The sequence below is a fragment of the Pedococcus sp. P2_E5 genome (assembly GCF_056403895.1).
This window is the reverse complement of record NZ_JBFUEP010000001.1, coordinates 1-113,965: the sequence shown is the minus strand read 5'-3', so window position 1 is coordinate 113,965 and position 113,965 is coordinate 1. Positions and strand designations below refer to the sequence as shown.

100 protein-coding genes, 2 tRNA genes and 1 riboswitch (1 of these 103 cut by a window edge) are annotated in these 113,965 nt (G+C 69.8%); of the genes, 42 read left to right on the top strand and 60 right to left on the bottom strand.

Translation table 11 applies throughout. The features are described from left to right. Positions 1–648, top strand: partial view of a response regulator transcription factor gene (locus AC1DVZ_RS00510; RefSeq protein WP_477616223.1) — the 3' portion only. It extends 42 nt beyond the left edge of the window; the window shows 648 of its 690 coding nt (coding positions 43–690); its start codon lies off the left edge, out of view; it ends in the stop codon at positions 646–648. Further along, positions 645–3,140: a DUF4153 domain-containing protein gene (locus AC1DVZ_RS00505; protein WP_477616222.1), complete on the top strand. Its 2,496-nt coding sequence runs from the start codon at positions 645–647 to the stop codon at positions 3,138–3,140. Before AC1DVZ_RS00510 ends, AC1DVZ_RS00505 begins: the two co-directional genes overlap by 4 nt. A gap of 42 nt (positions 3,141–3,182) precedes the next feature. On the opposite strand, the gene rsmA is transcribed toward AC1DVZ_RS00505, so the two are convergent. From rsmA to metG, 4 genes are all read right to left on the bottom strand, one after another. After that, on the bottom strand, positions 3,183–4,049 hold the full coding sequence (rsmA, locus tag AC1DVZ_RS00500; protein WP_477616221.1) for a 16S rRNA (adenine(1518)-N(6)/adenine(1519)-N(6))-dimethyltransferase RsmA: 867 nt from the start codon (positions 4,047–4,049) through the stop codon (positions 3,183–3,185). Positions 4,050–4,235: 186 nt separating this feature from the next. Continuing rightward, the gene (locus AC1DVZ_RS00495) at positions 4,236–5,321 is read right to left on the bottom strand and encodes a ubiquitin-like domain-containing protein (RefSeq protein WP_477616220.1); all 1,086 of its coding nucleotides are present in this window, start codon (positions 5,319–5,321) and stop codon (positions 4,236–4,238) included. Positions 5,322–5,669: 348 nt separating this feature from the next. Then, positions 5,670–6,536, bottom strand: a complete 867-nt coding sequence (locus tag AC1DVZ_RS00490) for a TatD family hydrolase (protein WP_477616219.1) — start codon at positions 6,534–6,536, stop codon at positions 5,670–5,672. Further along, positions 6,520–8,403 (bottom strand): methionine--tRNA ligase, encoded by a 1,884-nt coding sequence (gene metG, locus AC1DVZ_RS00485; protein ID WP_477616218.1) that lies wholly within the window; start codon positions 8,401–8,403, stop codon positions 6,520–6,522. The genes AC1DVZ_RS00490 and metG overlap by 17 nt, the downstream gene beginning before the upstream one ends. Before the next feature lie 254 nt (positions 8,404–8,657). On the opposite strand from metG, the gene AC1DVZ_RS00480 reads away from it, so the two are divergent. The 5 genes from AC1DVZ_RS00480 to AC1DVZ_RS00460 all read left to right on the top strand — a co-directional run bounded on the left by AC1DVZ_RS00480 (position 8,658) and on the right by AC1DVZ_RS00460 (position 14,217). Next, positions 8,658–9,791 carry an acyltransferase family protein gene (locus AC1DVZ_RS00480; RefSeq protein ID WP_477616217.1) on the top strand — a complete coding sequence of 378 codons (1,134 nt, stop codon included), beginning with the start codon at positions 8,658–8,660 and terminating at the stop codon, positions 9,789–9,791. Next, positions 9,788–11,476 (top strand): apiosidase-like domain-containing protein, encoded by a 1,689-nt coding sequence (locus tag AC1DVZ_RS00475; RefSeq protein ID WP_477616216.1) that lies wholly within the window; start codon positions 9,788–9,790, stop codon positions 11,474–11,476. The genes AC1DVZ_RS00480 and AC1DVZ_RS00475 overlap by 4 nt, the downstream gene beginning before the upstream one ends. A gap of 169 nt (positions 11,477–11,645) precedes the next feature. Continuing rightward, positions 11,646–12,221 (top strand): dTDP-4-dehydrorhamnose 3,5-epimerase family protein, encoded by a 576-nt coding sequence (locus tag AC1DVZ_RS00470; RefSeq protein ID WP_477616215.1) that lies wholly within the window; start codon positions 11,646–11,648, stop codon positions 12,219–12,221. Next, a complete protein-coding gene (locus AC1DVZ_RS00465; RefSeq protein ID WP_477616214.1) occupies positions 12,218–13,573 on the top strand; it encodes an NAD(P)H-dependent oxidoreductase in 1,356 nt (451 codons plus the stop codon). The genes AC1DVZ_RS00470 and AC1DVZ_RS00465 overlap by 4 nt, the downstream gene beginning before the upstream one ends. A gap of 80 nt (positions 13,574–13,653) precedes the next feature. Continuing rightward, positions 13,654–14,217: a hypothetical protein gene (locus AC1DVZ_RS00460; RefSeq protein ID WP_477616213.1), complete on the top strand. Its 564-nt coding sequence runs from the start codon at positions 13,654–13,656 to the stop codon at positions 14,215–14,217. An 88-nt stretch (positions 14,218–14,305) separates the two neighbouring features. On the opposite strand, the gene AC1DVZ_RS00455 is transcribed toward AC1DVZ_RS00460, so the two are convergent. The 3 genes from AC1DVZ_RS00455 to AC1DVZ_RS00445 form a co-directional block, all read right to left on the bottom strand. Further along, positions 14,306–15,160 (bottom strand): glycerophosphodiester phosphodiesterase, encoded by an 855-nt coding sequence (locus AC1DVZ_RS00455; RefSeq protein ID WP_477616212.1) that lies wholly within the window; start codon positions 15,158–15,160, stop codon positions 14,306–14,308. Positions 15,161–15,361: 201 nt separating this feature from the next. Beyond that, positions 15,362–16,039 (bottom strand): response regulator transcription factor, encoded by a 678-nt coding sequence (locus tag AC1DVZ_RS00450; RefSeq protein ID WP_477616211.1) that lies wholly within the window; start codon positions 16,037–16,039, stop codon positions 15,362–15,364. Continuing rightward, positions 16,036–18,150 carry a sensor histidine kinase gene (locus tag AC1DVZ_RS00445; protein ID WP_477616210.1) on the bottom strand — a complete coding sequence of 705 codons (2,115 nt, stop codon included), beginning with the start codon at positions 18,148–18,150 and terminating at the stop codon, positions 16,036–16,038. Before AC1DVZ_RS00445 ends, AC1DVZ_RS00450 begins: the two co-directional genes overlap by 4 nt. Before the next feature lie 209 nt (positions 18,151–18,359). Between AC1DVZ_RS00445 and AC1DVZ_RS00440 the strand changes: the two genes are divergently transcribed. The 3 genes from AC1DVZ_RS00440 (at position 18,360) to AC1DVZ_RS00430 (ending at position 20,620) form a co-directional block, all read left to right on the top strand. Continuing rightward, positions 18,360–19,031, top strand: a complete 672-nt coding sequence (locus AC1DVZ_RS00440; RefSeq protein ID WP_477616209.1) for a hypothetical protein — start codon at positions 18,360–18,362, stop codon at positions 19,029–19,031. 172 nt (positions 19,032–19,203) lie between these two features. Then, positions 19,204–19,803: a DUF4126 domain-containing protein gene (locus AC1DVZ_RS00435; RefSeq protein WP_477616208.1), complete on the top strand. Its 600-nt coding sequence runs from the start codon at positions 19,204–19,206 to the stop codon at positions 19,801–19,803. Between the two features lie 46 nt (positions 19,804–19,849). Further along, positions 19,850–20,620, top strand: a complete 771-nt coding sequence (locus tag AC1DVZ_RS00430; RefSeq protein ID WP_477616207.1) for a CPBP family intramembrane glutamic endopeptidase — start codon at positions 19,850–19,852, stop codon at positions 20,618–20,620. Here the strand turns inward: AC1DVZ_RS00430 and rsmI are convergent. Beyond that, positions 20,613–21,476, bottom strand: coding sequence for a 16S rRNA (cytidine(1402)-2'-O)-methyltransferase (gene rsmI / locus AC1DVZ_RS00425; RefSeq protein ID WP_477616206.1), 864 nt, complete (start codon positions 21,474–21,476; stop codon positions 20,613–20,615). The genes AC1DVZ_RS00430 and rsmI overlap by 8 nt on opposite strands. Positions 21,477–21,526: 50 nt before the next feature. On the opposite strand from rsmI, the gene AC1DVZ_RS00420 reads away from it, so the two are divergent. Next, complete coding sequence (locus AC1DVZ_RS00420) at positions 21,527–23,083, top strand: dolichyl-phosphate-mannose--protein mannosyltransferase (RefSeq protein WP_477616205.1); 1,557 nt, start codon at positions 21,527–21,529, stop codon at positions 23,081–23,083. 68 nt (positions 23,084–23,151) lie between these two features. On the opposite strand, the gene folE is transcribed toward AC1DVZ_RS00420, so the two are convergent. After that, positions 23,152–23,820, bottom strand: coding sequence for a GTP cyclohydrolase I FolE (folE, locus tag AC1DVZ_RS00415; protein ID WP_477616204.1), 669 nt, complete (start codon positions 23,818–23,820; stop codon positions 23,152–23,154). A gap of 432 nt (positions 23,821–24,252) precedes the next feature. Here folE and AC1DVZ_RS00410 point away from each other — a divergent pair, with 432 nt between their 5' ends. Next, positions 24,253–25,635 carry a hypothetical protein gene (locus tag AC1DVZ_RS00410; RefSeq protein WP_477616203.1) on the top strand — a complete coding sequence of 461 codons (1,383 nt, stop codon included), beginning with the start codon at positions 24,253–24,255 and terminating at the stop codon, positions 25,633–25,635. Positions 25,636–25,697: 62 nt separating this feature from the next. Here the strand turns inward: AC1DVZ_RS00410 and AC1DVZ_RS00405 are convergent. From AC1DVZ_RS00405 to AC1DVZ_RS00395, 3 genes are all read right to left on the bottom strand, one after another. After that, positions 25,698–25,770, bottom strand: a tRNA-Ala gene (locus AC1DVZ_RS00405). A gap of 144 nt (positions 25,771–25,914) precedes the next feature. After that, entirely contained in the window at positions 25,915–26,727 is an 813-nt protein-coding gene (locus tag AC1DVZ_RS00400; RefSeq protein ID WP_477616202.1) for an anti-sigma factor family protein, read from the bottom strand. Continuing rightward, positions 26,724–27,236, bottom strand: a complete 513-nt coding sequence (locus AC1DVZ_RS00395; RefSeq protein ID WP_477616201.1) for a sigma-70 family RNA polymerase sigma factor — start codon at positions 27,234–27,236, stop codon at positions 26,724–26,726. Before AC1DVZ_RS00395 ends, AC1DVZ_RS00400 begins: the two co-directional genes overlap by 4 nt. 145 nt (positions 27,237–27,381) lie before the next feature. Between AC1DVZ_RS00395 and AC1DVZ_RS00390 the strand changes: the two genes are divergently transcribed. Next, the gene (locus AC1DVZ_RS00390; protein ID WP_477616200.1) at positions 27,382–27,819 is read left to right on the top strand and encodes a DUF2231 domain-containing protein; all 438 of its coding nucleotides are present in this window, start codon (positions 27,382–27,384) and stop codon (positions 27,817–27,819) included. 14 nt (positions 27,820–27,833) lie between these two features. Here the strand turns inward: AC1DVZ_RS00390 and AC1DVZ_RS00385 are convergent, their stop codons facing one another. From AC1DVZ_RS00385 to AC1DVZ_RS00360, 6 genes are all read right to left on the bottom strand, one after another. Beyond that, positions 27,834–28,757, bottom strand: coding sequence for a hypothetical protein (locus AC1DVZ_RS00385; RefSeq protein ID WP_477616199.1), 924 nt, complete (start codon positions 28,755–28,757; stop codon positions 27,834–27,836). Positions 28,758–28,767: 10 nt separating this feature from the next. Beyond that, a complete protein-coding gene (locus AC1DVZ_RS00380; protein WP_477616198.1) occupies positions 28,768–29,430 on the bottom strand; it encodes a GNAT family N-acetyltransferase in 663 nt (220 codons plus the stop codon). Further along, entirely contained in the window at positions 29,430–29,939 is a 510-nt protein-coding gene (locus tag AC1DVZ_RS00375; RefSeq protein WP_477616197.1) for a MogA/MoaB family molybdenum cofactor biosynthesis protein, read from the bottom strand. Before AC1DVZ_RS00375 ends, AC1DVZ_RS00380 begins: the two co-directional genes overlap by 1 nt. A 2-nt stretch (positions 29,940–29,941) precedes the next feature. Further along, entirely contained in the window at positions 29,942–30,373 is a 432-nt protein-coding gene (gene moaC, locus AC1DVZ_RS00370; protein ID WP_477616276.1) for a cyclic pyranopterin monophosphate synthase MoaC, read from the bottom strand. Positions 30,374–30,477: 104 nt separating this feature from the next. After that, entirely contained in the window at positions 30,478–31,698 is a 1,221-nt protein-coding gene (glp, locus tag AC1DVZ_RS00365; protein WP_477616196.1) for a molybdotransferase-like divisome protein Glp, read from the bottom strand. Beyond that, positions 31,695–33,107, bottom strand: a complete 1,413-nt coding sequence (locus AC1DVZ_RS00360; protein ID WP_477616195.1) for a UTP--glucose-1-phosphate uridylyltransferase — start codon at positions 33,105–33,107, stop codon at positions 31,695–31,697. Before AC1DVZ_RS00360 ends, glp begins: the two co-directional genes overlap by 4 nt. Positions 33,108–33,142: 35 nt before the next feature. On the opposite strand from AC1DVZ_RS00360, the gene AC1DVZ_RS00355 reads away from it, so the two are divergent. Continuing rightward, positions 33,143–33,697 (top strand): 5-formyltetrahydrofolate cyclo-ligase, encoded by a 555-nt coding sequence (locus tag AC1DVZ_RS00355; protein ID WP_477616194.1) that lies wholly within the window; start codon positions 33,143–33,145, stop codon positions 33,695–33,697. 13 nt (positions 33,698–33,710) lie between these two features. On the opposite strand, the gene AC1DVZ_RS00350 is transcribed toward AC1DVZ_RS00355, so the two are convergent. Further along, entirely contained in the window at positions 33,711–36,440 is a 2,730-nt protein-coding gene (locus AC1DVZ_RS00350) for a penicillin acylase family protein (protein WP_477616193.1), read from the bottom strand. A 47-nt stretch (positions 36,441–36,487) separates the two neighbouring features. Between AC1DVZ_RS00350 and AC1DVZ_RS00345 the strand changes: the two genes are divergently transcribed. The 5 genes from AC1DVZ_RS00345 to mscL all read left to right on the top strand — a co-directional run bounded on the left by AC1DVZ_RS00345 (position 36,488) and on the right by mscL (position 40,824). Next, on the top strand, positions 36,488–38,149 hold the full coding sequence (locus tag AC1DVZ_RS00345) for a potassium/proton antiporter (RefSeq protein ID WP_477616192.1): 1,662 nt from the start codon (positions 36,488–36,490) through the stop codon (positions 38,147–38,149). Between the two features lie 33 nt (positions 38,150–38,182). Then, positions 38,183–38,623, top strand: a complete 441-nt coding sequence (locus tag AC1DVZ_RS00340) for an FmdB family zinc ribbon protein (RefSeq protein WP_477616191.1) — start codon at positions 38,183–38,185, stop codon at positions 38,621–38,623. A gap of 142 nt (positions 38,624–38,765) precedes the next feature. Then, positions 38,766–39,602 carry an S-methyl-5'-thioadenosine phosphorylase gene (locus AC1DVZ_RS00335; protein ID WP_477616190.1) on the top strand — a complete coding sequence of 279 codons (837 nt, stop codon included), beginning with the start codon at positions 38,766–38,768 and terminating at the stop codon, positions 39,600–39,602. A 126-nt stretch (positions 39,603–39,728) separates the two neighbouring features. After that, the gene (locus tag AC1DVZ_RS00330) at positions 39,729–40,361 is read left to right on the top strand and encodes an SAF domain-containing protein (RefSeq protein WP_477616189.1); all 633 of its coding nucleotides are present in this window, start codon (positions 39,729–39,731) and stop codon (positions 40,359–40,361) included. A 103-nt stretch (positions 40,362–40,464) separates the two neighbouring features. After that, entirely contained in the window at positions 40,465–40,824 is a 360-nt protein-coding gene (gene mscL, locus AC1DVZ_RS00325; protein WP_477616188.1) for a large conductance mechanosensitive channel protein MscL, read from the top strand. A gap of 81 nt (positions 40,825–40,905) precedes the next feature. Here mscL and AC1DVZ_RS00320 read toward each other — a convergent pair whose 3' ends face one another. The 11 genes from AC1DVZ_RS00320 to AC1DVZ_RS00270 form a co-directional block, all read right to left on the bottom strand. After that, entirely contained in the window at positions 40,906–45,333 is a 4,428-nt protein-coding gene (locus tag AC1DVZ_RS00320) for an AAA domain-containing protein (RefSeq protein WP_477616187.1), read from the bottom strand. An 82-nt stretch (positions 45,334–45,415) separates the two neighbouring features. Further along, positions 45,416–46,726, bottom strand: coding sequence for an MFS transporter (locus AC1DVZ_RS00315; RefSeq protein WP_477616186.1), 1,311 nt, complete (start codon positions 46,724–46,726; stop codon positions 45,416–45,418). A gap of 189 nt (positions 46,727–46,915) precedes the next feature. After that, positions 46,916–48,001, bottom strand: coding sequence for a hypothetical protein (locus tag AC1DVZ_RS00310; protein WP_477616185.1), 1,086 nt, complete (start codon positions 47,999–48,001; stop codon positions 46,916–46,918). Then, positions 47,998–48,462, bottom strand: coding sequence for a hypothetical protein (locus AC1DVZ_RS00305; RefSeq protein WP_477616184.1), 465 nt, complete (start codon positions 48,460–48,462; stop codon positions 47,998–48,000). Before AC1DVZ_RS00305 ends, AC1DVZ_RS00310 begins: the two co-directional genes overlap by 4 nt. After that, a complete protein-coding gene (locus AC1DVZ_RS00300) occupies positions 48,459–48,992 on the bottom strand; it encodes a hypothetical protein (RefSeq protein WP_477616183.1) in 534 nt (177 codons plus the stop codon). Before AC1DVZ_RS00300 ends, AC1DVZ_RS00305 begins: the two co-directional genes overlap by 4 nt. A 175-nt stretch (positions 48,993–49,167) precedes the next feature. Next, on the bottom strand, positions 49,168–49,647 hold the full coding sequence (locus AC1DVZ_RS00295) for a TasA family protein (RefSeq protein WP_477616182.1): 480 nt from the start codon (positions 49,645–49,647) through the stop codon (positions 49,168–49,170). Between the two features lie 421 nt (positions 49,648–50,068). Next, positions 50,069–50,827 carry a matrixin family metalloprotease gene (locus AC1DVZ_RS00290; RefSeq protein ID WP_477616181.1) on the bottom strand — a complete coding sequence of 253 codons (759 nt, stop codon included), beginning with the start codon at positions 50,825–50,827 and terminating at the stop codon, positions 50,069–50,071. 180 nt (positions 50,828–51,007) lie between these two features. Then, on the bottom strand, positions 51,008–54,169 hold the full coding sequence (locus AC1DVZ_RS00285; RefSeq protein ID WP_477616180.1) for an ATP-binding protein: 3,162 nt from the start codon (positions 54,167–54,169) through the stop codon (positions 51,008–51,010). A 35-nt stretch (positions 54,170–54,204) separates the two neighbouring features. After that, entirely contained in the window at positions 54,205–55,428 is a 1,224-nt protein-coding gene (locus AC1DVZ_RS00280; RefSeq protein ID WP_477616179.1) for an NAD(P)/FAD-dependent oxidoreductase, read from the bottom strand. Next, the gene (locus AC1DVZ_RS00275; protein ID WP_477616178.1) at positions 55,425–56,717 is read right to left on the bottom strand and encodes an NAD(P)-binding domain-containing protein; all 1,293 of its coding nucleotides are present in this window, start codon (positions 56,715–56,717) and stop codon (positions 55,425–55,427) included. Before AC1DVZ_RS00275 ends, AC1DVZ_RS00280 begins: the two co-directional genes overlap by 4 nt. A gap of 70 nt (positions 56,718–56,787) precedes the next feature. Beyond that, the gene (locus AC1DVZ_RS00270) at positions 56,788–57,366 is read right to left on the bottom strand and encodes an OsmC family protein (protein WP_477616177.1); all 579 of its coding nucleotides are present in this window, start codon (positions 57,364–57,366) and stop codon (positions 56,788–56,790) included. Between the two features lie 184 nt (positions 57,367–57,550). On the opposite strand from AC1DVZ_RS00270, the gene AC1DVZ_RS00265 reads away from it, so the two are divergent. Continuing rightward, complete coding sequence (locus tag AC1DVZ_RS00265) at positions 57,551–57,784, top strand: hypothetical protein (protein ID WP_477616176.1); 234 nt, start codon at positions 57,551–57,553, stop codon at positions 57,782–57,784. Positions 57,785–57,885: 101 nt separating this feature from the next. Here the strand turns inward: AC1DVZ_RS00265 and AC1DVZ_RS00260 are convergent, their stop codons facing one another. Then, positions 57,886–58,530, bottom strand: a complete 645-nt coding sequence (locus AC1DVZ_RS00260; RefSeq protein ID WP_477616175.1) for a hypothetical protein — start codon at positions 58,528–58,530, stop codon at positions 57,886–57,888. Between the two features lie 252 nt (positions 58,531–58,782). Then, the gene (locus tag AC1DVZ_RS00255; RefSeq protein ID WP_477616174.1) at positions 58,783–59,787 is read right to left on the bottom strand and encodes a serine hydrolase domain-containing protein; all 1,005 of its coding nucleotides are present in this window, start codon (positions 59,785–59,787) and stop codon (positions 58,783–58,785) included. A 172-nt stretch (positions 59,788–59,959) separates the two neighbouring features. On the opposite strand from AC1DVZ_RS00255, the gene AC1DVZ_RS00250 reads away from it, so the two are divergent. Then, positions 59,960–60,035, top strand: a tRNA-Arg gene (locus AC1DVZ_RS00250). A 28-nt stretch (positions 60,036–60,063) separates the two neighbouring features. On the opposite strand, the gene AC1DVZ_RS00245 is transcribed toward AC1DVZ_RS00250, so the two are convergent. Genes AC1DVZ_RS00245 through AC1DVZ_RS00220 form a run of 6 tightly spaced genes read right to left on the bottom strand, consistent with a single transcriptional unit; the run spans position 60,064 to position 65,272 of the window. After that, positions 60,064–61,200 (bottom strand): tyrosine-type recombinase/integrase, encoded by a 1,137-nt coding sequence (locus AC1DVZ_RS00245; RefSeq protein ID WP_477616173.1) that lies wholly within the window; start codon positions 61,198–61,200, stop codon positions 60,064–60,066. Further along, positions 61,197–61,400 carry a helix-turn-helix transcriptional regulator gene (locus AC1DVZ_RS00240; RefSeq protein WP_477616172.1) on the bottom strand — a complete coding sequence of 68 codons (204 nt, stop codon included), beginning with the start codon at positions 61,398–61,400 and terminating at the stop codon, positions 61,197–61,199. Before AC1DVZ_RS00240 ends, AC1DVZ_RS00245 begins: the two co-directional genes overlap by 4 nt. Before the next feature lie 35 nt (positions 61,401–61,435). Further along, positions 61,436–62,971: a replication initiator gene (locus tag AC1DVZ_RS00235; RefSeq protein WP_477616171.1), complete on the bottom strand. Its 1,536-nt coding sequence runs from the start codon at positions 62,969–62,971 to the stop codon at positions 61,436–61,438. Positions 62,972–62,974: 3 nt separating this feature from the next. Further along, positions 62,975–64,543, bottom strand: a complete 1,569-nt coding sequence (locus tag AC1DVZ_RS00230; RefSeq protein ID WP_477616170.1) for an FtsK/SpoIIIE domain-containing protein — start codon at positions 64,541–64,543, stop codon at positions 62,975–62,977. Between the two features lie 16 nt (positions 64,544–64,559). Beyond that, positions 64,560–64,811, bottom strand: coding sequence for a hypothetical protein (locus AC1DVZ_RS00225; RefSeq protein WP_477616169.1), 252 nt, complete (start codon positions 64,809–64,811; stop codon positions 64,560–64,562). Further along, a complete protein-coding gene (locus AC1DVZ_RS00220; protein WP_477616168.1) occupies positions 64,808–65,272 on the bottom strand; it encodes a plasmid replication, integration and excision activator in 465 nt (154 codons plus the stop codon). Before AC1DVZ_RS00220 ends, AC1DVZ_RS00225 begins: the two co-directional genes overlap by 4 nt. A gap of 122 nt (positions 65,273–65,394) precedes the next feature. Here AC1DVZ_RS00220 and AC1DVZ_RS00215 point away from each other — a divergent pair, with 122 nt between their 5' ends. The 6 genes from AC1DVZ_RS00215 to AC1DVZ_RS00190 all read left to right on the top strand — a co-directional run bounded on the left by AC1DVZ_RS00215 (position 65,395) and on the right by AC1DVZ_RS00190 (position 74,823). Next, complete coding sequence (locus AC1DVZ_RS00215) at positions 65,395–66,195, top strand: GntR family transcriptional regulator (RefSeq protein WP_477616167.1); 801 nt, start codon at positions 65,395–65,397, stop codon at positions 66,193–66,195. A 19-nt stretch (positions 66,196–66,214) separates the two neighbouring features. Next, positions 66,215–66,856 carry a YdcF family protein gene (locus tag AC1DVZ_RS00210; protein ID WP_477616275.1) on the top strand — a complete coding sequence of 214 codons (642 nt, stop codon included), beginning with the start codon at positions 66,215–66,217 and terminating at the stop codon, positions 66,854–66,856. 375 nt (positions 66,857–67,231) lie between these two features. Then, positions 67,232–69,640: a type I restriction-modification system subunit M gene (locus AC1DVZ_RS00205; protein WP_477616166.1), complete on the top strand. Its 2,409-nt coding sequence runs from the start codon at positions 67,232–67,234 to the stop codon at positions 69,638–69,640. Next, the gene (locus tag AC1DVZ_RS00200) at positions 69,633–70,823 is read left to right on the top strand and encodes a restriction endonuclease subunit S (RefSeq protein ID WP_477616165.1); all 1,191 of its coding nucleotides are present in this window, start codon (positions 69,633–69,635) and stop codon (positions 70,821–70,823) included. Before AC1DVZ_RS00205 ends, AC1DVZ_RS00200 begins: the two co-directional genes overlap by 8 nt. Continuing rightward, on the top strand, positions 70,820–74,113 hold the full coding sequence (locus AC1DVZ_RS00195; RefSeq protein WP_477616164.1) for a type I restriction endonuclease subunit R: 3,294 nt from the start codon (positions 70,820–70,822) through the stop codon (positions 74,111–74,113). Before AC1DVZ_RS00200 ends, AC1DVZ_RS00195 begins: the two co-directional genes overlap by 4 nt. Positions 74,114–74,136: 23 nt before the next feature. Next, entirely contained in the window at positions 74,137–74,823 is a 687-nt protein-coding gene (locus AC1DVZ_RS00190; protein ID WP_477616163.1) for a M48 family metallopeptidase, read from the top strand. A gap of 210 nt (positions 74,824–75,033) precedes the next feature. On the opposite strand, the gene AC1DVZ_RS00185 is transcribed toward AC1DVZ_RS00190, so the two are convergent. The 3 genes from AC1DVZ_RS00185 to AC1DVZ_RS00175 all read right to left on the bottom strand — a co-directional run bounded on the left by AC1DVZ_RS00185 (position 75,034) and on the right by AC1DVZ_RS00175 (position 77,688). Beyond that, positions 75,034–75,624 carry a hypothetical protein gene (locus tag AC1DVZ_RS00185; RefSeq protein ID WP_477616162.1) on the bottom strand — a complete coding sequence of 197 codons (591 nt, stop codon included), beginning with the start codon at positions 75,622–75,624 and terminating at the stop codon, positions 75,034–75,036. 25 nt (positions 75,625–75,649) lie between these two features. Continuing rightward, on the bottom strand, positions 75,650–76,618 hold the full coding sequence (locus AC1DVZ_RS00180; protein ID WP_477616161.1) for a hypothetical protein: 969 nt from the start codon (positions 76,616–76,618) through the stop codon (positions 75,650–75,652). 518 nt (positions 76,619–77,136) lie between these two features. Continuing rightward, positions 77,137–77,688, bottom strand: coding sequence for an HNH endonuclease (locus tag AC1DVZ_RS00175; protein ID WP_477616160.1), 552 nt, complete (start codon positions 77,686–77,688; stop codon positions 77,137–77,139). A gap of 330 nt (positions 77,689–78,018) precedes the next feature. On the opposite strand from AC1DVZ_RS00175, the gene AC1DVZ_RS00170 reads away from it, so the two are divergent. Next, positions 78,019–78,612 carry a hypothetical protein gene (locus tag AC1DVZ_RS00170; protein WP_477616159.1) on the top strand — a complete coding sequence of 198 codons (594 nt, stop codon included), beginning with the start codon at positions 78,019–78,021 and terminating at the stop codon, positions 78,610–78,612. Between the two features lie 249 nt (positions 78,613–78,861). Here AC1DVZ_RS00170 and AC1DVZ_RS00165 read toward each other — a convergent pair whose 3' ends face one another. Then, positions 78,862–79,092, bottom strand: a complete 231-nt coding sequence (locus tag AC1DVZ_RS00165; protein ID WP_477616158.1) for a hypothetical protein — start codon at positions 79,090–79,092, stop codon at positions 78,862–78,864. A 635-nt stretch (positions 79,093–79,727) separates the two neighbouring features. On the opposite strand from AC1DVZ_RS00165, the gene AC1DVZ_RS00160 reads away from it, so the two are divergent. Continuing rightward, on the top strand, positions 79,728–80,057 hold the full coding sequence (locus tag AC1DVZ_RS00160) for a hypothetical protein (protein ID WP_477616157.1): 330 nt from the start codon (positions 79,728–79,730) through the stop codon (positions 80,055–80,057). 406 nt (positions 80,058–80,463) lie between these two features. Further along, positions 80,464–80,643, top strand: coding sequence for a DUF1660 family phage protein (locus AC1DVZ_RS00155; RefSeq protein ID WP_477616156.1), 180 nt, complete (start codon positions 80,464–80,466; stop codon positions 80,641–80,643). A gap of 173 nt (positions 80,644–80,816) precedes the next feature. Here AC1DVZ_RS00155 and AC1DVZ_RS00150 read toward each other — a convergent pair whose 3' ends face one another. The 11 genes from AC1DVZ_RS00150 to AC1DVZ_RS00100 form a co-directional block, all read right to left on the bottom strand. Beyond that, the gene (locus tag AC1DVZ_RS00150) at positions 80,817–83,483 is read right to left on the bottom strand and encodes a GAF domain-containing protein (RefSeq protein WP_477616155.1); all 2,667 of its coding nucleotides are present in this window, start codon (positions 83,481–83,483) and stop codon (positions 80,817–80,819) included. Positions 83,484–83,656: 173 nt separating this feature from the next. After that, on the bottom strand, positions 83,657–84,445 hold the full coding sequence (locus tag AC1DVZ_RS00145) for an FHA domain-containing protein (RefSeq protein WP_477616154.1): 789 nt from the start codon (positions 84,443–84,445) through the stop codon (positions 83,657–83,659). After that, positions 84,442–85,719, bottom strand: a complete 1,278-nt coding sequence (locus AC1DVZ_RS00140; protein ID WP_477616153.1) for a vWA domain-containing protein — start codon at positions 85,717–85,719, stop codon at positions 84,442–84,444. Before AC1DVZ_RS00140 ends, AC1DVZ_RS00145 begins: the two co-directional genes overlap by 4 nt. Beyond that, a complete protein-coding gene (locus tag AC1DVZ_RS00135) occupies positions 85,700–86,878 on the bottom strand; it encodes a PP2C family protein-serine/threonine phosphatase (protein WP_477616152.1) in 1,179 nt (392 codons plus the stop codon). Before AC1DVZ_RS00135 ends, AC1DVZ_RS00140 begins: the two co-directional genes overlap by 20 nt. After that, complete coding sequence (locus tag AC1DVZ_RS00130) at positions 86,875–89,103, bottom strand: serine/threonine-protein kinase (RefSeq protein WP_477616151.1); 2,229 nt, start codon at positions 89,101–89,103, stop codon at positions 86,875–86,877. Before AC1DVZ_RS00130 ends, AC1DVZ_RS00135 begins: the two co-directional genes overlap by 4 nt. Then, positions 89,100–90,341, bottom strand: coding sequence for a hypothetical protein (locus tag AC1DVZ_RS00125; protein ID WP_477616150.1), 1,242 nt, complete (start codon positions 90,339–90,341; stop codon positions 89,100–89,102). Before AC1DVZ_RS00125 ends, AC1DVZ_RS00130 begins: the two co-directional genes overlap by 4 nt. After that, the gene (locus AC1DVZ_RS00120) at positions 90,338–91,363 is read right to left on the bottom strand and encodes a glutamate ABC transporter substrate-binding protein (protein ID WP_477616149.1); all 1,026 of its coding nucleotides are present in this window, start codon (positions 91,361–91,363) and stop codon (positions 90,338–90,340) included. The genes AC1DVZ_RS00125 and AC1DVZ_RS00120 overlap by 4 nt, the downstream gene beginning before the upstream one ends. Beyond that, positions 91,360–92,796 carry a hypothetical protein gene (locus tag AC1DVZ_RS00115; RefSeq protein ID WP_477616148.1) on the bottom strand — a complete coding sequence of 479 codons (1,437 nt, stop codon included), beginning with the start codon at positions 92,794–92,796 and terminating at the stop codon, positions 91,360–91,362. Before AC1DVZ_RS00115 ends, AC1DVZ_RS00120 begins: the two co-directional genes overlap by 4 nt. Beyond that, a complete protein-coding gene (locus tag AC1DVZ_RS00110) occupies positions 92,793–94,259 on the bottom strand; it encodes an AAA family ATPase (RefSeq protein ID WP_477616147.1) in 1,467 nt (488 codons plus the stop codon). Before AC1DVZ_RS00110 ends, AC1DVZ_RS00115 begins: the two co-directional genes overlap by 4 nt. Next, positions 94,256–94,930, bottom strand: coding sequence for a hypothetical protein (locus tag AC1DVZ_RS00105; RefSeq protein ID WP_477616146.1), 675 nt, complete (start codon positions 94,928–94,930; stop codon positions 94,256–94,258). Before AC1DVZ_RS00105 ends, AC1DVZ_RS00110 begins: the two co-directional genes overlap by 4 nt. Positions 94,931–94,956: 26 nt before the next feature. Further along, a complete protein-coding gene (locus AC1DVZ_RS00100) occupies positions 94,957–96,195 on the bottom strand; it encodes a toxic anion resistance protein (protein ID WP_477616145.1) in 1,239 nt (412 codons plus the stop codon). A 220-nt stretch (positions 96,196–96,415) separates the two neighbouring features. Here AC1DVZ_RS00100 and AC1DVZ_RS00095 point away from each other — a divergent pair, with 220 nt between their 5' ends. Beyond that, positions 96,416–97,330, top strand: coding sequence for an SGNH/GDSL hydrolase family protein (locus AC1DVZ_RS00095; RefSeq protein ID WP_477616144.1), 915 nt, complete (start codon positions 96,416–96,418; stop codon positions 97,328–97,330). A gap of 74 nt (positions 97,331–97,404) precedes the next feature. Here the strand turns inward: AC1DVZ_RS00095 and AC1DVZ_RS00090 are convergent, their stop codons facing one another. Beyond that, positions 97,405–97,794 (bottom strand): hypothetical protein, encoded by a 390-nt coding sequence (locus AC1DVZ_RS00090; RefSeq protein ID WP_477616143.1) that lies wholly within the window; start codon positions 97,792–97,794, stop codon positions 97,405–97,407. Between the two features lie 151 nt (positions 97,795–97,945). Between AC1DVZ_RS00090 and AC1DVZ_RS00085 the strand changes: the two genes are divergently transcribed. Both AC1DVZ_RS00085 and AC1DVZ_RS00080 read left to right on the top strand, forming a co-directional pair. Next, complete coding sequence (locus tag AC1DVZ_RS00085) at positions 97,946–98,233, top strand: DUF1905 domain-containing protein (protein WP_477616142.1); 288 nt, start codon at positions 97,946–97,948, stop codon at positions 98,231–98,233. Positions 98,234–98,417: 184 nt separating this feature from the next. Beyond that, positions 98,418–99,707: a D-alanyl-D-alanine carboxypeptidase/D-alanyl-D-alanine-endopeptidase gene (locus tag AC1DVZ_RS00080; RefSeq protein ID WP_477616141.1), complete on the top strand. Its 1,290-nt coding sequence runs from the start codon at positions 98,418–98,420 to the stop codon at positions 99,705–99,707. Between the two features lie 46 nt (positions 99,708–99,753). On the opposite strand, the gene AC1DVZ_RS00075 is transcribed toward AC1DVZ_RS00080, so the two are convergent. Then, positions 99,754–99,963 (bottom strand): hypothetical protein, encoded by a 210-nt coding sequence (locus AC1DVZ_RS00075; protein WP_477616140.1) that lies wholly within the window; start codon positions 99,961–99,963, stop codon positions 99,754–99,756. Between the two features lie 122 nt (positions 99,964–100,085). Between AC1DVZ_RS00075 and AC1DVZ_RS00070 the strand changes: the two genes are divergently transcribed. The 5 genes from AC1DVZ_RS00070 (at position 100,086) to AC1DVZ_RS00050 (ending at position 105,279) form a co-directional block, all read left to right on the top strand. Continuing rightward, positions 100,086–100,505 carry a MarR family winged helix-turn-helix transcriptional regulator gene (locus tag AC1DVZ_RS00070; RefSeq protein WP_477616139.1) on the top strand — a complete coding sequence of 140 codons (420 nt, stop codon included), beginning with the start codon at positions 100,086–100,088 and terminating at the stop codon, positions 100,503–100,505. Between the two features lie 140 nt (positions 100,506–100,645). Then, entirely contained in the window at positions 100,646–101,986 is a 1,341-nt protein-coding gene (locus AC1DVZ_RS00065) for an HNH endonuclease signature motif containing protein (protein ID WP_477616138.1), read from the top strand. A gap of 46 nt (positions 101,987–102,032) precedes the next feature. Then, positions 102,033–103,745, top strand: a complete 1,713-nt coding sequence (locus tag AC1DVZ_RS00060; protein ID WP_477616137.1) for a glycoside hydrolase family 13 protein — start codon at positions 102,033–102,035, stop codon at positions 103,743–103,745. 67 nt (positions 103,746–103,812) lie between these two features. Further along, the gene (locus AC1DVZ_RS00055) at positions 103,813–104,742 is read left to right on the top strand and encodes a nuclease-related domain-containing protein (protein WP_477616136.1); all 930 of its coding nucleotides are present in this window, start codon (positions 103,813–103,815) and stop codon (positions 104,740–104,742) included. An 84-nt stretch (positions 104,743–104,826) separates the two neighbouring features. Next, positions 104,827–105,279 (top strand): PLD nuclease N-terminal domain-containing protein, encoded by a 453-nt coding sequence (locus AC1DVZ_RS00050; RefSeq protein ID WP_477616135.1) that lies wholly within the window; start codon positions 104,827–104,829, stop codon positions 105,277–105,279. Between the two features lie 10 nt (positions 105,280–105,289). Here the strand turns inward: AC1DVZ_RS00050 and AC1DVZ_RS00045 are convergent, their stop codons facing one another. Next, positions 105,290–106,132 (bottom strand): DUF1028 domain-containing protein, encoded by an 843-nt coding sequence (locus tag AC1DVZ_RS00045; RefSeq protein WP_477616134.1) that lies wholly within the window; start codon positions 106,130–106,132, stop codon positions 105,290–105,292. An 80-nt stretch (positions 106,133–106,212) separates the two neighbouring features. Between AC1DVZ_RS00045 and AC1DVZ_RS00040 the strand changes: the two genes are divergently transcribed. Both AC1DVZ_RS00040 and AC1DVZ_RS00035 read left to right on the top strand, forming a co-directional pair. Then, positions 106,213–107,325 carry a calcium:cation antiporter gene (locus AC1DVZ_RS00040; RefSeq protein ID WP_477616133.1) on the top strand — a complete coding sequence of 371 codons (1,113 nt, stop codon included), beginning with the start codon at positions 106,213–106,215 and terminating at the stop codon, positions 107,323–107,325. An 83-nt stretch (positions 107,326–107,408) separates the two neighbouring features. After that, on the top strand, positions 107,409–107,948 hold the full coding sequence (locus AC1DVZ_RS00035; protein WP_477616132.1) for an O-acetyl-ADP-ribose deacetylase: 540 nt from the start codon (positions 107,409–107,411) through the stop codon (positions 107,946–107,948). A gap of 18 nt (positions 107,949–107,966) precedes the next feature. Here the strand turns inward: AC1DVZ_RS00035 and AC1DVZ_RS00030 are convergent, their stop codons facing one another. The 4 genes from AC1DVZ_RS00030 to AC1DVZ_RS00015 all read right to left on the bottom strand — a co-directional run bounded on the left by AC1DVZ_RS00030 (position 107,967) and on the right by AC1DVZ_RS00015 (position 112,228). Next, complete coding sequence (locus AC1DVZ_RS00030; protein ID WP_477616131.1) at positions 107,967–108,677, bottom strand: DsbA family oxidoreductase; 711 nt, start codon at positions 108,675–108,677, stop codon at positions 107,967–107,969. 158 nt (positions 108,678–108,835) lie between these two features. After that, a complete protein-coding gene (locus tag AC1DVZ_RS00025; protein WP_477616130.1) occupies positions 108,836–109,513 on the bottom strand; it encodes a C40 family peptidase in 678 nt (225 codons plus the stop codon). Between the two features lie 62 nt (positions 109,514–109,575). Continuing rightward, positions 109,576–109,778: riboswitch (cyclic di-AMP (ydaO/yuaA leader) on the bottom strand. A gap of 291 nt (positions 109,779–110,069) precedes the next feature. Further along, on the bottom strand, positions 110,070–110,768 hold the full coding sequence (locus AC1DVZ_RS00020) for an iron-dependent transcriptional repressor DtxR (RefSeq protein WP_477615786.1): 699 nt from the start codon (positions 110,766–110,768) through the stop codon (positions 110,070–110,072). A 107-nt stretch (positions 110,769–110,875) separates the two neighbouring features. Beyond that, positions 110,876–112,228: an MFS transporter gene (locus AC1DVZ_RS00015; RefSeq protein ID WP_477616129.1), complete on the bottom strand. Its 1,353-nt coding sequence runs from the start codon at positions 112,226–112,228 to the stop codon at positions 110,876–110,878. Positions 112,229–112,304: 76 nt separating this feature from the next. Here AC1DVZ_RS00015 and AC1DVZ_RS00010 point away from each other — a divergent pair, with 76 nt between their 5' ends. Together AC1DVZ_RS00010 and AC1DVZ_RS00005 are read left to right on the top strand one after the other, a co-directional pair. Continuing rightward, positions 112,305–113,039 carry a hypothetical protein gene (locus AC1DVZ_RS00010; protein WP_477616128.1) on the top strand — a complete coding sequence of 245 codons (735 nt, stop codon included), beginning with the start codon at positions 112,305–112,307 and terminating at the stop codon, positions 113,037–113,039. Then, positions 113,036–113,776, top strand: coding sequence for an SDR family NAD(P)-dependent oxidoreductase (locus tag AC1DVZ_RS00005; protein ID WP_477616127.1), 741 nt, complete (start codon positions 113,036–113,038; stop codon positions 113,774–113,776). Before AC1DVZ_RS00010 ends, AC1DVZ_RS00005 begins: the two co-directional genes overlap by 4 nt. Positions 113,777–113,965: the final 189 nt, after the last annotated feature.

The window sequence follows — 113,965 nt, the reverse complement described above, 5'->3', positions numbered from 1 at the left end:
ACCATCGCCGACGCGATCGCTGCGCGCCTGACTGCCGAGGGTTTCGCCGTCGAGCAGGTGCACGACGGCCTCGTCGCGCTGGACCGCGCCGCGGCCTGGGACCCGGACGTCGTGGTGCTCGACGTGATGCTCCCCGGCCTCGACGGCCACGAGGTATGCCGGCGGCTCCAGGCCGCCCGACCGGTGCCTGTGCTGATGCTCACCGCCCGTGACGACGAGACCGACCTGCTGGTGGGCCTGGGGATCGGGGCCGACGACTACATGACCAAGCCGTTCTCGATGCGTGAGCTGGTGGCGCGGATCCGCGCACTGCTGCGGCGCGTGGAGCGGGCCGCTGCGACGAGGGAGTCCCCGGCACCCACGGTGAACGTCAACGGGTTGCGCATCGACGGCGCCCAGCGGCGGGTGTGGTCCCGGGAGGACGAGGTGCACCTCACGCCCACGGAGTTCGACCTGCTGGCCTGCCTGGCCGCCCGACCCGGCACGGTCCTCACCCGTGAGTCCCTGCTCGCCGAGGTGTGGGGGTGGGCGGACGCCTCGGGCACGCGCACGGTCGACAGCCATGTGAAGTCGCTGCGCCGCAAGCTCGGGGCTGACCTCCTGCGCACCGTCCACGGAGTCGGCTATGCGCTGGAGGTGGGCGCGTGAGGTACGACCTGCGCCCGCTCGACACGGTCCGCTCCATCAAGGTGAAGCTGGGCCTGCTCGTGGCGGCCACCATCACGGTGGCGTCGGTGCTCGCCGTCGTGGGCACCCGCGCAGGACTCTCGCCGTGGGCCACGGTGCCGTTTGCGGTCCTGGCGGCGCTCGGGATCACGCAGCTCCTGGCACGGGGGATGACCTCGCCGCTGCGTGAGATGACGCATGCGGCCCAGCAGATGGCGCAGGGGGACTACTCCCAGCGCGTGCGCGCCACCTCCGGCGACGAGGTGGGCGACCTGGCCCGCGCCTTCAACCGGATGTCGGCCACGCTCGAGATGGTCGACCGGCACCGGCGAGACCTCGTCGCCAACGTCTCGCACGAGCTGCGCACACCGATCTCGGCGCTGCAGGCCGTGCTGGAGAACCTCGTCGACGGCGTGTCCCAGCCCGGCCCCGAGGAGCTGCGTCGCGCACTCGCCCAGACCGAACGCCTCGGTCGCCTCGTGAGCGACCTGCTCGACCTGTCGCGGGTGGAGGAGGGCGTGACGCCGCTGAGGTTCAAGGACGTGCGGCTCGCCGACCTGCTCGAGGAGGCGGTCGCCCAGGCACGGGTCGACGGACTGCGCTACGCGGTGGTGGTCCGGCCCGAGACCCTCACGGTCCCCGCGGACCCCGACCGGGTGCACCAGCTGCTCGCCAACCTGCTCGACAACGCGTCCCGCCACAGTCCGGCGGGGGGCCTGGTCCGGGTGAGTGCCGAGCTGGCCGACGGGCACGTCCTGGTCGCCGTCGCCGACGACGGGCCCGGGATCGCGGCGTCCGACCGGCGCGCGGTGTTCGAGCGGTTCACGACCAGTGCCGCACAGAACAGCGGCACCGGCCTCGGCCTCGCCATCTCCCGCTGGGTCGCCCAGCTGCACGGCGGAACCATCGCCGTCGCCGACAGCGACCACGGCTGCCGCATCGAGGTGACCCTGCCCGCGGACGCGACCCGTCCGATCACGACGAAGGAGCCCATCATGAGCACACTCACCCCACCGGCCCCTGCGCCGAACCCTCCGTCGGCCCCGGCGCACGAGGGTCTCGGGTCCTACTGGCCGGACGCGCCGCGGCGGGGACCCGGCATCGTGGCCAGCGCCGTGGCTGCTGGGGTGCTGGCTGCCATCGTGGTGCCCGACCGCAACCTCGGTGTGGGCACCACGCTCGTCTTCGGCACTGTCGCCGCCACGGCCCTCGGCGCCCGCGCCCTGCACCCCAGGTCTCGTCGGTGGGGCAGGCTCGACAACCTCGACGCGGCCCTCGTGGCCCTGCTGCTGGCGACCCTGTTCGTCAGGGACGCCGCGTGGATCACCATCCTGTGCCTCCTGGCGGGGCTGGCGCTGGTGGCCGTGAACTCCACCCGCGCGTCGTCGGTCCTGGCCCTGCTCGCCACGGCAGCTGCCGTGCCTCTTGCCTCCATCCGCGGCCTGCCGTGGCTGGGCCGCACGCTGAAGCCCCGCACCAGCGTGCAGGCCTGGATCCCCGCAGCCCGTGCCACGATCGTCTCGCTGGTCCTGCTGCTCGTCTTCGGCGCCCTGTTCGCCTCGGCCGACGCGCTGTTCGCGTCCTGGGTCGACGCCATCACGCCCGACATCACCTGGAACGACCTGCCCGCCCGGATCGTCCTGGCGGTGTTCATCGCGGCCGGCACCCTCGCCGCGGCATACGTGAGCCTTGCTCCCCCAGCCGTCGACCGGCTGCGACTGCCCCTGCGACCCAGCCGCAGGCAGTTCGAGTGGCTCGCGCCGGTGATGGCCGTCAACGCCGTCTTCGCGCTGTTCCTGGTCGCGCAGGCGACCGCCATGTTCGGCGGCCACGACTACCTCCAGCGGACCACGGGACTGACCTACGCCGACTACGTCCACGAGGGTTTCGGCCAGCTCACCGTGGCCACGATCCTCACCCTCACGGTCGTCGGCTGGGCTGCGCGCAACGCCACCCCCGGGCGCGCCCGCGACCTGGCCCTCGGCGCCCTGTGCCTCCTGACGATCGTCGTGGTGGTGTCGGCGCTCTACCGGATGCACCTCTACGAAGAGGCCTACGGCTTCACCCGGCTCCGCCTGCTGGTCTCGGTCTTCGAGGGCTGGCTCGGCGTCGTGGTCGTGCTCGTGATGGCCTCCGGTCTCGTCAGGGCGCGTGGCTGGCTGGTCCCGCTGGCGGTGCGGGTCGGAGCCGTGGGGCTGCTCGGGCTCGCGGTGCTCAACCCGGATCTCTACATCGCCGAGCACAACCTCTCCCGCACCGACGCAAAGGCGCCGATCGACTACGTCTACCTCGCCGAGCTCTCCGCGGATGCCGCGCCTGCCCTGGTCGACCTGCGGACGGCAGCCGTCACCTGCGACCCGGGGACCAGCCTGAAGAAGGACGACTGGCTGTCGTGGAACATCTCGCGGTCCAGTGCTCGCGCGCTGCTGGCCAACCACCCCAGCCCCGGGATCGCCGGCTGCCTCGTGCGCTGAGGTCGGGTCGCCGGGCGTGGTCGCAACCTCTGCTAGCAGAGGTTAGGGAATCGGGAGGGCGGAGCGGGCGGCCGCGATCGCCGCGAACTCGTCGATCCCGAGCTGCTCGCCCCTGGTCCGGTGGTCGATGCCGGCCGCCCGTAGGCACTCCTCGGCCAGCGGTGCCGAGCCGGCCCACCCCGCCAGCGCGGCCCGCAGGGTCTTGCGGCGCTGGGCGAACGCCGCGTCGATGCAGGTGAAGGTGTCGCGCCTGCTGGCGGTGGTGGACGGGGCGGGTCGGCGCTCGAGCGCCACGAGACCTGAGTCGACGTTCGGCACAGGCCAGAAGACGCTGCGCGGCACGGTCCCCGCGAGCCGCACCGCGGCATACCAGGAGGCCTTGACGCTCGGGACGCCGTAGGCCTTCGACCCGGGGCGGGCGGCGAGCCGCTCGGCCACCTCGAGCTGCACCATGACGAGCACCCGCTCGAGGGTGGGGAAGGCTTCGAGGAAGTTCAGGACCACGGGCACCGAGACGTTGTACGGCAGGTTGGCGACGAGGGCCGTGGGTTGGGGGTCGGGCAGCTCACGCACCTGCATCGCGTCCGCCTGGACGAGCGTCAGCCGGTCCGCGTATGCCGGTGCGAGCCGGCTCACGGTGCCCGGCAGCGCCTGGGCGAGGTTCGGGTCCACCTCGACGGCGGTGACGTGTCCGACCTCGGGGAGCAGCGCGAGAGTGAGCGAACCGAGGCCCGGGCCGACCTCGACCACGGAGTCGGCGGCGGTCACCCCGGCCAGTCGCACGATCCGCTTGACCGTGTTGGCGTCGATGACGAAGTTCTGGCCCCACTGCTTGGTCGGGCGCAGCCCCAGCTCGGCCGCGATCTCCCGGATCTGGGCGGCTCCGAGGAACCCGCTCTGCTCGACCATGGCGCCGACTCTAGGCGACCGCCGCCTGCCTCAGCCTTCGCGGGTCCGGGGACACAGCCGGGTCCGGGGACACAGCCGGGTCCGGGGACACAGCCGGGGTCCAGGAACAACGTTGCGCTCCACCCGACAACCGAAGTCGGGTGGAGCGCAACGTTCCCGGTGGACCCGAGAAGGGTGGTGCTGAGGTCAGGCTGCGTGGGCGCAACCCCACGGCGACAGGCCGCGGTCGGCGTAGACGCGGTTGGCGACGGTGATCTGCTCGGCCCGCGACGCGAGGTCGGCGCGCGACGCGAAGTCGCCACCACCGGCTCCGAGCCAGGTGCGGATGTCGAACTGCAGGCCGCCGTAGTAGCCGTTGCCCGTGTTGATCGACCAGTTGCCGCCGGACTCGCACTGGGCGATGCGGTCCCACATGGCTGCGTTGGACAGGTTGATGCCCGCACCGGACGTGTTGCCCGCGCTGGGAGCAGGCGTGCTCGCCCGTGCCTTGGTGCCCACGGCGACCAGGGCCGCGACGGGGGCCTGCGTGACCTGCGTGGCGATGGCCTTCTTGCTCTCCACCTTGCCGTCGACCTTGACGATCTTGTAGGTGACGATCTTGGCGCCGGCGGACCCGGCCTTGAGGGTCTTGGTCTGACCGACGTAGAGGCTGGAGTCCTTCTGCCTGGTGACGGGGGCCGCGACGGCCTCGGTCGCCTTGACCTGCGTCGCCGAGACCCGCAGGACGGCGATCTTCAGACCAGCGGTGACGGCCGTGGTGGGGGCCGGGTTCACGCGGTCGTCGGCGTCCTTGGTGATCTTCAGCTCGGAGAGCACGTCGGCGACGGTGGCGCCGGTGCTGGTGACCGTGCGGTTCTTGCCGTCCGCGCGGACGACGACGTCCTTGGGCGTGGTGACGGAGAGAACCAGGCCCTGACGGCCGAGCGACATCGAGCGGGAGGCCGACAGCTTGGCCGAGTCGGCACGGATGCCGAGCTCCTGCAGCGCGGCAGCCACGGTGGTCGCAGTGGTCCAGTAGTCCTGCGTGCGACCGTCGATGGTGACGGTCAGCTTGCGGCCGTACCGGACGACGATCTTCTGGCCGTCGGCGAGCTGGGTGCCGGGCGCCGGAACGACAACGTCGTGCTCACGGATCGCGATGTCCTGCTTCTCGAGGACGTCACCGACGGTGCTGCCGAAGGCGTGAACGGTCGAGGCCTTGCCATCCACCGAGAGGGTGACGGCCTTGTCGAAGTGCGAGACGCCGACGGCGCCAGCGATGAGGCTGGTCACGACCGCGGCTTGGGCGATGCGACGAACGGGACGGGTGATCACAGTGCTCCAGAGTTCGAGCTCCCCGGGCAGCGGATGGGCGGCGCGACCTTGCTCCGACAGGGCGGGGGCTCAGGCTTCGATGCTCAGTGGCAAAGAAAACAGGGCCTCTCGGGTCCGCCGTCGTGGCGGATCGAGCGACCCCTGCTCGCGTCGTCCAGGGTCCGACCCCGGCCAACAGTCATCAACCATGACCGGCTTTCCGGCAAAGGTCAAATTTTGATAACGGTCCGTTCAGCACTTGGCCAAGTGACACCCGTGGCATTCACCACCGTGCATTCGCACCCCCGCGGCCCGACCCGGCGGGGCTCACCAGGGACCGTAGACCGCCTCGGACGTGTCGCTGACGGCCTGGCACAGGGTGGGTACGGCGACGCCGAGGACCCCCGCCATGGCCCGGATCGTGTGGGGCACGAGGTACGGGGCGTTGGTCGCCCCACGCCACGGCGCCGGCGTCAGGTAGGGGGCGTCGGTCTCGACCAGGACCCTGTCGAGCGGGGTCACCGAGAGCGCGTCGCGCAGGCCCTTGGCGTTCTTGAAGGTCACCGTCCCCGCGAACGACAGGTAGTAGCCACGCTCCGCACACGTCCTGGCCATCGCCATGTCGCCGGAGAAGCAGTGCATCACCGTCTTGGGTGGCGCACCCTCCTCCTCCAGGATTCTCAGGACGTCGTCGTGGGCGTCCCGGTCGTGGATCTGCAGGGCCTTGCCGGTGCGTTTGGCCAGGTCGATGTGCCAGCGGAACGAATCCTGTTGCACCCCAACGCCTTCAGGGCCCGTGCGGTAGTAGTCGAGTCCCGTCTCGCCGATCACGCGCACCCTCGGGTGCGCGGCCAGCTCCTCGATCTCCGCGTATGCCGCGTCGAGACTCCCAGCCCCGGCCAGCCTGGGCACCTCGTTGGGGTGGAGGGCCACACCACCGAGCATCGCCGGGTGGCGGTCGACCATCTCGACCGTGAACCGGGCACCGGGGAGGTCGCACCCGATCTGGACCAGCCGATCGACACCGACGGCCGCCGCCGCGGCGATGACCGCCCCGACGTCGGCCGCCTCCTCGCCGTCCCGCGCGATGTCGAGGTGCGTGTGGTTGTCGACGACCGGGATCGGGAGCGGGTCCGGGGCGTCCGGCACCCTGCTGTGGCCGGCGCGCTGACCCGGGTCAGGCGTCGCTGTCACCGGTGCCCTCGGAGCCGTCAGCCGGGTCCTGGGGGTCGTCCGACGGCGCGTCGGGGGCGTCCGGCGCGTCGTCGCGCAGACGTTGGAGCTCCTCCTCCACCACCCCTTCGTCGAGCTTGGTGAAGATCGGTGTGGGCTTGACCACAGGGGATCCGACCAGCACCGGGACCGACTCCCAGCGCGGCGTCCGCGAGTAGTCACCCGTCACCACCGGGTAGCTCCGGTCGGCGTCCTCGGCGTCGAGTCCCGAGACGTCCTCCAGCAGCGGCATCGGCATGAAGGTGCCCTCGCCACCGAACGCCGCGTGCACGGCGTTGGACGACGACGGCAGGAACGGCGCGAGGATGCGGTTGAGGTCGGCCACGCACTGCGTCAGCGTGTGCAGCACGGTCGCGAGGCGCTCGCGCTGGTCCTCGCCCTTGAGCTTGAACGGCTCGGTGTCGGTGACGTACTTGTTCACCTCACCGACGGTCCGCATCGCTTCTGCCACGGCGGCCTTGATCCGCTGCTTGGCCAGCAGGTCGCCGACGACCCCGAACGACGCGAGCACCCTGGCCCGCACCGCCTCGTCGACCGGCTCCAGGGCACCGGGCTGTGGGATCTCGCCGAAGCTCTTGGCGACCATGGCGGCCGTGCGGTTGACGAGGTTTCCCCACCCTGCGACCAGCTCGGAGTTGTTGCGCTGCACGAACTCGGCCCAGGTGAAGTTGGCGTCCTGGTTCTCCGGGCCCGCCGCACAGATGTAGTAGCGGATCGCGTCCGGACCGTAGCGGTCGAGGACGTCCCGGATGTAGATGACGTAGCCGCGCGACGTCGAGAACTGCCTGCCCTCCATCGTGAGGTACTCGCTCGACACGACCTCGGTCGGCAGGTTGAGCACCCCGAACCCGCCGGGCTCTCCCCCGCGAGCCCCGCGACCGGCATACCCGAGGAGCTCGGCCGGCCAGATCTGGGAGTGGAAGGTGATGTTGTCCTTGCCCATGAAGTAGTACGACAGCGCCTCGCTGTCGTTCCACCACTCGCGCCACCGCTCGGGCTCGCCCTGGCGGCGGGCCCACTCGATGGACGCGGACAGGTAGCCGACGACGGCGTCGAACCAGACGTACAGCTTCTTGGCCGGGTTGTCGCGCCAGCCGTCGAGCGGCACCGGGATGCCCCAGTCGATGTCACGGGTCATCGCGCGCGGGCGGATGTCGTCGAGGATGTTGAGGCTGAACTTGATGACGTTCGGCCGCCACGTGCCGCTCGCCTCGCGGCCCTCGAGCCACTCGCGCAGCGCGTCGGCCAGCGCCGGCAGGTCGAGGAAGAAGTGCTGGGTCTCGATGAACTCGGGCGTCTCGCCGTTGATCTTGGACTTCGGGTCGATCAGGTCCGTGGGCTCGAGCTGGTTGCCGCAGTTGTCGCACTGGTCGCCGCGGGCCTCGGGGTAGGCGCAGATCGGGCAGGTGCCCTCGATGTAGCGGTCCGGGAGCGTGCGACCGGTCGAGGGACTGATCGCGCCACTGGTCGTCTGCTCGACCATGTAGCCGTTCTTCCAGACCTGGGTGAACAGCTCCTGCGCGACCGAGTAGTGGTTCGCGGTGGTGGTGCGCGTGTAGAGGTCGTAGGAGCAGCCGAGGTCGGCCAGCTCGGCCGCGATGATGGCGTGGTTGCGGTCGACCAGCTCGCGGGCGGTCACGCCCTGCTGGTCGGCGAGGACGAGGATCGGGGTGCCGTGCTCGTCCGATCCGCTGACCATGAGCACGTCGTGGCCGGCCATCCGCATGTAACGGCTGAACACGTCGGAGGGCACGGCGAAACCGGCCACGTGGCCGAGGTGCCGCGGGCCGTTGGCGTACGGCCAGGCGACGGCAGACAGGACTCTCATACGACGACGGCCTCAGGACACGAGCGACGACGGAGCGAGGCCCGGAAGGCGGAGGAGGATGAGAAGACAGACATGGTGCTCACGTGCGAATCCTAGGGGTGGGTGCCAAACGGGTTTCGGTCCGTTCGGTATGCCGCCCGCTCACCGCCGGCGGCTAGCACATCGTTGTCGATTCTGGCAACAGCCCGCGAGCCGAGGTGGCCCGGGGGCGCCGGAGCTAGCGTGGCGAAATGGGTCGGCGAGGGGAGGTTGTCGTGGCCCCAACCGTCGAGCATCGCCTTGACCTGAGCAGCAATGCCCTCAACGCCATCCGGCTGTGCCTGGCGCTGTGCGTGATCGTCTCCCACAGCTTCCCCATCTCCGGTGCGGGACGAGATCCCGGGGTCGGAGGCATCAGCCTCGGGACCACCGCGGTCGGTGGCTTCTTCGCCATCAGCGGCTACCTCATCACGCGAAGCCGGCTGAGGAGTGGCCTCGGGAGCTACGCGTGGAGGCGCTTCCTGCGGATCTTTCCCGGGTACTGGGTGTGCCTGGTCTTCACCGCCTTCGTCGCCGCCTTCATCGGCGGCCGGGTGCGCGGTGGATGGAGCCCCGGCAACGCCGCTGCCTACGTCCTGTCGTACGCGGACATGAGCGGACCGAGGCCCCTCGCCACCCAGGCACTCGCCGGTTCCCCCTTCCCGGGGTCCTGGAACGGGTCCTTGTGGTCGCTGCGCTACGAGGTCGGCTGCTACGTGGCCGTCGGCCTGGCCCTGGCCGTTCCGTGGCTCTGGCGCCAAGCCTGGGTGAGCGTCCTCGCCTTCGGCCTGGCCACCGCGGCAAAGCTGGCGATCGACCAGGCCGGTGGAGGTCGCGGGCTGGTCGGCGAGCTTGCGCTGCTGCTCCCGTTCTTCCTCGCCGGCGTCCTCATCCTCCGGTTCGCCGACCGACTCCCGCTGACCGGCCGAGGCGCCCTGGTGGCGGCCGCCGCACTCGCTGGTGGCCTGCTCCTGCACCGGGGCGAGGCGCTCGCTCCCCTGCCACTGGCCTACCTCGTGCTGTGGGCCGGCGCCGCCGCACCCGCGGCGATCAAACGGATCGGCGCCCGCAACGACATCTCGTACGGCACCTACCTGTACGCCTTCCCGGTCCAGCAGCTGCTCGTGCTGGCGGGCCTGCCCAGGCTGGGCGTCGGGGCGTTCATCGGCGTCAGCGTGGTCGCGACGGTACCGTTGGCCGCCGCCAGCTGGTTCGCGGTCGAACGACCCGCCATGATGGCCCGCCACCTCCCGGCTCGCTGGCGGCGTGGGGCAAGCCTGACGGGGCCGACGCGGTCGCCCGCCTCGCACCCGTCCACGACCCCCCAAGCCGTGCCGCAGGTCGTCACCGCGGAGGCGCCGCCGCAGTGACTCGGAGAGGTTCGACCCGGTCCGGGGTCTTCGCCGTGGGGGTGGCGATCGCCGTGGTGGCGTCATGCTCGTCACCGCGCACGATGACCATCGTCCCCAGCCCGACGCAGCTCGGCGCCGGCACCACCACCACCTTCACGATGGCATCGGGCGATCCGGCCGACTGGGGCCTCAGCGACGTGCCGGCCCACGCCGCACGCGCGACGCACTTCCCCGTGCGCATCTCGGCGAACCACCGCTATCTCGTCGATGCCGACGGCGCTCCGTGGCGGATTCAAGCCGACTCCGCGTGGCTGATGTCGAGCGAGGCCACGCCGGAAGGGGTCGACGAGTACCTTCGCACCCGCAGCGCGCAGGGCTTCAACGCGTTCTACCTGATGGCCATGGTCCACGCCGGGGACTACGAGGACGCCAAGCACGCCCCCAACAACCGTCGAGGCGACCCTCCCCTGGCCCGACCCGACGACTACTCCAGCGCAGCCGGCTCCGCCACTTCCCGACGGTACTGGTCCTGGGTGGACGACATCATCATCAAGGCCGGGCGCCACGGCATGGCGGTGATCCTCGCCTACAACTACCTGGGCTGGCAGGGCGGGGCCCAGGGCTGGTATGCCGTGAACGCGGCCCAGCCCAGCGACCAGTCGCTGCACGACTGGGGCCGGTGGCTCGGCACCCGGTTCAAGGACCGGGCCAACGTCATCTGGCTGGGCCTGGGCGACTTCGTGCCGCCGGCGGGTTCGCAGGGAGCCCGGCGGGCGGTCGCGGTCGCCCAGGGCATCAGGGACGCGGGCGCCACGCAGCTCCTCGTGGCCGAGCCGGCCGGACCCGACGGCATACCCGGCGAGGACCCGTCGTTCGGCTCCCAGGTCGACGTCAACAGCTTCTACGGCTACGGGCCCGAGGGCCGTGGCGCGGTCTACCAGACGGCCGACCGGGCCTGGCGAGACACCCCGACGCGGCCGGCGTGGATGCAGGAGGGCACCTACGAGTACGAGAACAACATGGGGCACTTCAGCGGTGAGCCGTGGGACACCCGACGCGCGCGGTACTGGTCGGTGCTGGCCGGGGGCACGGCCGGCGACGGGTTCGGCAACCGGGACGTGTGGCGGTGGCGAAACCTGCCCGACGCCCTGACCTCACCCGGAGCGACGTACTCCCAGCACGCCTTCGCCTTCTTCGCGACGATGCCCTGGTGGCTGCTCGAACCCTCCGGGACGGACGCGGGATTCACGGGCACCGACCTCGTCACCCTGGGTGGGGGAACCTACGGCGCACTGGACTACATCACCGCCGCACGGACCAGCGACCACCGTTGGCTGCTTGCCTACGTACCCGTCACCAACGCCGGACGGCGGACCTTCACGGTGACGCTCGACGGCCTGGCGTCGACGGTCTGGGCCCGGTGGTTCGACCCGACCACAGGTGGCTACCGAGCGGCCAGCCCCAGCCCGTTGGAGCCGCGCGGCCGCCATGCGTTCACCACCCCGGGAGCCCGCGCGGACGGCACCGACGACTGGTTGCTCGTGCTGGACACCGAAGGACCGGACCCCTGCGGCACGATGACCCCGGCCGGTGTCTACACGGCCCCGCCCACCACCCCTTCGTCGGTCCGGTGCCGAGTCACCGCCACGTTGGAGTCGGACCCTTCGATCGTGGCGGCCACGACCGTCACGTTTTCGCCATGAACACCGCACCGCGCCACGACGCCGGGAGTATCGTGAAAATCGGGGCGCCGGGAGGGGCGAGGACCGCTGCGGGGACGGTGTTCGGCCACCGCCGCGGCGATCTCGTCAGTGGCCTTGCGGACGTGGTGACGTCAGACAACAAGCACGGTCCACCGATGGGAGACAAGACATGAAGTTCGAGGAAACCAAGCTCGCCGGGGCGTTCATCATCGACATCGAGAGGATCGGGGACAACCGCGGTTTCTTCGCTCGAGCCTTCTGCCAGAAGGAGATGGCCGACCACGGCCTGAACCCGACCATCGCCCAGGCAAATCTCGGCTTCAACGCCACCAAGGGCACGGTGCGGGGCATGCACTTCCAGTACCCGCCGGCGGCTGAGACCAAGCTGGTGCGATGCACCCGGGGCGCGGTGCTGGACATCATCGTCGACCTGCGCCCCGAGAGCCCCACCTACCTGGAGCACATCGAGGTCGAGCTCACGGCGGACAACTACCGGGCCATCTACGTCCCCCAGCGCTTCGGGCACGGCTACCAGGCGCTGGAGGACGACACCGAGACCAGCTACCTCGTCGGCGAGTTCTACACACCCGGGAGTGAAGGGGGTCTGCGCCACGACGACCCCCGGCTCGGTCTGACCTGGCCGCTCCCGGTGACGGAGGTCTCGGCGAAGGACGAGGCGTGGCCGCTGCTGGCCGACGTCGAGGAATCGGTCCGTCAGCAGATGTCAAGGACGGACTGGCCATGATCCTCGTCGACACCGCCCTCAGGGAGCGCGAGCTGGCGGGCAACCCGATCCGGGTCGGCATGGTCGGCGCCGGCTTCATGGCACAGGGCCTGACCAACCAGATCACCAACAGCGTGCCGGGCATGCGCATGGCCGCCATCTCCAACCGACGCCCGGAGCGGGCCGAGGAGGTCTACCGCTACAGCGGGCTCGAGGACGTGCTCAACACCAACTCACAGCAGGAGCTGGACGCGGCTGCCCGCGCAGGTCGCCCGGTCGTGACCGACGACCCCTTCCTGATCTGCCGTTCCGAGGCGATCGACGTGATCATCGACGTGACCGGTTCCGTGGAGTTCGGCGCCCAGGTGATCCTGGAGGCGTTCCGGCACGGCAAGTCGGTCGTCCTGATGAACGCCGAGGTCGACGCCACGATCGGGCCGATCCTCCAGGTGTACGCCCGACAGCACGGGGTGATCCTGTCCGCGTGCGAGGGCGACGAACCCGGTCTGGAGATGAACCTGTTCCGCTGGGTCACCGGTCTCGGCCTGACGCCCCGCGTCGTCGGCAACGTCAAGGGACTGCAGGACCCCTACCGCAACCCGACGACCCAGCAGGCCTGGGCCGATCGCTGGGAGCAGAACCCGGCCATGGTGACGTCCTTCGCCGATGGTTCGAAGATCAGCTTCGAGCAGACCATCGTGGCGAACGCGACCGGCTTCACCGTGCGGCAACGGGGCATGACGCGGGGGCAGGTCTTCGACAAGTCGATCATGGACATCCATGAGCTGTACGACCTCGACGAGCTGCGCGAGCTCGGCGGTGTGGTCGACTACACGGTCGGTCCGGCAGGCGTGAAGATCTTCATCCTCGCCGAGCACTCCGACCCCAAGCAGCGCCACTACCTCAACCTGTACAAGATGGGCGAGGGCCCCTTGTATCCCTTCTGGGTTCCCTACCACCTCGTCCACTTCGAGACGCCCTTCGCCATTGCCCGGGTGGTCCTGTTCGGTGACAACGTCGCCCCGCCGCTCGGCGGCCCGGTCGTCGAGGTGTGCGCGGTCGCCAAACGAGACCTGAAGGCCGGCGAGGTCCTCGACGACTACGGCATGTACATGACCTACGGCGAGGCGACCGCGGTCGAGGAGATGTCGTCGCGCCGCTACCTCCCCGAGGGCCTGGTCGAGGGGTGTCGGCTCCGTCGCGACATCGCCATGGACAGCGTCATCACGTACGACGACGTCGACCTGCCGGAAGGCCGCATCGCCGACGCCCTGCGAGCCGAGCAGTACGAGCACTTCCGCGGCGAGACGTGGCTCTCGGAGCGGCTGGCCACCAGAGAGGCTGATGCCGCCCCGGTACCGCAGAGCGGCTGACCCCGCGCGTAGTGGCTTTCCCTGATGTGGGCGATGGGCGCGGCGAGGACCGTGGAGGGATCACCCACCCAGGAGGAGACATGCGCTATCGATCCACGGCCCTCGCCACCCTCGCCGTCGCGGCCCTGTCGGTCGGCGTCGCCACACCCGCCGACGCCGCGCTCTACAGCCACGACCGATTCGACTTCACCTTTGCCGAAACCTTCGACGAGTGCGGCATCACCATCGACCACACGGCTGCCGGCCACGCGGGCTTCTCGATCCGGACGATCAACGGCACCACCGAGGCCTACCTGGGCTGGCAGAACCTGTCCGCCGTCGACACCCTCACCAACCCCGCCAACGGTCGCTTCTTCACGATCAGCAACCGCAGCACCTTCCGCGAGACGCAGGGCACGCAGCTCGAGGGCAACGTCTGGACCTTCGACTCCAAGCTGTCGGGCGCCTCGTTCACCGTGCGCGACGACTCGGGTCGGGTCGTCACCCGCGACTCCGGCACCCTGCGCATGGTCACGACGTACGACCTGCTCGGCGACGGGCAACCCGGGGGTGAGCAGATCGGCGACCCGGTCATCACGGCGATGAACGGCCGGTTCACCGAGGTCGACTTCTGCGCCGACCTCGTCGGTCCCCTCCTGGGCTGAGCCGCGCCACGGCGGCTGACGCACGGCGCCCCGGTATGCCGCCCACGCGGCATACCGGGGTATCGCTGGCAGGCTGTGGTGGCCCGGGTCAGCTCTTGCGCAGGATGTCCCTGAGCACCGAGGGGTAGTCGGTGATGATCCCGTCGACTCCCCAGGCGAGGCCTCGGCTCATGTCGCCACCGAAGTTGACCGTCCACACGTGGATGTCCAGGCCGAGCTCGTGGGCCCGGGCGACAATGCCCTGGTCGATGTTGCCGAGAGCGGGGTGCACGGAGTCGAGCCAGGTGCTGGCCGCGACGAGCTGCTCGTCGGTGGGGCGGGTGTAGTAGAGCAGCCCGACCGGCACGTCCGGCGCCAGGTCGTGGTAGGCCCGCAGCCAGCCTTCGTCACCGGCCTGCATGATCACCCGGTCGGCGGCGAGCGCCTTGGTGAAGGCCGGGATCGACCGCAGGCTCTTGTCGATGTCACGCTCGATGCCCGGGAAGGCCCACGGGTCCTTGGCCTCGAGGAGCATGCCGGCTCGGGAGCCGACCGCCTCGACCCACTCGCGCAGCGTCGGCACCTTCTGGCCGGCGTACTTCGCACTGAACCACGAGCCGGCGTCGAGCTGCTTGATCTCCGCGAGGGTGAAGGTGGCGGTGTTCCACGGCGCACGGTCGGGGAAGACCTGCTCGACGTTCGTGGTCCTGGCCAGGGTGAGGTCGTGCATGATCACCAGCGCGCCGTCACTGGTGCGCATGATGTCGTTCTCGATGTAGTCGGCACCCTGCTTGAGGGCGAGCTCGACCGAGGCCAGGGTGTTCTCCGGCGCCATGGCACCGGAGCCGCGGTGGGCGATGACGGCGACCTGCGGCGAGTCGGCTGCGGAAGCCGCCCCGGGCGCCAGTCCGAGCACTGCGGCGGACGCCGCCAGCACGATCGCGATTCTGTGCGTTCCCTTCATGGGTCCACAACTCCTTCGGTGTGGTGGATTGTCCGGATGTAAGCGGTTACATCCGGATTCGGGGAACCCTGCCAGAGGCGGCGCCGATCCGGGGAGATACGGCCGCGTCAATCGGTGAGCGGTCGTCGACGAGCACACGAGTGACCGCTGACCGGTCCGTCGCCCACGCCCCGAACCGGTCCGTCGCGCACCGCTGACCGCTCAGTCGCGCTGGCCCATTCCGGCGTCGCGGGCCCGGATGATGACCTCCGCGCGATCGGTGGCCTGGAGCTTGGACAGGATCGCGGAGACGTTGTTGCGGACGGTCTTGGGCGCCAGGAAGAGCTCGGCGGCGATCTGGCTGTTGCTGCGCCCCGCTGCGATGAGGTCGAGCACCTCCCGCTCGCGGTCGGTGAGCATCGGGAACTCGGTGGCCCGATGCTGCGAGGACGGCGACAGCAGCTCACCGATCCGTGCTGCCAGCGAGGCGCCGAACACCACGCCTCCCCCGGCAACCGCGGTGATGGCGCGCACCACCTCGTCCTGCGCGGCCCCCTTGACGAGGTAGCCGCGCGCTCCGGCCCGCATCGCCGAGAGCAGGGTCCCGTCGTCCTCGCCCATCGTGAAGACGAGGACGCCGACCGACGGTTGCGCAGCCAGCACCTGACGGGTGGCCTCGATGCCGTTGACGTGCGGCATCTGGATGTCCATGACGATGACGTCCGGACGGTGTTCGGCGGCGAGCGCCACGGCCTCGGCGCCGTCGGCGGCGCGCGCCACGACCTCGATGCCAGGGTGCGGTGCGAGCAGCGTCGCCAGGCCGTCGCGGAAGATGGGGTGGTCGTCCGCGATCAGGACCCTGACCGGGCCGGCACCACTGGTCCCACGTTCGTCGCTCATGCGTCCCCACCTGTCGGCAACCACGCCCGCACGGTCGTACCGCCGCCTGGTGGGCACAGCACTTCGTACCGACCACCCAGCTCCTCCACCCGCTCGCGCAACGATCGCAGGCCGACCCCGGCGACGACGTCCGCCGCGATGCCGCGGCCGTCGTCCCGCACCTCGACCTCGAGGTCCGCGGGTCCGGCCACGAGCGACACCGTGCACCGGCGGGCGTGCGCGTGACGGGCCACGTTGGTGAGCGCCTCCGACACGATCCGGTATGCCGCGACCTCCACCGCCGCCGGCAGGCCCGCCACCGCGTCGGCTTCCACGGCGACCTCGAGCCCGGCCGAGCGGGTGCGGTCGGCCTGCTGCTCCACCGCGGCCAGCAGCCCGAGGTCGTCGAGCGCCGGGGGCCGCAACCCGTGGACCAGGCGCCGCACGTCGGCGAGCGCCTCGGTGATCTCGGCACGGGACTGCACGATCAACCGGTGTGCCGTCGCCGGGTCGGTCGCCACGGCGTTGCCCGCGGCATCGAGTCGCATGGCCACCCCGCCGAGCACCGGCCCCAGTCCGTCGTGCAGGTCGCGACGGATCCGACGGCGGTCCTCCTCGCGCGTGAGCACCAGCTGCTCACGGGACTCCTGCAGCTCCCGGGCCAGCAGGCTGCTCCGCACGGCGATGGCAGCCTGCCTGACCACGTCGATCAGCAGGGCCTGGTCGCGCCTGGAGAGGATGGCGCGGATCCCGCCCTCGGGCAGCTCGATGGAGCCGATCCGCTGGCCGCGGTACCCGATGGGGAACGACCGCGTCGTCCCCGGTGCCGTGCCGTGGGTCGCGGACAGACCCTGGCCAGCGGTGCTGAGGACCTCCACCCGGACGTAGGACACCCGGAAGGCCTCGGCGACCGTGGCGGCGAGCGCCGGCAGCTGCTGCTCGAGCCCGCCGGACTCCTCGAGGCGCGCGGCCAGCGCCGACACCACTTCGTACCGCTCACCCCGACGACCCATGAGCCGGCGGCGCACGAGCGTCGTGAGCCAGCTGCGCAGCGGGCCGTAGGCCGCGACGGCCAGGACGAGGACGACGAGCGTCACCTGGCGCTCCTCGAACCGGTCTCCGAGCAGTCGGCTGGCCGTGGCGAGGACGACGAGGTCGAGCGCGACGACGCCGGCGGCGATCCCGCCGTAGACCAGCGTCCCGCCGACCAGGGCGTCGATGTCGCCGGTCTGGGGCCGGACCACGCCGATGACGAGCGAGACACTCGTGACGGCGAGCGCCGTCACGAGGGCGGCTAGCCCCACCGGTCCGCCCAGGTCCAGCAGCATCACACCACCCGCGAGCAGACAGACGATCGCGGCCCAGAGCAGCCACCGCAGCTGGGTCCGCTCGACGCCCTCGGCGCGGGCGTGCCGCGCGAAGACGACCGCAGCGGCGAGCGGCAACGCGAGCATGGTCACCACCTGGGCGACCCGGACGACCGTGGACGCCACCGAGTCCGGGAGGGGCAGGGCCACCTGGGGGAACAGCCGCAGCACCTCCGCCGGCAGCTCGTCACCGTAGATGACCCGGTCGGGAGCCAGGAGCAGCGCGACGGGCAGCGTCACCGACATGACGACGGCCAGGACCGCGACGACCCGCCAGCGACCGGCGAGCAGGCGCCCGGTCGGGTAGAGCACGAGCAGCAGCGGCAGCGCGACGAGCAGGAAGGACCCGACCTCGGCATAGAACCAGTACGCGAACCCGCTCAGCGGGAGGACCGGTCGCGCGTGCAGCCCCACCACGGCGTACGACTCGGACAGGCCGTCGACGGCCCAGAACAAGCCCGTGCCCGCCAGCAGGAGCCCGATCACGTGCCACCTTCGGTAGGCCAGGATCACGGCCCCACAGAGACCTACGAGCGCACCGACCAGTCCACTGACGATGCCGCGTTCGCCCACGTAGACCGCGCGCTGGGCTTCGGTGGCCTGTGCGTCGAGCACCAGGCAACCGACGACGATCCCCACGAGCACCAGCACCAGCACCACGGGCACCACGACGGCCCGGGGGCGGCGACCCACCGTGGGCGGCACCGGCGCGGGTCCGGCCGACTCCGCGGTCGCTGGTGCGCGCAGGGCGGGAACGGCGGTCACCTCGTCAGTGTGCCAACGCCGCCGTCCCGTCGTCACGGGTTTGGTGTCCCGAGTGGGCGGGACATTTCCCGGGACGACAGAGGGGACGCCGCTCCCTGCCGGGCAGGTCACCGGCCACCGCAGAGTTCTCGGCAACGGCACCGACCGGGTGCCGACCCGCCACAGACGAGTGCCGACCAGACGGCACCCCCGAACCAAGGAGAACCACGATGTCCGTCACCCAGACGCCTGCACCGGCCCGGTCCGACCTGGCCGCCGCCCCGAACCACCAGACGACCGACCGGGCGACCGACCCTGCGACCGGCCCGTCGACCCGGCTGATCGACCGCCCGTACTTCAAGCACGGCACGATGCTCACCGCCGGCGCCGTGGCGTGGTCGAGCATGATCGTCGTCTTCGGCCTCAACACCGGCACCACCGCCTACCAGTACGCCCACAACGCCAGCTCGTTCCTGTTCCAGGTCGGCGTGCTGGCCCTCGTCCGCGTGCTGTGGCGCACCCAGGCCATCGGTTCCGGCAGGCTCGCCCGGACGGTGCTGCGGGTCGAGGTCGGCGCGCTGGCCCTCGCCATGGCCTCCACGGCGTCGGACTTCTTCGGCCTGACCGACCTGGACAACCCGGCCTCGCTCGCGCTCGACATGTTCTGGCCGATCTCGATGCTCGGCATGTTCCTCATCGGTGTCCGGATCGCCGTGGCCGGCCGCTGGCAGGGGCTGTCCCGCTTCTGGCCGATCGTGGCCGAGAGCTGGGCCGTCGTCACCGTCCCGACCATGGGGATCTTCGGCGAGGGCGCGGCCCGGTGGGTCGGCGCGGCGCACCTGCTCGTCGGCTACGCCGTCCTCGGCCAGATCGTGGCGCGCAAGGAGGCGGACGACCGCTGAGCCGCCCGCCGGTCAGGGACCGGCACCCAACCCCTCGGTATGCCGCGTGCGGAGGTCCGCACGCGGCATACCCGCGCCTCGTGCCGGGGAAGGCGGCGGAACCGCGCATTTCGAACCGGCGTCGAGTAGACATGTCTTCACAGGTGCACCGCACCGACACAGGAGGTGGCCGATGATCGCCGCACTGACCGGCATGGGGTTGTCCGCGGCAGCGGGTCTCAACGCCTACATCCCGTTCCTCGTCGTGGCCCTGGTCGCCCGGTTCACGGACTTCATCACGCTGCCGCAGTCGTACGCGTGGATCGAGTCGTGGTGGGCCATCGGCATCGGCGCGGTGCTGCTGCTCACCGAGGTGGTGCTCGACAAGATCCCCGCGATCGACACGGTCAACGACGCGGTGCAGACGTTCATCCGGCCGAGCATGGGTGGTCTGATCTTTGCCGCCACGTCCGCCGCCGAGGGCCTGGACCACTCGTCCTGGATGACCAACAACCCTTGGGTCGGCGTCATCCTGGGCGTGATCACCTCGGGTCTGGTGCACGGTGGGAAGACGGTGGCCCGACCGGCGATCAACGCCGGCACGCTGGGTTTCGGGGCGCCGGTGGCGTCGACCGTGGAGGACGGGGCGTCGATCGGACTGAGCCTGGTGGCCGTGTTCATCCCGGTGCTGGTGATCCTGTTCCTCGTCCTGCTGGCGTGGCTGCTCATCTGGCTGTGGCTGAAGGTCCGGCGATGGCGCAAGCGACGCGATCGCCGCGCCGCGCTGGCATGAGCCCACCCGTCATGGTTCGTCCAGCCGCCACCACCAGACTGGGCGCATGAGCGTCGCCGCCACAGCCCCCACGCGCCGATCCCTCGTCTCCGAGACGGTCCTCGTGCTGGGGGTCAGCCTGGGTGCCAGCGGCGTCTGGGCACTGCTGTCGCTGGTCAACAAGCTGACCCAACCGGTCGCGCTCAACCGGCAGACGACCGCGATGAACTCCTCGGTCACGCCCGACCGGCCGTGGCTGGACCTGGCCTACCAGCTCGCCGGCATCGTCCTCGCGCTCGTGCCCGTCGCCCTCGCCCTGCACCTGTTGTCGCGCGACCGCCCGGACGCCCGGCACGCGATCGGCGCTGACCTGCGCCAACCGGGGGGTGACCTGCTCCGCGGCGCGCTGCTCGCAGCAGCGGTGGGGCTGCCGGGGCTCGGCCTCTATGCCGCGGCGCGCGCACTCGGGCTCAACACCACGATCGCCGCGGCGAACCTCGCCGACCAGTGGTGGACCATCCCGGTGCTCGTCCTCGCCGCGGTGCAGAACGCCGTGCTCGAGGAGGTCGTGATGGTCGGCTACCTCTACACCCGGTGGCTCCGGGCCGGCTGGTCGCTGCCGGTCGTGATGGTGACGTCGGCGCTGATCCGCGGGTCGTACCACCTCTACCAGGGCTTCGGCGGGTTCGTCGGCAACCTCGCGATGGGGCTGCTGTTCGGCTGGGTCTACACCCGCACCCGACGGGTCGGCCCACTCGTCGTGGCCCACACCCTGCTCGACGTCGTCGCCTTCGTCGGCTACGCGCTGCTCAAGGACCACCTCGCGTGGCTCAGCTGAGAGCCACCTTCCCCTGCGAGACGGCCGCGTCGTAGAGCGTCTTCTTCTTCAGACCCGTCTTCGTCGCCACGTCGGCGCAGACGTCCTTGAGCCGCTCACCTGCCGCCACCCGCTCCTGTATGCCGGGCAGGGCCTCCTCGACGGTCGTCACCGTTGGGGTCGCCCCCGCCACCACGACGGTGATCTCGCCCCGGACCCCTTCGGCCGCCCAGACCGCCAGCTCGGCCAGGCCTCCGCGACGGACCTCCTCGTAGGTCTTCGTGAGCTCGCGGCAGACGGCTGCACGGCGATCCGCCCCGAAGGCCTCTGCCATGGCGACCAGCGTGGCGTCGATGCGGTGTGGCGCCTCGAAGAAGACCATCGTCCGACGTTCGTCCGCGAGGGCCGCGAGGCCGCGAGCCTTCTCCCCCGCCTTGCGGGGCAGGAAGCCCTCGAAGCAGAACCGGTCCACCGGCAGGCCGGAGACGGCGAGCGCCATGAGCACCGCGCTGGGGCCCGGCACGCACGTGACGCGGATCCCGGCGGTGACCGCGGCGTCGACGAGCCGGTACCCGGGATCCGACACCGACGGCATACCGGCATCGGTCACGACGACCACCCGCGCGCCCGAGCGAAGGCGCTCGACCAGGTCAGGGGTGCGCGACGCCTCGTTGTGCTCGTGGTAGCTGAGCACCGACCCGGCCGGGGAGATGCCGAGGTCGGCGCACAGCCTCCGCAGCCGGCGGGTGTCCTCGGCCGCGACGATGTCGGCCTTGGCGATCTCCTCGGCGAGACGCGGGGCGGCGTCGCGGGGGTCGCCGATCGGAGTGGCCGCGAGGACGAGGACGCCCGGGTCGGAAGTCGCGTCGGAGGTCACGTCGCCATCCTGTCAGGGGTGCCGCAGTTCCTGTGCATACGATGGCGCGCATGACCCGGATCGAGCTCCTGCGATCACGGCTGCTCGGATTCAGGCCATCGGACACCCTGTGGGGGTGGCTCGGCCCGCTGTTCTTCGCGGTCGTGGGCGGTGGCATGCGGTTCTGGTCACTGGGCCGGCCGCACCAGCTGGTCTTCGACGAGACGTACTACGTCAAGCAGGGCGTCTCGATGCTCGAGTACGGCGTCGAGATGCGGGTGCCGGGCACCATCAAGAAGCCCGACGAGCTGTTCACCCACGGCACTCCGGATGTCTTTGGGACAGAAGGGGATCTGGTCGTCCACCCACCGGTCGGCAAGTGGGTCATCGCGGCCGGGGAGCACCTGTTCGGGCAGACGTCGTCCTTTGGCTGGCGGTTCTCGGTGTGCGTGCTGGGGACGCTGTCGATCCTGATGATCGGGCGGGCGGCGCGACGGATGTTCGGGTCGTCGCTGCTCGGCACGATCGCCGCGTTCCTGGTCGCGTTCGAGGGCCACCACTTCGTCCAGTCACGCACCGGGCTGCTCGACCTCATCGTGATGTTCTGGGCGCTGGCGGCCTTCTGCGCACTGCTCATCGACCGCGACCGCTCCCGGGCCCTCCTCGCCGAGCGCGCGGCCGGGCTGTCGAACCACGCGCTCGCCTCCGGTCTCGGGCCGTGGCTGGGGGCCCGCCCGTGGCGCTGGGTCGCCGGCATCTGCCTCGGCCTCTGCGCGGGGACGAAGTGGTCGGGGCTGTTCTTCCTGATGGCGTTCGGGCTCATGACGGTCCTGTGGGACATGGGGGCCCGTCGTGCCGTCGGGGTGCGGCACTGGTTCTCGGGAATGGTCGTCCGCGACGGACTGTGGGCAGCCCTCGTCATGTGCACGACGGCCGCAGCCACCTACCTCGCGTCATGGGTGGGCTGGTTCGTGTCCAGCCGGGGCTACGACCGGCAGTGGGGCCGGATCCACCCGTCGCACGACACCCCGTGGGTGCCTGATGCCCTGCGTTCGCTGTGGCGCTACCACCAGGAGATCTACAAGTTCCACGTCAACCTGCACGACAACCACCCGTACCGGACCAACCCGTGGTCGTGGGTCATCCAGGGACGACCGACGTCGTTCTTCTACGAGGGCCCGAAGCGCGGCGAGGACGGCTGCCTGGTCGCCCAGTGCTCCAAGGCGATCACCTCGATCGGCACCGTCTCGATCTGGTGGCTCGGCGCGGCCGCCATCCTGGTGCTGGTCTTCTACTGGCTGTTCAAGCGTGACTGGCGTGCGGGCGGCATCCTGGCCGGGCTGGCTGGTGGCTACCTGCCCTGGTTCGGGCTCGAGGAGCGCACCATCTACTCCTTCTACACGGTGGCGTTCGAGCCGTGGGTCATCTTCGGGGTGGTGTTCGTGCTGGGCCTGGCCCTGGGGAAGCGCACCGACTCGTGGCGTCGCCGGGAGCTCGGCCTGTATGCCGTGGGCGCCTACTGCGTGCTGACGCTGGCGATCTTCGCGTTCTTCTGGCCGGTCTACACCGCGCAGGTGATCCCGCAGAGCCAGTGGTCGCTGCGGATGTGGTTCCCCAGCTGGGTCTAGCGGATCGGCCTGGCAGCCAGGGCGGCCAACTCGGCCGTGCAGTCCAACTGGCTGGGCGGTCCAACTGCTCAGGCGCCCATCCCCGCCAGCGCGAAGAACTCCTGCCGGGATCCGGGGTCGTCGCGCAGCTGGCCGTGCAGCGCCGAGGTCACGGTGCGCGAGCCGGAGGCGCGCACACCTCGCAGCGACATGCACAGGTGCTCTGCCTCGATGACCACCCCGACCCCGCGCGGCGCCAGGTGCTCCTGCAACCAGACCGCGACCTGCTTGGTGAGCCTCTCCTGGACCTGCAGGTCCCGGGCGAAGAGCTCGACCACGCGGGCCAGCTTCGACAGCCCGAGAATCCGGTCGCCCGGCAGGTATCCCACGGTGGCGGTCCCCTGGAACGGCAGCATGTGGTGCTCGCAGAGCGACTGGATCGGGATGCTCCTGGCGAGCACCAGCTCGTCGTAGCCCTCGTCGTTGGGGAAGGTGGTGAGCTCGAACTCGCGGGGGGTGAGCAGCTCGGCATACGACGCCGCCACGCGACGCGGCGTCTCCGCGAGGTGCGCCGACGACGGGTCCTTGCCCAGGGCGGTGAGCAGGTCCGCGACCGCGCGCTCGGCCGCAGCCAGGTCGATCTCGGGCCGGCCGTGGACGACCCGCAGCTCCCGCACGCGGGTGGGCTGCACCTCGTTCCGCGCGGACTGGCCCGGAGCAGGACGGAATCCGCCGGCGAGGTGCGTCTGTGCAGTCATGGCAACCCTTCTAAAGTTGATCTTGATTCACTTTAGAACGCCTATGGCACTGAGGGCAACAGCGCGGCCTCCCGCCAGCCGCGCCACGCCCAAAACCTTGCGCTTTATCCTGAATTGCTGGTATACCACCGGGACGAGTAACTAGTTAATTCGTACTAGTCACTTTGATGGAGTCCCTGGCGATCTTGCTCGTGGACTCGGGTACCGCCGTCGACCTCGTCGACCCGGCTGCCCATGATGCTGAAGGCACCACGCAGGGTGCGCAAAGCGGCCGAGACCCAGCTGTTGCATGGAGTTGCTTGCATTCTCCGCCATTGCACAACCGCTGGTCCGGACAAGGCCGGGCCACTGACTGCTGGAGCTTCTTGTGCTCATGCGCCATGCCCCGTCCCCCCAGCGCCTTGCAGGGGGCGCGCAAACTCTGGAGTACCCATGAAGTTTCGCCCTGCCCTCATAGTGGCCGTCCTGCTCGGCCTCGTCCTCGGCTTCGTCGGGGGTTCAGCCCTGGCCGCCACGGGCGCGTTCGCCCCGCCGTGCACCTCCACGTCGAACTCGTGCATGGACCGGCGCATGGATGCCGTCGAGGCGTGGGTGAAGGCCCACGACACCACCCCCACGCCGACGCCGACCAGCTCGACCACCTCTACGACGACCTCGACCACGACGCCGACGCCGACCTCGACCTCGACCTCGACGACGAGTACGACGACCACCCCGGCCACGACGACGACGACCACCCAGGTGCCTGCGCCTCCGCCGCCGCCGCCCGCCGCGTCGTCAGCCACCCCGATCCTCGACTACTACGGCAAGTGGACCAAGGGTCCCCGCGTCGCAGCCGGCGACTTCCCCATCGGCGTGTGGCTGCAGGACCCCACCCGGGCATCCGACACCATCACGCAGTGGAAGAACCTCGGCGTCAACACGTACGTCGGGATCTGGTCATGGCCCACCGACGCAGGCGCCTACCCCGGCCACGCCCAGGCCATGCTCGACGCCTTCAAGGCTGCCGGCGCGCAGGCGAGCGCGTACTACGACGACACCACCAACCCGACCTCCACACAGCTCGAGGCCGGCCGCAACGGGGACACCATCCGCGCCCACGTCCTCGAGGACGAGCCCGACATGAAGGGCACGACCGCGGCCCAGCTGGCGGCCAAGGCGTCGAAGGCCCACTCGGGCGACCCCTCCCGGCCGACCTTCGTCAACTTCTCCAAGGGCATCGTGGACGGCTGGAACAACGGCGTGTGGCTCACCCTCAACGACCGCAAGGCCTACTGCGCCAGCGCGGACATCGCCTCGGTCGACTACTACGGCTTCACCGACCCGTGGATGGGGCGCCCCGGCGCCACCGCTTACGCCGAGGGCATCGACGCCCTGCGGGCTGCGTGCGGCAACGACAAGCCCCTGTGGGGATTCGTCGAGACCACCCGCCCGTTCGACTCCGTCCGGATCACCGCCGACCAGTTCGAGGTGGCCGTGTGGACCATGCTCGCGGCGGGTGCTGACGGGGTCGAGCTGTTCGTCCACGACATCCCGGCCGGGTGGGAGGACGCCCTCCTGCGCGACTCCGCTGCGGCGGCTGTGAAGACCCGCGTCGGCGTCGTCACCGGGCAGATCCGTGCCGTGTCCGGACTGCTGCACCAGGCGGACGCCCCCGCGTCGTCGGACGTCGCGATGGTGCGGGTGCTGGGCAAGACGGGCGGCTGGGTCGCCACCAACATGGCCACCTCTGCGCAGACCGCCACCCTCGCCACCCCGTGCGGCCAGGTCACGGTCACCCTTCCCGCCTACGGGCACCGCACCGCCACCTGCTAGACCCCGCCCTGGGAACGCAGGAGAGGGACCCACGAAAAGCGTGGGTCCCTCTTCTGCGTCTGTGGAGCTGAGGGGATTCGAACCCCTGGCCTTCTCATTGCGAACGAGACGCGCTACCAACTGCGCCACAGCCCCTGATGCGGACGAAACAATAACACCAGCAGCGGGCGCGACGGAAAACGGTGTGGGATGTCGCTCCTATGCACTGCCCCACCCTCCAGGGGCAGTGCATAGGAGCGGCGGCAGGGTTCCCCCGTTTCGCGGGGTACGCGCGTCCATTCACGCCAGGCTGGCTCGCATCACGGTGTGTCCGGTGTCGACCTGCCGGATCTCCACCGAGGCGATCTGTCCGACCGGCAAGGACGAGACACCCACCGGGTGCATGATCCGATCGGGCCGAGCCGTCCAGTTGCGCAGCTCCGTCGCCCGTCCGGCGCGGTCCACCACCCAGATCGCGTAGTTGATCCGGTAGTCGCCGGCCCCGGAACCCCCCGTGCCGCCCGTCGACCGCGCGTACTGGCACTCGACGCGCAGCTCTGTGCCGTTGGCGATGGGCACGACGTCGACGACCGCCGTCATCAGGGACGGTTCGACCGCCGTGAAGGCCAACCTCCCCGCCGCCACCACACCTCCGGTCCGTGTGGATCCTGTCGTCGAGCCGGTGCCGCCGGAAGGTGGGCCGTCGCGCCAGGCGTTCGAGGCGGCATACCCGCCGGCCCCTCCGATGAGGAGAGCGGCCGCTGCGGCGGCCACGGGAGCCAACCACCTGCTGCGTCCCAGCCCGCGCGGGCGGGTCGGGAGTGCGGGCATCAGCGAGGCCGGGGGCTCGAGGTTGAGGACGTCGCCCTCCCCTTCCGCGCCACCCGCACCGCCCGCACCGCCTTTGCCTCCCGTACCGACGAGGTCCATGGCGAGGACCTCACCGGGCGGCAGCTGCGCGAGCAGCCCGGGCAGGCCGGCCAGCTCGGCCACCGCTGCACGGCAGGCCGGACACCCAGCGAGGTGCTCTTCGTACTCGCGGCGCTCCGCGACGGCCAGGGCACCCAGCACGTAGGCGGCGTCCCAGTCGGCGTAGTCGTCGTGGGTGCTCATCGGCCGGTCACCCCCTTCTCCTGCAGGACCAGTCGCAGGCTGCGCAACCCGTAGTGGAGCCGCGACTTCACGGTCCCCTCCGGCACCCTCAGCTCGGCCGCGATCTCGGCCACGGTTCTCCCTTCGTAGTAGGCGGCAGCGATGACCTGACGGTGCTCGCGTGAGACGGAGCCGAGCGCATCGGTCAGCAGCCAGCGGTCCAGGACCTCACCGGACCGGTCCCCCACGCCGGGCTCGACGAAGTCGATTCCCGCAACCTCGTGTCTCTGCGCCGCACTGCGCCAGCGGTCCACCACCAGGTTGCGCACCACCGTGAACAGCCAGGCTCTGGCCTGTTGTTCGGAGCGAGTGCCGAGCCCGGGGTCGCGCCAGGCCCGCAACAACGACTCCTGCACGATGTCCTCGGCGACCTGCGGGTCGCGGGTCAGCCGCAGGGCGAACCGCCAGAGCTCCGAGGCGTGGCGGTCGTGGAGACCCTGCAGGGCCACTTCCCGCTGACTCGTCGCCACGTCCGGCTTTCCTCCTGCCCGGTCGACTTCCCGCGCGTCGACACCATCGATCCTCCCCGCACCGGGGACTCCCCGTAAAGGACGACACAGCCACGCGCGGGGTTCACCGGGTGAACCCCGGGGCGCTCGGCTACGTTCCTCCGTCATGGAGATCAACGGACTTCCGGCCCACGTCCTGCTCGTGCACCTCGTCGTCGTGTTGCTGCCGCTGACCTCCGCGGCGGCGGTGCTGGTGAGCGCGTGGCCGGCCGCCCAGCGGAAGCTGACCTTCCTGGTCCCCCTCGGCGCCGTGATCGGCGCGATCGTCGTGCCCATCACGACCCGGGCCGGCAACGACCTCGCCGCCAAGCTCGGCAACCCGCCCTTCCTGAAGGAGCACGAGAACTACGGCGACAAGGTGCTCCCCTGGGCCGTGGCGCTCGCGGTCACGACGCTCGCCCAGTGGCTCTACCTGCGGCGCGGCTCGGCCACGGTCCCGCGAGCCGTGCTGGGGCTGCTCGTCGTCGCCAGCGCCGTCGGCACCGGGACCATGGTGGTGCTCACGGGCGACTCGGGCGCCCAGGCGGTGTGGGGCAACCGCTAGGTCGACGACCGCGCTCAGGCGCCGGCGACCCGGCGCTCGGGAAGGTCTTCGTAGGCCGCGTACTCCGTGTCCGCGTCCCCGACCAGGTCGGCCGAGGTCGGTGCGGGACGGGTCACGCGGGACTTCATCGTGTAGGTCGGCCGCGGCACGGGCACGGGGTCCCAGGTCAGTGGGATGTCGTCCTCGTCCACGAGCGGACGAGCGGGGATGCGCACGGCTTCGGGCGTGACCGCCGCGGGCGCGGCCACCTCCACAGTGCCGGCCTGGAAGTCGAAGAGCTCCGGCCTGGCCGGCTGCGCAGCGAGGACCGGCTCGACCTCGACGACCGGCTCGACCTCGGTCTCGGCAGTGTCAACCGCAGCGGATGGCATCGGTCGCGACTGGGCCGGCCGCTCCGCAGGCTCCGCACTCTCTGAACGCTCCGTGCGGGCAGGACGAGACGCGGCACGGGAGCGACGTTCGGCCTGCGCCGCGGAACGTGCCCAGGCAACGGCACCCCCGACGGAGACCAGGGGCACGAGGAGGGTGAGCAGCGGGAGCAGTGAGAGCGCCACGAGCGGCACGGCCACGACGACCGTCGACAGGGCGCCCACCATGATCATGGCCCGGTTGCTCCGGGCCACGACGGGGTTCGTCCGGGGAGCCGACGGCTCTGCCTCCCGTGGCGTCGGCACCTCGGCCTGGGCGGTCTCGGCACGCTTCACGAGCACCTGGGGACGCGCGGCGCGCGCGGGAGTCACGGCATACGAACGCGGTTGCGGCGTCGAGAGGTTGGACGCGGGCAGGGGGCTGCGGCGCTCGAGCACCCGCATCGACTCGGAGAACTGGTCGACCGAGCGCGCGGTGGCGAGGTGCTCGCGGCGTCGGACCCAGTACTGCACGAAATAGGCAGCCCACACCGCGATGATGACAAGGAAGACAAGGCTGCTGGGCTGCACGGATACGAGGCTAGGTCTCCTGCGCGGGCGCACCGGGGACGTGGGGCGGTGTGTCGCCAATGTGACTGGTGTGGTTGGTGTGCAATCGCTCCAGCAGGGTCTGTCCGCCCAGATCCTCGGTCGTCAGGGCGAAAGTCCGGTGGTCACGCCAGGCCCCGTCGATGTGCAGGTATGCCGCCCGCACGCCTTCGTCGCGAAAGCCCAGCTTGCGCACGACGGCCAGGCTGTTGGCGTTCTCGGGGCGGATGTTGACCTCGATCCGGTGCAGCCCCATGGAGCCCAGGGCGTGGTCACCGGCCAGGGCCAGGGCCACCGGGGCGACGCCGCGTCCCGCGACCGACTCGTCGACCCAGTAGCCCGCCGAAGCCGACAGCAGCGACCCGTACGAGATGCCGAACAGGACCATCTGCCCCACGATCCGACCCTCCATCCGGATCGTGAACGGCAGCATCCGCCCCTCTCTCGCCTCCGTGCGGTAGTGCCGCACCAGCCCGGGAAACGAGACGTAGTGCGGCGCCTGGCTGGGCGAGGTGGCGTCCCAGGGCCCCAACCACTCGCGGTTGCGGCCGCGGACCTCGGTCCACGCGGCCCGGTCCCGACGACGCAGCGGGTCGAGCAGCAGCTGCTCCCCGCCCGGGGTCTGTCCCCGGAGCTCGACGGGCCAGACGGCCATCAGTGGTCGCCGCCGCGAATCTGCGAGAGCGCGTGCGGCAACACGGCTTCCAGCACCCCCAGCCCGTCGCGAACCCCGCCGGTCGACCCGGGCAGGTTGACCACCAGCGTGCTGCCCGCGACTCCCGCCAGGCCGCGTGACAACGCTGCCGTCGGCACCCCAGCGGCGAGCCCGGCGCCGCGGATGGCTTCGGCCAGGCCGGGAACCTCACGATCGAGGACGGCCCGCGTCGCCTCGGGAGTGCGGTCCGTGGGCGACAGGCCGGTGCCACCCGTGGTGACGACCACCCCGGGTATGCCGGTCAGGGCCTGGGCGAGCGCCTCACCGACCGCCGGGCCGTCAGGCACGACCACGGCGTCGCTCACCTCGAAACCCCACTGCCGCAACGCTTCCACGATGAGGGGGCCGCCGCGGTCGGGATAGACACCGCCGGCGGCGCGAGTCGAGCAGGTGATGACGACTGCCGTGGGCTGGGCGCCGGGCACGGACTCGGCCTCGGACTCGGTCACGGTCACGGTTCCTCCACCCAGTCGCCGGAACGACCGCCGGACTTGGCGGTCACCCGGATGTCGGTGATCCGGGCGTGCTTGTCGACCGCCTTGACCATGTCGACGAGGGCCAGGGCTGCGACCGCGACTGCTGTCAGGGCCTCCATCTCGATGCCGGTGCGGTCGGCGGTGCGGACCGTCGCGCTGATGTCGACGCCGTCATCGGCCACCCTCAGGTCGACCGCGACCGCGTGCACGGCGATCGGGTGGGCGAGCGGGATGAGCTCCGGCGTGCGCTTGACGGCCTGGATCCCTGCGATCCGCGCGACGGCGAGCGCGTCGCCCTTGGGCACGTTCCCACCGCGGAGCGCGGCCACGGCGGCGGGCGACAGCAGGACGCGACCTGCCGCCGAGGCCTCCCGGGCCGTCACGTCCTTGGCGGAGACGTCGACCATGTGCGCCGACCCATCGGGGCGCACGTGCGTGAGCCCGGACGGCTGTGGCCGTTCGGGAGGCTGTGGCCGCTCGGGAGGCTGCGGCCGCTCGGCGGGGTCGAGGCTCACATCCCCTCCCGACCCAGCAGGGGCAGGCACATCAGCTCGTCCCCCGCGGCGACGTCCGCGACGTCCTCGGGGATGACGGCCAGGGCGTCGGCCGCTGCGAGCGCACCGAGCATGTGGGACCCCTGGCCACCGGCGAGACGGGCCCGGTCGTCGTCGAGGATCACCCGCACGAACTCCATCTTGCCCTTGACCGAGCCGAACGGCTCCGCCGCCACGGCGGGGACGTAGCCCGGTGGGTAGGACGGTTCGGGGCGACCGGCCATCGCCCGGAGCGCCGGCGCGACGAACACGTGGAACGACACCAGGGCGCTCACGGGATTGCCGGGCAGGGTGAACACCGGCACCTGTTCCTCGCCGAGCACCCCGAAGCCCTGGGGCATTCCCGGGCGCATCGCCACCTTGTCGAACTGCATGGTGCCGACGCGGGACAGGACCTCCTTGACGGTGTCGAAGGCCCCCATCGAGACCCCGCCGGTCGTGATGATGACGTCGGCGCGGACGAGCTGGCCTTCGAGGGTCTCCATCAGCGTCCGCGCGTCGTCCGGTACCCCGCCGACCCGGAAGGGGGTGGCGCCCACCGCTGTCACGGCAGCGGTCAGCATGACCGAGTTGGAGTCGACGATCTGGCCGAACCCCGGGGTCCGCCCCACCTCGACGAGCTCGTCCCCGGTCGAGATGACGACGACCCGCGGACGCGGGACGACACGGACCCGGGCTATGCCGGCCGCTGCGAGCAGTGCGATCTGTCCCGGGCCGAGCAGGGTGCCGCGCCGCAGCACGACGTTGCCGGCCTCGACGTCCTCACCGACCTCGCGCACGTGGGAACCCACGGCCCGCCGCTCCCGGATCTGCACCCGGACGACACCACCGTCGGTCGCCTCGACGGGCACGACGGCGTCGGCACCGTGGGGCATCGGAGCGCCGGTCATGATCCGCATGGTCTGGCCGGTGGCGAGCGACCACGCCTTGGTGTTGCCCGCGGCGATGTCGTTGACGACGGGGAGGACCACTGGGTTGTCGGCAGTGGCGGTGGCGATGTCTGCCGCGTGCACGGCATACCCGTCCATCGCGGAGTTGGTGAAGCCGGGCAGCGACCCACGGGCCTGGACATCGGCCGCGAGGATGCAGCCCTGGGCATCGAGCACCCCGAGCTCGAAGGGCGCGATCACCTTGACGGTGCTCAGGATTCGGTCCAGGTGCTGCTCGACGCTGATCACGAGGTGGTCGCCCCTTCTGCCTCGGGGAGGGTACTGCCGTCGGGGATGGTGCGCGGCTCGTCCGCCTCGACGAGCACGTCACCCACACAGCGGACCCCGGCGCCGAAGGTCACATCGCCGCGCACGGTGAGGGAGGTGCAGCCGATCATGGAGGGGGCGCCGACGGGGAACCGGGCGTCGAACTCGTGGATCAGCGTGTAGTGGTCGTCGAGGTCGACCCGAGGGTCGGGTCGCGTCGACTGGGCCACCACGTCGAACCCGTCGCCGAAGCCGTAGAGGTCCGACCGCAGCATGAGCAGCTCGTTGGTCGTCTTCACCGGTCGGAACCGGCGCCGGGGCACGTGCAGCGCGCGCGACCCGTCGAACACCTCGATCGCCGTGCCCATGGCCGACTCGACCTGGATCACCGGGGTGGAGTCCTTGCGACTGGGGTCGACGGTCTTGCGGTTGACGATGATGGGCAGACCGAGGACGCCCTCCCGGGCCGACATCTGCGCGTCGAGGGCGTCGAGGTCGACCCACAGGTTGTTGGCGTGGAACAGCGCGTGCCTGTCGGTGTCCTGGAAGTGGTCCTGGTCCTCGGGTGCCACCATCGCGCTCTCGCGCAGCACCACCCTGCCGTCGCTGCGACGCACGGCGAGGTGTCCACCCTTGCGGTCGTTGGCGGTGCGCTCGCACACCTCTGACACGTAGGGGATCGACTCGCGTGCCATCCAGGCCGGGATCGAGGGGTCACAGGTCGCCCCGAGGTTGTCGGAGTTCGAGAGGAACGCGTAACGAAATCCCTTGTCCCGCAACGCTGCGAGCACACCGCTCGCCACGAGGGCCACATAGACGTCGCCATGGCCGGGAGGGCACCACTCGAGGTCTGGGTCGTCAGGCCACGACACCGGGGTGAGGTCGTCGGCTCGCAGCTTGGGCTCGGCGTTCTGCAGGAAGTCGAGCGGCAGCCCGTCGACGGCAAGATCGGGGTACTCCCCCAGGACTTCCAGCGACTGCTCGTGGGTGCGGAAGGAGTTCATCAGGACGAGCGGCACCTGCACGCCGTGGCGCTCCCGCAGGGCCAGCACCTGCCGGGCCACGACGTCGAGGAAGGTCAGCCCCTCGCGGACCTCGAGCACCGACTTCGGACCGGACAGCCCCATGCTCGTGCCCAGGCCACCGTTGAGCTTGACGACGGCCGTGCGGGCCAGTGCCTGCGCCATCTCGTCGTCATGGGCGCCGTCGTCGACGGCGATGCTCTCGAGTGTCGTCACGTCGCGCAGCGGCTCGATGTCGCCTTCCGCGATCAGGCCGGTCCTGCCCGCCTCGAGCTGGGCGTAGGCGTCCTCGAACACATGGATCGCCATGCGGTCGACCCCCCGCTCGGTCATGCGCGCGACCGCCTGCGCCAACCCTTCCTTGCTCATGACGGGCAGCCTAGTGGGACGATCAGGAGGTGCCCGTGTCCAGCAAGACCACCGTGCGAGAGCGCCTGCGCGCGATGCGGCGCGAACGCGTCCCGGAGCGGGACCGGGCGCGCGACGCGGAGGAACTCGCGCTGTCGGCGCTCGAGGTCGTGTATGCCGGGGCGCTGGTTCGCGGCGACTGGGTCGCCACGTACGAGGCCACGCCCCTGGAGCCGCCCACCGAGGCGATGATCGAGGCGTTGTCCGCGCGCGGCATACGGGTGATGGTGCCGGTGACCCTCGAGGACTGGGACCTGGACTGGCGCGAGGTGGGTAGCGAGGAGGTACTGGGCCGAGATGCGATCGCCCGGGCCGCAGTGGTGTTCCTGCCGGCGCAGGGCGTGGACCGGTCGGGGACCCGGATCGGTCGGGGCAAGGGCTGCTACGACCGGGTCATCCCCCGAACCAGCGCGCACCTGGTCGCGGTCGTCCACCCGTGGGAGCTGCTCGACGAGGAGCTACCGAGGGAGCCGCACGACCGCCGGGTGCACGCGGTCATGACGGCCGAGCTCGGTGTCGTCGAGCTGGGCGCGGGACGTCAAGCGCCTTGACACCCGGGCCGGCTCAGTTCGACGAACCGCCTGGCACCAGGGTCAGCTCGTCGCCGCCGGCATCCCGGACGGCCTTCTCGGTGAAGGGCCAGTCGTAGAGCTCGTTCTTGGCCCAGGCCTCGGTCTGGTCGTTGTAGTGGTCGGCGAAGGCGTGACCGCTGTTGCCCGTCTGGTTGACCCACCGTGACTTGTCCAGGTTCGACAGGTCCACCACCATCCGCATCGACGGCGCCCAGTCGACGCCGTAGCCCTGGCCGCCGCTGCACTCCTTGGGAGGATCGGTCGTGGTGCACGCAGCGTTCCAGCCGTTGGCGTCCACGATGGCGGAGCCGCCCGGCATGTTCATGGGTCCGCGGTTGAAGAGCCTGGCCACGAGGCCGGGTACGTCGTCGCCACCGAGCACCTGGTGGGTCAGGGTGAGCTGGTGCAGCTGCCCCCACTGCCACTCCCCGGGCTCCTTGCCCAGCTCCATCGTCAGGTCGAGCCGCGCCTTGACCAGCGCCTTGCGCAGGATCTCGGACTGACCCTCGGCGACGCCGGGGGTGCGCTTGTCATCCCACCAGGCGGAGCGCGGCTTGGTCAGCAGCACCGAGACCGCCTCCATCCACTGGTCGCCGCCGTCGGCGCGCAGGTCCTTCGGGAGCTCGTCGTCGAAGGTCAGGTCGAGCAGGCTGGACCAGACCGCGTTGTAGTAGGCCGCCGCGGCGCCGGACTCGCTCTCGCCCACCGGGTTCGTGTAGTCCCAGCCACGCAACAGCTCCTGCGCCTGCTTGGTGAAGTCGTCGCGCCCCAGGTCGACCTTGAGCAGCGCCTTGACCAGGGTCGGCGCGAACTGGCTGCGGGTGTCGCCCTGGATGGACGACATCGTGGCCGGCGTGACCTTGGTGTTCTTCTCCAGGAGTGACCGGATGCGCTGGCTGCGGAACCCGTAGTCCCACTCCGTCGTGAGGAAGGGCGTCCCGCTCTCGGTCACGGCCTGGTTGGCCGCGACGATGAAGCCCTCGGAGGGGTTGTAGGCGTGCGGCATCGAGGCAAAGGGCACGTAGCCCTGCCAGTCCCACGACGACACCCAGCCCGGCCTGATCCAGTAGCCCGGGGCAGCCTCCATGTAACGGCTGCGGACCGGGATCCGGCCCGGCGCCTGGTAGCCGATGTTGCCGGCCGTGTCCGCATAGATGAGGTTCTGCGCGGGGACGGCGAACTGCTCTGCGGCAGTGCGGAACTGGTCGAAGTTCTGGGCCGTGTTGAGACCGAAGATCGCGTCAGCGGTCTGGCTCACCTCGATGCCGGTCCACTGCAGCGCGACCTCGTAGGACCCGGGGCTGGGACGCCCGTTCACCGGTGGACTCTCACCGGCGCTAGCGACGTTCTCGATGGCGTCGGACAGGATCGGCCCGTGCACGGTGCTGCGGACCGTGATGGTCTGCTCACCACCGCCACCGATCTTGATCGTCTCGGTGCGCATGGTCAGAGGGACCTGCTTGCCGTCGCGCAGGTAGGTGTTGCCGCGCACCTGCTCGAGGAAGAAGTCGCTGACGTCGGGTCCGAGGTTGGTGAACCCCCACGCGATCGACTGGTTGTGGCCGATGACGACGCCGGGCAGACCGGAGAACGAGTAGCCGGCCACGTCGAAGGGACAGCTGCTGCTGACCGACCGACAGTGCAGCCCGACCTGGTACCAGATGCCCGGGATCGAGACGCCGAGGTGGGGATCGTTGGCCAGCAACGGTTTCCCGGTGCTCGTGCGACTCCCGCCGACGACCCACGAGTTGGACCCGATCCCGTCACCGCGACCCATGGTCACGGGGACGGCGTCGAGCGCACGCTGCACCACGGCATACGCGCGCTGGGCGTCCTTGCTCGTCTCCTTGGCGAGGTCGCCGGCGGCCCCCGCCACGGGGGGCTTCGCCGAGGCGAGGCCGAGCGCCGCCGGGACGGCCGAGCTGGCCGGCGCAGAGGGGCTCGTCGCCGAGGGGGTGGTCGCCGAGGGGGTGGTCGCCGAGGGGGTGGTCGCCGAGGAACTGCTGGGAGACCAGTCCTGGGGGGAGAGGATCGGCTTGTTGGTGTCATAGGGATAGGACGGGAACAGCTCGTTGATCTGGGCCGTGGACATCGAGCCGGCCAGGCGCGCGCGCATCAGCTCGGCGTTGTAGTCGCCACGCAGGTCCCACGCCATCGCCTTGAGCCACGCGAGCGAGTCCGCCGGGGTCCAGTCCTCGACGCGGTAGTCCGGGACCTTCTGGCCGAGGACGACGTACTCGAGCGACATGTTCGAGGGGCTGCCCTGCCGGTGGATGTAGGCGTTCACCCCGTCGGCGTAGGCCTGCAGGTAGCGACGCGTCTCGGGCTTGAGGGTCGGCAGCTCGGCCTCCGCGACCCGGCGCCAGCCGAGGGTGCGGATCACGCGGTCGGTCTCGAGGCCGCTCTCGCCGACGAGCTCGGAGAGCCGTCCGGCGGTGATGTGGCGGCGCAGGTCCATCTCGAAGAACCGGTCCTGCGCGTGGACGAATCCCTCTGCCTTGAACAGGTCGTCGGCGCTGTCGGCGTAGATCTGCGGGATGCCGCGGTCGTCGCGGATGACGCTCACCTTGCCGGACAGGCCAGGGACCTGGATCTCGCCCTCGGTCGTGGGGAACGGACGGCGCACCCACGTGACCGCGAGTACCGCGACAATTCCGAAGACGACGACGAGCAGGGCTGCCACGGCCACGGCGATGCGGCGGGCAAGAAGGGCGCGAGACACCCTGCGAGACTATCCGCACCACACCGAGGGAAAGGACGTGACGGGCCGTGCGCGCAGCGATCCCCCCGAGCGGACTGCCCTGGTTCGCCACGTCCGACGCGTCGGACTCGTTCACCCTGCACGACCTGACCCCGGCGCTGCTGATCGGGTCCGTCGTCCTGCTCATCTCGGTGGCCGCGGTGCGTCTCTCGCTCAAGTCCGGACTGCCCTCGCTGCTGATCTACCTCGGCATCGGCCTGGCCATCGGCGAGGCCGGCCCGTTCATCCAGATCCGGTTCGACTCCAACGAGCTCACCCAGGTGCTCGGCTACGCCGCCCTCATCCTCATCCTCAGCGAGGGCGGGCTCAGCACCAGGTGGGAGGGCATCCGCCGATCGGTGGGCCCGGCGGCCGTGCTGTCGACCGTGGGCGTCATCGTGTCGGTGCTGGTGGTCGCGCTGGCTGCGCGGTTCGTGCTGCACCTCGACTGGAACACCGCCCTGCTGATCGGCGCGATCCTGTCCTCGACCGACGCCGCAGCGGTGTTCTCGGTGCTGCGCCGGGTGCCCCTCCCCCGGCGGATCACCGGGATGCTCGAGGCCGAGTCCGGCTTCAACGACGCCCCCGTGGTCATCCTCGTGACCGCCCTGGCCCTGCGGTCTGCCGACCCCGCCGATGCCGAGGGCTGGTTCACCCTGGCCCTCAAGGCGGTGGCCGAGCTCGGCGCCGGTGCCGCCATCGGCCTGGCCGTGGGTTGGGCGGGTGGCCAGTTCATGCGGCGAGCCGCCTCCGGTGCCTCGGGCCTGTTCAGCATCGGTGTCGTCGCCCTCACCGTCCTCGCGTATGCCGCGGCGGCGAGTGTGCACGCCAGCGGCTTCCTCGCCTGCTACCTCGCGGCCCTGGTCTTGGGCAACCTCAGGCTGCCGCACGGGCCCGCCGTCCTCGGGCTGTCGACCGCGCTCGGGTGGCTGGCCCAGATCGGGCTCTTCGTGCTGCTCGGCCTGTTGGCCTCACCGAGCAAGATGGGCGGCCAGATCCTCCCTGCCATCGTGATCGGGCTGGTGCTGCTGCTCTTCGCCCGTCCCCTGTCGGTGCTGGTGTCGGTCTCGCCCTTTCGGCTCGGCTGGCGTGACCAGGTGTTCCTGTCGTGGGCGGGGTTGCGCGGCGCCGTCCCTGTCGTCCTCGCGACCGTCCCGCTCACGGTGGGTGCCCGCAATGTCGACTGGATCTTCGAGCTGGTCTTCGTCCTCGTCGTGATCTTCACCCTCGTCCAGGCGCCGACCCTGCCGTGGGTGGCCCAGCGGCTCGGCATCGTCGAGGACTACGCCACCCTCGACCTCGCCGTCGAGGCCACGCCCCTCGAGGAGCTCCAGGCCGAGCTCATCCAGGTCACCGTGGGACCGGCGTCGAAGCTGCACGGTGTCGAGGTGTTCGAGCTGCGCCTGCCCGAAGGAGCCAACGTCACGCTCGTGGTGCGTGGCAGCAAGGGTTTCGTGCCCGAGAACAACACGGTCCTCCGGCGCGGCGACCAGCTGCTCATCGTCTCCACCGCCGAGGTGCGCACCCTGGCCGAGAAGCGCGTCAGGTCGGTCAGCCAGCACGGTCGCCTCGCCGGATGGCGCGACGAGGGCGCTCACTCGCGGGCTCGCAGCGGGCGCCTTCGCGACGCGGGTGCTCGTCTGCGCAGCGCTGCCGAGGCTCGGCTCGAGGGCGGCGGCGGGAAGAAGTAGGCCCCGCGCGGCCTTATAGTTGGCAGTCGAGCCATGACAGTGCCAGCGTCGCGGCCCGCGACCGCCAGCCAGAACGCCCCTTTGGAGGAACCCGTGCCGACGTACTCCTACGCCTGCACCGAGTGCGACCACCGCTTCGACGCGGTGCAGTCGTTCACCGACGACTCCCTGACCGTCTGCCCCGAGTGCGACGGCCGGCTCCGCAAGGTCTTCAACGCCGTCGGTGTCGTCTTCAAGGGTGGCGGCTTCTACCGCACCGACTCCCGGAGCAGCTCCTCCGCCTCGGTCCCGGCGCCGTCAGGTTCGTCGAGCGGGTCCTCCAGCGGGTCCTCCAGTGAGTCGTCGAGCGGGTCGAAGGACGGGTCCACGAGCGGGTCGAAGGGCTCGTCGGGCGCGTCCAGCGGTTCCGGCGGTTCCCCGAGCAGCTCGTCCGCCAGGACGTCGACGAAGTCCGCGGACGGTTCAGCCGCCTGACCTGCCTGAACCCTGTGCCGTGACCACGCGGCATACCTCGACATCGCCCGTCCCTGTCCACAGGGGCGGGCGTCGTCGCGTCGCCATCCACAGGGGTCTGGCGGCCGGTCGCGGGCGGCGCAGCGCTGCGTAGTCTGCTGACATGACCTCGACGACTCCCCGCGCCGACCTCGGACTGATCGGCGGCTCCGGCTTCTACGAGTTCTTCGAGGCTGCGGAGCGGGTGAGCGTGAGCACGCCGTTCGGCGAGCCGAGCGACGACCTCGTGATCGGTGAGGTCGACGGGCGGCGGGTCGCGTTCATCGCGCGGCACGGGCAGGGACACCGGTTCCCTCCGCACCGGGTCAACTACCGCGCCAACCTGTGGGCGCTGCGCTCGGTCGGGGTGCGCCAGGTCCTCGCGCCGTGCGCCGTGGGTTCGCTGCGACCGGAGCTGGGGCCGGGCACGATCGTGGTGCCCGACCAGGTCGTGGACCGCACCTGGGGCCGGGAGCACACCGTGTATGCCGCGGAGGGACCGGTCGTGCACGTCGGCTTTGCCGACCCCTACTGTCCGCGCGGGCGGGCCGTGGCCGTCGAGTCCGCTACTGCCGCAGGCAAATCCGTGGCTGACGCCGGGACCTTGGTGGTCATCAACGGGCCCCGCTTCTCGTCCAAGGCCGAGTCGACCTGGCATCAGCAGGCCGGCTGGACCGTTGTCGGGATGACGGGCATGCCGGAGGCGTCGATCGCCCGCGAGCTCGCGATGTGCTTCACGACCATCGCCCTGGTGACCGACCACGACGCCGGGGTCGACGGTGGCGCGGCCGTCACGCACGAGGATGTTCTCGCGGTCTTTGCCGAGAACGTCGGCGGGCTCAAGCAGGTGCTGCGTTCGGCGCTGGCCGCCATGCCTGCCGAGGAGCCCGACGCCGACGCGACCTGCGGGTGTCGGCGCGCGCTCGACGGGATCACCCTGCCCTTCGCGCTGCCGGGGTAGGGGCGCGGCGCGGTGCCCGGCGGGCGCAGCAGGACCGGAGGGGGTGGCGCGGCGAGAGCCGGGGCAGTGGCCGGCGCGGTGGGGTGGCTGCTCGGTCCTGGCCGCCGCCGACAGTGGCGGCGTCGCGTGCTCAGACGTGGGCTCGCCCTGGTGTGCGCGATCGGGGCGACGTTCGGCGTGCTCGCGGTTGCTCGTTCCGCCGACTCTCGTCCGTTGGTGCGCGTCGTGGTCGTCACCCGGCCGATGGCCGTCGGACAGGTGGCCTCCCCCGGTTCGGTGCGCGAGGTGTGGTGGCCCGCCGAGCTGGCTCCGCGCACGAGCATCCACAGCGTGGCCGAGGTGCTCGGGCGACCGATGACGGTGCCCCTCGCTCCTGGCGAGCCGGTGACCAGGGCTCGGGTCAACCGAGGCTCCCTGCTGGCCGGCCAGCCGGTCGACGCGGTCGCGGTGCACGTCTCGGTGCCCGACACGGGTGCGGTGTCGATGGTTTCGGCGGGCGACCGGATCGACCTGTGGAGCCCGGACGGACCCGTGGCGCGCGCGGTCGTCGTGCTCAGTGTGGACAGATCTTCGACCACTGACTTCGGGTCGGTGATCCAGGGTCAAGGGTCGTCCAGCGGCTATGCGCTCGACGGGGGTGGTGTGGTTGTTTCCGCAGGTCAGGAAGAAGCGCGACGCATCCTGGCCGTGCCGGACGATGCGCTCGGCCGGCCCCAGATCGAGCTCGCCCTCACCCACGACTGGCCCGAAACGGGCTGACACGGCGTCCTGCGCCCCGCCCATCGCCTTTCGCGGGTCGCTAGCGTGTCCGCCGTAGGACCAACACCACCACTCCAACAGACTGGGAAAGGTCGCGACACCCATGAAGGGTTTCAAGGACTTCGTCATGCGGGGCAACCTCGTGGAGCTTGCCGTCGCCTTCATCATCGCCGGTGCGTTCGGCACCGTCATCAAGAGCTTCACCGACGTGCTCATGGGGATCATCGGCAAGATCGGTGGCAAGCCGGACTTCAGCGCCTACAAGCCGGGGGGTCTCCTGGTGGGTGTCTTCCTCACGGCACTCGTGTCGTTCCTCATCGTGGCGTTCGTCGTGTACTTCTTCGTCGTCAAGCCCTACGAGGTGGCGAAGGCGCGGTACGCCGAGGTCGAGGAGGATGCTGCTCCGGACGAGAACATCATCCTGCTGCGCGAGATCCGCGACGCCCTCCGGGGCCGCGCCTGAGCAACACCTGCGCTCCCCGTTCGATGTAAACCCGCCGGTGTTTCCCGGCGGGTTTACATCGAACGGGGTGGAGGCTCGCGGTCAGTCGGAACCCCAGTGCGGGGGGCGTTGTTCGCGCAGCCAGCGGTCGTAGGCCAGCTCCTCGTGCTGCTCGCCCCAGCCGACATCGGTGTCGTCCTTGGTCTGCTCGGGCTTCGTGCGCTCGGCCTTGACCTTCTCGGGCTCAGGCTCAGCCGGCTCAGGCTCGGTCGGCTCGGGCTCAGTCGGCTCGGGCTCGGTCGGCTCAGGCTCAGCCGGCTCAGGCTCGGTCGGCTCGGGCTCAGTCGGCTCGGGCCCGGGCTCGGTCGGCTCGGGCTCGGGCTCGGTCGGCTGGGCGCTGGTCGGCCCCGGTGCGCGCTTGGCCCGACGCCCACGGGCGCGGCGCTGGCGGGCACCCTCGTCAGCGGCCGGCGTGAACTCGTCCTGGGTCGCGACGTCGCCGCCGTCGACGGGCCCGGACTCGTCGCCCATCGGGAGCATCTGCTGGTCACTTCCTCTGCGGCCCGGGATGGCAGGCGCCGCGTCAACGGTCGATGAGGTCACCGCGTCCGTAGCGACCGGGGCGACAACGGGCTTCACGGTCGGCAGCCGGGTCGGCCGGTTGGCGACGGCCTGCTGGACCGCGGCGTTGACCCGGGCGACATCGCGGGCGGGATCGCGGAACAGGTCGGTCGTCCAGACCCGGACGTGCATCCACCCGAGCCTGCCGAGCTGTTCGCCGCGCAGCCGGTCGCGGTCCCGGCTGCTGCGCATCGCGGCGTAGGCCGGACCGTCGGTCTCGACCGCGACGAGGACGTGGCCGCCGTGCTCGGGGTCCTCGACCGCGAGGTCGATGGGCTGGCCGGCGGAGCCGTAGGACTCGTGCACCACCAGTCCGGAGTCACGCAGCCGTCGGGCGAACTCGGCCCGCAACGCGGTGGAGCCCACCTCCACGTGGCGGGAAACCGACCCTTCGGCCTTGGCAGTGGTCGAGGTGCCACCCTCTCGGGCGACCGCACCCACGCCACCCTGGTCGGCGACTGGCGCCGGGAAGGTGCCGTCCGCGGCATACGCGAGGAAGTCGCGGAGCATGACCGAACCGCGGGACTTGAGCCGAGCCGGGTCGAGGTCACTGGCGACCAGTGACGACACCACGGTCATCCGGCGGCGCGACCGGGTGATGGCGACGTTGAGGCGACGCTCGCCGCCTTCGAGGTTGAGCGGACCGAACCGGTGCAGCACCCGGCCGTGCGGGGTCTTGCCGTAGCCGACCGACAGGATGATGGCGTCGCGCTCGTCGCCCTGGACGCGTTCGAGGTTCTTGACGAAGAAGCGCTCGGGCCGGTCCTCGTCGAAGAAGTCACCCACCCCGTCGGCCGCGTCGGTCGCCAGCGCGCGCCGGAGGGCGTCGTCGAGCCGGGTCGCGTGCTTGATGCCGAGGGCGATTACGCCGAGCGACTCGTGGGGACGGGTGCGGGCGTGTGCGAGGACGAGCTCGACGACCCGCGACACCTCCGCCTCGGTCGACTCGATCGCCTCCTCGCCTGCCTGGACGATGCCCGACCCCTGGACCGACTCGAGGCTCACCACGGCGTCGGTGCCCGTGCCGGGGAAGGTGACCAGCGACCCGTCGTACATCTCGCGGTTGGCGAACGCGACGAGGCGTTCGTCGAGCGACCGGTAGTGCCACGACAGCCGGCGGGTCGGCAGCGCCGCGGTCAGCACGTCGAGGACCGACTCGAAGCCCTCGGTCAGCGCGTCCGTCTCCGGCGCCCCCTCCTCGTCGACCGCAGCGGTGAAGAAGCTGGTCGGCGGCAGCTGGCGCTCGTCACCGGCCACCACGACCTGGTGCGCGCGCGAGATCGCCGACACGGCCTGCGCCGGTGGGATCTGCGAGGCCTCGTCGAAGATCACGACGTCGAACCATCGTCCGGGAGGCAGCACCGACGCGACCACGAGCGGCGACATCGCCCACGCGGGCTTGGCGGCGGTCAGCGTCTCGGCGGCCTTGGGCAGCAGCTCGCGCAGGGGGCGGTGACGGCGCGACTTGCCCGCCTCGGCGCGGACCAACGCCTCCTGGTCGGGGTGGTCGGCCAGCACCTCGCGCAGCCGGCGCCCGGCCCCGGCACGCACGCGGTCGGCGCTGGCGCGCAGGTGGGCATGGTCGGCTGCGACGTACTCGCGAGCCACCCGCTGGAGCTGGGCTCCGTCGTGCGCGCCGTAGCTCGGGTCGCGCACGATGAGGTCCTCGGACAGGGAGGTCCACCAGACGAACTCGAGCTCGGCTGCGACGTCGTCGGGCTCCACACCGCGGCGGGCGACGTCGTCGAGGAAGGCTCCCATCCCAGCCTCGCGCAGGGCGTCGAGGGTGCCGAGCACCTGCGGCACGACCGTGAGGCGGTCGGGGCGACTGTCGAGCTCTGCCAGCCGCTCCCGGAGCTCCACGAGCGTCGCACCGAAGAGGTCCCCACCTCGGTGGGTCGCCGTGAGCCGCGCCTCCAGCCAGGTGAGGTCCGAGGCGACGGAGGCGTATGCCGTGCGGGCCCGGTCGAGGTCCACGGGGATCTCGGGCCGGCCACCGGCTCCGGCCATCTGCTGCCAGGCGTTGCGCTGGACCTGCGCGTCGAGCAGGGCTGCGTGCAGGTCGGGCGGGGGCGGACCGGGACGCAGCAGCGAACGAGCCTGACGGCGCAGGCGCCACCGCGAATACCAGCCCAGGGCAACGCCATTCGCGTCGCGATAGGCCTTGCCACCGGTGGCGGCAACGAGGTCGCCGAGCGGGATGTCGAAGATCTCGGGCCGGAACACCTCGAGGGTGTCGCGGACCCGGCCGACCGAGTCGAGCACGTTGCCCCAGTCCCCCACGCGGTCGGCCTGCGGCAGGCTGACCTCCGAGAACACGTCGTGCATCGTCTGCTCGAGGTCCTGCAGCCCACCCTGGCTGAGCCTGCTCGTGATGTCGCGGGCGCGCACCGCCTCCTCCGAGGTCGCGATCCGCGCCCCGAACCACGGGTCGGTCCCCTCCTGGGTGGACCAGGCGCCCAGCGACGCGGCCTCGGTCAGCTGGCGGCCGAGCTCCTGCACCCGCTGACGGTCGAGGCCGGCGAGCTGCTCGCCGCGGACGCGGACGCGTGAGGTGGGCGGGTGGGCGAGGCTGCCCAGCCTCGAGATGGCTTCCTGCGCCTGGTGGGCCGAGACCCCCCACGGCTGACGCACCTCGTGCAGGGCGGCAGAGTGCGCGACCAGGGTTGCGCGCCGGTCGACGAGGGCCTGCTCGATCTCGCTGGTGTCGGGGTCCTGCACCTGGGTGCCGCGGTCGAGGGCGGCCCCGAACTCCTGGGCCAGGCGTCGCTTGTTGCTCGCGCCGTCGTAGGCATCGAGGACGAGGTCACCCAGGCCCACACCGTCGAGGCGCGAGAGCACCGCGTCGATGGCCGCGCGCTTCTCGGCGACGAACAGCACCCGCTTTCCCTCGCCCGCAAGGCTGGCGATGAGGTTGGCGATGGTCTGCGACTTGCCGGTGCCGGGCGGTCCCTTGATGACGAGGTGGGCTCCGGAGCGGACCGCGTCGATCGCTGCCTGCTGGGTGGAGTCGGCATCGAGGATGAGCAGCTCGTGCGACGGATCGGAGTCGGCCGGGGAGTCGGGGACCGAGGTCCGCACCGCCCGAAGCGCTCCGGGATCGCCGGCAAGAGCTGCCACGACATCGTGGTCCGCCAGCGAATCCCCTTGCGCCGCAAGGTCGGCCACCATGGGCAGCTTGGCGTAGGAGAACGTCCCCACGACGAGCCGCGGAGACACGGAGAACTCCGGCACCGACGCGCAGAGGGAGGTCAGCGCGGCATACACGGGGTGGGGGTCGAAGGCGCCACTCGCGTTGGCCATCTCCTCGAGGGCACCGGTGTCGAGCTCCAGCCCCTGCTCGGAGCGCAGGTAGTGCTCGAGGACCGGGTTGAACTCGACGTCGTTGCCCAGGTCGATGTCGAAGTCCTCGCGGGCGGCACCGGTCGGCTTGAGGACGCAGGACCGCAGCAGCACGGGGGCGGCGGGAGCGCGCGAAGCCCCGCGCACGGCCCAGCTCGCCATCCCGATCGCGATGAACCCGGCCGCGATGCCGCGCTCCTCCGACAGCTCGAGGGTCTTGGCGCGGATGATGCGGGCGCGTCGGCGGGCCTCGTCGAGGGCCGCGGCCTCGCGGACGAGGTCGGAGAGCCGGGTGGGGCGGCCGGCGAGCAGCATGGCCAGGCCGCCGGGGTGCGCGGTGGTCAGGTCGAGGGTGCCGCTGGGCAGGTCGCGGTACCAGAGCAGCGTGTTGCGACCGCCGAGGTCGACGAGGTGGCGCTGCCAGACCTTGACCGCTTCCGCGACGCGGGTGCCCCGGGGGTCGGCGTCCGCCTGGGGTGCACCCTCCTGCTCGGTATGCCGGGTGGGCGGGAGCGCGTCGCCGCTGGGCTGCGGCGCTGCTGGGGTCTCGTCGGTCGGCGGGGTCACCCAAGCAGGCTAACCAACCTGGTCGCCCTCACGGTCGGGCAACACGGGGTCGGACAGGACGGGGTCACTCAGGCAGGACGCGTCACTCGGGCAGGACGGTCTCGGGCAGGACTGGGTCCGGTGACACCGACGTGGTGCCACCAGGTCCGGACCGGATCAGGAGTGACGCCAGCGCGACGACGGCGGCGAGGCCGGCCGCACAGGCGCCCAGCACGGCATACCCCAGCTGGCCGACGACGACGCCCGCGAGCGCACCGCCGCCACCGGCGGCCAGTCCCATGACCAGGTCGGCGGCGCCCTGCGCCCCGGCGCGCTCGGCGAGGGGCACCGACTTCACGACCAGGGTGGAGCCAGCGACGAGGGTGAACGACCAGCCGAGGCCGAGCAGGAACAGCCCGGTGGCCAGCCCTGCCGACCAGCCGGTGGGGGCCTGGGCGGAGAGCAGCCCGGCGACCACGAGGACCACAGCCCCCGTGAGGCCGCACGACCTGCCACCGAACCGGTCGACGGCCAGACCGGTGAGCGGCGAGAACGCGAACATGCCGAGCACGTGCAGGCTGATCACCAGGCCGATGATCCGCAGGCTGGCGCCGCCGTGGTGCATGTGGAGGGGCGTCATCACCATGACGCTGACCATGACCGTGTGCCCCAGGGCCATCGTCACCAGCCCGAGCAGGGCGCCGGGGTGGGCGAGCAGGGTGCGCAGGCCGCGGACGACGGAACCGTGCTGGCGCTCGAGGGGCTCGGTGGCGACGGCGGCGGCCCGCTCACGGGCGAGGAGCAAGGGGTCGGGCCGCAGCCGGGTGAACAGCAGGATCGCGCCGAGCACCAGGCCCCCGAGGGAGAAGACGTAGGGCCCCGTCAGCGCCGGGATGCCGAGGAACCTCGCGACCGGCTCGCCCGGCCCTGCCAGGTTGGGCCCGAACACGGCGCCGATCGTCGTCGCCCACACCACGGTGGACAGGTCGCGCCCGCGGTGGGCTTCGTCGGCGAGGTCGGCCGCGGCATACCGAGCCTGGCTGTTGGCGGCGTTGGACCCCCCGAACAGGGCTGCCCCGACCAGCAGCAGCGGGAAGTTGCGGATCGCGCCGGCCACGATCATCGTGAGCGCGCCGATGATGCCGAGGGCGTAGCCGACCAGCAGGCCCCAGCGGCGTCCGCGCGCGGCCATGACGTGGGCCATGGGGATGGCGATGAGCGCGCCACCGAGGACCTGGAACGTGCCCCCGAGCCCGGCGAGGTCGGCCGATCCGCCGACGTCCTCGGCGAGCAGCGCACCGACCCCCGCGCCCGCGGAGACCCCCACACCGACGAGGACCTGGGTGCCGATGAGGGTGCTGATGGTGCGCCGCTGGACGGACCGGTCGGGAGCGTTGGCGTCGGGCGTGGGCACCGCGCCAGTATGCCGCCCGCTCCCGACACGACGCCCCCTCCCCACGCGCCCTGCAAGCAACCTTTGCTAGCAAAGGTTGCTTGCCTGAGGACAGGTTGCAACCTGTCCGCCAACGAGGACCCTTTGCTAGCAAAGGTTGCTGCGAGGGGCCGTGAGGAGGCCGCCCGGCCCCCTGACCGGGCGGACTCCTCAGGTGGCGTTGGTGACGGTGAGCGTCGAGATGCCGGTGGCCGTGAAGGCGATGCTGACGGGCGCCTCGCTGTTGGCGATGGAGACGGTCAGCTGGGTCGCGGTCGCGCCACTGCCCGCGGCGATCGTCGCCGTGCTCGTGGCGCCAGACCTCGTGGCCGTGACGAGGAGTGCGGTCGGCGTGGTCGCCGGGTTGCCCCAGGTGTCGAGCAGGTTCGCGGTGGCGGCCCAGTCGCGTTTGCCGTTCTGGGCCGGGTTGCTCGCGGTGCAGGACCTGGCGGCCGGTGGCTCGCTGAGGGCCGGGCAGGAGACCGTGACGGCGATCAGCTTGCTGGTGACCGCGCTGAGCACGAAGTTCCTGGCGACACCCGCGGCGACGGTGGTGGTGGCAGATCCGGTGACGGCGCCCGTGGTCGGCGCCAGGGTCACGCTGCCAGCGGTGTACAGGGTCACGGAGACGACGGCACTGCCGCCGGAGAAGGTGGCGGTCGCCGGCAGGACGGCCGCCTTGCCGGACGGGCTGGCAACGACGGCAGCCCAGGTGAGGGCCTTGCTGCCCGCGTAGGTGGAGTCGAGGGTGCCGTCGCACTTCTTCGCGGTGAGCGTGACGTTCGTCGCCACGCCGGCGGTCGCCGCAGGGGCGGAGACCGTGTGGGTGTCAGGGCCGGTGCACCCCGTGGTGCCGGGCGTGGCCGAGGACGACGCGGTCCACGAGCCGATGGAGGCCACCACCGTGTAGGTGTACGTGGTGCCCGAGGTCAGACCCGTGTCGGTGCAGGACCACGGCGAGGTGCCCGGTGCACAGACCGTGGTCGCGCCGCGCTTGACCGCATAGGTGGTCGAGGGCACCTGGCCGCTCGGCAGCGTGCCGCTGACGACGAGGGAGGTGGCGGTCGGCGAACCGACGCTGGGCGCGGCCGGGGTCACCAGGGAGGCGGCCGTCGCGGTGGTGCTGCCGGAGCCGATGACCGACCACACGGCATACGCCGGGATCGCGCCGAGGGCGACGCACACCGCGGCGGCGAGGAGCACGCGCACCGGGCGACGGCTGGTCACGCGGCGGGTGGGGCGCTGGGCAGCGTTCACGGCAGCCGTCCGTTGGCCTGGAGGGGGATGGTGAAGGTGGCGCCCTGGCAGTCCGACGACGACGCGGTCGTCATGCTGACGGCGTTGGCGACGCTGAGCGAGGCACTGCCACCGGCCGGCACCACGAGGGACGTGGAGCCGGGAAGAGACACCGTGACGCCCGGTGTGGTGCACCCTGCGCCGGCGGTGACCGGCCCGGCGAGCGCGAGCGACGTCACCGTGACGGGAGCGGAGTTCGGGTTGCTGACGGTGACGAGGGCGTCGGCCGAGCTTCCGGGATGGAGCAGGCCGGCCACCGTCGCCGAGACACCGAGCGCCTGGGGTATGCCGCTCGCAGCAGTTCCGGTGCCGGCCCCGAGTGCCGACCACGCGGCATACGCGACGCCGCCGGCCAGGAGGAGGGCCGTGGTGCCGAGGCAGGCGGAGGCGAGGCGCCGCGTCCAGCGCTGGTGGGTGGTCACGAGTGACCGTTGCCCTGACCCTGGGTGGCCAGACCACCGAAGGCGAGCGGGAACGAGACGTTCTTGCAGCCGTCCTGCGACGTGGCCGTGTCGAGCATCATGATCGTGAGGGGGATCATGATGCTCGACTTGCGCGGCACGAGGTAGGTGCGCGCGCCGGGCTTGGTGGCCTGGTAGCGGCTGACGACGAGGTTCGTGGTGCCGGAGCAGGAGGCGTTCGCGTCCTGGGGCGTCGCGGTGAGCTCGAGGATCTTGTAGTCGACCGCGTCGGGGTTGGTGACCTTCACCTGGAGCGTCTGCATCTGGCCGGGACGCAGCTGGCTGACGCTGCCGACAGCCGCGAACGGGGCGTGGCCGGGCGGGCTCTGGGCCAGGGCCGCGCCGCTGCTCTCGACGAGGCGCAACGCGCCCGGCTGGGGCGTGGGCTCCGCCTTGGTGAGCCAGAGCCCGCAGCCGCCGAGGAGGCCGAGGAGCACCACCACACCGATGGCGACCGCGAGGATGCGGCGCTGACGCGGGGTGGTGGTCATGACGATGTCTCCCGAGGTGGTGACGAGCTTGGCGATGAGCGGCGCTGTGGTTGAACGGCGCTGGGGTGATGAGTCGAGCGGTGGTCCTGCCGGCGGTCGTGGGGCCCGCCTGGCCGCCCGGTGGCATCGGGGGGGTTGATGCCACCGGACGGGGTTCAGGGGCTCGACGTCACGATCAGTTGCTGGAGAAGACCAGGTCGACGGTGACGTTCTTGCAGTTGTCCTGGTTGGAGGACAGGTTGTTCATCGCGATCGTGGCCGGGCCCCAGGCGTCGACGCCGGCGCCGGACGCGATCTCGTGAGCGGTCGCAGCGGGGGCCACGATGGTGAAGTCGTCGGCGGTGCAGGCCGGCTTGGAGGTGTTGCCCTGCTTGGACCAGCCCGGGGCCACGGCGACGGTGACCTGGTTGATGTAGACGGTGCCGGCGTTCGTGTTGTCGAAGTTGCCGGAGACGTCCTGCGCGGGGCCACCCGGGTAGAGGCCGGTGACGGCGGTGCTGGTCGCGTTGATCTTGACGGCGACGACGTTGCCGGTGGAGGCCGAGCCGGTGCCCGCGCCACTGGTGCTCCAGTAGGCGAACGCGACCCCGCCGACGAGGAAGGTGAGGGCTGCGCCCGTGGCGACGGCTGCGGCGCGCTTGCGGTTGAACTGCATGGGAGGGTTCCTCTGTTCGTGGACGGTGCCGGCGTGATGCGTGGCCCCTGTGGGGATGATTCGATCGTGTCGAACCGGCTCAACGCGGCACATCGAGGAACATGTCCCCCTGAAAGGGTCATTGGTTCTACAAGAAATCCCCCGCTTAGGTCTGCATTTGGTAAAGAACCCTCGCCATCCAGCCTCGATGGTGTAAAGAGCCATCTCGCCGCGCGCCTCATCGTTTGGCCCCTCCGCAGCCCCAGGCCGCGCCACGCGCGCCAGCCCCAGCCCGTGCCAAGCCCGCCGGCCGCGCCCGTGCCAGGCACGCGGCATACAAAGCGACTGCCCGCTCGCTGGTGGGCGAACGGGCAGTCTGTGTGCCAGGCGGTCGTGACGCCGGGCAGTCTGTGGGCACACGGGGTGCCGGGCTGGTGTCGTGCTAGCTGAGGTCCCTCAGCGGCATGTAGGCCGTGTTGATGCAGCCCGAGGCCTTGCCCACCTTGTAGAGGCCGGCGCGGTCACCGGAGTAGAACAGCGTGGGCGAGGTCGTGCGGATGGAGGGGTACATCTGCTGACGGGTGTCACTGACGTGCTGGAGCCCGACGGCGTGGCCGAGCTCGTGGGCGAGCAGGTTGCTGCGCCGAAGTCCGGTGCCGGTGCCGCCCTTGGTCTGCTGGAGCATCTGCGGGGTGTCGATGACCACGAACCCGCGCTGTGCCGCGACCGTGTAGGAGGTCTTGCCACTGACCGTGCGGGAGACGTAGCCGTAGTAGAGGCCGCCCTGGCCGAGCGTGGAGCCCGCGAGCGAGTAGGTGGTCCTGGACGGTGTGGTGAAGGCGATGACGATCTCGGCGGACTGCGAGGCCATCGAGCCGACCTTGGGGACCTCGGTGGTCGTCCCCTTGTAGCTGAAGACGAAGGAGGTGCTCGCGGCGACCTTCGACACGGCGAGCTTGGTGTCGGACAGCACGCTCCAGCGCAGCGAGCTCGGCACCGCCGACAGGTTGACCTTGTAGGTGATCGCCTGCTGGCAGCCGTTCCAGCGGACGACCCGCTTCGACCCGTCCGGCAACGACGCGTACGTCAGGTGGTAGGTCGCGATAGCACCGTCGGCGGTCTGCGGCGCCGCAGCGACCACGCCCGCGACCACGGCGGCCGGGGCGAGGACGACGCCGAGAACGGCGATGGGCTTGCGCATGGGTCCTCCGAACGAGTGCCACCGGGCGCGACACTGCGGGCCTGAACCTAGGAGCGCACGTCATTCGGTGGAGGCGGAAACGGTGCGACCTCATCCATTTGGATGAGGCTGACCTAGCCAGACGGCGGTGACGTGCGGCCTCGAGGCGTAACGAACGTCACCGGACAGGTGCGATGCGCGTCAACCGATGGGCGTCGGCGTCAGCGGGAGGCCGACAGCGGAGGAGCAGCGGGCCGCGTCGAGCGCCTGACCAGCGCTTCCGAAGAGCTCGGCCGCCTCGGCGAGCAGGCTGAGGGCGTCGCGGGTGTCGCCCCGAGCCGCGGCCAGGTGGGCCTTCGCCTCCCTCACGGCGGCCGGCCAGGCGGTGCCCTCCCACTTCGCAGCCGACAGCTCCGCCGCCGCGAGGTGACGTTCGGCAGCGGGGAGGTCACCCGCGTCCGCGCAGGCGATGGTGGCCGGGATCTCGAACGTCACGGTGCAGAACGGACAGAAGTCGGAGTCACCCATGCTGTCCTCGGCCCGCTCGACCACGATGCGTGCGGCCACGGGGTCGGGGGCGGCGAGCACCATCGCCCCGTGGATGCGCTGCAACAGGTGCGAGCCGATCACCGACCACCGGGCCAGCGGCAGGGCCTGGTTGAGCAGGCGGGTGGCCTCGGGGCGGTTCCCCTGCGCCAGCCGCACCTCCGCCAGTCGCTGGAGGGCGTGCGCCTCCCCCGCCGGGGCATCGGCGTCGCGGTGGAGGTCGACGGCCTCCTCCAGCTCGCGCTCGGCGAGGTCGAGGTCACCCATCAGCAGCGCCGCCTCCCCGATCAGGGCGGTGGAGAAGGCCACGCCGCGCAGGGCGCCGAACTGCTGCGACCGGCGCTGGAGCCCCCGGGCCAGCTCGATGACCTCGGCGTAGGGAATCCCTCCGTAGAGGAGGTACTCGGCGACACAGAGGTGCGCGTCGAAAAGGGCGGTGGTCAGGCCGGTGTCCGACAGGGTGCGCCGCAGCTCGATGCGGAAGCGCTCGAACCACTCGCCGCGCTGGTGGGCGATGAGACCCTGCAGCGCGACGAGGTCGACGTAGCGCCAGGGGTCCTTGGGCGTGAGGAGGGACTCGCGAGCCTCGACGGCCAGGTCCCACGCGCCGTCGATGTCGCCGCTGAAGTAGGCCAGGTTGCCCCTGGCCAGCAGGATGGGTCCGTCGGCGTCGTCGCCCAGCAGCTCCAGCCCGGCGAGCGACGAGCGGGCGGTGTCGAAGTCGCTGGCAAAGCAGGCCGCGCGGGCCAGTCGCGCGCGCACCAGCCGGTGCTCGACCCCGGTGGTCAGCGGCACCGCGGCGCGATAGCTGGCGACCGAGGCCGGGTCCCCGAGGGCCGTGAGCAGGTCGCCGCGGCGAGCCATCAGGTGGCCGAGCATCTCGCCCGTGGCGTACTCCCGGACGCCTTCGACAAGGTTGAGCCCGTCACGGTAGGCGCCCAGTGCTCCTGCGGTCTCGACAGCCGGGAGCACGTAGGGGATGGCCTGTCGTGGCTGACCGGCAGCGAGGTACTGGTGGGCGATCCGGGCGGGGGGTGCCCCGAGACGAGCCAGCTCTCGGGCCACCTCCACGCGGGCTGCGCTCTGCGCGGCTGGCGCCATGGCGTCAAGGACCGCCTCACGCACCAGCGCGTGCCGGAACTGGTACCCGGTCTCGGACCACTCGATCACCAGGCTGGCCTGGGCGGTCTCGAGGTGCTGGTAGGCCCGGGCCTCGTCGTCGCCCGCCACCGCCAGGAACTCGTCCGTGGTGAAGGACAAGCCGAGCAGCGCGGCCCGCTGCAGGGCCCGCAGGGCGTCAGGCGGCAGGCTCGCGATCGCTGCCGGTTCGCGACCGGTGGCCGCGGCCGAGCCGAGCTCGAGGGCGGTGAACGGAAGGCCGCCGCTGACGGCCCAGATCTGTTGCTGGGTGGCCTCGTCGAGCTCGGGGAAGCGTTCGTGGAGCAGGCGCAGGGTGGCCGACTCGGGGAGGGGCGCGATCTCGATCCGCGAGCCGATCCCCCGGGCGACCAGGCTGGAGTGGACCTCCTCGAGTGCCGCGTTGTGGGCGGAGCGGTGCGCCAGCACCACCAGCACCTGGTCGGTGACGGCGCAGCGCGCGAGGTAGTGCAGGAGGCGCAGCGACGCCTCGTCGGCCTCGTGGATGTCGTCGACGACGAGCAGCAGCCCGCGACCCGCCGCGCCGAGCCGCAGCAGCTCGGCCGCCGCCACGAAGAGTCGCTGGTGGGCGCTCTCCCCCGACCACTTCACCTGACTCTCCGACAGCGCCCGGTCGAGCTCCTCGCGGTACCGGTCGTCGAGCCCGTCCAGCAGCGCCGGGTGCCTGCGGCAGAGGTCGCCCAGCGCCTCGAGCACCGGGGCGTAGGGCCACGGGCCCTCCACAGCCGAAGCCGTGCCGCGAGCGGTGCGCCAGCCCGCCCTCCGGGCCAGGGTCTCCGAGAGGTCGAGCACGCTGGACTTGCCCACGCCGGGTGGTCCGGTGACCAGGATCGCGCCGCCGCGGCCTCCCTGGGCAGTGGTCAGCCGTTCGCGCAGGAGGTCACCCACCGCGCGCCGTCCGACGAGACGGCGCTGCTCGCCGCCAGCGGGAGGTGTCTTGTATGCCGCCGCGTCCCCAGCCGCGCCGTCGGCGCCGGCAGCCAGCTCGGCGCGCAGCGACTCCGCCTCGACCCCGGGGGCGGTGCCGAGCTCTCGACGCAACGTCAGCTCGAGTCGCTCGAGCTGGCGCATGGCTGCCCTGAGGTCACCCCGGTCGGCGTGCGAGCGAGCCAGCGCGAGGTGGGCCTGTTCGTCGGCGGGATCGGCGTCCAGCAGCTCCTCCCAGCGCCCTGTCAGGCGCAGCAGCTCGCGGTGCAGCTGCTCCAGGGACTCGCGGTGGTCCTGTGCCCAGGGCTCGTACACGTCGTCGGGCAGCAGGATCCCGGTGTAGAGGTCCAGCGCCGCCGCGGCAGCCTCCGCGTTCCGTCCGGCGAGCGCGGCTTCGGCAGTCCTCCGGAACTCGACGGCGTCGACGGTGATGTCGCCGTCCGGCAGGAGCTCGACGAAGTCGTGGTGCAGCACCACTCCCCCTCCGGCAGCCTCGCCCAGCGCCCGCCGTGCGTAGTGCGCGGCCTGGTGCAGCCGGGGACCAGCGAGGTCTGCCGGTAGGTCCGGCCAGACGGCGTCGATGACCTGTTCGCGGTGCAGCCGCCGTCCCTTGGCCAGGGCAAGCACCTTGACGAGCGTGCTGGCATTGCGGCGGCCCCACTGCTGGTCGGTGACCACGGAGCCGTCGACGAGTACCGAGAACCCTCCGAGGAGGCTGATGCGCGCATCCATGGCTTGTGCCGATCTCAAGGAGATGGCCTTCAACGCTAGCGACCCGCGCCGGGCATGTCAGCCAACACAAGTGCGCTCATATCGGTGGCAACCGGGCGGGGTGGTCGCGGGGGCAGCGACTGGAGCAGGCTGACCTCGTCGCTCATGGCGGAGCTCACCTCGCGCAGCAGCTGCTGGATCTCGCCGGCTCCCCAGTCGTACCCGGCGATGCGGTCGCTCACCTCGAACAGCTGCAGCGACAGTGCGTCGCGCCTCGCCTGGTACCCGGCGAGCGCGATCGCCTCGGGCTGGTTGCCAGCCCACGTCGAGAGCAGGGCGTCGGCCAGCAGCTCCGCGTCGCGCAGGGCGTCGGTCATCCCGTGGGTGGTGATGGGGTCGCGGAAGTAGCCGGCGTCGCCGACCAGGGCCCAGCCGGCACCGTGCGACCCGCGGATGTGGCCCTGCTGACCGGACCAGCCGTGCAGCCGACCGTCCCGCGTCGCGGCCCGCAAGCGATTGCGCAGTCGCGGCGCCGCCGTGTCGAACAGCTCGGTGAAGGCTGCGTCCTGACCACTTCGGCGCACGTGGCGCAGTCGTTCCGGGGAGGTGCCGACGAAGACGCAGGTCTGCCCGTCGTTGGTCGGGATGAGCCCCGCCGCGGTCCCGCCGCCGTAGGCCCACTCGTACCCCTCCGTCGGCATCCCGTCGAAGTAGCCGTAGAGCACCGCTCCGCGTGCCCGCGAGCGCCGCTCGAAGGGCGCGTCCACGGCGGTCGCGACCGTGGACCTGATCCCGTCCGCACCGATCGTCATCTTCCCGTATGCCGTGAACGTGCCGTTCGCGGCGTCGACGCCGCGCACCCCCGTCACCCGCCCACCGGAGTCGGTGAGCACCTCCGTCACGGTGACCCCGTGCCATACCTCGGCTCCTGCCTGCGCCGCAGCGTCGACGAGGATCCGGTCGAGGACCTGGCGGCGCGGGGCATAGAGGGCGGTCACGCCCTGAGTGGCGCGGATCGAGATCCGGACGGGGGCGGATTCCGGATAGTGGAAGAGCGTGCGGGTCACCGGGGGCGTTCCCGCCGCGACGACCTCGTCGAGCAGGCCCCACCTGGACAGCTGCAGGACGCCGGCCCGCATGAGGCCGTGCGTCGACAGGGTGTCGGAGCCGTAGGGGCTTCGTTCGAGGAGCAGCACCTTCGCCCCCGCCCTGGCGAGCAGGAGTGCGGTCGAGGCGCCCGCGACGCGGGCGCCCACGACCACGGCGTCGTAGGTCTTCACGACGCCCACCCCTCGAGCCGCTCGTCGAGGGCTTCGGGCCCGTCGGCGGAGCTTGCCGTTGCACCGACGAGGTCGCCCACCACCAGGGCGGCGTCGTGCCTCGCGCCGTCGACCATGCCCGAGTCGCGCCGGTGCTGGAACCGCTGCCCGACGACGTAGACGCCCGGAGCCTCGGTGCGGCCGCGGTCCTGACGGATCGAGCCGTCCTGGGCGGTGATGGGCAGCTTCAGCCAGGGGTGGCTCTGCGAGTAGCCCGTGGCGAGCAGCACGGTGCCGATCCCTTCAGCAGTGAGGTCGAGAGATGTCGGATTGCCTTGCAGCGCAACGGTTCGTGGACGCTCGGCCGGCCAGACCTCGCTGACTAGGCCGCTGTCCTCGATGTGCCGGTCGACGACGTCGAGGAACCGGTGCATCCGGTTGTCCGCCCTCCCGACCGAGTCGCGCAGGTCGTCGGCGAAGCCCACCCGCTGCCCCTGCGCCTCCACGAGGTGACCAGCGAGCCGGACTCCTCGGGCCTGCAGGGTGCCCAGGTCGAGGTCGCGGGGGCCACTCTGGTGACCCCGGCGCCCGACGAGCTGCATCGACGGCTCGCTTCGCGCGGCGTCGGGGTCCGCGACCTCGTCGATCGTGCGCGCGGTGCGACCGGTGCGCTCCAGCCACCAGTAGATGTCCATGCCGCGGTAGCGGCGCGGCATGCGGGTGTGCCGGCCCACGGCCACCACGACCTCGCGGCCGGCAGCCGCCAGCTCGTCGGCGATCTGGACGCCGGAAGCAGAGGCCCCCACGACCAGCACTCCGCCACTCGGGAGCTGGCGGGGGTTGCGGTAGTCGGACGCGGTGGTGAGGTGGACGCCCGCGTCCAGGCCCTCCACCGCGCCGGGGACGCGCGGTTGCCCGCCGGGCCCGGTCGCCACCACCACGTGACGAGCCTGCCAGGTCGCGGAGTCGGTGACGACGCGATAGCCCTCGCCCGCGGCGCTCACCTCAACCACGCGCACACCGGACAGGACCGGCGCACCGAAGCTCGCGGCATACCTCTCGAGGTAGCGGACGAACTGGGAGGCGCTCATGAAACCGTCGGAGTCGGGGCCGACGTGGACCCACCCGGGGAGGCGGGCCATCCAGTTCGGGGTGAGCAGGTGCAGGGAGTCCCAGCGGGCGCTGCGCCAGCTCTCGGCGACGCGGCCACGGTCGAGGACGACGTGGTCGCGCCCTTCCAGGGCGAGCAGGCGGCTGACGGCGAGACCTGCGTGACCGGCTCCGATCACGACGGTGTCGATGGCGGGCATGGTGGTGCTCCTTCTGGTCGCGCCCCGGGCCGGGATCGCCGGCCCGGGGGCGAACCCGGGGTCGAACGCTTCAGCCGGTCACGACGGAGACGGTGACGGGCGTGGGGTTGGTGAGGACGTCGTAGACGGCGGAGCGGCGGCGCGACTGCTCGACGATGCCCCGCAGCGTCTCGTCGTCGGCGTCACCCTCGATGTGGAACGTGACGCGGATGCCCTGGTAGCCGTTGCGGACCGAGCCGTCGGACAGCCCCAGGATGCCGAGCAGGTCGATGTCGCCCTCCACGGTCGAGCTGACCTTGGTGAGGGCCACTCCCCTGGCGGCGGCGATGTTGGCGATCCCCGCCGTGAGGCAGCCCGCGAGCGCGTGGAGGAGGTACTCCACGGGGGTCGGGGCGTTGTCGGTGCCGGTGAGAACGACGGGGTGGTCGGCGTCGAGGACGGTTTCGGTCTTGTGCGTCAGCTCCTGGCCGGCGCCGTAGAAGCCGTGGATCCGCGACTGGCTGTGGGCGCCGGACAGCCAGGTGTTCTCGGCGCGGAACTGGAACGTCGCGATGTCGTTCTGCCCCTTGATCGCGTCGAGGGTGGCGAAAAGCGTTGCCACGTCGACGCCGTTGAGCGGTGCCCGCGTTGCGTATGCCGTGTTGCTCATGGTGGTTCTCTCCTCCGGTGGGCCCTTCGGCGGGCCCGTTTGTTGATGAGGAGAGACGGTAGGAACGGCACCTTCCCGAGACCTTCCGGCGGCCTTGGCTTTGGCGTGGGCTGGGCGCAAGGTTGCGGAAGGTCGGGGGAAGCCCGCGGGGTGACTCTCCTTGGCACCCAACCAAGGAGATGACATGTCTGAGCTGACAACGCTTCTGCTCGAAGAGCACCGCCGGGCGGCCAAGGAGGCCTACCGGCCGGCGCGGGCGATGGCCTACGAGCTGGCGCTCGCGAAACGGCTCGAGGGCCGTTCGCACTGGTGGTCCCGGTGGTCGACCCGCCTGTGGTCCGGCTGGCCGACGCGCGGGGTGACCACGCGCCGGTCCGCGGCACGAGGCGCGAGCATGACGCCGTGTGACGCCGGCTGATGCGTCCTCACGCAAGAGATCGGCTCCCGGGCAGGTGCCCGGGAGCCGATCTGTCGGTTGTTGTTGTTGCCGTTGCGGTTGCTGTTGCGTCTCGGTCAGTCTCAGCCGACGGCGGTCACCACGAAGCTCACGAAGTGGTTGTCGCTGCCGTCGGCGCTCCGCACGTCGAGCCGGACACTGCCGTCACCGGTCAGCGGCCCGCAGAGGTTCTGGTCGATGATCATCGGACCGCCGGGCACCAGCGCCTGGACCATGGGGATCGGGCACACGTTGCCGACGCCGGAGCCCGTGGGGAACGTCCCCGCTGGGATGTGGATCTGCCACGAGCCCGTGCCCACGTGGGTCACCGTGAAGGCAGCCGTGCCCGACCAGATGGCGAGGCTGGCGCCCTGGAACTCCCCGGCGAAAGTCTTGGGCGCGTCCTTGCCGGCGGGCCCCTGCGGACCGGTTGCGCCCGTCGCGCCTGTTGCGCCGGTCGCGCCGGTCGCGCCGGTCGCGCCGGTCGCGCCGGTCGCGCCCTGCGGGCCGACGGGTCCGGTCTGGTTCCAGGCGAGGGTCTTCTCGGGGTTGCGGCACGTGGTGCCGGCTGCGACGACCCGGAGGTTGCCGTTGGTCTTGTTGTAGCAAGCGTGGATGACTCCGTCGGAACCCGGGATGAGGCCGGCGGCATAGGCCGTTCCTCCAGAAACTCCCAGGCCGACAACAGCGGCGACAGCGATGAGGGCAGTCCGTTTGGTGATGCGCATAACGATCCCTTTCCGTGGCAGGACATGACGAAGGCACGATGGAGCGAGGGCCCGGCACACGCGCCCTGCTCGGAAATGGATCGGTGTCGGCACCCCCGCCCGATCCTTCGACGCTCTCCAGCATGATCCGGCGCCCTGCGAGTGCGTGCCTTATTTGTCGTTTCTTGACGTTCGACTGTGACTGGTGATTCTTCAGGCGTCAACCGCGCCGTTTGTCACTGATATTCGTGACCCAGCTGCGACGCCCTCGAGCTACGTCAGAAGTAGTTCGTCGAGGAGTTCAGCGATGACCCACGCCCCGTCGGTGGTGTTGGACACCACGGTCAAGGTCGTGGCTGCGGAGGGGTCGTGAATGCTGCGAAACCCGACACCGGCATCGCAGCCGTCGAGAAAGACCACGTCCCGGTCGGCGTGGAGCCAGAAGCCGAGGCCATAGCGGCGGGCCTCCGCTGGCGCGTCACTGCGTGACCGCACCATCTCCTGCACCCACGGCATGGGGACGATGCGGCCTTCGAACAAGGCGACCCAGAACCGGTGGAGGTCCTCGACCGTGGAGTAGGCGCCCCCATCGCCGCTGCCCAGGACCGGCAGGTGCAGCACGTTGGTGCGCAGCCCGTCGACCGCCAGGTAACCGCGGGCCACCCCGGCCGGCAGCTCATCACTGCGCAGGTATGCCGTGTTGCTCATGGTGGCGGGTCCGCACACCTTCTCGGTCACCAGGGTGTGGAAGGGCGTTCCGGTCAATCGCTCCACCATGAGCGCAAGGACGACGTAGCCGCTGTTGTTGTAGGAGAACCGGTCGCCGGGGGCGAACTTCGACGGGAATCCCTGCAGTGCGGCGACGTACTCTTCCGTGGTCGCCAGCTGGTGGACCGGCACACGCATGACGTAGTCGGTCGGGTCGAACCCAGCCTCCTCGTCGATGTAGTCCCCGATGCCGGACCGGTGCGCGAGGAGGTGTTCGACGGTCACCCGCTCGTCGATCTCGGGCAGGCTGTCGCCGAGGATCGACCGAGCCGAGGTGCTCAACGACAGACGGCCCTCGTTGATGAGCGCAACGACGGTCAGCGCAGTGAAGGCCTTGCAGCCGCTGGCGAGGCCGAACTGGGTGGTGACGGTGTTGGGCGCCCGGAAGGCGCGCTCGGCGAAGCCGAAGGCCTGGGCGACCTCGGTCTGCCCACCACGATCCACGCGGACCACGCCCGAGAACCCGAGCTCAGCCGCCCGCCGGGCGAGTGCCTCCGCAAGCTGCTCCACGACCTGAACGTAGTGGACGGCCTGACTCCCCGGACCTTGAACATGGGGAGCGACACCGCGTCAGATTGCCCTGTTCCCGCGCTCACCTTCAGGTCGGCTAACCTTCCTCACACATGGCGTACCGGTAGCAGGGTTCCAGCGAGCCTCACAGCGAGGGTTTCAGCCATGCCCCGCCCTCGTAGCTCAGGGGATAGAGCACCGCTCTCCTAAAGCGGGTGTCGGCAGTTCGAATCTGCCCGAGGGCACCACCACGTTTTCGCAGGTCAGAGGCCCTTTTCATGCCTCGCCGTCGCTCTCCGACTCTGACGATTTCGGCCCCTGGGTGCCCATTGGGTTCCCAAGAGCCTTATTGACCCGGTCCAGGGCTGCGCGGTCCGCGTCGGTCCCCATCAGGTGTCCGTACGTGTCCAGGGTCAGCTTCGCCGTCGAGTGGCCGAGCCAGGACGACACTGTCTTGATGTCCACACCTGCTGCGATCCACAGGGATGCGGCCGTGTGTCGCAGGTCGTGTGGACGCCTCCCGAGGCCCGTCGTGTTCCAGTGGATTTGCCGCCGCCAGTTCTGGGCGTGGAGGTACCCACCTTCGGGAGCGGGGAAGAGCAAGTCGTTCGGCTGCTTGTCCTGCGCGGCCTTCATCACCACTGGTAGGACCAGCTCAGACAACGGCACCATCCGGGATCGGCCGCTCTTGGTCGTGGACCGTTCGATGACCGCACCCGTCAGGCCGGACTGCGGGATTGATCGCTTGACCACGATCCCGGGATAGGGAACCGACACCACGTCTCGGACTCGGAGCCCCCGCAGCTCACCGAACCGGAGGCCGGTCAGAGCCAGGACCAGGGTGATGTCGGCACCGCCGGGCGACAGCTTGGCCTGAGTGTCGACCACATCAAGAAGTGCAGCGACCGTGAAGGGGTCCACCTCAACCACCTTCCCCGTCCTCGAGTCGGGGTGCGGCAGGGGCACGAGTTCCGCGGGCGACACCTGCAACCGACGCGTCTTTACGGCATACCTGAACAGACCCCGCAGGGTGGTCCGGACCCGTGCTGCGGTCCGCACGGATCTCGACACCGCCAGGTCGACGAGGAACCGCTCGACCAGGGGCGCTGTGACTGACGAGATGGGGAGCTTCCCAAAGGCCGGCACGATGTGGACCCGCAGAGCGCTCTCGTCCGACTCCCAGGCCCGCACCGACACCTGTCCCTTCCGCGCCTCCCGAAACTCGTCGGCCAGCTCGCGCACCGTGATCCGACCCGCAGCGGGAGCGACGAACTCCCCCGAGTGCAGGAGCCGCTTCTGCTCGATCTCCCACCTCACCGCGTCCCCGCGTCGGTCGAAGGTCCGGTCAGCCACCACTCGGCTGCGGTACTTCACCTGCACGCGCCACTTTCCGTTGGGGCGCTTGATGATCACGCTGGTTCCTTCTGCGACTCCAACCACGCTAGGAGGTCCTTCGGCGTCCAGAAGCAGCGCTTGCCGATCCTGATCGCCGGAGCGAACCGCCCGTGGTACCGCAAATGGTTCAACGTTCCCACGCTGATGTGGCACCACTTCGCCGCCTCGTCCGGAGACAGCAGCACTGGAGCCTGCACTTCGTCGACTTCCCTACTCATGACCTTCACCCCTTGGTTGATTTTCCCTGTGATTACTACTGATTCGCACGCTTCGCCTCGGCCCTGTGTTGCGCGTACTCGCGCGCCCTGGTCGCAGCTGCCCGGGCGAGTGCGACGTCACCTTCCGTGTCCCACCCGGTCCCGGCGAAGGACCAGGACCCGACCACGAGCGTGGTTTCGTCTTCGTCGTCGGCGAGCAGCTGGGCTTCCATCGACGCGAGGTCGACGGGTATGCCGGTGCGTTGCGCGTCTGCGATGAGGACTTGCGCGCGGCGACGGGCATGGCGCAAGGCACCGAGGGTGACGGAGTAGCGACGCGACTTGGTCGCGAAGTGGCCGCGGAACCCCAGGGCGGTATGCCACTTACCCAGCAGCCCGTACGGCAGCTCTTTCAGGTCACATGGCATCTGGTCGGCGACCCATTCGTCCTCGACGAGGGTGGCGAACTCGACCGCCACCGCTTGGATCCGGGACAGGTGCGGGTTCGACTGGTCACCGGTGGTGGTGTCGGTCGCGGACTTGGTCGAGTACTTCGCGAGATACCCGGCGACCTGCTCGGCGTTCAAGGGTCCGTTCGGGTCGTCGGTGCGGTGGCCGACCTTCACCGGGCGGGAGTCGACCTGGGCACCGAATGCCAGCACCCTGGGCACATCGCCGTCGAACACGGGTGGGGCGCTAAACCGGACCGATCGCACGGCTTCCTCGACGACCTCGGCGAGCAGTTGCGCGGCGACCCCGTCAGGTGCGGGCGCGAACGCGTCGTCGGTCTTGGGCCCGTCCAGGCGGACCAGGGCATGGAAGTGGATCAGCCCACGGCGCTGGTACTCGGCCACCTTGGAGTACTGCACGCACGCGACGCGCTTTAGTCGGGATTCCCTAACCCCGAGGCGGTGCGCCAGCGCGCGCTTGATCGCGATGTTGAACCGGCGCCACAGCTCGGGAGCCCACCACTGCCACACGACGTGAGAGGCGTAGTCGTAGCACTCCCAACACAGCGGCTGCCCCAGCAGCTCGTCCCCGTCCTCGTGCCTCAGGTGGCAGGTGGTGGGTCTGCCGTGCTCGCACCGCTTCGCCTTCGAATGAGGGCGGCACCTACGACCGTTGTCACGCATGCCGTGGACATGCCCGAACGAGGGCGCGGTGACGGTGGCGAACACCAGTGGGTTCTCCCCCACCCGTTCCGGGACGCCCTTGCCGCCCGCAACCCCCGCCTTGATCAGGTGGAACATGTCGGCCGCATAGATCCGCGAACACGACGGGCAATCAGAGGCGCGACGGTTGCCACACCGAATCAACGTGGTACCCAGCGGTTCGGCGTCGGACGAGTACGTCGACAGCACCTCCCCTGTGCTGGCGTCGACGCGCATCGACGATCCGGTGAGGTGGATCGGGTTGGTGCACGACCCAACCCGGGCGACCGCGTTCGACCAGTCCTCGAAGTCCGGCGACAGCAACCGCGCCATCACCTGAGCCGCCACTCGGGGCGAGGCCAGGTCGAGATCCAGCCCAGCTTCGTCCCCGAACCCCGCAAAGGGCTCAGGCCTCGTGGTACCTGCGGCGATGACAGTCATGGGTCAGGCCACCTGCGACCCGTCACGGTTGCGCGGCTTGCGCGGGGTGCGGGGCTTCCTCGGCTTCGGCCCTGCGTCCCGCGAAGAGACGCGGGTGGGCTCGGGTGCGGCGGCTGACGACCCAGGGTCGAAGTTGTCGAGGGGATCAACCGGCTTCGGCGCGCGTGGCGCGGTCAGGGCCGGTGAGGCGGTAACCGATCCGGCGAGGGCGGCAATGTCGTCGTCGGTCAGGTACGAGGCGCGGACCCTGCGGATGGCGCGGGTGCCCTCGACCCGGACGAACGCCACCCCTGGGGTCTGCTCGTTGATGTGGTCGGCGGTGGCGCCCATGTCTCTTGCGCCTTCGCCGAGGACCATGTCGACCTGTATCGGGTTGTCCAGGCGCATCGCAACCCGGGTGGGGAACAGGTCACGCCATCCAACGACGTCCTTGCCGGGGTCCTGCACGGCTGCCACGACGGTGATCCCGGCCGCGCGGCCCTTGGTCAGCAACAGCCCGAGCGCCTTGTCGATCCGGCGCACCACGTCCCGTTCGGCAAACGCGGTCAGGGTGGCGAGCTCGTCGATCACGGCCAGCAGGTGGGGCGAGTCTGGGGAGGGCTGGTGCTTGCGGATCCCCAGGTGGGCCAGTCGCTTGGCGCGCTGGTCCATCACGGCCACGAGGTCTTCGAGCAGGTCGCACATTGTCTCGGGGGTGCCGTCCTCGAACCGGGAGAACAGCCGTTGGCCGGGCCGTAGTTCCATGCCGCCCTTGGGATCGATCGCCCACACCTGCACCCACCCCGCATTGATAGCGGGTGCGAGTCCGCGCAGCAGCGACCACAGGATGGAGCCCTTGCCGGCACCAGTGGCCCCCGCGATCAGGACATGCGTCTGCCAGAGGGAGAACCGCCACTCGGTGCCGTCCTCGTGCCGCCCGACCGGGACCCCCGCAAGGTTCACCTCCGGTTCGGACCCGACCGGTAGCGGGCCAATCGTGGTGGCGAGGACGTCGGTGCGGTGCAGCTCGATCCACACCGACCCCGGCCCCGACGCGCTCACTCGGGCTTCGCGGACCCCAAACGCGACAGCCAGCGCGTCGGCCTTGCGGGCGTAGTCCTCGAGGGTGAGCCCGGTCGGGATCACCACCCGAAGCCGCACGATCCCGGCCGGGGTGACCCGCACGTCCCCCAGACCCCCGTACACCCAAGGCTTCCTTGCCCCGGTGTGGTCGTGCACGACGAGACCGACGCGTGGGGCGATACGTCGCCATTTGCCCGGGTATGTCATCGAAAGCCACACTCGAGTCAGGCGTGGCCGGACCTGCCCCCTGTAGGACTCCGGCCACGCCACCCGCCACACCACCAGGGCAACCACCAGCGCAACGAGCACGGCCAGGACAGCGACGTGCCCGGCATACCGGTCCAACACCAACAGCGAGCCCGCTGCCGAGGCGACCCGGGGGCGTCGGATCGCGAACCGCACAAGCCGGAACACCGACCGCACCACCAGCAGCACAAGCCGGACGACGGCCTCAATCATCATCGGCACTGGCTCGTCGCTGCCGAACATCGGACCCCTGGGCGCACTCATCACAGATCCCCCCGCCTCAGGCTGACCGGCGTGCGTCCGCCGCGACCGTCATCACCCGGGACTGGGCCGCACCAAGGGCGGAGTACGCCCGGTGCATTCCCCGGCGGACCTCGTCGTCCGGGGCGTTGACGAACTCCCGGACCAGCTTCGCCAACTCGGTGCGGACCCCGTCTACCCGGGCGACCTCATGGGTCAGCACCGCTGGAAGGTCCTTCACCTCGATGTCGAACGCGTCAGCCCACTGCACCGCCTCCACAGGGCGCATCACGCCGCACCCTTCTCAGCCGGCCCTTGCGCCTTGCCCGCGGTCGACCCGTTCGGCTTGGCACCGGGGGCGTGCATCCCGTCCGCGCGCAGCGACCAGCCGATCTTCGGCCGCTTGCCACGGTCGTCGATCCACGCCGTCACCGTCAGGTTCTCGAACTCCACCGGCCGCAGCTTCTGACCCTCCACCTTCGACGGAGGCACCGGCTGGACATCGGCGGCGATCTTCACCGTCACCTCGCCTTGGTTCTTCGGGGCCTCCTCGTCGTAGTCGACGATCCGCACCTCCCAGACACGCAGCCCGGACTCCTTGTCCCGGACCTGCACGTCCCCCGGCTCCCGGCCCTCGGCCTTAGCGGCCTGGATCAGATCGAAGTCCTCCACCGCCGTGACCGACCCTCGCATCCCGACACCCTCGGGAAAGATGTCCTCGAACCGGACCCTCATCCTCTGCTGAATAGCCATGACACTCCCTCTCGTAGTGGAACCACTTAGAGGTGGTTCTATTGAGGAACGTACCATATGCCCGTTTTTAGAACCGGTTCTATTTGCGAACTTTTTACTCTGGGTCGATTAGCAGTAGCGTTATGGCAGGTCAGAGCGCGGATGGGAGGCGCCGGATGGGCGTGGGCTATCGAGAGCTCGCGGCGCAGTTGCGCGGCGAGATCGAGCGGGGCGACTACAGCCCCGGGTCCACGCTGCCCAAGCAGGACGACCTGGCAGCCGAGTTCGGGGTCAACGTCAAGACCATCCGCAACGCCGTTGCCCTCCTCGAGGCCGAGGGTCTGGTGACCCCGGTTCGACGACGAGGGACCGTCGTTCGCGAACGACCACCTATGCGGCGGCTTGGGGCCGAGCGGTACTCCAAGAGCAAGTGGAAGTTCGGCGACAGCGTCGCGTTTATCGCCGACCGTGAGGCATCCGGACAGCCGTGGCAGCGCACCGATCAGACCCAGACCGTCGAGTTGGTCAGCCCGCCCCCGCGAGCCGTCGAAGTGCTCGGCATCGAGCCCGACAGCCGGGTCTACGCACGAGCCCGCATCGTGAAGCAAGAGGGCCGGCCAACCCACACGCTCACGAGCTACTACCGGCCTCAGGACGTCGAAGGCACTCCCCTGGTCGACGCGACGCCAGGACCGGCTGGTCGTGGCGGTGGCTTCGCCGTCCTCACCCTCCAGGGCCTTGAGCCCCATGAGGTCACCGAGACCTTCCATGCCCGGATGCCGACGCCGGACGAGATGTCGACACTGGAGCTCCCAGCCGGAGAGCCGGTCATGATCCTTGAGCGGATCACCCGGACCAATGAGGGGTATGCCGTGGAGTACGCGACCGGCGTTCATGCGGCTTCGCGCTTCTCGTGGAGCTACACCTACGACATGCCCGACTGAGGGGGCTGACTTGAGCGTGATGGACGATGCCCAGATCCTCTGGGACTACCACCAGATGCACCACGAGCCGCGGAACACAGATATCGCCATCGGTCTCGGCAGCCACGACATCGGTGTCGCCGAACACACCGCAGACCTCTACCGCCAAGGCCGATTCCCGCTGATCGTCTTCACCGGAGCCAACGCACCAACGACCGTCGACACCTTCCCCCGAGGTGAAGCCGTGCATTACGCCGAACGGGCAGAAGGGCTCGGAGTGCCGGACACGGCGATCGTCCTCGAGAAACACGCACGCAACACCAGCGAGAACTTCACCCTCACGCGCGCTCTGCTAGACCGCGAAGGCATCCGCGCTACGAGCGCGACCATCATCAGCCGGCCCTACCAACAGCGTCGGGCATACGCGACGTGTCAGAAACTATGGCCCGAGCTCGACGTCGTCTGCTCCTCTCGCCCGCAGTCTCTGAGTGACTACATCGCCTCCATCGGCGATCGGCACAAGGTCCTCAACATGCTCGTCGGCGACACCCAGCGCATCTGGGTCTACGCCGATCGAGGTTTCGCGACGGAGCAAGACGTGACCGCCGATGTCATGAACGCCTATGAGCGCCTCGTCGCAGGTGGCTACACCCAACGTCTTGTCGATCTGGGCCCATCGTGAGTGACCTTTCCGAGCACCCAGATTGCGCTGTTGCAGACTCTGGTCACACCGGTGCCCTGACAGCCAGCGCAAGTCCGATGGCCCTGAGGGACGCCTCAGAGAGGAGTCCGGGCAAACCAACACCCCAACAAGTTCATAAAACCGGCGTAACGGTCAGTTGGCGTCGGTACAGTCCAGTGACCGTCTGAGCAGCCGAGCTCCGGTCGTCAGTTGTGCATGATTTGGTCGAAGAGGAGATGACGCGATGTCCCGCGACAACGCGGCTGCCACGCGGAAGGTGCGGCTGCTGATGGCTTGCCGTGCTACGACGTCGGTACCGACCAACTCCCTTGGGCATCGACGGGATGAGATTGCGGCGTGCCGTGGGGCGGAAGCATGAGTCGTCTCACCCTTCCCCAGTTGGAACGCCATCTCTTCGCTGCCGCTGACATCCTGCGCGGGTCGATGGAGGCCTCGGCGTACAAGGAATACATCTTCGGCATGTTGTTCCTGAAGTACGCCTCGGATGAGTTCGAGTCAGCGCAGGCGCGGCTTATCGCCGAGCAGATCGCGAAGGGACGGTCGAAGCCAGAGGCCGAAGCGCGCGCGGAGGCGCCGGCCTTCTATCGCGGCACCTTCTACGTTCCCGAGGAGGCGCGCTGGGCCCAGATCCGTGACCACCTTCACAAGGCCATCGGCGATGGGCTCAACAAGGCTCTCCAGGCGCTGGAGAACCACAACCGTTCGCTCGAAGGCGTGCTGCAGCACATCGACTTCAACCGCAAGGTCGGCCAGTCGAGCATGTCGGACAAGAAGCTGCGCGAGCTGATCCTCCACTTCAACAAGGTGCCGTTGCGCAAATCCGAGTTCGAGTTCCCGGACCTGCTCGGAGCCGCGTACGAGTACCTGATCCGCGACTTTGCCGACTCGGCAGGTAAGAAGGGTGGTGAGTTCTACACCCCGCGTGACGTCGTCCGCCTGATGATTCGGATTGCCGACCCGCAGCCCGGCATGAGCGTTTATGACCCATGCTCAGGCTCCGGCGGCATGCTGATCCTGTCCAACGAATACGTCGAGGAGAACGGCGGGGACCCGCGCGACCTTGCCTTGGCCGGTCAGGAGAAGGACGGCAGCGTCTGGGCCATCTGCAAGATGAACATGCTGCTGCACGGCATTCCGGACGCCGACCTGCGCAACAACGACGACGGCACCCTCGAGGACCCCGTGCACACCTCAGGTGGCGAGCTACAGCGCTTCGACCGAGTCATCACCAACCCGCCATTCTCGCTGAACTACACCCGCGCCGGAATGTCATTTCCCGAGCGCTTCACGTACGGCTTCACGCCCGAGAAGGGCAAGAAGGCCGACCTGATGTTCGTCCAGCACATGTTGGCCGTAACCCGTCACAACGGACTCGTCGCCACTGTGATGCCGCACGGGGTGCTGTTCCGCGGCGGCGAGGAAGGCAAGATTCGCACGGGTCTGCTGACCGACGATATCGTCGAGGCGATCATTGGTCTGGGCCCGCAGCTGTTCTACGGCACCGGCATCCCGGCCTGCATCCTGGTATTGCGACCGAAGGGTTCCAAGCCGGCTGAGCGTAAGAACAAAGTGCTGATCGTCAACGCCGACCGCGAATACCGCGAGGGTCGCGCCCAGAACTACCTGGAGCCCGAGCACATCGAGAAGATCGTCTCGGCGTACCGCTCGTTCAAGGACATTCCCGACTTCGCCCGTGTCGTCAGTCGTGACGAACTCAAGCAAAACGCGGACAACCTCAATATCCGTCGCTACGTCGACACGACCCCGCCGCCAGAGCCGCAGGACGTCCGAGCGCATTTGCGCGGCGGTGTGCCCAAGGCGGAGATCGTGGCGAAGGGCGAACTGTTCAGCTCGCACGGATTCGTTGTCACTCATGTTTTCGCGGAGCGCGACACTGACTACTACGACTTCGACCCGAAGATCGAGACCAAGCGGCAGCTCAAGGAGATGATCGAGTCCGACAGCGGGCTGCTCGCCGCAGAGGCTGCAGTAACCGACGCGATCGAGAAGTGGTGGGTCACGGAGCAGTCTCGCCTAGACGGCCTCGCATCAACAGCGCACCTCGTGCCGCTCCGGCGCGAGTTCCTGACGAGCTTCGCCGAGGCCCTGGCTTCGACGAAAATGCTCGACAGATTCCAGATCGACGGCATCATCGCGTCGTGGTGGGGCAAAGCACTTCCTGACCTCAAGGCCCTGGCCACCCTTGGCTACAAGGGCCTGGTCGATGCCTGGGTATCCATGGTCCTCGACGCCCTCGATGGGGAAAAGGCCAAGATCAACCCTCTCGATCACAAAGTCGCCAAGGCCTTGCTACCCGACTTCCTAGAAGGCCTGGCTGAGATCGAGGCCAACGTCTTCGTATTGGACTCAGCGATCACAGGCGCGACGGCGGGCGAGGACGAGGAGGAAGGCGAAACGGGTGGCGAGGATGCGCTGTCCGAAGCTGATATCAAGCAACTCAAAAAGCAGCTGACGGCCGCGAAGCGAAAGCGCAAGAATGAGCGTGCCGCCTTTGGAAAGAAGCTCGCCGAGGCGGCGGGCGCCCTTGATGAGAGTAGGGCCCTCGCCATCGTTGTTAACGCCTTCCGTAATGACATTCAAGCTGAGGCATTGGACCGTGTCATCCGTCACCGGCGTTTGGTGGTCGATTCCTTCGAGACCTTGTGGGACAAATACGCGGTTACGCTGACCAGGCTCGAAGAGGAGAGAGATGCCGCCGAGCTTCGCCTCGCCGGATTCCTCAAGGAGATTGGTTATGCATGAGCGGCCGCGGATAGGCGATCTGGCCGACAACGTCACGATAAAGGTGGCTGGCCGAGCCAAGAATCGGGACACCTCGTACGTCGGCCTGGAGCACCTGCAGACGGACAATCCGCTGATTCAGGGTTCTGTTCCCTCAGCTGAGTCCATCAGTGTCAACACCGTGTTCCGTCGGGACGACACCTTGTTTGGCAAACTGCGACCGAATCTTCGGAAGGTCGCACGAGCCGATTTCGATGGCTACTGTTCGACTGACATTTTGGTACTGCGCGCAAAGCCCGACGTCGATCCGTCGTTCTTAAATCATGTCCTTCGATCCCCAGACGTGCTGGACTATGCGGCGAACCGAGCATTCGGCACCAAGATGCCGCGGACCTCTTGGGGTGATCTTCGCGACCTCCGCATCTCGGTCCCGCGTGGGGACGAACAGAAGCGAGTGGTGGCCACGCTGGATGAGGTCGATGCGGAGATCCTTACGACTCAACGAATGATCGACAAGCTTGGAATGATCCGCCTTGGACTTGTCGATGACGCCTTGCGTGGCCGCACCCAGGCGAACCGTGCAGAGAAGAACACCATTTGGCGATCTGGGCCGCTTAGTCGTTGGTGCACGCGGATGACCGTGGGAGTCGTCAATAGCGCGACCCAAGCCTACGTTTCGGAGGGGGTGCCATTCATTCGCTCACAGAACGTGCGACCAGGGCGTATTGATGAGGCGGCGATGCTCTTCATCACAGAGTCATACAATCGCGTGCAGTCGGCATCTATCCTTCGCGCTGGGGATGTAGTCGTCGTAAGGACGGGCTATCCCGGCACGGCCGCAGTTGTACCGGATTCGCTCGACGGGGCAAACTGCTTCTCGCTGTTGGTCGTAACTCCATCCCGGAGGGATCTACTCCCTGACTACCTATCGATGTATTTGAACTCCGAAACCTGTAAGACGCAGATCGGCAAACTTCATTTCGGTAGTGCTCAACACAACCTCAACCTCGGCCAGTTGAAGCGTTTGGAAATCGCGATTCCCTCAATTCCAGCGCAGGAAGCAATAGTGAGGCGAGAGAGTAACGTGAGTCAGCTGATTTTGGATCACGCATCGGTCCTACGGAAGCTGAAGCTCCTCCGCTTGGGTGTGCTCTCGGATCTAACAAGGGGACGTCTTCCGAGGCATGCGGAGCCGCTTTCATGAACGCTGGCCCCGAGTACACCGAAGTCGAGAGGCCCTTGCTCGATCAGCTTGCTGGTCTGGGCTACGCCACTATCAACGGTGACAAGTACGACCCCGCGATCACGGAGCGGGCCAACTTCCGTGAGGTCATCCTTGAAGACCGGCTACGCAGGACACTGCGAGATCTGAACCCGGGCCCGAACGGCCAGTCATGGCTCGATGACGCGCGTCTCTCCGAGGCCGTCTCCTCCCTGACGCGTCCCGGCGTCGGAAGGCTCCTGGAGATCAACGAGCGGATGACGACCCTGCTGCTTGAGGGCGTGTCAGTGTCCGGCCTGCCCGCCTGGGATCAGGGCCGCAGCCAACGGATCAAGTTTTTCGACTGGGAACACCCGGACCGTAACGACTTCCTTGCTATCAGCCAGTTCCGCGTCGATGAGCCGGGCGGTCAGTCGAAGAAGTTTGTAGCGCCGGACATCGTGGTGTTCGTTAACGGCATCCCGCTCGTTGTGATCGAGTGCAAGAGCCCCTACATCGTGGATCCGATGGCCGAGGGCATCAAACAGCTACGGCGCTACGCCAACCAGCGCGATCTCGGGCTGCCCGAAGGGAACGAGAAGCTGTTTTGGACCAACCAGTTCATCGTGTCGACCTACGGCGACAGGGCGCGCGTAGGCACATTCACCGCAATGCCGGAGCACTTCTTGGAGTGGAAGGACCCCGCGCCGCTGACCAAGGACGAACTCGCAACACAACTCGGGAAACCGACCAGCCAGTTGACTGGCCAGGAGCTGATGACCGCCGGGATGCTGACGAAGGCGAACCTGCTCGACATCGTGCGGCACTACACCCTCTTTGCTGAGGCCAGCGGCAAGCGGGTGAAACTCGTCGCTCGGTACCAGCAGTATCGCGCGGTGCGCAAAGCGCTCGGCCGGATGCACACGGGCAAGACCCGCCCACAGGACGGCGAACACGATCGCCGTGGTGGGCTGATCTGGCACACCCAAGGCTCCGGAAAGAGCCTCACCATGGTTTTCCTGGTGCGCGCCATGCGCTCGGATCCGTTGCTACGGGCGTTCAAGGTCGTCGTCATCACAGACCGCAGTGATCTCGAAAAGCAACTCTCCAAGACCGCCAAGCTATCCGGCGAGGTAGTCGAACGGGCTCGCACGTCGTCCAAACTTCGGAAGGTCCTAGCTCAGCACGGCCCCGCGCTTGTCTTCGCCATGATCCAGAAGTACCGCGACAGCGACGTCGTTGCCGGTGCTGGAGGCGACGGTCTTGCCGACGACCCTGCCGCTGAAGCATTTGGCGAGCTCAACGCCGACGAGTCGATCGTCATCCTGGTCGACGAGGCCCACCGCTCACAGACCTCAACGCTGCACGCCAACCTCATGGCAGCGTTGCCGAACGCGGCCAAGATCGGCTTCACCGGCACGCCGATCATGAAGGAAGGCAAGAAGAAGAGCGAATCGATCTTCGGTCCCGAGATCGATCGCTACACGATCCGCGAAGCTGAGGCGGACGGCGCGGTCGTGCCTATCTATTACGAGGGCCGAACTGCCAAGGGCGCCGTTCAGGGCAGCAGCGATCTCGACGAGTTGTTCGAGGACATGTTTGAGCAACAGACACCGGAGGAGCTCGAGAAGCTCAAGGCCCGGTACGCGACAACGGGCGCGGTGCTCGAGGCGCCCCAGCTCATAGCCGCAAAGGCCCGCTCGATGATGTGGCACTACATCTCGACCGTGCTTCCCAACGGGTTCAAAGCCCAGGTCAGCGCGACTAGCCGCCTCGCGACCGTGCGCTATCGCGAGGCAATGATGGCTGCCCGTGACGAGGTCGTCGTGCAGATCGGAGCCCTTTCTCCTCAGCTGCTAGAGCAGGTGGCCAGTGGCGTCGTCGACATCGACTCGCTCGACCGCAAGACGCAGGTGCTGATCCGCGCCCGCCCGCACCTCGAGCTCATTAGGCTGCTCGACTTTGTGCCCGTCATCTCCAGCGACAACAACGACCCGCCGTCATTGGCTGAGTGGACTGACAAGGCCAAGCAGGAAACAGCGATTGCCAACTTCCAGAAGGCGCTCGGGCCAGAGGCGGAGAACACCAGCCCAGTCGCCTTCCTGATCGTCCGCACGATGCTCCTTACCGGCTTCGACGCCCCGATCGAGCAGGTGCTCTACCTGGACCGATTCATTCAAGACGCCGAGCTGCTGCAAGCGATCGCACGCGTCAACCGAACCGCCAGCGGCAAGAGCGCCGGGCTCATGGTTGACTACTTCGGCGTCGGGGCACACCTGCAGAAAGCGTTGGCGGCCTACGCTCCCGAGGATGGACCCGACGCAATCGGCGCGCTGTCATCCATCGCGGACGAATTGCCGAAGCTGCGCGACCGACATGCCCGAGCGATCGCAGTGTTTGCCCCCGCCGGCATCGACACGTTCGAGACCGCCGAGGACGTCGAGGCATGCATCGATGTGCTCGCGGACGAGTCGCTGCGCGCTAGGTTCACCGTCCTGCTCAAGTCGTTCCTAACCACGCTTGACATCGTTCTGCCTCGACCCGAGGCGCTCCCTTACGTGCGTGACGCTAAGCGGCTTGCCCTCATCCAGAAGATCTCGCGGCGCCGCTACCGCGATGACGGTGGCGACTTCGACGTGTCACTCTATGGCGCAAAAGTTCGCGAGCTCATCGACCAACACGTCACGGCGCTCGACATCGCGACCAAGATCCCGCCCGTATCGATCACCGCACCCGACTTCATTACTAAGGTCAAGGGCCTGACCTCAGACAAGGCCAAGGCCTCCGAGATGGAGCACGCCCTACGGTTCCACATCCGCAAGAACTTTGACTCTGACCCAAGCCGCTACGCCAAGCTGTCCGAACGGCTCGACGACATCCTCAAGGAGCTGCTGGGTAAGTGGGACCAGCTCATGCTCGCGTTGGAGGAGCTGACTAAGGATGCCGCGGGCGGGGACGCTGACCCCGCACACGTCGATCCATTGGTGGCCCGCTTCTACGGCATCCTTGAGGCGGAGTTCGCAACAGGCGCCGACATGCTCGACGAGGATCGCCTTAGCCTGCTCGGCCTTGCTCCGGCGGTCGTAGATATCGTCGTGCCACGAGCGCTGATCGTCCGTTTCTGGCAAAACCTCCATGCACAGGACGACCTCCGCGCGGAACTGATCAAACTGCTCGATGATGGGGATATGTTCCAGTTCGAGGACCTGCCAGCGATCGCCGACCAGCTCGTTGAACTTGCCAAGGCCAACCAGGCGCTCATCGCGCAGCGACGCCCGGGAGGCGCCGTATGACAAACGCTCTCGTACTAGACGGCATGACGGTGCCCGTCGAGCGCAGCGGTGCCAGTCGACGCGCCCGGCTGACCGTAGACCGCGATGGCAGCTTGCGCCTGCGCGCCGCGAAGGACGTCGAGACTGATGAGCTGCAAGTATTCCTGCGGTCGAAGAGGGAATGGATCTACACCAAGCTCGCCGAAAAGGAACTCCTGCACGCCGAACCGATTGCCAAGGCGCTGGCCGACGGTGAAGGGTTTCTGTACCTCGGCCGCAGTCACCAGCTGCGCATCGTGGACAACGGCGCTGACCATGTGCGCCTCGAGCGCGGTTGCCTCGTCTTGCCCGAGCATCGGCGCAGCGACGGCTTGGCTCTGATCATCGACTGGTATCGGACCCGCGGCCTGAAGTGGCTCCGGCCGAACGTGTCCGAATGGGCGCGCCGGCTTCGCGTGCAGCCCTCGGCGCTCGAGGTCGCCGACCTTGGGCACAAATGGGGTGCGGCCACTTCTGACGCGCGTGTGCGGATTCACTGGGCGACCTTGCAGCTCCGCCCTGCTCTTGTCGACTACGTTGTCGCCCACGAATTGGCGCACCTCATAGAGGCGCATCACGGCACAGCGTTCTGGGTCACGCTCGCCCGCGTCATGCCTGACTACGACGAACGAAAAGTCATCCTTGCGAAAGAGGGATCTCGCCTTTGGATGGGAGAGCGGCCGCAGCCCTGATTCGACCGGAGAGTCTGGCCCGCCTGTCTTGTCCGAGAAGGCGCTGCACGGGCGAGGTACCACGCGATATCTATCACGCAGCGATTTCGGATCAGCCCGCGCATGCTTTACACCCTGGACGACGCTGCGCTCCGCTGCCTTAAGTGGCTCCAGCTGACCCGGGGTCGTGCAAGCGCCAAACGAATGAGGACCGCTCAGGCAGACGGCGCCCTAGCCGGACTTTCGAAACGGCGCCTTGTCGACCGAGTGGATAACTGGCGCCAAGGGCGCCACGTCGTCAAGCACCACCAGTCCCACGATTCGGCCAAATAGCAGCGCCAAGCGCAAGAGTCCCATCACAGCAACTAGGGCACCCACCTCAAAGACCCAGATGCCTGCATTGCCAGCAGCCGGCCGGCTGTCTAGACCAAATGCGATTAGAAAGAGGATGGCAGCCGACCCAGACCCGAGGAAGGCACCACGCCAAACCCGTCCGAGCTCCGGACCGAAGTTTTCCTTGAGGGCAACAACTCGATCGCCCTTGCCGGATAGGTACTGGCCGACACTGATGCTGGCCAGGGTCCCGGTCAACGAGACGACGACGGCGCACGCCCCGTACAGCGCGGTGCGACGGACTGGGTCAATGCCATCGAGAAGGGTGGGCCAGTCACGAAAGCGAACAGCCAGGAAGTGGCCACCGGAGACACCACCCACGATCAGGGCGTCTACCCACCGGTTCGATAGCCACCAACCCTCCAAGGACCCCACCATCTCCACGAGGTTGCCATGCACTACCGACAGACCACCGCGCGCGTTTGGCATGGGCACTCCCTCCGCTAGCCGCACCCTACTGCGGATCAGCCGCCCGCAACTCCTCCATCACCGCCGCGTCTGTGCCGTGGGCAACGATCTGTCGAACGGCACTGTCGTCGCGGATGACATTGCCATCGTCGTCGCGCGTCGTGATCACCGTCTGGGTAGTCATCCGCTGCTCGATGAAGTTTACTTCCTCGCGCCGCCGAGCCGTGTCGTCATCCACAACCAAATTGGCCTTCAGTGTCTTGATCGTGGACAGGCTCGCGAGAGTCTCGGTGTCCGATTTGAGCTGGTCACGTGCCGCCTGATGACCTTTGCTCTTACCCGGGGGCACTTGAAGGACAACCGTAACGATCATCTCGCCGTAAGTGTTCTCCACCTTCTTGAGGAACGATCCCAGATTGGGCAAACCTGCATTCTTGAGGGACTTCGCGGACTGAGTACCGAGCCTTACCGTTGTCTTCGCAACCCCGCCCGAGGCGTCCAACTTCTGCTGCACCTTACGAGATAAGCAGGGTTCAGCCACAAAGCGAAGGTCAGCTCCAGGAGGGAACATCTGCGTGAGCCACAACGCAACGGACGCATGGGTAGGGGCCGACAGTGATCCTCGAATGATGCCGAAGACATTGTTCAGGCCTGGGACGAACACGATCACGCTCGTCTCCACAAGGTCTCGATCGTTCCCCGCGACGAACTCTTCGGTCTCTTCATGCCCTGGTTCGTTTTGATACCGAAGGATGGCCAGCCAAGATTCGTCGCTGCGCGGAGACATCAAGCGGAGTGCGTACTGCGTGCCATCTACCAGCATGGCGCGACCGATCAGCCGTTCGCCAGCGACCTCGAATCGGCAGTCACTCACGTCCTTGCCCGAGAGGTTTATGAGGCCTTGCTCCCACTCGTCCTCAGTGACCCCGGTGGGCGAGCGATCGTCATTGGCGTTCGCGACCATTAGACGAAAGAAGGCAATCGTCCTCTTCTTTGGGCTTCCCTTGGCGACCATATGCATCCCCTCCATTCGGGACGCAGCATGACAGATGGAGCGCTTGCACGCCGACATTCGGGCAACACTGGACACGTTCTCGAGGTTCGAAGCGATCGGTTTGGTTCGGCGCCCATGCCTTCCTCTCGGTAGAGCTCGTACAGCAACCGCCCAGGACCATCCCGGATGATCGTGAGGGGCTGCGACAACTCCCCCTTCCGGCGCGCCAAGCCGCCACGAATGCAATTCAGCCTGGCGCCGACGGTTCACTGACACCGCCAGACCCTGCTCTCTTTGCGGCCCGGCCAAGCGTGCACCCTCTTGCGCCACGACTGTCCGGAGTCCGACACCCGACGGGGCCGAGCCACGTGAGAACTTTCCTTACTGGCTCAAGCGCGGCTCCGCCGCGAGCCGCGGGGCCCCGCGATGGGGCCCCGCGCTCCGGGCGCTTCGCGCCCTACGCGCACCCCACCGCACCCCACGACAAGCAAGAGCGGCGCCACCGGGTCTCCCCCAGCAGCGCCGCCCAATGCGATGCCTCAACGCACCGTGATCGTTGCGCCCTTCCGCCGATTGCAAGGGCCGCACAACACCTGCAGGTTCTCCGGAACGCTGGAGCCACCCATAGCAATCGGAATGACGTGGTCGAACTGAAGCTCCACCGTCGCGCCACAGTGCCGACACGCCCCCTGATCACGAGTCCACACCAGGTGCTTCACGTCGTCCGGGATCCCCTCACGCATGGGACGGGTTCGAGGTGCCGCTCCCATCGCGACGATTTGCTGTGCGCGGTCGATCCGTTGAGCCTGTCGTTGCTGTCGCGTCACCAACAAGGCGTGGACCGCGGCCGCGTCATAGCCCTCGTTCTCCGAGTAGAACTGGCCCTGGAACTGCCAGTACGTCCGGTTCTTGACCTTCACGAGACGCATCGGCACCTGCATCTGACGCGCCCGACCATCAGCAACCTGCGCCTTATGCAGCTTCTCCAACCGAACCTGGGTGCGGACGCCGATGTGAATCGTCAGCCATCCCTTGCCCGTAAACATCCCTGGCGAGAACGTCAGTCGGACGTTGTCATGCTTCCTCAGCATTGCCGTATCTCCCTCGCTACCACACGTGTCAGCGCGTAGACGATAGAAACCGAGGGCAGTCGCTGTCTCGGAAACGTCCATATCGGACCCGAACGGCCGACCCAGGTAGGGCACTCCCGCGCGGATCTCGAGTGGCCGCCGACCCTGCGCTCCACTCTCCGCCCGCCTCCGGGCCGCATCAAGGGCGCTACGCGTCACTGCGTGATGGCCTACGGCCACCCTTGACCCGACCACTCCGGCAGGCTCCCCTGCTCCGCTATCGGGCCGGTGCCTGAATGTGGTCGCCCAAACTCGGCCGTGCGAACCGGGCCGGCAACTAGCCTTCACCGCATGGATGAGGACTACGTCGAGACCCAGTGGACGCCTGCGGCAAGAGCGGCCTACGGGCAGCGGCTCGAGGAGCTGCACGCCGCCCTCGATGCCCATGCAGCCCTGGTACTGGACCGCACGGGTCAAGAGAGCGAGCTGAATGGGTACTTCGCGGCCGTCGACCGACTCACACGAGCCGCCGCGGCATTCGACGACGCCGAGTTCGACCTCTGTGGCTCGTACCCCCTCAAGATCGAACTCGACGAGAACGACTTCGACGATGACGACGAGGACGACGAGGAGCCTTGGGAGCCCGCCGCTGTACTGAGCGCGGTCGGTCGCTGGGACTTCAACGTCCACGACCCGGAGGCATTCATCGCCGCTGGCCGTGACGCACGGCATGAGGCCTACCCCGACGAGACCGACGACGAACGACGGGAGGCCGTAGAGCGACCAGAGCAAGCCGCCTACGAAATTGCTCACGCGCGAGGGTGGGACGCACTCATCGACGCCCCGGGAGTCTTCCGGTTCGTCGACTCGATGTCCTTCATTCCGCAACCGGACTACCAAGGCATGGGCCCCGACCCATACGCAATCGCGAAGTTCGACGACTGACACCAACAAGCTGGCCAGCAGGTACCTCAGAGGTACCCACAGGGTCCGAAACAGCCAGAACCACCAAGTCTGTGCTGCGAGCCAAACCGTTGCGGCACAACGGAATTCACATTGGGCCCGACCCTCGGGCTCGCTCCTAAAGCGGGTGTCGGCAGTTCGAGTCTGCCCGAGGGCAATGGTACCGATGGCACTGGTGCCGAAATCGCAGGTCAGAGGCCACTCTCAACCTTCTTATCGCCCTTCGGACTCTTATTCCTCGTGCGGAATCAGGCCTCCGACTCTGCGCGTGGCGTCGGCTTCGGCTGATCGGAATCGGGCGTCTTCGACGCTGGCGGCGATAACACGCATTTGAGCGGGATCGGCGGTGAGGTCGATCCATGCTTGTGCGCGGCCGCGTCGTCTGCCTACGAGGTAGCCGATCCAGCCGCCGACGCCGTAGGCGAGGGCAATGATTGCTGCGTAGACGAGGGTTTCAGTCACGGTGGCGAGTGTGTCAGGCGACGCGGCGACGAGTGAGCCCTCAGGCATGCCCAACAGTGGCACAGCAGGGATTGGCCGACTCTCCTGCACCCACAAGACGCCGGACTCGGTCCCGCCCGTCATACTGCAGCCCATGCAGATCACGCCGGGTGTCGGCATCCCTGGCGTCCAGATTGGAGCCACTCGCGCGGCCCTCGAAGCGAACGTGGGAACGCCCAAACCCAGTGAAGAGTCGTGCGTTCTAGTTCGATCGGGAACCGGACTACTGGGTCCACTACGCCCACGATGGGACCGTGGAGCTCGTCGAGGTCTTTCAGCACCGGGCGGCGCTTTGGATCGCACCAGCGTCCTACTGGCAGGATTAACTGGTCCCGAGAGAGGTATCCACAGAGTTCGAAGCACCAGGAACGACCCGGCACACAGCACGGCGATAGCGCTGCGCTGCAATGGAATTCGCGCTTCGGATCACCTCTGGGCTCGCTCCGAGGGCGGCTCTTGGCAGTTCGAGTCCGCCCGAGGGCACCGCCAAGAAGCCGCGGATCAGAGGACCGTTACGAATCTCGCTGCCTACTCCCGAGATGTAATGGGCAGGCTCTGCGTCACGTGAAGAGCCCGGATCGTCGAAAGGTTGCGAGATGCAGGTCTACGAAGAGATGGTCCGCGACGCTCTCGGCGAGCTCGCCGACGGGGAGCACCAACGCCAGCTCTGGACCAGCCTGACTCCGTCCGGGCAGTCCTCGCTCGAGGCGTGCTGGGAGCGGCTGTTCGACGACAGCGGCCTGGGCGAGGCGCTCGAGGGGCAGGCAGAGGTGTTCGGAGATCAAGCGGACCAGTGCCTGCGCGAGCTGGATGAGGCCTTGCGTCAGGTGCCAGCGAACGATTCGGCCGATGACGTCATCGCGAGTGACGAGATGGTTCTCGTCCGCAGCCTGGCCAGCAGGGCTCTCGGACTCCTGTCGGACTAGCCCCGCACGAAAGACGGCCGCCGCCGTGCGCGGACGTCTCGCTTGATCTGCTCTGGGACTGGTCCAGCAGGCCTCGAGACACGTTCACCTTTGCGCCGCCGACCATGCGCGCCACACTGAAGTCATGGACGTCAAGCGCGTGACATGCCGTCTCGTGGGCCACCGATGGAATCACCACCGGTTACCGGATCACACGGTCAAGTCGACGTGCCAGCGGTGCGGCCTGATCGAGTACGGCGACGGGGAGCCCGACTCGCGGGCCCAGCACATTGTCGGTGGTGGCGGCCCGGGCGGCCCTGGTTTCTGAGACGACGTCCCGTCGCTCCGCAGCCAGACCGGCAAGCGGCCTGAACGTCGCCCCCCGTAGGGGTGGTGGACTGCAGTGATGGGCGAGCACACTCGATAGATGGATATCAAGGCCCTGAACTGCCTGCTGAGGGGCCACCGTTGGCAGCGCGAGCGGCGGCCCAACGACACCGAGGTCTTGACGTGTCGCCGTTGCGGCGCCGTCGAGGTCGAGAAACACGACAGCGACCATCCGACCAACTGGTTCACCAGCGGCAGCCCCGGAGCAGGACCCAGCTGACGCTGCGCGATCAGGTCCCCGCTGTCGTCGGGGGTCTCTGGCTCAACGTGAGCGGTGACATCCCGCCACGTCGACGACGGGCGGTCAGATACCCCGAGAGTGCCCGCAGCGCACGTACAGCCAGAAGCACGCGGCATACCCAAGCGTCGACCGTCACGCCGTGACGGTGTCGCTCAGTCCGGCAGGGCGGCGGGCACGCCGGCGAGGCCGGCCAGGCGGGTCGAGAGCTGGATCAGGTCGAGACGGCTCTTGGACGCCACGAACTCCACGCGACCCTTGAGCCGTCGCCGATCGGCGGCGGTGAGCGTCTTGGCCGTGAGCACGACGATGGGGATGCCTTGCGTGTTCGGGTCGTGGTGGAGCGCGTCGATGACCGCGAAGCCGTCGGTGTCGGGCATGAGGAGGTCGACGAGGACCACCGCCGGTGACTCGCTGCGGACGACGGCGTGGGCTTCGGCGCCGTGGGCGCAGGTCCGCACGTCCCAGCCCAGTGGTTCGAGGGTGACCTGAACCAGCTCGAGCGCTGCCGGGTCGTCGTCGACCACCACGATCCGCCGGTTCGCCACCTGGTGGGGAGGGCCCACCCCCACCCGGCGCAGGGCGGCCAGGAGGTCGTCCTTGGCCACCGGCTTGACGAGGTAGTCGGAGGCGCCGAGCGCAAAGCCGCGGCCGCGTTCGGGGAGCACGCTGACGACGACGACCGGGGTGTCAGCCGTGGAGGGCTCTGCCTTGAGCGCGCCGAGGACGTCCCAGCCGTCCATGCCGGGCAGCCGGATGTCGAGGATGACGGCTGCCGGGTGGATCGAGCGCACCGCGTCCAGTCCCTCCTCGCCTGTCCCCACCGCCACCGGCCGCAGACCAGCCGCGCGGACGTGGACGGAGACCAGCTCCGCGGAGTTCTCGTCGTCCTCGATGATGAGGATGACCGGCCGGGCGGCTTCCCCTTCGCGACCCCAGGCGGCGTCAGCGTCGGCGTCATCGTCGGCGTCGGGCACGAGGCGCAGCGGGGCGGTCTGGGGGATCCGGAACCCGAACGTGCTGCCGACCCCGAGGGTGCTCTCGAGCCACAGCGTCCCACCGTGCAGCTCCACGATCCGGCGCGTAAGCGTCAGTCCCAGACCCGTGCCCTCCGCCGAGGAGCTGGAGCGGCCGCCCTGCTGGAAGGAGTCGAAGATCCTCGCCTGGTCCTCGGGGGCGATGCCCACACCGGTGTCGGTGACGCTGACCTCGAGGTCCCCCTCGACCCGGTGCGCGACCACGCGCACCGTGCCCCCGTCGGGGGTGAACTTCACGGCGTTGCTCAGCAGGTTGAGCATGACCTGCTTGAACCGCAGCTGGTCGGCCCAGATCGTCCCCAGCTCCTCCTTGGAGGCGTCCACCGACACGTGGATCTGGTGCTGAGCCGCCCGTTCGCGGACCAACAGGTGCGCGTACGCGAGGGAGTCGGCCACGTCAAACGACGTCCGGTCGAGCTCCATGTGGCCCGCCTCGACCTTCGACAGGTCGAGCACGTCGTTGATGAGGGCCAGCAGGTGGCGACCCGCGCTGTGGATGTCCTGGAGGTAGTCCGCCTGGCGCTCGTTGAGCTCGCCGAACATCCGCTCCAGCAGCACCTCCGAGAAACCGATCACCGCGTTGAGCGGCGTCCGGAGCTCGTGGGACATGCTGGCGAGGAACTCGGACTTGTGCCGGCTCGCGTCGGCCAGCTCGGCGCTCTGCCGTTCGAGCTGCTGGTAGAGCCGGGCGTTGGTCAGCGCGATGGCCGACTGGCTGGCGAACGAGGACAGGAGCTCGCACGTCTCGTCGCTGAAGCCACCGGGCTGCTTGCGCCGCACGACCAGCGCGCCGACGATGCGGTCGGCCCGGGTGAGCGGGATCGCGACGAGCGATCGCCAGCCGGCCTCACGGAGCAGGGTCAGGTGCGGGTCGAGGTCCTGGTGCTTGGACAGGTCGGGGATCTGGGCGACCTTGCGCGAGGCGGCCGTCCGGCCGACGAAGGTCTCGTCGACGTGGATGCGGGACTGCCGGAGCCGCTCGACCACGTCGCGGCTGGTGCCGTAGGTCGTGCGGACCCCGAACAGCCGGGTCTCCTCGTCGTACTCCATCAGCGACCCGCCGTCGGTCTCCGAGAGCTGGACGGCGTGCTTGAGCATCGTGGTCAGCACCTCGTCGGGGTCCAGCGAGGAGCTGATCGCCTCACCGACCTCCGAGAGCGCCTCGAGCTGCTCGACCTTGTTGGACAGCTCCTCCGACCGGCTCTCGAGCGCCCGGAACAGCGTCACGTTGCGCAGGGCCAGGGCGCCCTGGGCCGCGAACGTGCTCAGCAGGCTGCTGACCCGGTCGTCGAACGGGTCGACGACGGTGCGCCAGACCGAGAGCACCCCCACCACGTCGTCCTCGACGATCATGGGGGCGCCCATGATCGTCCGGATGCCGCTCTTGCTCTGGAACTCGGGCCGGTTGTAGTCAGGGTCCGCGAGCACGTCGACGATCTGCTGGGTCCTGCCGTCCAGCCCGACCCGGCCGACCAGGGAGGTGCGGTCGCGCGGCACCGGTTTGCGAATGGCCAGCTCGAGGTAGTCGGGCCGCAGGCCGACCGAGTGCACCATCGTGAAGTTGTGCTCGGTGGCGATGTGGATCGTCGCCGCATCGGCCCAGCACAACCGGCGAGCCCGCTCCACGATGGCGTCGAACACCTCGGCCTCACCCGAGGCGGACGTCCCGAGCACGGCCAGGATCTCGCTCGTCGCGGCCAGCTGTTCCTGCGTCTCGGCCAGCCGGGCCTGGAGGCGCGCCACGGCCGCCGCGCTCGCCGCGGACCTGTCCTCGGATTCGGTCACGTGAGCCTCCGATCGCGACTTCACAGCCGGTATGCCGTTCCCGCACCATCAGCAGTCTGTCCCCAGATCAGCGTCCCCGCCTACCTCCAAAGGGTGACGCTGCCTGCGGCGGCTCGGGTTTGCGTGGGGCGACGTCGGTGCGCCTGCCGACGACCTCGGCACCGCCCGGTAGGTCAGAGCGCCTGTTCCTCCGGAGTGGCCCTGCGCACGACCATCCGGGTCCACGCACCGACATAGACCCGGTCGCCCTCCGCGAGCTCACGACGCTGCCCGGCGGGCAGCGGGGTCTCGGGCAGCGGGCCGCTCGCGGAACCGACGTAGGTGCCGTTGGAGGACTGCAGGTCCTCGACCCACCACCGAGACCCGTCGGTCGTGAGCTGGGCCTGGCGGCGGCTCACTCCGGGGTCAGAGGCGAGGTCGATGTCCGGGTGGATGCCACGGCTGACCGACGGCCGACCGACGAGCAGGCTCTGCCGCCGCAACGGAAAGGTCTCCGGCAGTCCCGGCGACGGACACGGGTCGTCGCTCTCCTGGGACGCGTACCAGTCAGGGTCGACCCACACCTCGACCACCCAGCCGACGGAAACCTCGGGCGCCACGGGCGGCGCGGGTGCCTGCGGGTCGGGCGCACCCGGGTTGGGTGCCTGCGAGCCAGCAGACCCCACCCCGGCGCCGAGGTCGAGAGCCGAGGTCGGCGCCACCTCCGCGGGGCGTGGCATCGTCCCCGTCGTGAAGTCGTAGCCGCACGCCTCGCAGAACAGCGCCGCTGAGTCGTTGTCGGTCCCGCAGCTGGGGCACTCCTGCGGCGCCGCCGCGGTCGCTTCACCTGCGGGAGCAACATCGGGAGCGGTATCGGGAGCCGAGACAGGCGCCGCCTCCGGCGCCCCGATCGGTGCCCCGCAGACGTCGCAGTAGTCCGTCGCGACGGAGTCGTGCCCGTTCGGACACGTGATGGCGCTCATTTCCTGACCCGAGTCGTCTTGGTGGACGCCGTGTCGAGCGCCATCTCGTCGAGCTTGCTCACAGCCCTACGCAGCCGGACCGTGCCGGTGTCGGCGTCGTCGATCTCGACGATCTTGCGCAGGCGCGTGGTCGCCTCCTCGTTGCCGGTCTGGGCCGCGAGCTGCACCGCCCGCCCGAGCTTGGCGGTCGCCGTGGTCGTGTCACCCGCCGCCTTCGCGGCGAGACCGTCCTGGATGGCCTCCGCGAGCTCTGCCTGGCCGGTGTAGTGCGCGACGGCCGGGTCGATCCGGGCCGTCAGGGTGTCGTCGTTGGACCACAAGGCCTTGACCAGGCCCTGGGCCACCACGCTGTCGCCCACGGCCAGCTGCACCCGCGAGGCGAGCTGTTCCTGCCCCACAGACTTCGCGGGAAGCCGCACCGCCACGTGGTAGTCGCGGGCCTCGTCACCCCAGGAGCCGGTCGGGTAGCCCCCGGTCAGCGGGTTGACCTCGTGCCGACGCGGCGTGAGGTCCTCGACCGTCGGCGCGACCTGTCTGACGAACAGCACCTCGGCCCCCTGCGGCGCCCACACCCGCAGCGACGCCTCCGCGACACCACGGCCCATCGCCTGCCGCATGATCTGCTCGAAGTCCGCGGCCATGTCCTCGGGGCGCGCGATCAGGTCGACGCTGCCCAGCAGAGCCGTCGCGATCCGGCGAACCTCGGCCACCTGCCAGTCCTCGCCCACGCCGCGGCAGTCGCACTGGAACCGGCCCTTGGCCTGCTCGATGGCGGCGGAGAGCTCCTGCGGCGTCTCGTGCTGGTTGATGCCGTCCGTCAGGAGGATTGCGTGCCGCTGCGCCAGCGTGGGCCGGGACGCGAACACCTTGGTGGCCAGCCTCAGCCAGGTGCCCATGGCGGTGCCGCCGTCGGCGAAGAACGAGCCGACCGCCGCCTTGGCCTGGGCCCGGACCTGCGGGTCCATCCGCACCATCGCGGGCTCGGGGGTGACGGGGAACGCCAGACGTGGCAGGTGGCTCCCCGCGATGACGGCGAACCAGACACCGTCGAGCACCTGGTCGAGCGCGGCGGCGGCGGCCTGCTGTGCGGCGACGATGTTCTCGCCCTTCATCGAGCCGGAGGTGTCGACGATGACGATCTCGCCGGCCTCGCCCGAGTCCGTCTGCCCCGCCTCGCCCGCGCCGGAACACGTCACCGTGACGATGGCGTGGACGTCCGTCCCGCCGTCGGGCAGGAACTCGTTCTGGAACACCTCAGCTGAGAACGTTGCCATCTGGCGTGCCTTCCTCTTGGTATGCCGCGGGCGCCGGCTCGGCGGTGGTGGCAGCTGCCGCCGTGGCCGGTGTCGCTGGGCCGACCCTAGCGAGGGTCACCGTGATGTTGTCCTTGCCGCCCTGGGCATTCGCCCAGTCGACCAGGCCGTCGGCAAGGTCGAGCGGGGCCCAGCCGGTGGCCGAGGCCGTGTCACGGAGCAGGGCTGACATCGCGTCCCCTTCGGAGCAGTAGTTCCAGAGACCATCGGAGCACACCATCACCCACCCCGGCTCGCTCAGGTCGAGGGAGGCCGTCCGCGGGGTGTGGTCCGGCGCGTCGATCCCGAGCCACCGGGTGATGGCATGCGCCTGCGGCCCGTTCTCCGCATCCTTGCGCGGCACCCCGGCAGCGATCTGCTCCGCCGCGAAGGAGTCGTCGATGCTAAGCAGCTGGCCAGCGCCCTCGTCGGGCAACCAGTAGGCCCGGCTGTCCCCGACCCAGCCCACGACGAGCTCGGACTCCTGGAGGACCGCGGCGACGAAGGTGCAGGACGCCGGGTTGCCCGGGCCTGGGGTGGTGTTGCGGATGACCGCGTCGTTGGCGGCATCGACCGCGACCTCCATGGCCCTCGCCGTCGCCGTGCGCCGGGTCGCCGCGGTGCCGAGCGCCTGCGGCCGGGAGACCGCGAGCACGTCACGGGCGGCCCGCGCGGCGGCAAGGCTGGCCACGTCGGAGTCGGTGGACGACGACACCCCGTCGCAGACGACGAGCACTGCATGGCTGCCCTGCTCGGCCCCTGCGTGCAGCGCCATCGCGTCCTCGTTGCGGAAGTGGCGGATGCCGCGGTCGCACACCCCGGCGACCCACGGGGCCGGCGTCTCGACGAAGTGGTCGCGCTCGCTGACGGCCTCGGCACCGCACTGGGTGCAGTAGCCGTCAGCGGCAACCTCGCCGCCACATTCGTGGCAGGCCCTTGCGACTGGCGCGGCTGCCACGGGTGCTCCCTGCGGAGGCGCTGCGGCAGCGGGAGCCAGCTCGGCGCCACAGGCCTCGCAGAACCGGTCGCTCTCGCCGATCGGTGCCGAGCAGGTCGGACAGGTCAGCGCCACGTCCGCCACCGGCATACCGCCCTCTCCCTCGGTGACACCGGCGTCCAGGTCGGGCCCGGTCTTCGTCATCGCAACGTCCAACGGCGCACGGAGTTGGCCTGGTCGACGAGCCGCACGCGCTCCTGGGGGGAGGCCGCGTGCGTCGCGAGGTCGCGGTAGGCGGACTCGAGGCCGTCGCGCAGCGAAGGCTCCGACGCAGGGTGACCTGCGAGGGAGACCGTCGGGTCGGCGCCCTGCGTGGTCACCACGGACAGGGCCGCCTCGAGCACGTCGACCCGGAAGCGGGAGCGGTCCACCGGGTCGATGGTCAGGTTGTCGATGCTCTCGAGGGCCGCGGCGAGGGCCGGCAGCCCACCACCCGACTCGGCCAGGAGCCCCGCCCGTCGGCGCCGGGCCTGCGTGAAGGCGCGGCTGGTCGCCGGCACGAGGTCCAGGGCACGGACGGCGCCGTCGATGTCGCCACGACCGGAGCGGATCCGGGCGAGGCCGAACGCCGCCGGGGCGATGTAGTTGGCGTCGGTGCGGGCACACGTGACGTAGAGCGACTCGGCGACATCGGCCTCACCGCCGGTCTCGCAGGCGAACGCGAGGGCCAGCTTGGGGGCCAGCTCTCCCGGCACCTGGCCGTAGACCGCGTTGAAGGCGCTCTGGGCGTCGGAGTTCCTGCCCCGCGCGAGTGCGACGAGGCCGTCCAGCCAGACCGCGCGCCACTCCCAGGGGTCGTCGGTGAGCAGGGCCTGCACGGCCTGGTCCACCCGTTCGTGGTCGCCTGCGTGCAGGGCTGCCTGCGCGGTGGCCAGCAGCACTTCGGGGCTCTTCTCCGGCGCGCCGTCCAGGGCCACCAGCCGCTGAGCGGGGTCGTCGATGCTCACCGTCCGCAACCACGACGCCTGGGGATCGCCCTCGTCCCGGCGCAACGTGGGCAGGTGCTGCCAGGCGAGGGAGTCGTCCGAGACCGTGGGCACGTCGAAGAGCAACGACGAGGTGGAGTGCTCCGCGGCTCCCTCGCGCTCGAGGGCGACGACCTCTCGCAGCACCCCCAGGAGCTGGACGCGCAGCTCGTCGGCGCTGACGAACCGGTCCGCCGGATCGGGCGCGCAGGCCTTGAGCAGCAGCCGGTAGAGCGAGTCGTGCTTCTGGAACAGCGGTGTCTCGTCCACGGGCGGCAGGGAGGCGACATAGGTGCTCTGGTAGCCGCGGAACTCCGACGTGAGGACCATCAGCGCGCGCCCGATGGTGTAGATGTCCGAGGCCACCGACGGCCCGACCTGGGGCACCTCCGGCGCCTGGTAGCCCGTCGTGCCGTAGATCGCCGAGTCGAGGTCGTCGAGCCGCCTCACCCCACCGAGGTCGATGAGCTTCACGGCGTCGCCGACCTGGATCACGTTGTCAGGCTTGAAGTCGCAGTAGACGAGGTTGAGGTCGTGGAGGTACTGGAAGGCAGGAAGCACCTCGATGACGAAGGCGATCGCCTGGTCGACCGGCAGGGGGCTGTAGGTGCCGCCGGCCTTCTTCATCCGGTCCTTGAGCAGCTGCTTGAGCGAGGTGCCGCCGACGTACTCCATGACGATGTAGCCCGCGCCCTCGTGCGACACGAAGTTGTAGATCTCGACGATGAGCGGGTGCTCGACCTGGGCCAGGAACTGCCGTTCGGCGATGGCCGCGGCGAGCGCGTCGGGGTCGCCGGAGTTCAGCAGGCCCTTGAGCACCACCCAGCGGTCGGAGACGTTCCGGTCGCGCGCGGCGTAGATCCAGCCCAGCCCGCCGTGGGCGATGGCGCCGGCGACGACGTACTGCCCACCGACGATGTCGCCCTCGTGCAGCTTGGGGGTGAACGAGAACGGGTTCCGGCACGTGGCGCAGAAACCCTCGGTGCGACCGGGCTTGCCGTCCCTGGACCGGCCGACGGGAGACCCGCACGACGGGCACGTGCGCCGCTCCTCCGGGACCATCGGGTCCGCCAGGACCGCCGTGGCCGCGTCGATGGTCGGCACGGGTGGGATCGAGGTCAGCCCCGCGCCGAGCCGGGCACCCCGCAGTCGTTGCGAGGACGTGCCCAGACGGCGGGTGACCTTGCTGCCCCCCGTGGTCCGCGCCGTCCCGAGGGCTGTGGAGGCGAGCCGGTTGGAGGCGCGCGACACCGTCGACGGGGTCTGGCCGATGCCGGCCGGCGCCGTGGCCACCGACACGTCAGGCGCGGCAGCCGCGGCTGCCGGCGAGCCGCACACGTCGCAGTAGCCGTCGAGAATCGTTCCGGTGCAGCCCGGCTGGGTGCACGGCACGGTCGTGGTCATGAGGCTGCTCCTGAACCGGGTCGGCCCGGGTGGCGTGGCGTGCTCTGGGCGCTGCCCAGAGCGGCCCCGAGATAGGCCTGGTATGCCGCGACGAGAGCCCGCGCCCGCGCCAGGTCCGCCGGTGTCTGGTCGAGCACCTCGAGGGCGCGGGTCTCGAGCTCCTCGAGGTCTCGTGCTCGTCCCGCGTCGACCTTTGCGTCCGAGGGTGGGGCGGCGAGGGCCGCAGCCTTCGCGGCATACGCCCCGAGGCGCCCGCGCAGCTCTGCGCGCTCGGCCAACGCCGCGGCATACGCGTCCTGCGCCATGGTCATGGCGCGACGGACCTTGTCCAGACGCACCAGGTAGGCGTCGACGGCCGCCGGGTCGCCCGGCACGGGCCCCAGGGTCGACACGTCCGGCACGGCAAGCCGAGGGGGCGACACCACCTCCGCGACGCACCGCGCCGCGAGGTCACGCAGGGCAGCGCCCTGCGCCTCGAGCTCCCCACGCAGGGCGTGGGCGCGGGCCGAGTCACGGGAGTCGGCCGCGCGCCGGGAGGCCGCGACGATGAGGTCACGCTCGGCGCGGGCCGCGTCGTGCTCCAACGGGCCCAGCAGCCCCCCGACGTCCGCACCGCGCTGGAACCGGGCGCTGAGGTCGTCGACCTTCGCGGAGAGCCGGGCCAGCGTGGAGGACGTCGACGACGTGGCCGAGATCGACGACGTGGATGAGGTGGACGACGTGGACGACGAGGCGGCGTGGACCGAGGAGGGCTCGCCGTCGACGAGGTCCCTGATGCGCTCGACCGCGGCGCGCAGCTGGCGGATCCGGGTGGTGAAGTCGGCCTGCGACGTGTCGACGCCCAGCCGGGCCCGCAACGACGTCGCCAGCGCATCCGACAGGCGGCACGCCTCGGGCAGCGACACCGCGAGGGTGGTGTCGACCCGGCCCCAGACGAGGGTGGAGAGCCGCTCCAGCTCCGTCGGACCCGCGCGCCCCGAGTCCCACGTGGCCGTGAGCAGGTCGTAGCGGTCCGAGGCGGCCTTCCAGAGCGCCATCGAGAGCAGCAGGTCGCCCGTGAAGGCCGACTGGTCGGGAGCCTGCAGCGCCGTCGTGTCCAGGAGGTCGAGCTCGGCCTTGCGCTGGTCCCGCCAGGAGCCCAGCGCCTCGAGGTACCGCAACGCCTCCATGGCGACCAGGGGCGTGCCAAGCCGTCCCGGGGCGACGGGAGCCGAGGCGCTGGCCATGGTGGCGGTCACCGGGTCCGTCCGTACACAGCGACCGGCGGGCCAGGCACCGGGCCCAGCGCCTCGGCCAGCCAGGTGTTGTAGCTCTTGGTCCACCGGCCGTCAGCCCGCATCTGCGCCAGCACACCGTTGACGAACGCCACGAAGTCGACGTTGGCCGCGTTGAAACCCAGACCGTACGGCTCGGCGGTGAACGGGGGGGCATCGACCACGCGAGCGTAGGGGTCCTGGGCCACGAGACCGGCCAGCACCGTGGCGTCACCGATGATGGCGTCGACCTTGCCCTCCTGGAACAGCACCAGGCAGCCGGTGTGGGTGTCCGAGCCGACCGGTACGACGCCGGTGAAGGTCCGGAGCTTTTCCATGCTCGTCGTGGCATTGGGTGCGCAGACCTTCCTGCCGACGAGGTCCGCCATCCCGGTGATGGGACCACCGTTCTTGGACTTGTCCCCACGGCGGACCAGGACGTTCTGTCCGGACCGGTAGTACTCGCTCGAGAACGCGATGCCCTTCCAGCGGGTGCAGTTGATCGTCATGTTCCTGGCCACGATGTCGACGGTGCCGGCCTTCAGCGATGGCTCACGCTGCGCCGAGGTGATGACCCGCGGCTCGATCTTGTTGGGGTTGTTGAAGATCGCCTGCGAGACCGCGTGCAGCATGTCGATGTCGAAGCCCTCGATCTCGCCCGAGACGGGGTTCCGCGAGCCGAGCAGCAGTGTGTCGGCCGAGACCCCGGCGATCAGGCGGCCGCGAGCCTGGATCCGGGCCATCGTGCTGCCCGCGGGCATGTCTCCCGGGCTGGGCATCGTCGCCGGCGGAGCATAGGACGGCAGGCAGTTGGCCGCGACGACGTCTGGGTTGGCGGGCGTGGGCGTGGTCGTGGGGGCAGGCGTTGTCGGGGTCGTGGTCGTCGCGCTGACCTGGTTCTTGGGTATGGGCGTCGCCTCGTAGGCGCCGGCGTTGGAGCACGACGCCACCGCCAGGCACGCAGCCACGGCGACGGTCGCGAGCGCCGTTGCGCGCCGGCGGCTCATCGGTACTCCTCCAGCCGGAGCGAGAAGCCCCGCCAGGCCAGGGCCGCGGCCAGCAGGCCGGCCAGGACACCCAGCGCGCCGCCGACGGGGAGCAACCCACCCGCCCCGTCCAGGCGCGAGGCGACCTCGGCGTTGAGACTGGACAGCTGTCGCGCCGACGCGGTGTCGAACTGGGCGAAGGAGCCGTTGCCGGTCTGGGCCCCCGTCCCCGTGGCGAGCTTCACGGCGCCGTTCCAGTCCCCCTTGTTGTCGAGCGTGCGGATCTGCTGGTGCACTCCCGCATACGTGGGCCAGGGCAGGGGCGTGCCGCGCCCAGCGGACACGGGGTTGCCGGCGAGGTGCTTCAGCTCGGTCCGCACCGCGGCATCAGAGGCCTGCCAGGCCTTCTCGAAGGCGGTGCCGGAACCACGGGCGATGAGGGTGAGGCTCTCGTTCGACTTGGCGTCGAACGCGGCGATCCGGGCCTTCGCCGTCGACAGGGTCGCGGCATAGACCCCGGTCCGCACCGTGTCGACGGAGCGAGCCACGGCGGCAAGGGCGACGACGCCGGCCACGAGAGCCACCAGCACCACGACGGCGCCGGCTGCGAGCGGGACGTTGACGTAGCGCCTGGTCCGGCGGGCCAGCCACACCAGCTCGAGCGCCAGCACCACCAGGGCGAGCAGCCCGACGATGACCAGCCAGAGGGCGGCACGGCCGGCGTTGTCGAACTCGGTGGCGACCCGCTCGTCGTTGGCGTCGACGAGGTTCTTCAGGATCGGCCGCGCGTCGGCCCGCAGGTTCGCGCTGGCGTCCTTGAGGTACTGGGCGCCCACGGGCAGCGCCTGGCGGTTGTTGGCCCGGGCGCGCTCGACCTCGCTGGTGTAGGCGACCAGCGACTGGTTGAGCGCGCCGAGAGCCCGACCGTCGGCCGGCTGGTGCTGCGCTGCCTCGGCGATGAGCTCGGTGGCGGACGCGACCGCCCTGAGGTAGTCGGCACGCTGGGCGGGCGGTTCCAGTCCTCCGACGAGGAAGGCGTTGGTGGCGTCGGCGTCGGCCTGGACCAGGTTGGTCTGGATGGCCTGGATCCGCACGAGCTGGTCGGTGTTGGCTCCGGCCCTGTCGAGGGCGCCACTGGCAGACCGGAAGGCCTGGCCGCCGGCGAGCCCGAAGGCGAGGGCGACCGCCACACCCACCGCGGCCAGCCAGCGCAGGCGACCGGGGGTTTCCTGCAGGCTCGCGCGGACCCTGGCGAGCAGGGTCGAGACCTGGCCGGCCAGGCCGGTCCGGGCGCCGGAACCGCCGTCGGCGCCGGGCGCGGAACCCGTTGCCGAACCCGTTGCCGAACCGCGAGCGGAACCCCGTGCGGGGCTGGAGGTGGCGCGGTCACCTGGCACCGGAGGGGCGCTCACGGGAACAGGCGTTGCCGCGGTCGCGGTCGCGGGGGTGGTCACGGCATACCTCCAAGGGGGCGGTCTCGGGGTCCCGGATCCGCAGCGGTCAGCACTGGCTCTGACGCCGATGCACCGCCGGCGGATCCGTCCTCGAGCAGTTCCTCGTCGAAGTCGCGCGCCACGAGCTGGCGGAGCTGGTCAAGGGACGGGGCGTCGACCTCGCGCAGCCGCCAGGCGTGCGCGCCGATGGCGGCCTCGAGGGCGTTGCGGGCGAACCTGCCGTTGCCGAAGCTGCTCCCGCGTGGCGTGCGGCCGAGCACCTCCCGGAACCGCTCGGTGGCCTCGGGCAGCAGCTCGTAGTCGGCGTCCCCCGCGAGCTTGACCAGGATCGACTCCAGCTCGTCGTCGCTGTAGTCCTCGAACTCGATCGTCGTGCGGAACCGGCTGGCGAGCCCGGGGTTCGCGCCGATGAACGCCTCCATCGGCGCCGGGTAGCCGGCGACGATGACGACGAGGTCGTCGCGCCGGTCCTCCATCTCCTTGACGAGGGTGTCGACCGCCTCCTGGCCGTACTGGTCACCCTGTGGCCCGGCGCCCGTGAGGCTGTAGGCCTCGTCGATGAACAGCACCCCACCCGCCGCGGACGCGACGACCTCGGCGGTCTTGGTCGCGGTCTGGCCGAGGTAGCCGGCCACCAGCTCGGAGCGGTCGACCTCGACGAGCTGGCCGCGGGACAGCAGGCCCAGGGCCTGGTAGATGCCGCCCACCAGCCGCGCCACCGTCGTCTTGCCGGTGCCGGGGTTGCCGGTGAACACCAGGTGGCGGGTGATGGAGGGGCTCTTCAGACCCGCGTCGGTGCGCAGGCGCTCGATGCGCAGCACGGCCACCTGGCGGTGGACCTCGCGCTTGACCCGCTGCAGCCCCACCAGGGCGTCGAGCTCGGCCAAGAGCTCGTCGAGGCTCCGCGCCGGCGCGGGTGCGGGCGTCGCCGTGGCCGTGGTCGCCGGGCCCGACGCCTGCAGTCCGGTATGCCGCGTGGGCGTCGCCGTGGGGTTCTCCAGGGTCGTCGTTGCCGGGGTCGGGGCCGCCGGGGTCGGGGCCGTTGGTGAGGACGCCGGGGCGGACGAAACGCGGGGGACGGCTGAGAGCTGGGCGGCGGCCGCCACGGAGGCATTGCCGATGACGCGCATGGTCGGCTCGCCGAGCTTGCAGGCCGCGGAGGCGACCTCGGCCAGCGCCTCGGCGTAGGCGCGGGCTGACGGGGACCCTTGTGCGACAAGGGCGCTCAGCGACGCCGTGGGGGACTCGCGCCAGCGACGCCCCCGGCTCGCCGCATCGAAGAAGTCCTGCGTGGAGGCGTCGCCGACGGCCCGCGCCCAGTCCGAGGCCGCCCCCGGGGCCGACTCGGCGACGGCCGCCGCGAGGCAGAGCGCCTCGGACCGCGCAGCGATCGGGTCCAGCCCTGCGCTCGAGGCCAGCGCCGCCGCGACGTCGACTGCCTCGCCCAGGCTCGATGGGCTCATGAGGCGTCCCGTCCAGCCGGGGGCTGGAGCCGTTCGAGGCTGCCGGTGTCCTCGTCCGGGGACGTGGCAGCCTGCACGTCGGGCACGTCGGGCACGTCCGGCATGGCCGGCGCGGCCGGGATGGTTGGCGTGCCCGGCATCGCCGGCACCGGCGTGGCGTCCATGTTGAGCGACCCGCCCGACGAGGCGGTGCCGAACTTCTCGGCCAGGAACCGCCCGTGAGCCACGAGCGCGGCGGCATCGTCGCGGCATACCGCGTCGTAGACCTTGTCCATCGTCGAGGCGAGGAGGTCGAGCTGGTCGATGAGCACCATGAGCGAGGACTTGCCGCGGTCGACCGGCCGACTGTCCGCGAACTGCCTCGGGAGGCGCAGATAGCCGCCGACCGCCTCGGGGAGGTAGTCGGTCGCGGTGGCCATCACGGAGTACGCCTGGGGACTCCCGGCGCCGAGGCTCTGGAGCCGGGGAATGGTGTCGCGCACGACCCGGTCGACCCGCCTGACCCGTGAGGCGACCGGCGCGGGCACGGCGCCGCCCGCCACCATCGTCTCGACGCGGTCGAGGGCCGCGAAGAGGTCGTCGCTGGTCGGCACCGGGGGTACGCGGAAGCCCTTGTCGCCGACCGGCTGTTGCGGCCGGCGCAGGAGGCGATCCCAGAACCCACCCGACATGTGCTCACTATCCCCCACGCCACCTCTCAGCGTCGTGCACCCACTGAATTGCCCAGGTCCAACGAGCCGTGCGCAACCTGTTGGTCCTGGCGCTCGACCCGGTCGAGGTACGACCGCGACTTCCCGACCTCGGTCTCGAGCGTGCCGATGGTGGCGGCCATGGTGTCCAGGGCCTGCACCTTGAAGGTGTCGATGGCATCCATCGTGGCGTAGATGTTCTGGAACGCCGCCTGCAGCTGGGGCAGGCCGATGGTGGCCGAGGCGGCCTGCTCCTGGATGCGCACGGAGTTGTCGCGCAGCATCTCGCTGGTGCGCTCGATCATGCCGGAGGTCGTGGTGTTGAGGGCCGAGATCTGCTCGAGCACGAGCTTCTGGTTGCTCAGGGCCTGCGCCACGATGACCGCGGTCCGCAGCGCTGACACGGTCGTCGTCGACGCCCGGTCGACGCCCTTGATCAGCTCGATGTTGTTCTTGATGACGACGTCGATGGCCAGGTAGTTCTGGATCGAGACGGCCAGCTGGGTGAGCAGGTCCTGGTGCTTCTGGCGGACGTAGAACAGCACGTCGTCGCGAAGCGCGGTCGCCTTGTCGGGGTCGGTCGCCTCGAGGTCGGCGATGCGAGCGGCGAGGTGGGCGTCGAGCCGCTCGGCGACGTAGACGTACTGGTTGAGCCGGGCCATGGAGTCCCACAGCAGCTGCTTCTCCAGGTTCAGGGCGGCGTTGTCCTTGCCCAGCTCGTCCTGGCCGTCGCGCAGGGAGTGGAGGATGCCGTCCAGATGGCTCTGCGCCGACTGGTACTTGCGGAAGTAGTCGGCGACCTTGTCGCCGAAGGGGACCATGCCGAGCAGCTTGCGGGCGCCCGTCGCCTCCTTCGGGTCGAGGTCCTCGATCGTCCGGCGCAGCTCGAGCAGGGTCGCGCCGACCGTGGAGCCCTCGGCGAGACCGCCCTCCTGGAGCGCCTTCACGGGGGCCTTGAGCAGGCGGTTCGAGGTCTCGGCAGCCTGGCGGATGTCGCCGTCGCCCATCGTTCGCACATCGGCCGACTTGGCGGCGAACCCCGGTGACCTGGGGGCCTCGGACAGCAGTGCCTCGAGGTAGGCGTCGACCTTGGCGTCCAGGGCCGGCAGGGCGGCGGCGTCGACAGCCGGCGCCATCCTGGGGGCGGCTGTGGCCTGGACCGGAGCCGGCGCAGTGGGCGCGGTCAGCGTCAGGGTCGCCCCCTGCGCAGTCGGGGGCTGGAGCGGTCCTGGCTGTGTGTCGGTCATGACGGTTCGTCTCCTCCGCAGTGCCGATGGCCCGGCTCGCTGTCCTTGTTGACGAACGGCCAATGTACGCGGTTCCCGCGGCGCTGTTCGGGGAATGGGTGCCCATGCCTCCATGGTGCTCACGCCCATTCGCGCCGTCTGTGCCGGACGTGACACAAGGACGGCCCCGTCCACCCAGCTGCCAGTGACAGGACGCTTCCGCAGGAGAACACTCGTGGTCATGGACCGACGGTGGCGCGTCGTGGCGGGGGCCGTCGCGCTGCTCGCCGCCGTGGTGGCCTGCGGGGGCGATGCGAAATCGCCGTCGACCGCCACCTCACCCATCGGCCATTCCACCGCTTCCTCCGCGCCTCCTGCCACTGCCACCGCCACTGCCACTGGACGCCCCGACCACCCCATTGGAGTCATGGCGATCGGGCACTCCGGGCTGACCGGTTTCCAGTCGGACCCCAAGAGTCCCGCGACGAACACTGCGGCGAACTCCTGGGCCACCGGATCCAACCCGGCAGTTCGCAGCGTCTATCAGCGCCTGCTCGAAGCCAGACCCGAGACGAGCATCAACGTGGTCAACTCAGCCCGGAATGCGGTCACGGCCGAGAGGCTCGTCGACCAGGCGACTGCGGGCCTCGCGCGGCTGCCCTACCCGGCCCTCGTGCTCGTGCAGATCGTGGGCACTGACCTGCGTTGCGACGGTACCGATCCAGAGCACTACCCCGAATTCCGCGCGTCCGTAAGGCAGGCCGTGCAGATGATCGTCGAGGCCTCGCCCGAGACCAGCGTCCTGCTGATCGGCGACCCCGGCCGGCCGGCAGGCTATGCGGCAGCCATCATGGCCCTGCCGAACACGCCCCCGGACGTCATCGGAACGAGGCCCTGCAAGCTCTTCTCGGCGAACCGCACCGTCAACCACGCTGAGGTCGCGCGCGTGACGGGCCTGCTCGCGGCATACGAGGCCCAGCTGGCCAAGGCGTGCCAGGGCATCCGCCAGTGCCACACCGACGGCGGCGCGGCCGCGCGGATGGCGATGCAGGTCGAGGACTACGGCGAGGACCTTCGTCATCCCTCGATCGCAGGCCATGCGAACCTCGCGGCCGCCGAATGGCCGGTGGTCGCCTCGGTCCTCCACCTGGGGTGAATCTGCGATGACTCCTTACTGGACAAGAAGATCGCGCACCGCTGGGTCCAGAACGCAACGAGCCCGGCTGAGCCTCAGCTGCTCCCCTGTCGACGTCGCCGGACGACCATGCCGACCAGACCAGCCACCGCCAGCACGAGTCCGAGCTGGACGACGTAGAAGACCAAGGCCACACCCGGGCCGGACGGGTCTCCGCGGTAGGTCAGCTTGAGGCTGATCTCCCCCAGGACCGTCAACACCACGGCCCCCACCACTACCGAGCCCAGCAGCACCAACCACTCACCGAGGCGACCCAGCAGGAACCCCCACGCGAGCGTGGCCACACCCGCGCCGATGGCCACCAGGATCCCGAGGGCATCCGAGGTGGGGTACCCGACCTGGTCCCAGACCATGCCCAGCGTCGGCGGGGCACAGAGGCACACGAGCCACGCCAACCCCCACGCCCAGAATCCTGATCGCCTCATGACGGGGACCTCCGTCGTCGGGTAGCCGCCCCACAGCGCGGTGCCGCCGGTCCGTGGGCATTGGCCCCGATCGTCCACCTCGCGCGCCGCGACGGCAACGCGAGCTCCGGGACGAGACTCCCAGCGGCCCCACGCTCCTATCCTGTGCCGCATGGAGATGGAGTTCAGCGGTGAGATCTGGTTCTGGAAGGGTCCTTCGCCGTTCCACTTCGTCACCGTGCCCGAGGAGCTCTGTGATGCGCTCGACGCGACGGCCGGGTTGGTGAGCTACGGCTGGGGGATGATCCCGGTCCAGGTCCGGATCGGCGACACCGGTTGGAAGACCTCGCTCTGGCCCAAGGACGGCCGCTACATCGTGCCGCTCAAGGACACCGTGCGCCGGGCCGAGGGGCTCGAGCTCGGCACGACCACGACGGTCCGGCTGGTCGTCGACGTCTGACGGCGCGGGCGCCGGGCCACGCGGCATACAGGCACATCCAACTCAGGTGAACGGGCAGAAACGCTGTGAATATCGGTTGAAAGCCCCCACTGGGCTGCGGGCGGGCGTACCTTCGCCCCATCCCCCGCAGCCCCACCTGCCCCAACCGTCGCCGGCCGAGGCAGACCAGTTCCTTAGGACCGGCATGACCTCACGCCCCCGCTCCGTGACCTTCCGCCGACTCACGATCGCCGCGCTGGCCAGTGCGCTCGGCGCCGCGCCCGTCCTGGCGACGACCGGCAGTGCCGACGCCGCCGTGCCGACCGCCACCACCACGTACGTCACGACCGCGGCGGACACCCGGATCGCGACGAAGCTGCAGGCCCGGGTCACGACCACGCGCTTCGGCACGTCGTTCACCGGTGCCGTCATCGACGCCGCGAGCGGCAAGGTCGTGTGGAGCAAGAACGGCGGCACCGGCTACATGCCCGCCTCCACGACCAAGTGGGTGACGGCCACTGACGCGCTGCGGGTCTTCGGCGCGTCGTACCGGTTCACGACGAGGGTCAAGCGCGGCTCGCAGGCGGACCAGGTCATCCTCATCGGCTCGGGCGACCCCGCCTTCTCGTCGGCTCAGCTCACGGCCCTCGCGAAGACCACGGCGGCCGCCATGAAGGCGCGTGGACAGCTGCGCGTCCGGCTGTATGCCGACGACACCCTCTTCGCGGCGCCCACCCTGGCGACGGGGTGGCGTTCGACGTACATCCCGGCCGACACCACGTGGCTGCGGGCCCTGGTCGTCGACGGGCGGCAGGTCTCCGACACCAGCATCGACGCGGCCAACCTGTTCGCGGCCAAGCTCAAGACCTACGGCCTCACGGTCACCCGGATCGGCCGTGGCACCGCGACGTCGACCAACCCGGTGCTGGCCACCTCGGCCGGGCAGACCGTCAGCCAGATCGTGTCGCGGATGATGCTCGAGTCCGACAACGAGCACGCCGAGGCGCTGCACCGCCTGGTCGGCATCAAGCTGGGCTACGGCAAGACGTGGACCGCGGCGAGGTCGGCGCAGACGGCCCGGCTTCGGAGCGAGGGCCTGTCCGCCAACGCGCTCTATGACGGGTCGGGACTGTCGCGCAGCGACCGCCTCACCGGGTTGCAGCTCGCACGACTCGTGACCAACGTGTTCGAACCCGCCAACGCGACCCCCTTCGCCCTCCTGCGCAGCAACGCCGGCCTGCCGGTCTCTGGTCAGACGGGCACCCTGCGGGCGTCCTGGGGACGGTTCACCGCGTCGACCTCGAAGTGCGCCGTCGGCAAGGTCCACGCCAAGACCGGCACCCTGAGCGACGCGGTCGCGCTGAGCGGCTGGACCGTCGGCACGGACGGGCGAGTCAAGGCCTTTGCCTTCGTCGTCAACGGAAAGCCCACGTCGACGACGGTCCTGCGCCAGAACATCGACATGCTCGCGGCGACCGTCACCGGCTGCTACTGAGCGGTTGGACCCGGCTGCTGCGGGCCGACTGGTCAGGCCTGACTGGTCAAGCCTGGCTGGTCCCGCCGGGCTCCCGCTGCTCGCGAGCCCGACGGGCCGCGGCGACCTTGGCGGCCCGCTTGCGCTCGAGCCGGCGGTGCGGGTCCTCGGCCTCGCCCAGCTGCGCCGGCCCGTACAGGTGCATGCCGAGCACCTTGACGCGGTAGGCGATCCGATAGCCCAGCGACAGTCCCTCGCGGTCAGCCTTGCGACTCATTGCTCACTCCCCATTGCCTCGGTGCACCTGCCCCGTACGGGCTCGGCCTGGTCTCGGACATTTGTTAGTGCCCTAACTACCTGTGCACTAACGATAGCCCCCGATCCCCTAGACTCGAAATCGTGACCACCCGCGCAGCCCCCTCGACCACCACACCGGTCGACCTGCTCAAGCTCGACCGGCAGGTCTGCTTCGCCCTGGCGGTCGCGTCGCGCAACGTGATCGCGCTCTACCGGCCACTGCTCGAGCCCATGGGCCTGACCCATCCGCAGTACCTCGTCATGCTGGCCCTCTGGGAGGACTCACCGCTGCGCGTCAGCGACCTCGCGCACCGCCTCAGCCTGGAGCCGGCGACGCTCTCGCCACTGCTCAAACGCCTCGAAGCCAGCGGCATGGTCAGCCGCGACCGCGACCCCCTCGACGACCGCGCCCTGGCGGTCTCCCTCACCAGGAAGGGCGCGGCCGCCCGCAAGCGGGCCGAACGCATCCCGCCGGCGATCATCGACCGCCTCGGCATGAGCCTCACCGCCCGATCAGGATGACCGCGAAGATCGGCACGTTCATGAGTCCCCTTGTGCCCGGATGACTCGATCGTCCGGCACGCTGGGTCTGGGTCGATGGCCCACAGATTTCCAGCCATTCCTGTGTTGACACTCGAACATCTGTTCGAATACAGTCAGGTATGGCCATCGCACCGCTCCATCCTTCGCCACCGTTGCCGGTGGCCGATGGGGTGCGTCAGGTGCACTCGGTCCTCGACCAGTGCGAGGGCGTCGAGGAGCTGTCAGGGCAGGAGGCGTCTGGCCTGATCGACGAGGTCGCGAGGGCCGTGACCCGGTTGGAGGCCATGAAGCTGTCCCTCGTGGCAGTCGTGGACAAGGCAGACGTGGCCGCGGACGCGGGGATGACGGGCACGGCCGCCTGGCTGGCGGCGCGGTCTCGCCGCGACGGCGCGTCGGCCGCCAAGGACGTGCGGCTGGCGACCGCCCTCGACGAGGGGCTACCGGCGACCAGAGAGGCCCTGAGCGAGGGGGCCCTGTCGACCGAGCACGCGCACGTGATCGCCCGCACCACTGAGCAGTTGCCGGCGGGACTGGACGTCACCGAACGGGCCGCGATCGAGCAGTCCCTCGTCGCCGTGGCGAAACGCGTCGACCCGGCCGCGCTGCGCAAGAGGGCCCGCAGGGCTCTCGAGGCAGCGAAGCGGGAACAGGCCGAGGTCGACGCCCACGAGGACGAGCTCCTGCGCGCCGAGGAGGACCGTGCGCTGGCCGCGACCAGGCTGACGATGCACGACAACCAGGACGGCACCGTGACGGGGCACTTCACGGTGCCGACCCTGGCCGGCCAGATCCTGAAGAAGGTGGTCCAGCAGATCGCCTCACCGCGCCGGTTCGCCCAGCGAGCCGCGAAGGACGCGAAGGCCCAGGCGGCTTCGGGGGGCACCGAGCTGACCGCCGCCGAGACCGCCGAGGCGACGTGGGCTGCGTTCCGGGCCGAGGAGCTGGACTGGTCGCAGAAGTACGGCCGAGCGTTCGTCGAGCTGCTGGAGCACCTGCCCACCGACCACCTGTCCGGCAAGGTCAACGCGACCATCCTGGTCACCCTCGACCACGACAAGCTCAAGGCCGCGGTGGGAGCAGCCCACCTCGATACCGGCCACGACGTCTCCGCGTCCGAGGCGCGGCGACTGGCCTGCGGGGCGGGGATCGTCCCGGCGGTCCTCGACGGCGAGTCCCAGGTCCTCGACCTCGGCCGGTCCCAGCGCTACTTCACGGAGGCGCAACGCGTCGCGCTCGCGCTGACCTACGACACCTGCGCCGCTGACCACTGCGATCGGCCCTACGCCTGGACCGAACACCACCATGAGGATCCGTGGGCGACGGGCGGACGGACCGATCTCGACCTGGCAGTCCCCCTCTGCGGCTACCACCACAAACGGATCCACGACCCCGGCTACCACCACCGCGTCTTCCGTGAGGGCACCGGTCGCAAACGGGTCACCTTCGTGAAGCGGACATAGACGACCCTGCACTTGCTGAGGGGTGCCCCGGTCGAAAGACTCAGCCATGACCGATGACCAGTGGTTCCGCGAAGCCGTCGTGTACCAGATCTATCCCCGCAGCTTCCAGGACTCCAACGGTGACGGCATCGGTGACGTCCCAGGGATCATCAGTCGGCTCGACTACCTCGAACAGCTCGGCGTCGACGTCGTGTGGCTGTCGCCGATCTACACGAGCCCTCAGGACGACAACGGCTACGACATCGCCGACTACCAGGATATCGACCCGACGTTTGGGACCCTCGCGGACGTGGACTCGCTGATCGAGCAGGCGCACTCGCGCGGCATACGCCTCGTCATGGACCTCGTCGTGAACCACACGTCCGACGAGCACCCGTGGTTCGTGGAATCCCGCTCCAGCAAAGACAACCCGAAGCGCGACTGGTACTGGTGGCGGCCAGGTGGTGACGGGGACGCGGCTGCGGGCGAGGTGGGCGCGGAGCCCAACAACTGGGAGTCGTTCTTCAGCGGACCCGCCTGGGAGCTCGACGAGGCGTCGGGCGAGTACTACCTGCACTTGTTCAGCCGCAAGCAGCCCGACCTCAACTGGGAGAACCCGGAGGTCCGCGAGGCGGTCTACGCGATGATGCGCTGGTGGCTCGATCGGGGCATCGACGGCTTCCGCATGGATGTCATCAACATGATCTCGAAGGTGACCTCGCTGCCCGATGGGAAGCCGCTCCCTGGCGACTCGGCGCTCGGCGACGGGACACCCCACTTCCTCAACGGTCCCCGGATCCACGAGTTCCTCCAGGAGATGCACGCGTCGGTCTTCGAGGGACGGGCCGAGAAGCTGCTCACCGTCGGCGAGATGCCCGGGGTCACGGTCGAGGACGCGATCCTCTACACCGACCCGTCCCGGCGCGAGGTGGACATGGTGTTCCAGTTCGAGCACGTCGGCCTCGACATCGGGGCCCACAAGTGGGACCGCAGCCGGGTCGACCTGCGTGACCTCAAGACCTCGCTGGGTCGGTGGCAGGAAGGCCTCGCGGAGGTCGGCTGGAACTCGCTCTACTGGAACAACCACGACCAGCCGCGCGCGGTGTCGCGGTTCGGCTCCGACGCGGCCGAGCACCGCGTCGCGTCGGCCAAGCTGCTCGGGACGGTGCTGCACCTGCACCGCGGGACGCCGTACGTCTACCAGGGCGAGGAACTCGGCATGACCAACGTGCCGTTCGCGACGGCCGACGACTTCCTGGACATCGAGTCGGTCAACTACTACCGGTTGGCGGCTGGAGCCGGTGGCGACGTCGAGGAGATCCTCGTCAACCTGCGACTCGGAAGCCGCGACAATGCCCGCTCCCCCATGCAGTGGGACGATGGCGCCCATGCGGGGTTCACGACCGGAAAGCCATGGGCCGCAACGAATCCCAACTACACCGAGATCAACGCAGCCGCCGCGGTGGCCGACCAGGACTCCGTCTTCCACCACTACCGGCGCCTCATCGAGCTGCGCCACTCCGAGCCGGCCATCGCGCACGGCGACTTCACGATGATCGCGCCCGACCACAAGACGCTCTACGCCTTCACCCGTTCCCACGCGGGCACGGACCTGCTGGTCCTGGCCAACTTCTCCGGCGACGACCTCGACCTGTCCGGCGCAGTCACCGATCTCGACCGATGGTCCGGGGCGGACCTGCTGCTCGGCAACCTGGGCGATCCCGCGTCGCCCACCGCCCCCCTCCGCCCGTGGGAAGCCCGCCTCCTCAAACTTTCGTAGCTCTGTGCCCGAATCGCCTTCCACTGGAACGGCGCCCGCCCTATCGTCGCCCCCAGAAAGAGGGGGCATGGTGAGCGAACGTCCGGACCAGAAGCGCATGCGACTGCGGTATGCCGGCGCGTGCCGCCTGTGCGCCGTGGAGGTCGCGCAGGGAGTGACCGCCGTGTACGAACGACAAACCCGTTCTGTGCTGTGCCTTGGGTGTGCCGATCTGGGACCGCTCGAGGAGGGCACCACAAGTCCGTCCCTGGCGAGCGATGCGAGTCCGGCGCTGGACATGATCGGCGCGGCCCGCGTGTTCGAAACTGTCGCGACGCTTCCCCCGGAAGCCGAGATCAGTTACACGCAAGGGGCGGCGGGTCTCTCGGCTCGTCGCGAGCATGACCGTCGTCATGCGAAGCGAGAAGATCGGATCCGCGCTGCCCACCCGAAGCTCGGTGGCCTGATCCTCGCACTCAGCGACGACCCGCAGTCGACCAACGCGTGGGCCCGAGGCGCAGTCGGTGAGGAACTGCTGGGTGGCCGGTTGGATGCGATGGCCGGACCCCTCGTTCGGGTGATGCACGACCGCCGGATTCCGCGCAGCAAAGCCAACCTCGACCACATCGCGGTTTGTCCCTCGGGTGTCTTCGTGATCGACGCCAAGCGGTATCGAGGACGCCCCACGCTGCGGGTCGAGGGGGGCATCCTGCGGCCGAGGGTCGCGAAGTTGATGGTGGGCCGGCGCGACTGCACCAAGCTCGTTGACGGCGTCCTCAAGCAAGTCGCGCTGGTGGCGGACGCGACGAGCGCCAAACACCCAGAGGTGCCAGTGCTGGGGATGCTCTGCTTCGTTGACGCGGACTGGCCGCTCATCGGCGGCAGCTTCAGCGTGCGCGACGTCTTCGTGGGTTGGCCGAAGAAGGCCGCTGCACGCCTGCAGGAGGATGGGTCGTTTGACGAAGGCGCGATCGCGTCGGTGGCCCGCACGATCGCGGCCGCCTTTCCGCCAGCCTGAGGCGTCCCTCGCTGGCGCGTGGCGTGGCGGCAATTCTGGGCAATCTGCCCATCCGCGTGGGTTCGTTGTGCCACGCTTCTTTGCGTGATTCGAGCAGAACTTGGGTTGGGGATCCTCGGGACGGCGTTGTGGATCTATTGCCTCTTCGACGTGATCATGACCGATGAGTCGCGCATCCGGAACCTGCCCAAGGTGACGTGGATCTTCATCGTGCTCGTGACCTCCGTGGTCGGTGCCGTCGCCTGGCTCGTGGCCGGACGACCGCAGGGACCAGCGCGGAGCTTGCCCTACAAGGGCAACACCGGTGCGGCGTACCCGGAGTACGAGCGACCGGGGCGGTTCGTCGCGACCAACCCGGATGACGACGCCGCGTTCCTGCGGCAGGTGCGGGAGCGCGCCGAGGCGCAGCTGAAGGAAGCCAAGCACCAACGGCTGGAGCGCGAGCGGCTCGAGGCGGAAGACCGCGAGCGTCGGCGCCGCAAGGCGGACGATGGAGGGGCGGGAGACAGCGAGCCCGAGCCGGTCGACCCGGCCTAGCCGTTCAGTCTCAGCGCCCGGTGGATCCGGTCGCGTCGCGCAGGGCTGCCAGCACCTTGGAGTCGATGCCGTCGGGGCTCAGTCGCATCTCGTAGTTGGCTTCGCCGGCCCAGCCGGTCAGGGCCTGCGTCACCTCGCCGTGGAAGCCCAGCAGCGCAAGCCTTCGGCCCACCTCGTCGGCGAGGGCGCCAGTCTCGTCCGACCAGGGCAGCACGACCTCGGGGCCGCCGAAGACGAGGTCGTTCAGCCGCAACAGCCTCGCCAGCTCCTGTGGCGCAGCCGAGTGGTCGTCGACCCGGATGTCGGCGAGCACCCCGCAGTGGTCGTACCCGGCGCCGGGCAGCACGGCATACAGGGCAGCGCCCTGGCGGCCCCGCGAGTCGCCGCCAGCGGCATCGCCGGCCAACAGTGCCTCGACGAGCCGGTCGGTGAGGGAGGCGCCGGCGGATCCGAGCCACGCGCCCTCCATCGCCGCCACCACATCGGGGCCGGTGAGGATGTTGCCCTGGATCGAGTAGCCGCCGGTGCCCTCTCGACCGCTGACACCGCCGGCCCAGTCCATGCACGAGCCACCGGTGTAGGTCGCCTGCGAGTCGAGGCCCACCACCCCGAGCTGGCGGTGGGCACGGTCACCATCAGGGGAGGTGCACGCGACGACAGCCTCGTCGGCGGACGCTCCCCCAGCGAGGGCGTCCAGGGCCAGGGCCCGATACCCCACCCGCGCCATCGCCTGGGTCGCCACGGCTCCGACACCCAGGCGAGCCTGCGGGACGACCGCCCCGACGAAGGGGAACTTGCTCGCGACGGCTACCCCGAAGCCCTCACCCACCTGGCCGACGATCGAGAAGGTCATTCGCCGACCGTAGCGACTGGGACGCGACGATTGGGAGTCTGCGATTGGGAGTCGACGTGGCTCACCTGTGAGAATGGGGCATGGCCGCGAAAACGACCAGGACCAAATCAACGAAGACGTTTCTGACCTGGACCACCCTCGCGCCACTGATAGCCATCCTCGCCCTCGTGCTCACGTGGGGTCGACACCTCGGCACCCTGCCCGTCCTCGTCGTCGCGGTGGCCCTCGCGGCCGCCGTCCTGGCCGCGGTCCACCATGCCGAGGTCGTCGCGCACCGCGTCGGCGAACCTTTCGGATCGCTCGTCCTCGCCGTGGCCGTCACGATCATCGAGGTGGCCCTCATCGTCACGCTGATGGTCAGCGGCGGCAACGACACCCAGTCGCTCGCCCGCGACACCGTCTTCGCGGCGGTCATGATCACCTGCAACGGCATCGTCGGGCTGTCGCTGTTCCTGGGTGCCGTGAAGTACCGGCTCATCTCGTTCAACGCCGAGGGCACCGGCGCGGCCCTGGCCACCGTGACCACGCTGGCGGTCATGACCATGGTGGTGCCGACGTTCACGACGAGCGCGCCCGGGCCGGAGTTCTCCAGCTCGCAGCTGGCCTTCGCGGCGGTGATCTCGCTGGCGCTCTACGGGATGTTCGTGTCGACGCAGACGAGACGCCACCGTGACTTCTTCCTCCCCGTGAGCCACGACGGGACGCCGCTCGAGGACGAGCACGCCGACCCGCCCAGCGACCGCGAGACCCTGCAGAGCGTCGGGCTGCTGCTCGTGTCGCTCGTCGCGGTGGTCGGTCTGGCCAAGGTCGAGTCACCCGCCATCGAGTCGGCTGTGGCGGCGGCAGGCTTCCCGCAGTCGTTCGTCGGCGTCGTCATCGCCCTGCTCGTGCTGCTGCCCGAAACCCTCGCAGCCGCCCGCGCCGCCCGCGGCAACCGGATCCAGACCAGCCTGAACCTCGCGCTCGGCTCGGCCATGGCCAGCATCGGCCTGACCATCCCCGCCATCGCGATCGCGTCCATCTGGCTCGACGGCCCGCTCCTGCTGGGCCTCGGCCCCACCCAGATGGTGCTGCTGGCCCTCACCGTCGTCGTCAGCGTGCTGACCGTGGTGCCTGGTCGCGCGACGCGGCTGCAGGGTGGGGTGCACCTCGTGCTGCTCGCCGCGTTCGTGTTTCTTGCGGTCAATCCCTAGCTTCGCCGTCAACCCCTGGGCCCAGCCACCCCCCTCGCTGTATGCCGCGGCGCGGAGGTGGGCACGCGGCATACCGTGGGTGGATGGTCACCATCGAAGCCGTGCTGGGTGACATCACCACCCAACACGTCGACGCCATCGTGAACGCCGCGAACTCGCAACTGCTCGGTGGGGGTGGGGTGGACGGTGCGATCCACGCCGCGGCGGGGCCGCGGCTGCTCGAAGCCTGTCGGGCGCTCCGCAACACCACCCACCGGGGCGGGCTCGACGTGGGAGACGCCGTGGCGACGACCGCGGGCGACCTTCCCGCGCGATGGGTGATCCACACCGTCGGCCCGAACCGGCACCGCGGGCAGACCGACCCAGCGCTCCTGGCGTCCTGTCTTACCCGCAGCCTCGAGGTGGCCCGTGAGGTCGGTGCCCGCAGCATCGCGTTCCCGGCGGTCAGCGCCGGCGTCTACGGCTGGGACCCGGCCGAGGTGGCCCGGATCGCGGTCGAGGCCGTGCGCGCGAGTCTTGCCGGCGAGCCAGGTGCAGGAGCGGATGAGGGAATCGAGCTCGTGCGGTTCGTGCTGTTCAGCCGAGCGACGCTGGCCACCTTCGAGGCAGCCCTCTCCGACTGAGCGGGTGCAGCCGGCTCGTCAGGCTCCGGCGCTCATCGCCTCGTGGTCGCCGTTGAGAGCGGCTTCGATCAGCTGGCCGATGACCTCGGGCGAGTGGGCGCCGGAGAGGGCCACCCGTCGGTTGGCCATGAAGAACGGCACGCCGGAGACGCCGATGTCGACGGCTGCCTCCTCGTCGGCGCGCACGTGGTCGGCGAACAGGTCACTGGCCAATACCGCCGACACCCGACGTCCGTCGAGCCCAGCCTCGGCGCCGAGGCGCTGCAGGGTCTCGATGTCGTCGATCAGCTTGCCCTCGGAGAAGTGCGCGCTGTAGAAGCGTTCGAGCACCGCAGCCTGCAGAGCCGGGCCGCCCTGGGCCAGGCCGAGCGCGACCAGCCGGTGCGCGTCGAACGAGTTGGCCCGCAGCTGCTTGTCGACGTCGATCTCGACCCCGTCGGGACGGCCGGTCACGGCGGGGCGCTCCGCGATCTCACGAGCGCCCGCCAGGTCGGTGCCGTAGCGCTGCGCCAGCCACGCGAGCACCGTCTCGCCGTCGCCGTGCGTGACGTGGTGGTCGAGCTCGAACGCGTGGTAGGTCACGGTGACCTCGTGCGGGTGGGCACTCTCCGCGATCGCCAGCTCCAGCCGTCGCTTGCCGATGTAGCACCACGGGCAGACCACGTCCGCCCAGACGTCGATCTCCACCGCGTTCGAGCGGTCGTCGTTGGTCTGGTGTGGGTCGTTCATCCATCCATCCTCACACGACCGCGCAAGTCGGGCGTATGCCGCACGGCTGGCCCCGCGGCATACCCCGGACCGGGTGGGGACGGGACGCCGCAGGCCCCCACCCGCCGAAGCGGGAGGGGGCCTGCGGACCGTGGCTCGGCGCTGAGGCCAGCCTCAGGTCAGGGGCGACCGTAGGTGACGTTCGAGGACCAGATGGAACGCAGCGCGACGGCCTGGCCGCTGCGCGGGGAGTCCCACATCTTGCCGTTCCCGGCGTAGATGCCCACGTGGTATGCGGGGCTGCCGAAGAACACGAGGTCACCCGGCTGCGGGTTGGACACGCGGGTGGTGGCTGCGCGCTGCTGCTCGGCGGTGCGCGGCAGGCTGATGCCGACCTTGCCGAAGACGTACTGCGTGAAGCCGGAGCAGTCGAAGCCGGTCGACGGGCTGGTGCCGCCGTAGGAGTACATCAGGCCTTCGTACTGGGCCGCGATGGCGAGCACGCCACCGGCAGCCGGCTTGAGGCTGGTGTAGTCGCGTGCCGTCGAGCGGCTCGCGGTCGCCGAGCTGCTGCGGTCGGCCGTGGCCGCCACGGGAACCACGACGGGCTTGGGCTTGGGCTTGGCGGTCGCCTTGAAGCCGATGACACCGAAGGCGTTGGTCGCCGTCGGGGCTGCGGTCTCGGGCGCCTGCACCGCGACGGGCGCGGTGACGGTGGCGCTCTTGGCAACCGACGTCGGGCTGGCCGAGGCAGCAGAGGCGGGAAGGGCGAACGAGGCGACGAGACCACCGGAAGCGGCGATGACCGCTGAGGTCTTGACTGCCGGCTGCGCGGCGCTGGCCACGATGTCGGACAACTCGGAAACGGGATTGAAGCGGCCCGGCGCGCGGTGGCGGCCAGAACTGTGTGAAGCCACGATGGATGAACCTCCGGCGCCTACGAGGTGAGCTGTCGGGTTCGGGTGGAGGTAGATCACCCGGCCTCCACGGTTGCCACCCGACCTTGCGGGCGCGTACGTGGGGGCTTCACCCCGAGGACCAACTCGAAACGAGCTGGCCCAAAAGTGGGTCCCCCGCTCCTGCCAAGCGGTTTGTACTGAATGACTCGGGCGTGGTGACAGGACTAGGCGTTCCCACATCGAGCCGGTTCACCCAGGGGCGAGTGAACCGGAGCCACCGTACACAAGCCGTCTGGGAATGTCACGTTGAGGTCACGGCAGCCCCAAGAGAGTCCATCGCCACGTCAGGGGCACCTGTGCGTTCGTGCTCAGGAAACGGGCAGGTCAGCAGGGATCGGACACGCCGAGGCGCTCAGATGAGCGGTCGCGGCAAACCCTTCAGACCAGGACACACCGGTCAGACCGGGCCACGCCTGTCACACCAAAGCGCCCCGGTCACACCAACGCCCGCCTGTCACACCAAAGCGCCGAACACGTGCTGCGCCACCTCGTCGGGCAGCGAGACGCCGGTGGACTCGGGCGCGCCCTCGCGGACCGCGACCACGCGGCCGTCGGCGCGGTGCACCCGCACCCGCTCGCCGGGCAGCAGCCGCGCGACGGTGAGCAGGCTCAGCGCCTCGTGGTCGACCTGGACCGGTTCGCCGATCCGGCGCACGAGCACCGTCTCGGGGGAGTCGCCGGCCAGCTCGGTCAGGGTGCGCAGCCCGAAGCGGAAGTCCTCGGTCGGCTCCTCCTCACCCAGCTCGTCGAGGCCCGGGATGGGGTTGCCGTACGGGGAGTCGTGGTGGTCCTTGAGCATCGCCAGGATCTTGCGCTCGACCCGCTCGGACATCACGTGCTCCCAGCGGCAGGCCTCGTCGTGGACGTACTCCCACTCCAGACCGATGACGTCGACCAACAGTCGCTCGGCCAGCCGGTGCTTGCGCATCACCCGCGTGGCGAGCAGCCGGCCGTGGTCGGACAGCTCGAGGTGGCGGTCGCCGGCGAGGCTGAGCAGGCCGTCGCGCTCCATCCTCGCAACGGTCTGGGAGACGGTAGGCCCGGAGTGCCCGAGACGCTCGGCGATGCGAGCGCGCAGGGGCGTGATGCCCTCTTCCTCGAGCTCGAAGATCGTCTTGAGGTACATCTCGGTGGTGTCGATCAGGTCGGTCACAGGCCTAAGCCTCTCACCTGCAGCCGTCAGCGCGTCACGCATCACCGGGCGCGTGCGCCGCGGTGACCCGCCGGTGACCCGCCGCGCACGGCCGGGCGCGTCGCTGGTCAGCGGGACGCGCCGCGGCGCACCGGGTCGTAGCGCGGCACCCAGTAGCCCAGCCAGCCCGTCCCGACCAGCGCCAGCCCACCGAGGGTGACGCAGGCTGCCGCCAGTCCTGCCTGCGCCGTGACGAGGCTGATCAGCGCCGGAGACCCGCTCATGCCCAGGACGGACACGAACCGCCAGCCACCCAGGAACTGCGAGCGCCCCACGTCCGGAGCGCTGTCGGCACCGAGGGTCATCACGATGCCGGATCCCAGGCCGTTGCCCACGGCGGCCACGAGGGCGACCCCTGTGACGGCGAGCGCGCTGTGGGTCAGGGGCAGAGCGATCATCCCGATCCCGAGCAGCACCACGCACGGCACCGCGACCCAGATCCGGCCGAACCGGTCCATGACCGACCCGGCCGGGTAGAACAGCAGCATCTCGACGCCGGCGACGATGCCGAAGATGACGGCCGTGGCGCTGGCGGACAGGCCGACGTGCGCCGCCCAGAGCGGGAGCAGGACGAGTCGGGCCGAGCGTGCGGCACCGATGACCATGACGCCCAGGCCGATGGTCAGGTAGACCCTGCGGTGGTCCCAGAGCACCGCCGCGGTGCCGGTGGAGCCCCGGCCACTGGCGCCCCGGCCACTGGCGCCCCGGCCCCTGGAGCCCCGGCCACGGGAACCCCCGCTGGCGGCCGCCCGGACTCGCGAGTCCTCCTTGGACTGTGCCTCGTGCGCGGCCGTGAGGTCCGGACCCAGCCACACCAGCGCCGCAGCCCCGAGGCCGGCCGCCACGGCGACCGCGAACCCGGCGCGCGGCCCCCACAGGTGGATGATCGGCGCCCCGATGAACGGCCCGACGAACATCCCGATCCGGTTGACCCCGCCGAGGGTCGACAGGGCTCGCGCGCGCATGGAGATCGGTACCGCGTCGATGAGGTAGGCCTGCCGCGCGACGAGGAACACCGACGACGTGAACCCCATCGCGAACACCGTCAGCATGAGCACGCCGAGCGACGGGGCGGTCAGGGCCATGAACGCCGCCACCGCATCGACCGCGCTCGCCCACAGCAGCGCCCGTCGCTCGCCCACGCGGTGGACGAGCGCTCCGGCCGGCACCGCGAAGAAGAGCTCGGCGATGAGGGCCAACCCGGCCGTGAGTGCAGCGATCGCCGGTGTCGCCCCGAGGTCGAGGGCACTGAGTGTGACGATGGGGACGATCGCCCCGCTGCCGATGGCCACGATGATGGTGGGACCGTAGGCCGGCACGGCGACCCCCCGCAGGCTGAAGGGACTCTCGGCGTCGAGCTCGGATCGGGCCTCGGGTCGGGGCTCGGGTCGGGGCTCGGGTCGGGGCGTGGGTGCGGGCATCCCGGTCATTCTGACGCGCCCTGGCCATGGATGCCCCTGACCTCTCACGCCGAGACGCCACGAGTAGGTTCGGGCCATGACCTTCGTCGTGCCCTCACGCTTCTGTGGCCCACCCGAGTCGGGCAACGGAGGGTGGGTCAGTGGGCACGCGGCGGCGCTCCTCGCGCCCGGCCTCGACGAAGCCGTCACCGTCCGGCTCCGCACCCCTCCCCCGCTCGATCGGGAGCTGAGCGTCCAGACCGGTTCGGTGCAGGGCCGCCGCACCCTCGAGGTCCACGACGGCGAGCACCCCGTCCTCGAGGCGACGACCGCGCCGGGACCGGACGCGGGCGGCATACCTGCTGCTGTGTCCTTCGCCGAGGCCACGGCGGCGGGTGAGGGCTATGAAGGCCTGGCCGCCCACCCCTTCCCCACCTGCTTCTCGTGCGGCACCGGCCGCGCCGCCGGCGACGGACTGCGCCTCCAGCCCGCCCGGGTCGCCGGAGGCGATGGTGAGTATGCCGCCGCGTGGCGCCCCCGCGCGGACGTCGACCTCGAGACGGTGTGGGCGGCGCTGGACTGTCCGGGCGGCTGGGCCTCGGGCATCGCAGGCCGACCGATGGTGCTCGGCACGATGACCGCGCACGTGTCAGAGGTGCCGAATCCCGGCGACGAGTGCGTGGTCATGGCGTGGCAGCGCGGTGGCGAGGGACGCAAGTACCTGAGCGGGACGGCCCTGTATGTCGCGGACGGACGCCTCCTCGCGCAGGCCGAGGCCACGTGGATCGCCATCGACCCCACGACCGTTCGACCCGCCGGAGGTGCGGCATGAGCAAGCTCGCAGTGGTGACCGGGGCCAGCAGCGGCATCGGTGCGGCGACGGCCCGGCAGCTGGCGGCGGACGGGTTCGAGGTGGTCTGCGCGGCGCGCCGCGCCGACCGGATCGAGGCACTGGCGGCAGAGATCGGCGGTCGCGCCGTGGTCTGCGACGTGACGTCGGCCGACGACGTGGCGCGGCTGGCTGCGGAGGTCGGCGACCGCCTCGACGTGCTCGTCAACAACGCCGGCGGTGCGCTCGGGCTGGCTCCTGCCGCGGACACCGACGTCGACGACTGGCGTGGCATGTTCGAGTCCAACGTCATCGGCACGCTCCAGGTGACCCAGGCGCTGCTGCCGGCGCTGGTCGCCTCGGGCGCGGGGACGATCGTGAACGTCGGGTCGATCGCCGGACACGTCGCCTACGAGGGCGGTTCGGGCTATGTCGCGGCCAAGCACGCGGTCACGGCCCTGACCCAGACCCTGCGGCTCGAGCTCGTCGACAAGCCGGTCCGGGTCGAGGAGATCGCCCCGGGGATGGTGCGGACCGAGGAGTTCGCCCTGACGCGGTTCGGCGGGGACCAGGCGCGGGCGGACGCGGTCTATGCCGGAGTGTCGGAGCCGCTGGTGGCGCAGGACATCGCCGAGGCGATCGGCTGGATGGTCGGGCGTCCGGCCCACGTGAACATCGACCTGCTCGTCATCAAGCCCCGCGTCCAGGCCGCCCCGCACAAGGTGCACCGGGACGCCTGACGCGCTTCCCGACAGGCGGATCCCTGGTTCCTACGGGCGGATTCATGGGCCTGACCTGCGGCTTCTTGGTTGAGGAATGCAACCAAGAAATTGAGTGTTCAACGAACCATGACCCAGACCCATGACTCCCTGACCGAGCTCGAGGCCCAGTTCGCTGACACCTTGGAGCTGTCCCCCGAGGCTCAGGAC

Bases quoted from the DNA above. Each gene is read 5' to 3' on its own strand.
- AC1DVZ_RS00410 (WP_477616203.1), top strand. From the start codon at position 24,253: ATGAAGTTTCGCCCTGCCCTCATAGTGGCCGTCCTGCTCGGCCTCGTC.
- AC1DVZ_RS00220 (WP_477616168.1), bottom strand. From the start codon at position 65,272: ATGGCTATTCAGCAGAGGATGAGGGTCCGGTTCGAGGACATCTTTCCC.
- AC1DVZ_RS00010 (WP_477616128.1), top strand. From the start codon at position 112,305: ATGACCTTCGTCGTGCCCTCACGCTTCTGTGGCCCACCCGAGTCGGGC.
- AC1DVZ_RS00360 (WP_477616195.1), bottom strand. From the start codon at position 33,107: ATGAGCAAGGAAGGGTTGGCGCAGGCGGTCGCGCGCATGACCGAGCGG.
- AC1DVZ_RS00080 (WP_477616141.1), top strand. From the start codon at position 98,418: ATGACCTCACGCCCCCGCTCCGTGACCTTCCGCCGACTCACGATCGCC.
- AC1DVZ_RS00460 (WP_477616213.1), top strand. From the start codon at position 13,654: ATGCGCTATCGATCCACGGCCCTCGCCACCCTCGCCGTCGCGGCCCTG.
- AC1DVZ_RS00065 (WP_477616138.1), top strand. From the start codon at position 100,646: ATGGCCATCGCACCGCTCCATCCTTCGCCACCGTTGCCGGTGGCCGAT.
- AC1DVZ_RS00030 (WP_477616131.1), bottom strand. From the start codon at position 108,677: ATGAACGACCCACACCAGACCAACGACGACCGCTCGAACGCGGTGGAG.
- AC1DVZ_RS00260 (WP_477616175.1), bottom strand. From the start codon at position 58,530: ATGCGCATCACCAAACGGACTGCCCTCATCGCTGTCGCCGCTGTTGTC.
- AC1DVZ_RS00130 (WP_477616151.1), bottom strand. From the start codon at position 89,103: ATGACCACGACCGTGCCGTGCACCCAGCCGGGCTGCACCGGAACGATT.
- AC1DVZ_RS00095 (WP_477616144.1), top strand. From the start codon at position 96,416: ATGGACCGACGGTGGCGCGTCGTGGCGGGGGCCGTCGCGCTGCTCGCC.
- AC1DVZ_RS00005 (WP_477616127.1), top strand. From the start codon at position 113,036: ATGAGCAAGCTCGCAGTGGTGACCGGGGCCAGCAGCGGCATCGGTGCG.
- AC1DVZ_RS00135 (WP_477616152.1), bottom strand. From the start codon at position 86,878: ATGACGAAGACCGGGCCCGACCTGGACGCCGGTGTCACCGAGGGAGAG.
- AC1DVZ_RS00400 (WP_477616202.1), bottom strand. From the start codon at position 26,727: ATGAGCACCCACGACGACTACGCCGACTGGGACGCCGCCTACGTGCTG.
- AC1DVZ_RS00060 (WP_477616137.1), top strand. From the start codon at position 102,033: ATGACCGATGACCAGTGGTTCCGCGAAGCCGTCGTGTACCAGATCTAT.
- AC1DVZ_RS00435 (WP_477616208.1), top strand. From the start codon at position 19,204: ATGATCGCCGCACTGACCGGCATGGGGTTGTCCGCGGCAGCGGGTCTC.
- AC1DVZ_RS00240 (WP_477616172.1), bottom strand. From the start codon at position 61,400: ATGAGTAGGGAAGTCGACGAAGTGCAGGCTCCAGTGCTGCTGTCTCCG.
- AC1DVZ_RS00205 (WP_477616166.1), top strand. From the start codon at position 67,232: ATGAGTCGTCTCACCCTTCCCCAGTTGGAACGCCATCTCTTCGCTGCC.
- AC1DVZ_RS00085 (WP_477616142.1), top strand. From the start codon at position 97,946: ATGGAGATGGAGTTCAGCGGTGAGATCTGGTTCTGGAAGGGTCCTTCG.
- AC1DVZ_RS00090 (WP_477616143.1), bottom strand. From the start codon at position 97,794: ATGAGGCGATCAGGATTCTGGGCGTGGGGGTTGGCGTGGCTCGTGTGC.
- AC1DVZ_RS00120 (WP_477616149.1), bottom strand. From the start codon at position 91,363: ATGAGCCGCCGGCGCGCAACGGCGCTCGCGACCGTCGCCGTGGCTGCG.
- AC1DVZ_RS00190 (WP_477616163.1), top strand. From the start codon at position 74,137: ATGACGGTGCCCGTCGAGCGCAGCGGTGCCAGTCGACGCGCCCGGCTG.
- AC1DVZ_RS00455 (WP_477616212.1), bottom strand. From the start codon at position 15,160: ATGAAGGGAACGCACAGAATCGCGATCGTGCTGGCGGCGTCCGCCGCA.
- AC1DVZ_RS00035 (WP_477616132.1), top strand. From the start codon at position 107,409: ATGGTCACCATCGAAGCCGTGCTGGGTGACATCACCACCCAACACGTC.
- AC1DVZ_RS00075 (WP_477616140.1), bottom strand. From the start codon at position 99,963: ATGAGTCGCAAGGCTGACCGCGAGGGACTGTCGCTGGGCTATCGGATC.
- AC1DVZ_RS00170 (WP_477616159.1), top strand. From the start codon at position 78,019: ATGGATGAGGACTACGTCGAGACCCAGTGGACGCCTGCGGCAAGAGCG.
- AC1DVZ_RS00470 (WP_477616215.1), top strand. From the start codon at position 11,646: ATGAAGTTCGAGGAAACCAAGCTCGCCGGGGCGTTCATCATCGACATC.
- AC1DVZ_RS00110 (WP_477616147.1), bottom strand. From the start codon at position 94,259: ATGAGCCCATCGAGCCTGGGCGAGGCAGTCGACGTCGCGGCGGCGCTG.
- AC1DVZ_RS00195 (WP_477616164.1), top strand. From the start codon at position 70,820: ATGAACGCTGGCCCCGAGTACACCGAAGTCGAGAGGCCCTTGCTCGAT.
- AC1DVZ_RS00175 (WP_477616160.1), bottom strand. From the start codon at position 77,688: ATGCTGAGGAAGCATGACAACGTCCGACTGACGTTCTCGCCAGGGATG.
- AC1DVZ_RS00185 (WP_477616162.1), bottom strand. From the start codon at position 75,624: ATGCCAAACGCGCGCGGTGGTCTGTCGGTAGTGCATGGCAACCTCGTG.
- AC1DVZ_RS00100 (WP_477616145.1), bottom strand. From the start codon at position 96,195: ATGACCGACACACAGCCAGGACCGCTCCAGCCCCCGACTGCGCAGGGG.
- AC1DVZ_RS00285 (WP_477616180.1), bottom strand. From the start codon at position 54,169: ATGGATGCGCGCATCAGCCTCCTCGGAGGGTTCTCGGTACTCGTCGAC.
- AC1DVZ_RS00430 (WP_477616207.1), top strand. From the start codon at position 19,850: ATGAGCGTCGCCGCCACAGCCCCCACGCGCCGATCCCTCGTCTCCGAG.
- AC1DVZ_RS00160 (WP_477616157.1), top strand. From the start codon at position 79,728: ATGCAGGTCTACGAAGAGATGGTCCGCGACGCTCTCGGCGAGCTCGCC.
- AC1DVZ_RS00235 (WP_477616171.1), bottom strand. From the start codon at position 62,971: ATGACTGTCATCGCCGCAGGTACCACGAGGCCTGAGCCCTTTGCGGGG.
- mscL (WP_477616188.1), top strand. From the start codon at position 40,465: ATGAAGGGTTTCAAGGACTTCGTCATGCGGGGCAACCTCGTGGAGCTT.
- AC1DVZ_RS00270 (WP_477616177.1), bottom strand. From the start codon at position 57,366: ATGAGCAACACGGCATACGCAACGCGGGCACCGCTCAACGGCGTCGAC.
- AC1DVZ_RS00155 (WP_477616156.1), top strand. From the start codon at position 80,464: ATGGATATCAAGGCCCTGAACTGCCTGCTGAGGGGCCACCGTTGGCAG.
- AC1DVZ_RS00145 (WP_477616154.1), bottom strand. From the start codon at position 84,445: ATGAGCGCCATCACGTGTCCGAACGGGCACGACTCCGTCGCGACGGAC.
- AC1DVZ_RS00420 (WP_477616205.1), top strand. From the start codon at position 21,527: ATGACCCGGATCGAGCTCCTGCGATCACGGCTGCTCGGATTCAGGCCA.
- AC1DVZ_RS00055 (WP_477616136.1), top strand. From the start codon at position 103,813: ATGGTGAGCGAACGTCCGGACCAGAAGCGCATGCGACTGCGGTATGCC.
- folE (WP_477616204.1), bottom strand. From the start codon at position 23,820: ATGACTGCACAGACGCACCTCGCCGGCGGATTCCGTCCTGCTCCGGGC.
- moaC (WP_477616276.1), bottom strand. From the start codon at position 30,373: ATGGTCGACGTCTCCGCCAAGGACGTGACGGCCCGGGAGGCCTCGGCG.
- AC1DVZ_RS00465 (WP_477616214.1), top strand. From the start codon at position 12,218: ATGATCCTCGTCGACACCGCCCTCAGGGAGCGCGAGCTGGCGGGCAAC.
- AC1DVZ_RS00300 (WP_477616183.1), bottom strand. From the start codon at position 48,992: ATGACCACCACCCCGCGTCAGCGCCGCATCCTCGCGGTCGCCATCGGT.
- AC1DVZ_RS00390 (WP_477616200.1), top strand. From the start codon at position 27,382: ATGGAGATCAACGGACTTCCGGCCCACGTCCTGCTCGTGCACCTCGTC.
- AC1DVZ_RS00335 (WP_477616190.1), top strand. From the start codon at position 38,766: ATGACCTCGACGACTCCCCGCGCCGACCTCGGACTGATCGGCGGCTCC.
- AC1DVZ_RS00340 (WP_477616191.1), top strand. From the start codon at position 38,183: ATGACAGTGCCAGCGTCGCGGCCCGCGACCGCCAGCCAGAACGCCCCT.
- AC1DVZ_RS00380 (WP_477616198.1), bottom strand. From the start codon at position 29,430: ATGGCCGTCTGGCCCGTCGAGCTCCGGGGACAGACCCCGGGCGGGGAG.
- AC1DVZ_RS00140 (WP_477616153.1), bottom strand. From the start codon at position 85,719: ATGGCAACGTTCTCAGCTGAGGTGTTCCAGAACGAGTTCCTGCCCGAC.
- rsmA (WP_477616221.1), bottom strand. From the start codon at position 4,049: ATGGTCGAGCAGAGCGGGTTCCTCGGAGCCGCCCAGATCCGGGAGATC.
- AC1DVZ_RS00450 (WP_477616211.1), bottom strand. From the start codon at position 16,039: ATGAGCGACGAACGTGGGACCAGTGGTGCCGGCCCGGTCAGGGTCCTG.
- AC1DVZ_RS00295 (WP_477616182.1), bottom strand. From the start codon at position 49,647: ATGCAGTTCAACCGCAAGCGCGCCGCAGCCGTCGCCACGGGCGCAGCC.
- AC1DVZ_RS00180 (WP_477616161.1), bottom strand. From the start codon at position 76,618: ATGGTCGCCAAGGGAAGCCCAAAGAAGAGGACGATTGCCTTCTTTCGT.
- AC1DVZ_RS00210 (WP_477616275.1), top strand. From the start codon at position 66,215: ATGGACGATGCCCAGATCCTCTGGGACTACCACCAGATGCACCACGAG.
- metG (WP_477616218.1), bottom strand. From the start codon at position 8,403: ATGAGAGTCCTGTCTGCCGTCGCCTGGCCGTACGCCAACGGCCCGCGG.
- AC1DVZ_RS00105 (WP_477616146.1), bottom strand. From the start codon at position 94,930: ATGTCGGGTGGGTTCTGGGATCGCCTCCTGCGCCGGCCGCAACAGCCG.
- AC1DVZ_RS00230 (WP_477616170.1), bottom strand. From the start codon at position 64,543: ATGAGTGCGCCCAGGGGTCCGATGTTCGGCAGCGACGAGCCAGTGCCG.
- AC1DVZ_RS00265 (WP_477616176.1), top strand. From the start codon at position 57,551: ATGTCTGAGCTGACAACGCTTCTGCTCGAAGAGCACCGCCGGGCGGCC.
- AC1DVZ_RS00275 (WP_477616178.1), bottom strand. From the start codon at position 56,717: ATGCCCGCCATCGACACCGTCGTGATCGGAGCCGGTCACGCAGGTCTC.
- AC1DVZ_RS00215 (WP_477616167.1), top strand. From the start codon at position 65,395: ATGGCAGGTCAGAGCGCGGATGGGAGGCGCCGGATGGGCGTGGGCTAT.
- AC1DVZ_RS00440 (WP_477616209.1), top strand. From the start codon at position 18,360: ATGTCCGTCACCCAGACGCCTGCACCGGCCCGGTCCGACCTGGCCGCC.
- AC1DVZ_RS00040 (WP_477616133.1), top strand. From the start codon at position 106,213: ATGGCCGCGAAAACGACCAGGACCAAATCAACGAAGACGTTTCTGACC.
- AC1DVZ_RS00015 (WP_477616129.1), bottom strand. From the start codon at position 112,228: ATGCCCGCACCCACGCCCCGACCCGAGCCCCGACCCGAGCCCCGACCC.
- AC1DVZ_RS00290 (WP_477616181.1), bottom strand. From the start codon at position 50,827: ATGCGCAAGCCCATCGCCGTTCTCGGCGTCGTCCTCGCCCCGGCCGCC.
- AC1DVZ_RS00200 (WP_477616165.1), top strand. From the start codon at position 69,633: ATGCATGAGCGGCCGCGGATAGGCGATCTGGCCGACAACGTCACGATA.
- AC1DVZ_RS00045 (WP_477616134.1), bottom strand. From the start codon at position 106,132: ATGACCTTCTCGATCGTCGGCCAGGTGGGTGAGGGCTTCGGGGTAGCC.